Raw genomic sequence first — 115,343 nt, 5'->3', positions numbered from 1 at the left:
GCCCAGCACATTGGTTTGCAGTTGCCACCCTTTCACTACCGTCAGCGGATAGCTCAGGGTCAGCGTATAGCCCTGTGAGTGACCAAGGTTTTCCGTCGTAACGTAGGTCTTATTACCTTCCAGCGCGTGGATCGTAAAAAACATCAGATCGGACGTGTAATCGGCGCCCAGCGACGCAAATACGCCGTTCTTCAGGCTTAGTTTGCCTTCCAGCGCGTGCGTAAACTGAGGCTTCAGGTAGGCATTGCCAATCGAATACGCAAACGGGTCGACATAGCCCCGCGCCGGATTCAGATTCTGGTAGTTGGGTCGGTCGATGCGGTAACTGTACGAGAAAGTCAGCGTCTGGTCAGGTGACAAAGGCCGCGAGACAAACAGACTCGGAAACCATTTCAGGTAATCACGCACCACAACCTGATTCAGGGTGAGGACCGGGGCGTCGATGAGCTTGCCTTCCGAGTGCGTATGCTCCGTCCGCAGACCTGCCTGCACGTTCGTAGTCCCCCACTTGCCCGATACGCTGGCGTAGGCTGCATTGACCCGCTCGGTGTACTGAAAATGGTTCGACAGCGCCGGGTCAATCACCAATGCGCCGGACGGTCCGCTGCTCAGGTGCAGGTCATTATCGGTTTTTACGGATGCGCCTTTCAGACCCGTCTCCATCTTCCAGCCGTTCGACAATGGCCGGTTGTAGTCGATTTTTACCGTGCGGATGTCGATGGTCGAGGGCTGCGTAATCAGCAGACCAGCCACGGGTTGACTGACGTCGCCAATCGCGATGAGCGTTTTGGTCAGCAGGCTGTTGCTATACTGGCGACTGAAATGGCCAACATCGAAATCGGCAGTCAACTGGCCGTGTTTCTCCCCGAACGACTGCTGTACATTCAGGTTGATGAGTTGGTTTTGTGAAACGGTCGTGTAGGTCTTGTCGGTCGATGTTTGCAGGTACACCGGCCCGTCTTCACTACGACGAAAATTGGCTCCGGCAGGGCCGGTTTCGCGGTGATCGCTCCAGAAACCCGTCCAGACGATGCCGATGGTTGTCGTTTTAGACGGCGAAAAATCCAGTCCGGCTTTGGCGTTATGGCCCACATCACGAAAGGTCAGATAGGTGGTTTGGCTGACGATGTTCCGCCGGGAGGCATCGGTAGTACTAGGGTCGGGCTGGTTGCGGGTGAGCAGAAAATCCCAGTAGTTGCCACCCCGGTTCAGGCTGTAATTAGCGAACAGGTTCAGCTTTTTGGTTCGGTTGTTCAGTTGCAGGCTACTCCGCTCCCGGTCGAACCGGCCTGAGCCACCCGCTACGGAGGCCGTGCCGTTGGTGCCGACGTTCGTATTCTTTTTGAGCCGGATGTTGATAATGCCAGAATTACCAGCCGCGTCGTATCTGGCCGATGGATTCGTAATCAGCTCAATCGTTTCGATGTTATCGCTCGACATGCTCCGCAGCATCGCAATCACATCCTGCGCCGAGAGGTAGGTCTGCTTTCCGTCTATCTGCACAATAACTCCGTCTTTTCCCCGCAGTTGCAGCCGTTCATTCTGATAATCGACCGTTACACCCGGCGACTTTTCGAGCACTTCCAACGCCGTGCTGCCGCTGCCCACAATGCTGTTCGCTACGTTGACCACCATCCGGTCGAGTTGCTGCTCCACGAACGGTTTTTTAGCCGTCACCTGCACTTCGGCCAGTTTGCCGGTAACTTCCGGCAGCACCAGTACCGGCACATTGACAGGGTTAGTTGTCACGTCCAGCACTGTTGAGTGGACTTTCTGGTAGCCAACCGCCGTGGCCTGAACCAGGTACTTTCCGGCGTGGACGTTTTCGAACGCGTAGGCTCCCTGTTGGTCACTGGCAGTTCCTTTGGCTACGGTCGAATCGCGGGTATTGAGCAGGGCTACGCTGGCAAAGGGCAGTGGTTTACCTACCCCATCTTGGACAGTGCCAATCAGCGTAGTCTGCGCCCATATTATAGAGAATGGTGTGGATAGCGTTAGCAGAGATAGGTAAATCAATTTCATGGTGTAGATAGAAAGATTGTGTTTGGATAATTGAAATCGGAACTACGGCTTTAGTTTACCTCTATCCGTTTCCCCATTTCGTAATATTGGGCGGTCAGGGCCGAAATTTTCCATTGGGGTCCCGAACCGTTACCTACCTGTTTTTCCAGTATGATAAAATCCTGGCTGCTCTCGTTGCTGGAACTGTCCACGCTATTACCCGACAGGAAGGCCACGTTTCCGTTCACCCGAAGGCGGAGGTCGGTCGTTTTGAAACTACCCGCTTTGGCTGGGGTTGGGTTGTCCTTCATATAACCCCCAACCATCTTTTTCATATTCTCGAAGCCGTGCGCCAGAATGAGCTGATGATCACCAGTCGTCACCTGGTAGTATAGGTCCGGCGAGTTGATAAAATAGGTGGTGAAGGCGTTCAGGTCGCGTTTGTCGAACGCGGCCCGTGCGTCGTCTACCGTTTTGCGAAGGGCTTTTTCATCGCGGTCCGGCCGGTCCGCCGGTGCGGTTCCGGCCGACTGGGCGCGGACGCTAGTTGCCAGGAGCGTAACAGCGGAGAAGGTCAGAAGAATGAACAGCGTTTTCATGGATGTATTGGGTTTGTATGGTTTGTTCGTTGTTCGAAACCCGGGCGGTAACAGACTACATCAAACATACCGGGTTGGCGATTGCGTAAAAAAAAGCGCGGGATGAGTGGTATGGAATTTCGCGTGAGCTGTCGAAATGCTGAGTAGAGCGTGTGAACGGTCAGGGAAGCCGTCCGAACCTGGCAGCAGAGACCTTACGTTTTTTCGTTCAGTACCCTATCTTCACTACAAATAGGTTTTGGGCAACCAGACTGTCCGATTCCGTAGGCTGAACAGCCATGACGAGGTGCCCGGCGGCAACCTGCCCAGCCAGTGGCCGCTCCAGTCGAAAGCCCTGCCGGTGCCGGACCGTTTCGGTGCTTAGCTCAACCGTATAGGCCCCGTAAGGCAAAGCCGATACATCGAACCGACTGTAGTAAGCCAGTTTCGTTACATAGTCGTCATAAACCGGCTTTTGCTTCTCATCCAAAATCCGAATGCGAACCGCCTTAGCCCCTCGATTCTCCAGGCGAATTTTGATGGCTTCTTTTCGGGCATCAGGATAGACAAAGGCGCGGATGCTAACGGGCGATTCGTCGAGGTAATCCCGCCCCGTGAAGGTCTGGGCATAGAGCGATGGCGAAACCAAAGCTAAACCAGCGAGCAGCACGCGGTTGATGACGTTTCGCGGAACGTGAAATGCGTTGATCGTTTTCATGGTGTGGATAGAAAAATGGGTTTCCTGTCTTAGTCGTTGACCATCAGCTTTCTGCAAACAGACCTGTGTCTATCAATCTGAAAGCTGGCTTAATTGAACGCGGTGCGCACAACCTGTCACTGGTTGACTACCCCAAACGTACCGGGCGGGCAAAGGAGTGAAAAGAAGGACAGGATGAATGGTATATAATTTCGCGTAGACCGTAGAATTTCTGAGTGAAGCGGGTAAACGGTCAGGTTATTCGCTCACTCAAAAAAACGACCATTCACTCAAAAGAAGAGACTGTTCAGCCGGGACGGGATGCGTAAACGCACTAATCGTCAGTATCTTTAAAGAAATACCGAACCTATGCGCTGGTGTCTATTTTGTTGGTTGTGGCTGATGAGGCTGACCGTATTGGCGCAGGAGGGTCTGCCGCCGATTATTTTCAATGGGCAGCCTGTTACATCGGGTGGTTTCGATATTCGCCCGAATAGCCAATTCTTCCCCGATTCATCGTCTGACCCAAATCGGTCACTAGCCTGGATACGGCAACAGCAATTTTATCCGTTCAAACCCGGCCTGCGCTACCGATGGGATGTGAGTACGAGTTGGTCCCGGCAACAAGTTTGGTTTCGTTTTTCAATCACCAATACGCATCCAACAGATACTGTGCGCCTGTACGCCCACATGGGTGTTCATGCCGACATTACTCTGTATGAACTAAGCCGGACGGCTCCTCCCAACAGTAGTCATGCTGGTTTTCTGTGGCGTTGGGATCGCAGTCCGCTTGGACCGTTGGCGTTGCCAGTCATTGTTCCACCCCGAACGACTCGTCAATACTACATCCAGGTGGTTAACTTCGTACGAACGTTTAATGAGCTAAAAATTTCACTTTTCACCAGCCGAGATTTCGAATTGTGGAATGCCTATTGGGTTCGAATTGCGGCTCATTTGTTCGGAGCGATGGCTATGATTCTGGGTTGTCTCCTACTAATGGGTACATACACCTTCTACCAGTATTTCCTGAACCGGGACCGGACTTTCCTGTACTACGCGCTCTATGCCGGCACAGCTTTCATCTGGGTGGTTAAAATGATGAACAGTCGGTTTGGATTAGGTCTAATCTCCGCCTCTTACTCATTGTTGAATCACCCTAATCTACCCTCACTGTCGTTTAGTATTGGCATATTTTACGCCATGTTTTTGCTGAAGATTCTGGACTTGCCCACTCAGCAGCCAAAGCTCACTCGTTTGATTCGCGGATTAGTTTGGCTCTTAGTCGGCCAGCAGGTGCTGTCATTCGTACAGGCATTTGGAGGATGGCTGTTTGCCAGCAACATGTATTATATATTCCAGGACTTGCCAAATATTTTAACCGGTGTGTTACTCATTGTTGCTACGGCGCGTAGTCACTCACCCCTGAAGCCGTACTTGCTGACGGGAGGCCTGGCCCTGTACCTCATCACGTTTTTTCCGCTCCACGGCTTTTTTCGGTTCTATGGCTTAACTCCGGTCCAAGAAACATTTACCTATTACCCCCCATTCTTTATGTCGGTCGGTATGGTCATTGACTTGTTCTGCTTCGCCATGGCACTAGCCTATCGAAGCCGGTTAGTTGAAGTGGAGCGGAATCAGATTCAGGAGCGCTACACGCAGGACCTGGAAGCCCAGTTAGCCCAGCGTACAGAGGAGATTGAACAACAAAGCCGCCTGTTGGAAGCCCAGCACATCCGCCAGCTCGAAACCGAGTTCGAGCAGAAACTGGCCGATACCGAGATGACCGCCCTCCGCGCTCAGATGAATCCGCACTTCATCTTCAATTGCCTCAACTCCATCAAACTCTATACCCTCGACAACGAAGCCGACAAAGCATCGGACTACCTTACCAGGTTCTCCCGCCTGATTCGCCTGGTGCTGGAAAACTCCCGCTCCGAGATGGTACCCCTGAAAAACGAGTTGGAAGCCCTCCAGCTCTACATCGAACTGGAAGCCATGCGCTTTAAGCAGAAAGTCCAGTTCGCCATCCACGTATCGCCCAACATCGACCAGCAGTATCTTCGCATTCCGCCCCTGTTACTGCAACCTTACGTGGAGAACGCCATCTGGCACGGATTGATGCACAAACCCGAAGGGGGCACGGTAACAGTGGAGGTCAGTCAGCAAGAAGAAAACCTGCTGTACATCGAAATCAGCGACGATGGGGTAGGTCGGGAACGGGCGGCCGAGTTAAAAAGCAAGTCGGCGGGCCGGCATAAGTCGTTCGGGATGCAGGTAACGGCCGACCGCATCCGGATGATTAACCAACTCTACAATACCCAGACCAAAACCCAGATCGTGGATTTGGTAGACAGTTTCGGCGAGCCGTGTGGCACACGGGTAATTTTAGAGATACCGGTATGAAAGTACTACGTTGTTATCTGCTCATTATTGGACTGTTGTGCTTGATTAGCCCATTGGCTTGGGGGCAGTCTACGCTCTCGCCGATTAACCAGACACCGGCAGCTACGCTGGACTTTTTTAGTGGAGTAATCGGAGCGTTAGTATTTATGAGTTTATTCTCAGCCGCGCAATTTCTGCTCAATCGAGACGCTCCCTACGGTTGGTATACTGCCTATCTGACCTTCACATCGGTCTGGCTGTGGCAGGCAATTCGTTCATCGTTCGATATCGTCCCACGGCTACCCGATCATGGTATTTCGCTTGCCTTCATGCTGATGCTCGGCTATGGAATAACGGTATCCGACCTCCGCTTTATGAGCTACCTACTTGAAGTGCCTCAGCAACACCCTCGGTTAGAGCGCTGGTTTCGTTACTTTTTTGCCTACTTAGCCATATCCATGCTGGTTTCCTTAACCAGCTTGTTTGTGTGGAATTCGTTGCTTGTATACATAGCTACTGGTGTTTTTAGTTACGTCGGTGTGTTACTCATCATGGTCCAGATAGTGCGTCTTCGGCATCCATTGAAGCGTTATGCGCTGGCTGGGACGATATTTTTAGTAGGCGGTTCGATCACATCAGTCCTGCTCAATTTTACGGATGTCGCATCAAATGACCGATTAAGCCACACACCATACTTTTACGTAGCGGTTGGCATATTACTCGAAATTCTGTGTTTTTCGTTAGCCTTGGGGCGACGCTTCCAGCTAAATAAAGAAGAGAAAATTCAGGTGCAGCAGCAATTGATTCAGCAATTGGAGGAAAACGAGCGCCAGCAACAAACCTATACTCGTGAGTTGCAGCAGCGGCTGGCGCAGCGAACAACCGAGGTACTGGCCAAAGCGCATGAGCTTGAAGAACAGCGCGTTAATCAGCTTCGCTCCGATTTTGAGCGTCGGGTTGCTGAAGCCGAAATGGCCGGGCTGCGTTCGCAGATGAATCCGCACTTCATCTTCAACTGCCTCAACTCCATCAAGCTGTACGCCACCGAAAACGACGCGGAAAAAGCATCGGCATTCCTCACCAAATTTTCCCGGCTCATTCGGATGGTGCTGGAAAACTCCCGCTCTGAGCGTGTGACGCTGCAAAATGAGTTGACCATGCTGCAACTCTATGCCGATATGGAGATCATGCGCTTCAAGCAGAAGCTGTCGTTTTGCGTAGAAATTGAACCCGGCATTGATGCGCAGTTTATTGAGATACCGCCCCTGCTGTTGCAGCCTTACGTCGAAAACGCCATCTGGCACGGACTGATGCACAAGCCCGAGGGTGGCACCGTGCGCGTCCAGGTCACTTTACCGCAGGAAAATCTGCTTCAACTGACCATCACCGACGACGGCGTAGGCCGGGCTAGAGCAACCGAACTGAGAAGCAAGTCGGCCAATCACCGCAAATCGTTTGGTCTGAAAATGACCTCCGAGCGGATCGCTTTAGTCAATCAATTGTACCAGACCCACACGCAGGTACTGATTGAAGACCTCGTTGACGCCGATGCCCAGCCCGCTGGAACGGAAGTCGTTTTGCAGATACCACTATGAAAGCACTGATCATCGACGACGAACCCGACAATGTCCGGCTGTTGGCCCTGCAACTAGCCCGGCACTGCCCACAAATTGACCTGGCAGGTCAGTTTACCGACAGTACGGAGGGACTACGGGCTATTCAGACCCTACAGCCAGGGCTGGTGTTTATGGACATCGAGATGCCGGTCATGAACGGGTTTCAACTGCTGGAACGGGTGGGCGACGTTAACTTTCACATCGTTTTTGTTACGGCTTACGACCAGTATGCGGTGCGGGCGTTCCGATTCAGTGCGCTGGATTATCTGCTCAAACCTATCGACACCGTTGACCTGATTGCGACGGTGCGACGGGCCGAAACGACTACCCGCATCAACCCCAAACAGTTGGAACTGATGCGCCAGTATTACCCCGGCAGTCAGGGCAGTGCTGGTTCTTCTGTTAAAGGGCGCATTGCCTTACCCCATGCCAGTGGTATGGTATTTATTGAAACGAAACAGATCATTTACTGCGAAGCGGATAGCAACTACACCCGTTTTCATCTGCAAAGTGGCGATATGTATAGTGTAACCAAAACCCTGGGCGACGTGCAGGATGTACTGGAAACGGGCGATTTCGTGCGGGTTCACCGGCAGTACATGGTCAATCTGGAACACATTCAGAAACTGGTTAAGGGAGAAGGCACCTATCTACTAATGACCAATGGGGCCAGCATTCCGGTGGCCCGCCAGCAAAAAGACCGACTGATGGAACGGTTTGGATGGGTTTAAACGCTAAATTCAGTCAGGACATTGGGCAGGAAAGAAATTTCTGGATTACTTTACCGGTTAAATTCCCATTGTCTGACAGACACTGATGGGGCGGTCGCAACCGCTTAACCCCTACCTTACTGATGAAACTTTTTTTTTCGACCTTTTTCGTCTTTCTCCTCCTCACGCTCACCACTAAAGCCGCACCCGGCGATACCCACATTGTTATCCAGACCCGGCAGACGGCGCTGGTTATCCGGGTCGATAAGGAACAGACGCCCACGATGGTCCATCTGGGTATTCGCCTGAAAAACGGGACCGAGTACGGGGCTATTCCAGGCAACGGCAAGCGGGGCGAAGATTATACCGGCATTTACAATTCAGTGTATACCCCCGCCGGAGGCCGTAACCTGCTGGAACCCGCCATTCAGGTAACCCACGCCGATGGCAACGCATCCCTCGACCTTAAGTACGTTCGGCACGAGACCAGCCCTGAAGCGAATGGAGCTATTCTGACAAAAGTCTATCTCAAAGACCCGCAATACCCGTTTGACGTGACGCTGTACTACAAGGCGTATCAGAACGAGGATGTCATTGAACAATGGTCCACCATCCGGCACACCGAAAAAAAAGCGGTTACCCTGCATAAATACGCGTCGGCCAACCTGTATATCCCGGCGCAGAACTACTACCTGACGCATTTTCACGGCGACTGGGCCAGCGAGATGAACCCGTCCGAAACGATGCTGACCGAAGGCATTAAAGTGCTGGATTCCAAGCTGGGCACCCGAGCCGATCTGTTTCAGCCTCCCTCCTTCCTGGTCGCTCTCAATCAACCCGCCGAAGAAGAGCAGGGTGAAGTAATTGCCGGTACGCTGGCCTGGTCAGGGAATTACCAACTGGCGTTTGAAGTCGACCCGCTGCATAATCTCCGCATCATCCCCGGCATTAACCCCTATGCGTCGGCCTACACGCTGGCCCCTGACACCGAGTTTACCACCCCGGCGTTCATCTATACCTATTCTACTACCGGCAAGGGGGGAGCCAGCCGGAGCCTGCACCGCTGGGCGCGGAAATACCGGATTCCGCAGGGGCAGGGCAACCGCCTAACGCTGCTGAACAACTGGGAAGCCACATATTTCGATTTCAACGAAGAGAAGCTGTCTGCCCTCTTCAAAGATGCCGACAAACTCGGAGTCGATTTATTCCTGCTGGACGATGGCTGGTTTGGCAGAAAATACCCGCGTAACAACGACCACACCAGCCTGGGCGACTGGCAGGAGAACCCGAAGAAACTCCCCCACGGGCTGGGTTATCTGGTCAAAGATGCTGAAAGTGCGGGGGTGAAATTCGGTATCTGGCTCGAACCCGAAATGGTTAGCCCTAAAAGCGAACTCTACGAGAAACACCCCGACTGGGTCATCAAACAACCAAACCGGGCGGAGTATTACTTCCGGAATCAACTGGTACTTGACCTGACCAATCCGAAAGTGCAGGCGTTTGTGTACGATGTCGTCGACGAGTTGATGACCAAGAATCCGACGGTGAGCTACATCAAATGGGATTGTAACGCTGTTATTTATAACGCCTACTCGGCTACCCTTGCCGATCAGTCGAACCTATACGTCAACTACGTGCAGGGGTTATACAAGGTGCTGGACCGGCTGCGGACCAAGTACCCTACCCTGCCCATGATGCTTTGTTCCGGCGGTGGTGGGCGCGTGGATTACGGTGCCTTAAAGTACTTTACCGAATACTGGCCCAGCGACAACACAGACGGGCTGGAGCGGGTGTTTATCCAGTGGAACTACTCCTATTTCTTCCCGTCTATTGCTACCTGCAACCACGTAACAGACTGGGGTAAGCAGTCCATCAAGTTTCGGACGGATGTGGCCATGATGGGTAAAATCGGGTACGATATCGTGGTCAGTAAACTCTCCGAACCCGAATTACAGTTCAGCCAGGAAGCCCTGAAAACCTACGACCGCATCAAAACCACCATCTGGCAGGGCGATTTGTACCGGCTGGCCTCGCCGTATACAAACGATGTGGCGTCTCTGGCTTACGTGAACGATGCGAAGGACGAAGCCATCTGGTTCAGCTACCTGGTCAAAAACCGCTACAAAGCGGGCAGCGTGGCACCCATCAAACTACAGGGACTCAATCCGGACAAGCGCTATAAAGTTCAGGAACTTAACGTGTATCCAGGCACCCGCTCCGCCATCAACGCCGATTCATCCGTTTACTCCGGTAACTATTTGATGACCATTGGCTTCAACCCGCAGGTGAGTGCCCGCCGGGAAAGTGTGGTGCTGGATGTGACGGAGGTGAAGTAAGTTTTTACGGTGCTAACGAAAGGTAGTGGTCAACTACGTTGTTGCCGTTCTGTTAGCTCCTCCACCCGGATACCCCAGGCGCACCGAAAATGACCCAGCGGGCAGGCTTTTCGCCCATGCAGGTTGCAGGGTTTACACTCGAGTTTTTCGGGCGTTTGCACCACCCGCGATACATCGGCCAGGGGACCGAAACCAAATTCAGGTACGGTCGAACAGAAAATAGCCGTAGTCGGCGCGTTCATAGCCGAACACAGATGCAGGGGGGCCGAGTCGTTTACGTAGTTCATCACGGCATCCTGCTGCAAAGCCGCCGATTGCAGCAAACTCAACTCCCCCGCCAGATTTAGTACGTTTACGGGATTACCAGCCGAAACCCGTATGGCTTCGCAGGCATCACGGTCGGTGGGGGCACCCAGCAGATAGATTGTTGGTTGGTTGGGCAGGGCCTGAACAAGTTCGGCCCAGCGTTGGGGCGGGTACTGCTTCGTAAACCAGACCGACATGGGTGCCATGCACACGTACGGCTGCTTTTTGTAGGGTTGCACCACAGCATAATCGTCCGCCGATGGATAGAGCTTTGGGCGGGTTTGTTCCTGCCATTGGATGCCCGGTTTCAGCACATTGAGCATTTCGGCATTACGGTCTACTTCATGACTACCCGGTTCAAACCGATGGCCGACCTGATGCGTAAAAAAGCGGGCGAATGGATTTTTGTCGAAGCCAACCGTTGTTCCGGCACCCGACAAAGCGGTTAGCATACCCATCGTTCCATACCGTTGCAGGTTCAATACGGCGTTGTATTGGCGGGTGCGGATGGTTTGCAGGAGTCGCCATAAATCCCGGTATTTGACGAACGCGCCCCGAGCGCCCTTTTTATGCCAGATAAGTACCTCGTTCAGAAACGGGTGATTAACCAGTAAACCCTCGTTACCTTTGCGAACCAGTATGTCCAGCAACGCATCCGGGAAAGCCTGATGCAATTGTTCAAGCAGGGCCGTAGCCAGAATGACATCTCCGATGAAAGCGGTTTGAATAAGCAGGAACCGGGGCGGATTGGTTGCGGTTATCATCAGTACGCCTTGTGCGTGAATAAGTAAGAATGGAAGATTACGACGTATATACCCTGCCGAACGGAATTCGCATCGCGCATAAACAAATTCTTCATACACAGATTGCCCATTGCGGCATCATGCTCGATATTGGCAGCCGCGATGAGCAGCCACACCAGCAGGGACTTGCCCACTTTTGGGAGCACATGGCCTTCAAAGGTACGGAGAAACGAAAATCATACCATATCATTACCCGGCTCGAAATTATCGGTGGTGAGTTAAATGCGTATACCACTAAAGAAAAAGTGTGCTTCCATGCCTCGGTACTGGATGCTCATTTCGAGAAAGCCGTTGACTTGCTGGCCGACATCACGTTTCATTCCATCTTCCCCGAACGGCAAATTGAGCGGGAACGGGGGGTTATTCTGGAGGAGATGGCGATGTATTACGACTCGCCCGAAGATGCCATTCAGGATGATTTCGACGAGCTGGTATTCCCGAACCACGCGTTGGGTGGCAATATTCTGGGCACTACCGAAACCGTTAGTTCATTCGGTCGGGAAGACCTCCAGCAGTTCATTGCCGAAAACTACGACACCAGTCGGATTGTGTTTGCTTCCGTTAGCCGGTTACCGTTCAAACAGGTAGTGAAAGTAGCCGAGAAGTATTTTCGGGATGTTCCGGTGCAGCATTCGGTCCGGCAGCGCGAAACACCCACGGATTACGCACCCCGCCACACCCGGGTGGAGCGCCCCATTACGCAGGCACAGTGCGCCCTCGGCCGACCGGCCTATGGCCTGAAAGACCCGCGACGGTTGCCCTTTTTTATGCTGGTCAACCTGCTGGGTGGCCCCGGCATGAACTCGCGGCTTAACCTGAACCTGCGCGAGAAATACGGGCTTGTCTATTCCATCGATGCTGGTTATACGCCTTACCTGGACACGGGTTTTCTGGGCATCTACTTCGGTACCGACCCCAAAAAAGTAGACAAAGCGCAGTCGCTGATTATGAAAGAACTGAAGCGACTTCGCGAACAGCCGTTAACGACGCTGCAACTGCATCAGACGAAGGAACAACTAGTCGGTCAGCTGGCAATGGCCGAAGAAAGTAACAACAGTTTTATGCTGATGATGGCCAAAAGCCTCCTCGACATCAACCGGGTTGAGTCGCTGAACGACATTTTCAATGATATAAAAGCCGTAACGGCCGGTCAATTGCAAGACCTTGCCCAGGAAAGCTTTGACGAAAGTCAGTTTAGTTCATTGACCTTCGTGCCGGAGAAATAGGGCAGTAGAAGTGGCATGAATCGCAGGGTTGTCTATCCGGGCACAACAGCGTTTACTCCTGCCCGTTATACTGCCACGTCACGCCAACATTCCCGGTACCAGCCTGCCCGTCCGCTTTTCGTCAGTATCCTTTCTGACCGGTATGCGCGTGCATGAAAGGCTACAGTGAGACCGGCTGAACTGCCCTGAGGCTGAACGTATTACCAAAAAAACGCCTATTGTCCCGATCAGACACGTAACCGTTTAATAAACGTTGTGTGACTGAACGCTCATGGCCAGTCAAAAAATGTATATTCCCGCGATTTTATAGGTAAAACCCATAAACCTATGCTTAAAAGAGTCTACAATTTATCCCGTAGTCTTGCTTTACTAATGTTTTTTTACGGACCCTTTATAACACCCGGACAACCGGGTGTTTCGGCCCAAAGTCTCCCTACTGGTTTTTTAAACGCTAAAGTGCAGGACGGCTATACTACCCCCATGGGAACCGTTTTCACTTCGGACGGCAAGCGGCTTTTTGTGTGGGACAAGGCTGGGCGCGTATGGGTATCGAACTGGAATGGTACCCAATACATCAGGCAAACAAATCCCGTTCTGGACCTGAGTGATGAGGTAGGCAACTGGCGCGACTTTGGGCTGTTGAGTTTTTGTCTTGATCCAAATTTCGGACAGAACGGCCTGGTCTATTTATTTTATGTGGTTGACCGGTATCACCTCTTCAATGCAAATACGGCCTCCTACAACCCCACCCAAAACCAGTATTTTACGGCTTCCATCAGCCGGGTAACGCGCTATCAGGTTCAGGCAGGCGGCACTGATCTGGTAGCCATTCCGGCCAGCCGGAAAATACTGCTGGGAGAAAGCCGCACCACGGGTGTTCCACTTACGTACGAGTCGCACGCGGGCGGCACCCTGCTGTTCGGTCGCGATGGCTCGCTGCTGGTATCGACCGGCGATAATGCCAGCTACAGCAGTACGGACATTGGCAGTGCGTCAGAAACGTACTACCAGCAGGCTATCAACGACGGTATTATGACCGCCAATGAAAATGTGGGCGCTTTTCGGGCGCAGATGCTTACCTCGCTATGCGGAAAGGTACTACGGATAGACCCCGCCACCGGAAACGGGTTAAGCAGCAATCCTTTTTACGATGGAGCCAACCCCCGTTCAGCCCGGTCGAGAGTATGGACCCTGGGGCTACGCAATCCCTGCCGGATGACCATCCAGCCTACTACAGGCAGCACTACTATGACCGACGGCAATCCGGGTGCGTTGCTCATCGGCGACGTAGGCTGGAACACCTGGGAAGATATGCACGTGATAAAGCAGGGCGGAGAGAATGCGGGCTGGCCTGTGTTTGAGGGCCTGGATGAGCAACCAAGCTACAGCGCGGCTGCCAAAACTCTTGCTAATAAAGACGAACCAAACCCAACCAATACCTGTAACGTACCGTTTCTGCGCTTCGGTGATCTGCTGAAACAGGCTACCAACCCAGCCCAGGGAACAACGCAGGCTCTCAATCCATGCAGTTTGCAGCCGCTGCCGGGTTTGCAACGCCGGTATTTCCATTCCCGCCCGGCGCTGGACTGGAAGCATGGCCAGGATATTGCCCGGGTGCCCTCCTTTAGCGGAAACATTGCTACAACTACCCCCCTGTCGGGCACGCTGGGGACTCCTTTCCGGGGTAATTGCTCGATAGGCGGGGCCTTTTACGCGGGCATGGTTTTTCCGGCAGCTTACCGAAACAGTTATTTTTTTGCTGACTACGGCGAAAACTGGATTCGGAGAGCTACCCTCAATGCGGATGGCAGTTTTAATACCGTGCAGGCGTTCCTGCCCGGCGGGGTTGGAAACGGTATAGTCGATATAGAGTTTAACCCGCTCGACGGGGCGCTGTATTACGTCAATATCAATACCGGCGAGGTTATGAAAATCAGTTATGGGGGTAATCAGCCACCGATAGCTGTAGCTACGGCTACTACGCAAAGCGGCACCTCGCCCCTGACGGTCAATTTCACCGGCAGCAACTCCACGGACCCCAACGGTGATCCGCTTACCTACCTGTGGGATTTTGGGGATGGCACGACCTCAACGGTCGCTAATCCTACCAAAACCTTTACCGCCACTACCACGCAGGGCTTCACGGTTCGGCTCACCATAAACGACGGGCGCGGCCTGACCGATAGCCAAACGCTCGTTATTTCGATCAATAATGCGGCACCCACCACTAAAATCACGGCTCCGCTCAATAACGCCCAGTACCCCCTGGACCGCCAAAGTTCGTACAAACTCACGGCCAGCGTTACCGACGAAAACCCGGCCACGCTTACCTACGCCTGGCAGGTCAGTCTGCGCCATAATAACCATGAACACCGCGAACCCATAGAGACCGACGTCTCGCCAACGGTTATACTATCGCCCGTGGGATGCGACGGCGAAACGTACTATTACTTTATCAAACTGACCGTTACCGACGCGGGCGGGCTGACCGCTACCGACTCCGTTAAAATCTACCCTAACTGTGCCTCAATCAACCTGGCCGTTACGAACGTGACTGCCACGCCCGGTGTTACCTCAGCCCTCGTGAAATGGACGAATCCCACGACTCCGTTTAGCGACGTACTGGTCGTGGCCAAAGCGGGTTCGGGATTTCAGGGACAACCGACGAGCACGAGCTATTCGGCCAACGCTGACTTTACCGGCAACGGGGCCTCACTGGAAGGGGGGAAAGTTGTGTATCAGGGAGTTGGGACATCAGTAAATATCACAAACCTGACCGCCGGACAACGCTACTATTTCCGCATTTATACCCGCAGTAGCAGCGTTTGGACGGGGGGTGTGGAAGTCAGTGCTACCCCAACAGCCCCCGCCCCACCCCCCACCAACCTGCTTTTCGACACTACGGCCTGCTACCGGATTGTATCGCGCGTAAGTAGCGGATCGGTTGTCAGTATCGACGGCGGCAGTACGGCCAGTGGTATGCTGGCCCGGCTGCGTACCAATGCCAGTCAACCGTGGCAGCAGTGGCGTATCAAACCCGCCACAACAAATTTTTATCGAGTCGAAGCCCTCCATAGCGGCCTGGCGCTGACCGTTGACGGAGCATCTGCGCAGGACTACACCAATCTGGTTCAGCAGCCATTTGGCGGCAGTACCAATCAGCAGTGGACTATTGAGCCGAACGGCGATGGCTACTACGCCCTCAAAGCCCGGCATTCGGGCAAGGCCATGGACATCAAGTGGGATGGTGTCGACGTTGTTCAGTATAGCGTGGGCGGGAGCTGGAGTCAGCAGTGGGCCATTGAGAAAGCCACTTGCGCCACAGGCCCCGTAACGCCCCCAACGGAACCACCGACGAGCCAGCTTTTTGATACCACGGCCTGTTACCAGATTACATCACGGGTGAGTGGCGGCTCAGTAATAGGTATCGACGGTGGCAGCCTGGCGAATGACGCGCTGGTTCGCCAGCGGGCTAACGCCAGCAGGATGTGGCAGCAGTGGCGCATCAAACCCACCGCCACTAACTACTACCGGCTGGAGGCCGTTCACAGCAGCAAGACCCTGACCGTGCTGGGGAATTCGCAACAGGACTACGCCAATCTGGTTCAGCAGCCATTTGGCGGCAATACCAATCAGCAGTGGACTATTGAGCCGAACGGCGATGGCTACTACGCCCTCAAAGCCCGGCATTCGGGCAAGGCCATGGACATCAAGTGGGACGGTGTCGACGTTGTTCAGTATAGCGTGGGCGGGAGCTGGAGTCAGCAGTGGGGCATTGAAAAAGCAACCTGTTCTACCAACATCGCGGCTCGCTTAGGAGATAAAGCCACCGCACCGGCGACAGCAGCCGCCCATCAGGAGCCGATAACCAAATTTCGGCTATGGCCAAACCCGGCCCACGATTACGTGCAGATAGACTTACGATCCGCAGCCGGACAACCCACCGATATTGTTCTGTTCAACCTCACCGGTTCACTCGTGTATCGCACCCGCGTTAATTCGGCATCGGAGCCAATTTACCAACTCGATACCCGTTCGCTCTCAGCCGGGGCCTATCTCATAACTATACAGACACCCGACCAACAACCGACCACCCTCCGGGTAACAATAAGCCGGTAACCCAGCCCCTTTGTTAACTACCCGAAACTTACGACTTTTACGCATGACCCTAAACGATGCCCAAACCACCGTCGACGACTGGATAAAGACCGTTGGCGTTCGGTATTTCAACGAGTTGACCAATATGGCGCAACTGACCGAAGAGGTTGGTGAAGTAGCCCGCATCATTGCCCGGCGCTACGGGGAACAGTCCGAAAAGGAATCGGACAAAAACAAAGACCTGGGCGATGAACTGGCCGATGTACTCTGGGTAGTCATTTGCCTGGCGAATCAGACCGGCGTTGACCTGACGGAAGCTTTTCAGAAGAACCTGGATAAAAAGAATGGCCGGGATGCCACCCGGCATCGGGAGAATGAGAAGTTGAAATGACACCATATGACAATGACCCTATAAGGTCTTAAAGACCTTATAGGGTCATTTACCTGATAACCTTCTATCTATAAAAATGCCCCGCTGAAATCACGTTCAGCGGGGCATTTTTATAGACAGAAAGCTTTTTACTTCTGAAACGACTTAAAAACATAATCCCACATGGGTGACGAAACGCCGTAGTTGCTCTCTTCGTTCTTGTAGTGGTGAACACTATGGTTTATCCATAAGTGCTTGAAGAAGTTTTTGGGTGGTGTGTAGGCGTGAATAATAAAATGCACGGACAGGTAGCCACTGTAGCCAACCAGAAAACCGGGAAAGAACGCATAGGCGGCTTCACCCATCATCACGAAAAATAAACCGAAAAATGCGGCTGCCATAAAAATAGCCACCGCTGGAGGCATAGCCAGCCGCGTTTTGTCTTTCGGGTATTCGTGGTGAACGCCGTGCAGCGTGTATTGCAGTTTGGCGCGTTGTTCCGATGTGGGCGTAATGTGGTACAGGTAGCGATGCAGTACATATTCAAACAGCGAAAACACCAGCAAACCCGTAATGAACAGGATGGCAATCATGGGTGCGCTCATGTCCGTATGAGTGAAGGCATACCAGCCCAGGAATACCGACAGCGACAGCCACATCGAAATAGGAATCATGATATGCGTCCGCGAGAGGGCTTCCAGAATGGGATTATCGAATAACTGCTTGGTTCCGGTATGCTTGGGCCGGGTTTTGCCATGTCCGGCCATCGTATGCAGCTTTTCCGTTGTTGATTCCATAGAGATAGTAGTCAATTGATAGGGCGAAAATACAATGAAAAATTGATTTCACCGAAGATTATAGTAAACTTGATTTACTATATAATGATTAGGTTTTACTCATTTCTACCTGGTCTGCCAGTTTCTCCTGCATCGCATCTATATTGCCTTTGGGCAGTTTAGGCTTAATAATCAACCGCAGCGAGTTACTGTAGGTCAGGTAATTGAACATCCAGTTCAGAAAGATAGAGAGCCGGTTTTTGACCCCAACTATCGACATCAAGTGTACAAATAACCAGGTTAACCACGCAAAAAATCCCTGAAACTTTAAAAAGGGCAAATCCACCACCGCCAGCCCCCGGCCAATGGTTGCCATCGTCCCCAAATCATGGTACGTAAACTCCTCGGGTTGTTCATTACGCAACCAGTGCAGCAGATTTTTAGCCAGCAGCTTTCCCTGCTGAATAGCGGGTTGTGCTACCTGTGGATGCCCGTCGGGCCATTTTTCTTCGGTCATCAGGGCCACATCCCCAATGGCGAATATATCCGTAAAACCCTGTACCTGACTGTAGCGGTTCACCAGTACCCGTCCGCCCCGGCCCAGCACGTCGGCAGGCAGGCCCGCCAGTGGATTAGCTTTTACGCCAGCCGCCCAGATAAGGTTATTGGTTCGGAGCGTGGAGCCATCACTCATGGTCACAATCCGCCCGTCGAAATCCTTCACGCGGGTGTTCAGCCGCACGTTTACGCCCAGGTCGTGCAGATACGCTAATGAGTGTTCCTGCGACTGTTTGGACATGGGTTCCAGCAATACCGGCCCCGACTGAACGAGGTAAATATCCATCATCCTGAAATCCAGTTCCGGGTAGTCTTTGGGCAGCACAGTTTTCCGCATCTCGGCCAGCGTACCGCAAAGCTCAACGCCCGTTGGCCCCCCACCTACCACCACCACATCCATGAATCCTTCTTTTTCGTCCACGCTTTGCACGCTCAGCGCATCCTCGAAGTTTTGCAGCATCCGGTTACGGAGGGCAATCGCTTCGGACACCGACTTCATGGGCAGTGCTTTTTCGATGATATTCTGCTGATTGAAAAAGTTAGTGTCTGCTCCGGTAGCCATCACGAGGTAATCGTAGGTAACCGGCCCCAGTTCGGTATCCACTGCCTTGTCGGCCGGGCGAATACCCGTCACGTTCGTTACGCGGATATGAACATTCTTACAGTTACTGAATACCGACCGCAATGGAAATAGGATGGCGTTGGCCTCCAGACCGGCCGTAGCAACCTGGTAGTACAGCGGCTGAAATTCGTGGTAGTTCTGTCTGTTCAGCAAAACAACCTGAAACTCCTTCCGGCCCGATAGTTTTCGGGCCAGTCTCAACCCACCGAATCCGGCTCCTACAATAACTACTCGCTTACGGTCTGTTTGGGGTATGTTTGGATTCATATTTTCGGTTTTCAGTTCACGGTTTCCAGGGGCGCAGTGTGGTCTTTTCCGACCAATAGCCCAGTTTGTTGAACCACGCCAAGCCACTACAAACCGAAAACGATAAACTATAAACGGTTCAACTAACTTACCAAACTTGCCTGCAACACCCGCTCATAATACGCTTCGTACATGGGCAGGATGCGGGACAGTTCAAATTCCTTGGCTCTGGCCAGCGCGTTTTCCTTGAATCGGGGCAGATTGGCATCATCGAGCACGTACAGTGCATTTTTGACCATGTCATCCACATCCCCCACCGGACTCAGGAAGCCGGTTACACCCTGTATGTTCAACTCCGGGAGTCCACCGGCGTTCGATGTGATCAGCGGCACCTCACAGGCCAGCGCTTCCAGCGCAGCCAGTCCGAAACTTTCATTTTCGGAGGGCATAATGAACAGGTCAGCGACCGACAGTACTTCCTCAACGGCATCCAGTTTTCCTAAAAACCGGACCTGGTCGTAAATGTTCAGTTCGCGCACGAGCCGCTCGATGCGGGCGCGTTCGGGACCATCACCCACCAGTAAGAGCTTGGCGGGGGTTTGCTGCTGGATATGATAAAAAGCCATCACGGCATCGTCGATGCGTTTTACCCGCCGGAAGTTGGACGTATGCACGATCAGCTTTTCATCGTTAGGGCATATTGCTTTTTTAAAGTGCTCCTTCTTCTGCCGGTTGAACCGGCTCAGGTCGATGAAGTTGGGGATCACCTCAATTTCGCGATGCACCTTGAAATGTTTGTACGTATCCTCCCGCAGATTCTCCGACACCGACGTTACCCCGTCCGATTCATTGATGCTGAACGTAACCACGGGTTCGAACGAAGCATCTTTACCCACCAGTGTGATATCTGTACCGTGCAGCGTAGTCACCACCGGCACATTGCGCCCCTGCGACCGCAAAATCATTTTGGCCATGTAGGCTGCCGACGCGTGCGGAATAGCGTAGTGAACGTGCAGTAAATCAACATCTTCGTTCATCACCACGTTAACCATTTCACTGGTTAAGGCCGATTCGTAGGGGGCATACTGAAACAGCGGATAGGAGGGTATATTTACTTCGTGGTAAAAGACATTTTCATTGAAAAAATCGAGCCGGGGTGGTTGCTGATAGGTAATGAAGTGAATTTGATGCCCGTTTTTGGCTAGTGCCTTGCCGAGTTCGGTAGCGACTACCCCACTACCACCAAATGTTGGGTAGCATACTATACCAATTTTCATCGTGAGAGAACAAGTTTGTTCCTCAACAACAAATGCCAGCAAAAAGAATCCCGGAACGGTTAAAAGTACCTGACAGGGAACAATGCATACCATACAATTAATACCAGTCGTCCCTTTTCGCTTTCCCAGCCTTGTCAAAATCCGTATTTTTGATAAAAAATCAGCATGGTGGCACGCCAGTCCGTTCCCTTTTCAGCATTCGCGTTTGGCTTTCTGCGGCTCATCCGGCTTCAGAATCTGTTGATTGTTGTAGCCACCCAGTTGCTTGCCCGTCTGTTTATCATTGATACCAAGCCGAGCAGTATTATCCTTTTTCCGGACCGAAACTTCTGGATACTGTCGTTGTCGACGGTTTGTATTGCGGCTGCGGGGTATATCATCAATGATTATTTCGACATAAAAATAGACCTGATCAACAAACCGGAGCGGGTTATTATCGGTCGTTTTCTCAAGCGCCGGATTGCGATGGGGGTGCATCAGGTGCTCAATGTGGTGGGTTGCATGATTGGTTTGTACCTCAGCAAATGGGTCTTCCTGGCCGATGTACTGGCCGTTACCTTGCTGTGGTTTTATTCGGCCCAGTTTAAGCGGCAGCCGCTGGTAGGAAACATTGTCATTTCGTTGCTAACGGCACTTTCTCTCATCGTGCTGGCTATCTACTACCGCAATAATGCCCAGATGCTGTTGATCTATGCCCTGTTCTCCTTCGGTATTTCGCTGATTCGGGAAATTATCAAAGACATGCAGGACATCCGGGGGGATGCCCGTTTTGGCTGCCGTACCATTCCCATCATCTGGGGACTTCGCCGGACGAAATATCTCCTCTACGGCTTGCTGGCCACCTTTGTCGGGTCGCTTTTCACCATTGCTGCGTTGCTCCGTAACAACCAGCTCGTCTTTATTTTCCTCCTGCTGCTCATCCCGATTGGGTGGCTTACCTACCGGCTCGTTCTGGCCGACACCCGGCGCGACTTCGGGCACCTCAGTAATCTCTGCAAACTCATCATGCTTCTCGGTATCATGAGCATGATCTGGACGTAAGATGAATGATGATGGTTCACATAAACGCCGTTTACTCAAAGCTTTGAACCTCGGAAGCCGTTTGCACCTATTTTTATCTTTTTGTAAACCAACCGTCTTTATTCATATGAAATCACTCACGTTTTCGCTACTCGTCATTTTTATCGTATCCGGTAAATTACAGGCGCAGGATTGCTTCGGCATGACCTTTAAGCCCGGAATGAATTTCGAGATGAGTATGTTCGATGCCAAAAACAAACCCACCGGCAAAATCAGCTATAACGTCAAAGACATTCATAAAGAAGGTGGCTCGACGATAATGGACTTGACGGCGCAGTTTGACGATGAAAAAGGCAAACAGCGCCCACCCTACAGCGTCCGCTATACCTGTACCGGCGATGAACTCGTGGCCGACTTATCGGGCATGATGCAGGCTATGCAGTCGAACATGAAGGATATGGAGTTGAAGATGAAAATGAATAAGCTGGTTTATCCGTCCAAATTCAGTGTGGGTCAAAAACTAAGCGATGGTCAGATTGAAGCCGAACTGGTTACGAACGGGACGACCATGTCCACCATGAATATGACAATGGCCAATAGGCAGGTAGAAGGCCAGCAATCCATTACCACGCCCGCCGGTACCTTCGATACCTATAAAATCACGTCCGACATGAACATGGAAAACCGTGTATTTGGTATGCCCATCCGTTCGTCTATGCAAGTAGTGAATTACCGGGCTCTCAATCAGATACTGGACGTTAAATCGGAAACGTACAGGAAAGGCAAATTAATAGGATATACCCTGTTGACGAAAGCGAACTAACGCGGGTAGAGGAGAAGAGCGAGATACAAAGGAAAGAGGCAATCTGTCTTAAAACCGGCTTTTCTGCGCAGTTTTGAGGGTATTTGGCAAATGACAGCCCAATTCGCAACTTTGTTGCAAAAAAGTGAGTTAAGTAGGCGTTCGATTGCTATAAGCGTCGTATTTTTGCCTTTGCTCATGAAAACAGACGACCTCTCCCGCAAAGCAGATTATATCGGTATTACCGGCTCCGTACTGTGCATTATACACTGTCTCGTTACGCCCGTTTTGCTGGTTTCGTCTTCGTTATTGCAGAATTCTCCGCTCCGTGCCGGGTATTTGAGTCTGGATTATATTTTTATCGGAATCAACGCCGTAGCGGTCTATTTTGCCACCCGGCACGTTGTATCGGTGTCGCTCAAACGAAGCCTATGGGGATTTCTGGCCGTGTTTAGTATTGCCCTGGTGCTTGAACACACCATTCCCTTTTTTACGTACGTTGCCTATGCCGCTTCGGCCGGGCTGGTTATTAGCCACCTGGTCAATATCCGGCAGCACCGGCTCACCCACGCTCACTAGTTGGCACTAAAAGCCCGATTAGTGATGAAGGTATCGTCGGTGAGGGTTTTCAGGAAGGCAACCACCTGTTTTTTCTCGGTATCGGTCAGTGCAATACCCAAACGCCCGTTCTGTTTCAGCACCGGATCGAGGGTGGGACTGTCTTTTACGCCACTGCGGTAGTGGTCGATCACCTGCTCCAGCGTGGCAAAACGACCGTCGTGCATGTAGGGAAATGTTTTTTCCACATTGCGCAGGCTGGGCACCCGAAATTTCAGTCGGTCGGCTTCGTCAAGCGTAATGGTATAGCGGCCCTGATCCTTAATACCGTCACTCATGGGTAAGCCATTATTCCGGTAGCTCCTGTCGGTAAACAGATCCGTGGCGTGGCAGACCGTACACTGCTGCTGAAACAGCACGAGTCCGGCCAGTTCATCCGCAATAAAGTCTCCCCCACTCTCCTTCCGAACGTATTTATCATAACGCGAATCAGCCGATACGAGGGTAAGCATAAACTGCGAAATAGCCTTTAGAAACCGGACCGTCGTGACCGTATCGGAGCCAAAAGCGGCTTTGAACAGGGCTGGATATCGGGGATTTTTCTGCACCCGGTTCAGCGCATCCGCAAAGACCATATCCATCTCGACCGGATTTTTGATGGGCGAGAGTGGCAATTCGTCCAGGCTGGTAACGCCCCCATCCCAGAAGAACTCACGGTCCCAGCCCAGATTTTGCAATCCCGGCACGTTGCGCGTACCGAACTTGCCGCCAATACCATGACTCAGCGGGTGGTCGGAGTGGCCAAAGCCCGCAAACTGCTGGTGGCAAGACCCACAGCTAATGGTTGTATCGCGCGAAAGGAGCGGGTCATAAAATAAGGTTTTCCCCAACGCTACGCCCTCCACTGTTGGGGGGTTCTGGCTCAGTTGGTAGGTTATAGGCGGGAAATTGGCGGGTTGCCGAATCGGTACCGGCGTTGCCTGATACTCTACACCATCCGGTTCTATCGGGACGGGATTGGGTGTGGGGTCAGTAGCCTGCTGGGTTTGGCAACTCACCACCAGTGCAAACAGACCCAGGCTGGCCAGCAACCCGATTTTAGTGGGCGATATCGTCCACACCCAACTCACAGGCTAGTCTGAATACGTGTGTAGGTGAACATCCGTGCGTAATTATTGGCGATGTTAGTTGAGTACGGGTCGAACATGACGGATGAGTGTTCGGCAATGCTCAGTTTAGTTGGACCGTTGAATACGGTCAGGGCGTCGGTCGTGAGCTGGACGGTTGGCGTCGACGCAGCCTGCACCTTCGCCACGTCATTATTGAAGGAGAGTGTAACCGTACGCAGGTTGTTAATGGTTTTCTTGCCGTTATACCCACCCCCAAACCCACCGACATGGTAAAAAAATGTATTGTTCTGTGTGGCGGGTGCCGAGGCCGATTGTCCCTCCAGCTTCATAAAAATATAGCCCGAGTTCCACTCCCAGTACATGCCATCGTTTAAACCCGGATCGAGCACCCCCGTCCGTTTGCTGATGTCGGCCAGGCTGCGCAGGCTGTCTACGCCTACCATAAACGTCAGACTCGTATAATCACCTACGGGTATGTTGGATAACGTAATCGTTTGGGATACTGGTTTTTCCTCCTGAATCAAAAAATAACTACTATCCTGCGGCACCACATACTCACTGCCATCCGCCTTGCGAAGGCGAATATTGCTGACGAAGTAGTTGAATTTAGTGATGGAGAACGCTTCACCAGCGTCATTTTGATACGAGCCGGTTCTCAGATTCAGGTCAGATGCGCCCAGCCTGTTATCGAACGCGAGACGAAGCTTCCCCGTCGTATTCGTACTATCAGGATTTACGGTATTGCAGGAAAAAACGGCCAGTCCAATACACAATACGGCAAGTAACCCAATAGTAGCGGTATTTTTCATAGCCTATGTTGTAGCTGCCTGTTCATGCCAAACAGCTTGCCTTTACCTAACGTAAATCAGCCCTGAATCATGCATACGTTTTGATTAAATAGCCTTTAAAAAAGTCGGTCTGACAGCTGTTGGCGGCAACATATACCGTTTGCTCATAAATCAATCCGTTTGCTCAATAGGTTTCACACGTACTCAACCAAGTCTGTAGATTTACGACAATCGGTGCGGTCTGAGTGGCTACCACCGTAGTCTGTTCTATACACCAAAAACCAGTTAACATGAAAATTACCCTATCTGCTCCGGCTGGCTGTTTACTTCTATGTCTGATCATGAGCTGTCAGGATCACCGGATACCGGCTCCCCCTGACCCAATGTTTACGACCACTACGCTGGCTACCGGCCTGATTGCGCCCATTAGCGTAGAAACGGATGCCACCGGACGCGTTTTTGTGGCCGAACAGGGCACTGGCCATAACGACGGTACTGTGTCCGAAATTACGCAGGATGGCAAGAAGCATCCGATGGTTACGGGTATTTTTTCCCAAACCAATATCGAGGGCGATCTCGATGCCGTCGATCATTTGCTGGTCGTGGATAAAACCCTTTATTTCCTGAATCCAAAAGGGCTTTACCAGGTCGATTTATCGGCTTATAAAACGGATGTTACCCCCGCCGTCCCGGCTGCCAGTCTCATTCCGCAGGATATTCGTTCCTTCGTCATTGCTCACAACTTTACGAATGACACCGGCGAATCGCACCTCTATAATTTGACCCTCGGCCCCGACGGTGCGCTGTATATTACCGACGCGGCTGCCAACGCTATTATCCGCCGGTCAAAAACCGGCGATTTGAGCGTAGTAACCGAAGTACCGGGTATTGCCAATCCCAACCCGGCTGGTCCCCCGCCGGGCCCGCCCTTTATTCAGTCGGTACCCACCAGCATTACGTACGATGGGCATCAGTTTTTGATCAGCACCCTGCTCGGGTTCCCGTTTCCGGCGGGGAAATCAATCCTGTACCAGATGAATCCCGCGGGTAACCTCACAATTTATCAGCAAACCTTCAATAGCCTGGTCGATGTGGAGAATGACGGCAATGGCAAGCCACTGGTGCTCGAGTTTGCCGTATTTGGTCCGATGGGCTTTACGCCAAACACGGGCCGATTGTTACGGGCTAACGGAGCAACCAGTACCGTCCTGCTCGACAAGCTGAACCTGCCCACCGATCTGAAACTAAGTGATGCCCACACCGCTTACATCACCAGCCTGGGGAGTGGCGCCCTGTTGAAGGTTACCTACTAATCAATTATTCGTACATTATCTGGTAATATTCCCGCGCCATCCGGGCCGAGGTGAAATAAGCGTTTACATCGTTCATGCTACGGAGTTGGAGGGCCTGCCAGTCGGCGGGCCTTTCGTAATACATGGGTAGTATGTCTTCTTCGAGGAGCCGGAACAGGTGATTGCGGTCGTGCTCATCGGGGTTACCTTCGGGGGCGGTGGGTATGATGAAGGCATTCTGTTCGGGGCCGTTATCTTTTTCGAACTCACAAATCCAGCCATCGTTGGTCGAGACGTTGACAGCCCCGTTCATGGCCGCCGTCATACCGCTGGTTCCCGATGCTTCGCGGGGTACGATGGGGGTATTCAGCCACAGGTCGGCACCGTCTTTGAGAACTTTGGACAGGGCGAGTTCGTAGCCGGTCAACACCGCCATACGCGGATACAGGTGACTGAGGTAGTAGAGATGGTTGAACGTCCGGGCCGCTCCGTCATCGAAGGGATAGGGTTTGCCGGCCCAGATAATCTGAAGCGGATAATCACGATTTTTCATCAACCGTTTAAACCGTTCGCCATCCTGCGTAAGCAGGTCGGGGCGTTTGTATGCCGCAAACCGGCGCGCCCACACCATCGTCAGCACGTTCGGGTCGAAGAGTTTACCTACCTGATCGGCTACAAAGGTGAACAATGGTTCTTTGAGGGCTTTTTTACGGGCTGCCAGGGCCGAGACATCCCCGGTTTGGCGGGCCGTTTCCAATTGACTGTCGGCCCAGTAGCCATGATTCTGAGCGTTGGTAATGTGCGTAATCTCGCAGATATCCGGGTAACTTCCCCACAACAGACGGGATACGGCACCGTGTAGTCTTGAAACACCGTTGGCCTTCCGGCTCAGCCGAAGCGCCACCAGAGAGTGGTTGAAAATCGAATCCCTGATGCCCGTAATCTGCCGAACTTCCTCCAGCGGCAAGTCGCCAAAAAAGCCTAACTTCTCCAAAAAACCAATGTCGTGTTTTTCATTGCCCGCTTCTTCCGGCGTGTGCGTGGTAAACACCATCCGCTCCCGCACGGCAGCAGCACTACCCAGCGTTTTGTAAAGATGAAAAACCGCCGACACGGCGTGGGCTTCGTTCAGGTGATAGACGGCAGGCTGATAGTGCAGTTCATCCAGGAACCTGGCTCCCCCCAAACCCAGCAGCATACACTGCGCTACTTTCCGCTCCGAGTCCGCATCGTAAAGCCGGTACGAGATCGAGCGGGCGGCTTCATCATTGCCATCCACATCGGTCGTCAGGAAAAACATCGGCACCGTGCTGAAGTGCTTTGGGTCGAGAAAGAACGCCTGTACCCAAACCGGCCGGCCGGCTATGGTAATCGTGAATCGAATGCCCGTATCCTGCAGGAACCCGTACATTTTCTCCCGAAACTGAACGTCCATTGAGTTATCGGCCTGACGGATCTGATCGTAGTAGCCACACTTCCAGAGAATACCGATACCAATCAGGTTCTGACGTTCATCGAAGGCACTTCTCATGTGCGATCCGGCCAGGAAGCCAAGGCCACCGGAGTAGGTTTTCAAGGCCTGGTCGATAGCAAACTCCATCGAAAAATAAACGACGGATTTCTGGAAAGCAGGGGCAAAGGAATAGGGATGGCGAAAAGCCGATGGCAGTTGTGAAACAGACATGGAAGGGGGACGAATAAAACAGGATTAAACCCCAAATTTATTAGACTAAAAGAGAAACCAATCTTTAACTGGCTATTTATTCGCAAAAAGATGCCTGATCAATGGGCCACTGCTTTTAGCCAACGCATAGGTATGAAGTTCTTACTACGTTGGGAAGCCCGTTATTCGGAGCGTCTCGAACAGGTTATTCACCTCGCCGATGCGTGGATCGCCGTTGAGGGCAAAATACCAGAACGTTACCACCGGCAGTCTGTTTCAGACGACCATGCCCATGCTGAAGCCGAAAAACGTTGGTGGGATCATCCGGGGGTTTGTCTCCGGCCAAACAAATACCATCTTTGCCTGGGATACACCGCTACCCAACGGCAAGGAACCTGCAGTGTGGTTCCACGACATTTACCGGACAAACAGAACTCCGTGTAGTCAGTACGAAGTAGCAAAATAAACGCCCTGACGGGCAAAAAGTAAGCATGAAAAAAAAATTGTTCCTGATATCATTCCCGCTCATGTTTGTGGTAGCGCTACTACTTTTTAGCGGATTCGGGAAGCGTAAACCGTCATTAACCCCACCCAAGGCAGCCCGTAAGCCCAATATCATCGTGATTCTTGCCGACGACCTCGGCTTTTCGGACGTAGGGTGCTACGGGGGCGAAATCCACACCCCAAACATCGACTATCTGGCTGACAACGGTCTTCGTTACACGCAATTTTATAATACGTCGCGTTGCTGTCCAACGCGCGCAGCCCTGTTGACCGGCTTGTATAATCAACAGGCGGGCATTGGTAAAATGACCGATGCCGAAGACGAACCCGGATACTGGGGTCACCTGACCGACAACACCGTTACCCTGGCCGAAGTACTTAAATCTGCCGGTTACCAGACGGCCATGACCGGCAAGTGGCACGTATCGAATACCACCGTCCAGAAAAACCCCGCTGATCAACTGGCCTGGCTGAATCATCAGAAAGACTACGGCGACTTCGCCCCCCTCAACCAGTACCCAACCAGCCGGGGTTTCGACAAGTACTTCGGCAATATCTGGGGTGTGGTCGATTTCTTTGACCCGTTTAGCCTGGTTAGTGGCACCAAACCCGTTAAGACCGTCCCGAAGAATTATTACCACACCGATGCCATCAGTGATACAACGGTAGCGTACATTAACTCCTTCGCCAAAACCTCGTCGCCCTTTTTCATCTATGTAGCCGAAACCGCCCCGCATTGGCCCCTGATGGCCCTTCCTGCCGATATTGCCAGGTACAAGGACACTTATAAGGGCGGCTGGGATGCTATCCGAAAAGCCCGGTACGCGAAGATGAGTAAACTGGGCCTGATAGACCCGGCTAAAACCAAACTATCCGCACGCTGGCAGGGCGACCTGAGCTGGGAGAAAAACCCGGATAAGCAATGGGATGCCCGGGCTATGGCTGTCCATGCCGCCATGATCGACCGGATGGATCAGGGCATTGGCCACATTATTCAGGCCCTGCGCAAAACGGGTCAACTTGATAATACCTTAATTTTATTCCTGTCGGACAATGGGGCCAGTCCCGAAAACTGTGCGGCATACGGCCCCGGCTTCGACCGTCCCAACAAAACCAGAGACGGTCTGCCGATTGTGTATGACCTGAAAAAACAGCTACTCCCCGGCGCCGAAACTTCTTATGCTTCCATCGGGCAGCGCTGGGCGAATGTAGCCAATACGCCCTACCAGTACTGGAAAGCAGAATCGTACGAAGGGGGCGTGCATACGCCCCTGGTAGCATTCTGGCCAAAAGGGATTACGGCGAAGAAAGGCAGCTACAGCGCGCAGGTTGGCCATGTAATGGACTTCATGTCCACTTTTGTTGAGTTGACGGGTGCTACGTATCCTGCGACGTTCAGGGGACACGCTATTACCCCAACAACCGGAATCAGCCTGGTACCCTCTTTCAGGGGTCAGGCTACACAGGGCCATGAATCGCTGTTCAATGAGCACTTTGGCGCCCGGTACGCCCGACAGGGAGACTGGAAACTGGTTTCTTCCAGCCGCGACAGCACCTGGCAGTTGTTCAACCTGGCCACCGACAAATCTGAAACGCAGGATGTAGCGGCTCAGCATCCCGACAAGGTACGCCAGTTGGAAAGCCAGTGGCACCAGTGGGCCAACACGCATCAGGTTTTTCCGAAACCGGGAAAGAAATAACCAGCATTCCCCTCTCCTGCTTGCTACCAGCCGGAGCTGCGTGACGCGAAGACGCCCCTTATTCTATTACCGGTTGACTTATTCTTCCTGCAAACAATCGTTCTTTACCAGTGGTTAACTACTAATTCAGTAGATAAACAAACAACATGAGTAAGGGAGCCAGTCAACCTACCGTTCGCGAGACCGCCGACGAAACCAAGAAATACGAATTAGATACCAACCTGCCCGACGAAGCACAGGGCAAAACGGCACGGGGTAAGCATAAAACCAAACAGAGCACCGAAGATGAACACGATGCCACCGGTTCCGTGGAACACCCACACAAGGGTGACCATAGCCACCAGCAAACCAATGAGTCGGACAACCGTTAACCCGGTTGGAAGAAGAGTCGGAAAGCCTCAGAAAGACGAACTTACCGGCTCTTTTTGAGGCTTTTTGCTATAGGTAACCCCTCCTGCTGCCGCCAAATGGTCAGGGAGATACCAATAGCAGGCCATCTGGCTGGGATACCCAATCCCGCAACATCCCTGACAAATTGGTGCGTTGATAGACTAATCAGCGCTATGAAACCCGCATTTCAACCATGAGCAGTGCCTTCTTAAAAAATGAAACGGCTGATGTGCCCGTCGTTATCCCGGCGCGGGCGCCCCTACCACCGGGTACAATCAACTACGTTACACCCCGTGGCCTTGCGCTGCTGCGTGAAGAACTCAGCGATTTGGAAGCTCAGCACGGCCGAATTCAGACCGATAGCAGCGAAGACAATGACCGCATGCGGCAACTAGCCCTGTTGAACGGAAAGATTGGCAACCTAAATCAGCGCATTGCCAGTGCCCGGGTTGTTGACCCCGCTAACCAGCCCCACGACGAAGTTCGCTTCGGAGCAACGGTAACTCTGCAAACACGGATAGGTAAAAAAGTGGGGGAAACGCGCCGGTTCACGCTGGTTGGGGTCGATGAGGCCGATGCGTCAAACGGGCTTATTGCCTTTACGGCACCCATTGCCCGCAGCATGCAGGGAAAACGTACGGGCGAAACCATTACGCTACGAACCGTGAAGGGAGAAACCGAAATGGTCATCACCGACATCGCCTACGCTGTTGAGTGAGCCAGCCTAAGATGCCCTGTAAACCTTAGCGGGCACCCGGTGCCGCGTGGCGCATCTCAAGCCCTACCGACATACGGGGTTTGAAACCCGTCCACGGGCCAACAGCGTCGGTTTCGGGCAGGTTCAGGTACCTGGCGTAATCCATCTTTTTGAGGTGGATACCCAGAAAAGCCGTAACGAAGTGCTGGTTGGTGTTATTGATCCGGTGCTCGTTCCAGGCTGGTTCGGCGTAGTGCATATACTCCTCGGGCGGTACACCGGGCAGGAGCGATGCCGCCGGGGGCGGATTGGGCGCTACGTTGTGCCGGGCGTTGACATACGTCAGCATATAACGGTCAGCGTTGACGGCTCCCTCGTAAATAGCTTTAATTCCTTTTTCGTAACCCGACACATCATCTTTACTGCCGGCAACAAACAGTGTGGGCAGGGTCAGCCCCGCCAGTCCGGCAGCATCCCACATGCCGCGTTCCATCCCCCAGGGGGCAAAAGCCACCACGGCTTTGATGCGCGGGTCGAGCGATGCTTTGTACGTGGGTGAGTCCATCGTGCGGGGTTCGAGGGCAGTGCTACCTCCGCCCATTTGCCCGAATAGTTTCATTGCCTGCGGGCTGAAACCAGCCCCGGTAGCATTGAGTGCCCCATACCCGCCCATCGAATAACCCACCAGCCCGGTATTGTTGGCATCCAGCAACCCCGACAGGAACGTCTTGCCGGTTTTGGCACTCAGGCGAGCCATTTCGTTCAGCACGAACAAATCGTCGGGTGCCCGATTAACCAGCGTGCTGGGAAAAGCAGCCAGATCGCGGTACGTTGATTCGGTATGGCCAATGGCCACCACTACATACCCCTTGGAGGCCAGATTTTCGGTCAGGTAAGTGAGCAGCAACCGCGAGCCGGGATAGCCGTGTGAGACAATAACCAGCGGATAAGCCCCCCCGCTGGCATCGGGTTCGGCATCACGACTGGCGCGACCCGTAAACGTGAACGGAATGAGTGGCCGCTTGGGGTCGTTGGCCCGGCCAAATACTTCTTCGTAAGTCACCAAAGCCGGTTTATTAGTCGGCAGGCGGGCCGGATACCAGATTTCGAGGGTTAGGGGGCGGTCGTACAGCGGGTGTTTACCGTCCGTCTGGTGCAGCACATCAACCTGCGCCGGGTGCGTCACAGTCAGCGTGCGCACTCCAACAGGATAGGTACCACGCGGAGAAAGCTCGGGGGCATTAGGTAGCGGATCGCCAATAACGAAGGTATCGCCGGTCGTTTGGGCCGTAGTGGACACCACCATTCCCAGCGTTAGTAAAAGAGCAAACAGGTACTGAATCGGGGTAGTTTTCACAAATTGTCAGGGGTAGAAGCCTTCTGATTGGGTTACGAATTAGTAGCTAAAAGTAGCTCTTTACCAACAATTTTCGTCACAAAGATTAGTTAACATGCCTATTTTTGGCCGGATGCACCCTGTACCCCACCCCCTAACAAACGAAACAGGGACTACGAATCCGTAGTCCCTGTTTCCGAAAACAACTGGTATAACCCGCTTATTTACTCGCCGTTTCTTTCGGCATCTGGTATTCAAAACCACCGTTTATAGGCGCACCGTAATAGTTGACTTTCAGGTAGTCGAGCCGTTTGTTATGAATCTCCAGTCGCTTTTTAAAATCATCAATGGTACGGCTGGCCTGGGGCGTCCAGCCCGTTTCTGCTACGGCAATCAGGCGCGGAAACAGCATATACTCCGCGTAGGCGGGGGTCAGAACGTATTCCGTCCAGAGGTTGGCCTGCACACCCAGTACGTGTTTAGCCTGCTCAGCCGTCAGGCTATCGGTTACCGAGGGGTCGAAGCTGTACACCTTTTCGAGCGGCAGATACCCACCAATGGCAATGGGCACGGTGGGCTGCAGTGATTTATCCACCTGGTAATAATCGAGGTAGCAGTAAGTAGTGGGGGTCATGATGACGTCGTGATTCTGCCGGGCAGCGGCAATGCCCCCCGCTACGCCACGCCAGCTCATCACCGTCGCGTTGGGCGACAAACCGCCTTCCAGAATCTCGTCCCAGCCAATGATCCGACGGCCTTTTGACGTGACAAACTTATCGATGCGCTGGATGAAATAGCTCTGCAGTTCGTGTTCGTCTTTCAGGCCTTTCTCTTTCATCAGATTCTGACAGAAACGGCTTTGTTTCCACTGCGTTTTGGGGCACTCGTCACCCCCGATGTGAATGTACTGACTGGGAAACAAATCCATGACTTCCGTCAGCACGTCTTCCAGAAACGTAAACGTCTCCTCACGCGGGAACAGGACATCATCCATTACTCCCCATTTGGTCACGACATCCACGATTTTGTCCGGGTTGCTACCAAATTGCGGATAGGCCGCCAACACCCCCGCCGAATGGCCCGGCATCTCGATTTCGGGTATCACGGTTACGAATTTTGTCCCGGCGTATTTAACCACTTCGCGTACTTCGTCCTGCGTGTAGAAACCACTGTAAGGTTTGCCATCGTATTTATTGTCGCCGTAGCGCCCTACCATCGATTGTTTCCGGATGGAGCCGATTTTCGTTAACAACGGGTATTTTTTAATTTCGATGCGCCAGCCCTGGTCTTCGGTCAGGTGCCAGTGAAAGGTGTTCATTTTATGCAGAGCCAGCAGGTCGATGAACTTCTTAATGAACTCCACCGGCATGTAGTGCCGTCCCACGTCCAGCATCCCACCCCGATACCCGTAGCGGGGCTGGTCCTCGATGGTGCAAGCCGGAACTTCCCAGGCTACATTATCTACCTGAGTCGAACTGAACACTGCCGGAGGCATAAGTTGCATCAGTGTCTGTACGCCGTAGAAAAACCCTTTGGGCTGCTCGGCGGTGATAACAATTTGCCGGGGCGAAACGGTCAGCTTGTACCCCTCGGCGCCAAACTGAGGGCCTTTCGCACTCACAAACAAAATCCCTTTACCCGCTTTGCCCGCTGTAACGGACGGTTTATAGCCCGTGGCAATAGCCAGTTGATCGGCCAACAGTCTGGCAATAGGAAGCAACTGCGCGTTGGTTGACTGAATAATAATGTCCACATCGCGGGGAATGGTAAAACTCCCTTTCTGCTCCGTTAGCCGGGTTGGTTTGGGTATAATGGCATACCGGGACTGGGCGTGCAGTACCAACGTAGCTTGCAGCAGGAGTAAGCCACAGATAAGCAGCGATTTCTTCATAAGTAGGGGTTTCAATTAGTAAATGGGCCGTTTAGAACTATGTGATTTACAGGATTGACTCATCAGGTAAGCAGATAGGATAACCCATAAAGAAATAGGCTCATCACCTATTTTAAAATTTTTTATAAATATAAAGCAAAGGGATTATTTTATGAAGAAAGTAGACCTGACCGCTACAAAAAATTTTCCTTTTCAACGTGAATACGGGCGTAAAGACGGTCCGATAAGCCTATTTCCAATCCCGTATTTACATTTCATTTTTTAACGAATAACCGCTATCCTGATTGGTACACAACACCTCGTTCCGGGTACGGCGCATCACGCAAAAGGAACCCGGGGAGACCGCACACCCCGGCAGTACTACCTGGCCATTATACGACTTTAAACACCCAAACGGGTTGCCCGGCCAGTTGTTGCCGTACTTTTTCGGGAATCAAAATGGTCATGCCATCGGCCGTTTTTGTCGCTTTCAACGTCTGCTTTACACCCAGGATAGTCACGACAACTTTTGATGCTTTACTCATAGCGGGCAGGGTAACGCTGGCGGGCAGCTGTTGTTCCGAGTCGGCAGGCAGGTAGGATGCGTAGCTCGCCTTACCGTTGGTAGTAAAGGCCCACTGCCCCTGCCGATAGGGAGCCAGGGGTTTGGTATCGTAAATAGACTCACTATTTACGGCTATCCAGCTGCCAATTTCCTGCAAGCGGGTGTAGGCTTCTTCGTGCCATTCGCCGTCGGGACCGGGGGCGATGTTCAGGAGCAGGTTGCCGTTTTTCGCCACAATGTCGACCAGCGTTTGTACCAGTTTGCGGGCGGGTTTAAAGTTCTCCTTCGGGATGTACGACCAGCTATCACCCATCGTCATGCACGACTCCCAGGGAATGGGCAGGTAGTGGTCAGGAATCGACTGCTCCGGTGTTACGTAGTTTTCGAACTCCCCCGCCACCGTGCGGTCCACCACCAGCAGACCGGGCTGGTGCTGACGAGCCATTCCGGCAATGCGGGCCATGTTTATATCCTGACTGTAGGGAATGGTGCGCTGCCAGCTAATGGTGCTGTCGATGGTGCTGGCGGGCCGTACCCAGCCGCCATCCAGCCACAGAATATCCACCTTGCCGTAGTCCGTCATCAGTTCCTGAATCTGGTTGTAGGTAAAGTCGCTGAACTGCTTCCACTTGTCAGGGTATTTTTTGGGGTCGTAGTTCACATTGCGGTCCTTGGGTGGGAAGTACGGCCACCAGTACGAGTCAGTATGCCAGTCGGGCTTGGAGAAATACGTGCCGACCAGGAACCCTTTGTCACGAAACGAGCCCAAAATCTCTTTGGTTACGTTGCTGCGGGGGTTGCGGGAAAACGGCGTTTTGGCATCGGTGATTTTATAGTCGGTCTGCTTCGTATCGAACATGCAGAACCCGTCGTGGTGCTTGGTGGTAAAAATCATGTATTTCATCCCCGCTTTTTTGGCCGCATCGGCCCACCGCTCCGGGTTGAACTTGACGGGATTGAAGGTGGTCTGTAGCGCTTCGTACCCCTTTTTGTATTCGTACCAGTTGCTGGCTGTCGGGCCTTTGCGTTCGCACCAGCCCTCATCTTCGGGGCATAGCGACCACGACTCCACAATGCCCCGCTCGCTATAGGTGCCCCAGTGCATGAGCAGCCCAAACTTTACCGTTTGCCAGGTAGCCAGTTTCTGTTTGACAGCCTCTTCTTTCGGGGCAATATAGTTAACGTGGTTCTGTTCGGAGTGCTGCTGGGCGTGGGCTGACAGTACCAGAAGCAGACTGACAGTGAAGGGTACAAAAAGTCTTATCATGTAGAAGTTAGTCAACTGTTTTACAAAATAAAGTATCAATTCGTTTGCGCGGGCATTGGGCGTATAGTTTAAGGCAAAAACAGGTACTTGTTTTCTATTCAGGCTATTTTTACTGCGTGTAACATCAGTTCAACATCGCTTAATCGGTAGAACAATGATGCTCTTACCACGGATGCAAGGCAAACGCGGGAACGGGATGATTAGCAACTGGCAGCCGTTTTCCGTCAGCGGGGAATTAATTCCCCGCTGACGGAAAACCTAAGTAGCTATTTTTTCAACATTTCATTCTAAATTTCCCGGAAACAACCCGTCGTCGTGTTATTAGATTCTCTTTCAATCCGAACCGTTCAGGTAACCCGTTACGCGAAGCCCCTGCGCGAAGGGGGTTCCCTACCCGCGCTGGTCGAAGCAGACGATGGTTTTTTGTACGTCCTAAAGTTTCGGGGTGCCGGTCAGGGTACCAAAGCCCTCATTGCCGAACTGATTGGGGGCGAGATAGCCCGTGCGCTGGGTCTGCGGATACCGGAACTGGTTTTTGCCACACTCGATGAGGCTTTTGGCCGTACCGAACCCGACGAAGAAATTCAGGATTTGCTGCGGGCCAGCGAAGGTCTGAACCTGGGGCTTCATTACCTGTCCGGCGCCATCACCTTCGACCCCATTATAAACACGGTCGATGCCCGGCTGGCCTCGCAGATTGTGTGGTTGGATTGCCTGATTACCAACGTGGACCGCACCGCCCGCAACACGAATATGCTCATCTGGCATAAAGAACTCTGGCTGATCGACCACGGCGCGGCTCTTTATTTTCATCACTCCTCTCAAAACTGGGAAGAACAAAGCCGTCGGCCGTTTTTGCCGGTTAAAGACCATGTTCTGTTGCCATTCGCTACCGACTTGCGTACTGTCGATGCTGAGTTTCGCCCGATTCTTACGCCCGAACGCATCGAGTCTATCGTGTCGCTGATTCCCGACGACTGGCTAACCAATGAGCCATCGGCCGACTCCGCCGACGAACAGCGACGGGTGTATGTGCAATTTTTAGTGGCCCGACTGGCCACCTCCGAAACCTTTGTCAACGCTGCTATCGATGCCCAACAAGCACTTGTTTGAGTACGCCGTTATCCGGGTCGTTCCGCGCGTTGAACGGGAGGAATTTCTCAACGTCGGCGTCATTCTGTACTGCTCTGCGCAGGGGTTCCTGCAAACGAAGTTTGTGCTGAACGAGCAGCGACTCCGGCCCTTTTGTGGTGAACTGGATATGGACGAACTTCACGAACGCCTTTGTGCTTTCGAGAAAATATGCGCGGGTCGCCAGGCAGGTGGACTGATTGGCCAGCTACCCATTGCCGGGCGTTTTCGCTGGCTTACCGCCACGCGCAGCACGGTTGTGCAGACCTCGCCCGTACACCCCGGTCTGTGTACCGATGCGGGTGAAACGCTGGCAGATTTGTTTGCTAAGCTGGTTGCCTGAATCAACTGCCTGTACGGCTGTATTGCACCACGCCTTACTAAAGTGGGCTGTTCGTTCTTACGGACTCCTTTACACAAGGGCAAGGGTTCGCTGGTCGGGGTTACCGCCATAATAGCGGTCCAGCACAGCCTTAAAGACCGGATTAGCTGGCTCAACCCGACTAAACAGGGTCATACAGGAGTGTAACTTCATGTCATCCGGACTGCCCAGAATCTGATTAGCCGTTTTACCCTCAATGGTGAGTAAAGCCTGCGAAATCTCGATCAGCCGACTTCCCAGAACCGGGTGCGCCAGGTAGTCGCGGGCTTCTTCCAAGTTGTGGAGTGCGTAAAATTTTGCCGTCTCACTAAAACCCAGTCCGGCAATCTGCGGAAAGATGTACCACATCCAGTGGCTTTGTTTCTTTCCATTCCTAATTTCGCCCAGCGCCCGATTGTAGTCACTAGACTGAGCCTCCAGAAATCGCTTTAACTCTCTGTCTGAATGCATAGCGATACGGTTTGTTGTTTACACATAAAGGGTTTCAGCGGGCTTTTGTTTCGTACCAATCGCCCAATTTCTAAAATTCTCACCAGCGTCAAGGCAATGGAATTACAGACAAAAATTCTTATGGGGGCCCTTGCGCTTCTCAGTACATCCACCTTCGGTCAGGTGCGTACCGATGCTTTCCTGAAAAAGCTGTTCTCGGCCAGCAGAAACCCTATTTTCCAGGAAATAATCCAGCATCCGGACACCTACCGGCTCCAGGTAATTTATACGCAGATAAACCGGGATAAAGCCAATAACCCTTCGTTTACAAACTACTACTTTAACGTCGACAGTACGGTTTATTTTAACCCGGCCTCTACGGTAAAACTGCCTCTGGCGCTCCTGTCGCTGGATAAAATCAATACCCTGCACAACCCTGCCATCACGAAATTCACAGCAATGCAGTTCGACAGTGCGTACAGTCGGCAAACGAAAGAATGGCGGGATGAAACATCGGAAACGGGTTATCCTTCCGTCGCCCATCTGATTAGAAAAGCTTTTCTGGTCAGTGAAAACGACCCGTACAGCCGCATGTACGAGTTTGTGGGGCAGTCCGAAATTAACCGGGCTCTGCACGCACGGGGTTACCTCGATACGCGGATTACGCACCGGTTCGTTCGCATGACCCCCGACGAAAACCGGCATACCAACCCTGTTCGTTTCATCGACAAGGCGGGAACACTGATTTATGCCCAACCCGCAGCCTACAACGAAGTGCCGTTCGATTTCAGTCGGGTAGCCAAACTGGGGAAGGGCTACAGGACCGGCAACGATAGCCTGGTACACGCTCCGTTCGACTTTACCGAACGCAATAAACTCCCACTCGAAACGCTGCAACAACTGCTTCAGTCCACGCTGTTTCCGCAATCGGTTCCGGCCAAAAAGCGGTTCAACCTGACCGATGATGATTACCGGTTCCTCTACCAGTATCTGTCGCAATACCCCGGCGAAACCAACTACCCCAAATACGACTCCAGGCAATACTACGATAGTTACGTGAAATTCTTCTTCATGGACAGCCTGCACCACCGGATACCCGCCAATGTGCGGGTGTTCAATAAAGTGGGCTGGGCGTACGGCTTCCTGACCGACGCATCATACGTGGTCGATTTCAAAAATAAAGTTGAATTCATGTTGACTGCCACCGTTTACGTGAACAGCGATGGCATTCTGAACGATAATAAGTACGATGAGGATACCGTTGGGCACCCGTTTCTGTATCAGCTTGGCCAGACAGTGTACCAGTACGAATTGGACCGAAAACGCCAACACAGCCCCAACCTGAGCCGGTTTGGGCTCTCTTACGAAAAACGGGTCGATGATAAACGGCCGGTGGTAAAGGATGTTGATAATTAATCAGTCATCCATTACACGTGCAAACACGAACCGGTTACCCTACGCGCAAATAGGTTTATTTAGGATTAAAACGAGAAAAAATTTTCCTTTTCACTTGCATTATATTTGGCAAATTCTGTTTTTCCTAAAATATTAAGTAGGTATAATAAAAAAATATTAAAATAGTATTTGGAATATATAGCAAATAGCTACATTTGCCAATAAGATTAATTATTCATTAAGGTATCCTTCACAAATTGATTACTCACTGGCCGCACTTGTGGAGTAATCAATACAACTCAGTACCGACACAGCCTGTCAGTACGTGAGAGATGGGTTGTCATACGCCCCGGGCTGTGCGACAAAAACCATCAGTAGCATGCATTGTACGGTTGGCCTGCACGGTCCGGCCGTTACAATCAAGAGTCTTCAGTAACCAAATTCAATTCAGTATACCCACCCGGCCGGAAGGTTCGGGGGCAGTTATGTTACGTCTGGTCAGTTCGGATAATCTCGAATCGGGCGGCTAGTATTCGGCATTGTCCGGGCAGCCAGGCGTACATAATCGCTAGCACAATAGCTGTCAATCGGTGGCTGTTTCCAACTCAATAAACGACACATTAACCTGAATGATCCATGCAAAAACGACTACTTATCTGGCTTTTGCTTTGCTGTTGGGGCGGGCTAACGGCTCAGGCACAAACCCGGCTGGTGAGCGGAACGGTTAGTTCCGCAGAAGAAGGCCCGTTACCCGGCGTTAACGTTATCCTGAAAGGGACCACCACCGGTACCACCACCGACTCAAACGGCAAGTTTTCAATTTCGGTACCCACCGATGAGGCCGTACTGACCTTTAGCTCCATTGGTTTCGCCACAGACGAACTAACAGTAGGGAGCCGGTCGACACTCGATTTTACCCTCAAAGCCGACACTCGGGCACTTTCCGAAGTGGTCGTTACGGCTTTCGGAGTTAAAAAAGAGGTGAAATCGCTGGGGTACGGTGTGCAGGAAATAAAAGGCAGTCAACTCACCGAAGCGCGGGCCACCAACGTGGTCAACGGACTATCGGGCAAGGTGGCGGGTCTGCGGGTGAGCAGCAACGGCGGGCCGGGCAGCGGCTCCACCATTCAGATTCGCGGAGCTTCCTCGGTATCGGGCAATAATCAACCCCTGGTCGTTGTTGATGGCGTACCGATTCAGCAAACGTTCGATAAGCAGTTCGGCTCCGGCCTGTCGGAGATTAACCCAGACAACATTCAGGAAATGACCGTATTGAAAGGTCCCAACGCAGCCGCGCTTTACGGCTCACGGGCGGCCAACGGCGTTATTCTGGTCACCACCAAAACGGGAGCGGGTACTAAAGGAATCGGCGTTGAAATCAACTCGAACACCACCTTCGAACGTCCCTGGGTGAAGCCTGATTTCCAGAACACCTACGGCGGTGGCAATGGCTACCGGACCTGGTACAACGACGGCTGGAGCGGCTCCATCACCGACCCACTCGAAGTTAGTCAGTACCGGGCTGCGTACGGCCCCAACGCCCCATTGAGCGGCACGGAAGGCACCGACGAAAGCTGGGGTGCCCCGATGGACGGTCGGCTGGTACGGCAGTGGTGGACGGGCAAAGAAGTAGCTCCCCTGACGCCCCAGCCCAATAATTACGATGAATACTGGCAAACGGGCAAAACCTTCACCAACAACATTGCCCTGTCGGGCGGTAACGATAAAGGAAACTTCCGGCTGAGCATCGGTCGGCTGGACCAGCAGGGAATCATGTACTACAACGATTTCCATCGCAATAATTTCAAGTTCAATTCGGGCTATAAGTTCACCCCTAAGCTGAGCATTACCCTGTCGGCGGAGTACATCAAATCCGGCTCCAAAAACCGGGGTTACACGGAAGGGCAGCAGTTTATCTGGTCGCACCGGCACGTTTCCTGGGACCAACTGCGGGATTACGAAGCCTACCAGGGCATCAGCATCAACCGGGCGGTAGCGGGTAAACCCGCTGACACCGACCCGCCCAACTGGCAGCACACGTTCTTCACGAATCCCTACTTCACCCAGAAAGCCCTGCCCTCCGGCAACGACAAAGACCGGCTGGTGGGCAACATTGCGCTCAACTACCAAATCCTGCCTTCGCTGAGTCTGTTGCTCCGCTCCGGCACCGATGTCTGGACCGATACGCGGATTAACGTCCTCAATTTTGAGCGGGTGCGGAACGGCAACACCACACCGGGTTCCTACTCCGAAGAGGTCCTGCGCCGGCAGGAATCGAACAGCGATTTCATTTTTACGTACAACAAAGCCATCACCCCTGATTTTACCGTTAACGTACAGGCTGGGGGCATCAACCGAACGAACTATTACAAACGCAACTACCTGAAAGTGGGCCAGCTGGTGGTAGATGGGGTGTACAACGCCGGTAACGCCAACCCCAGCCAGAACACGGCCGAAAGTGCCATCGAGAAATCGCAGGTGAACAGTGCGTTTGGGTCGGCGGAGTTTGGCTGGCGTAACGCGCTGTTTGTGAACGCTACAGCCCGCAACGACTGGTCGAGCACGCTGCCCACCGAAGCCCGCTCGTATTTCTACCCGTCGGTATCGGTGAGTGCCGTGGTGTCGGAACTGCTCAATCTGCGGAGTAACGTGTTGTCATTCGCCAAGGTGCGGGCCAGCTGGGCGCAGGTCGGCAACGATGCGGACCCTTACCAGTTGCTGCAAACGTTCCGGGCCAATGGCTCCTGGAATGGCTCGGTGCCTGAGTTTTATGAAAACAAAAAGATTGCCAATTCGGGCCTGAAGCCCGAAATAACGACCGGTACGGAGTTGGGCATCGACCTGCGGTTTCTGAAGGGCCGCGTCGGTCTGGACCTGACGTATTATGACCAGCTATCCCGCAACCAGATCCTGGGGGTCGAAATATCGAAAGCCAGCGGCTATGACTCGCGCATCCTGAACGCCGGAAAAATTTCCAACAAGGGGCTTGAGATTGTGCTGACTGGCTCACCCGTCCGGCTGGCGAATGGCTTCAGTTGGGAAACGGCGCTGAACTTCTCCCGCAACCGCAACAAAGTCCTCGAACTGGCCGAAGGGTTGACCACCTACGTACTCTACAGCCGTCAGGGGCTCAACTCCGAAGCCCGCGTGGGGCAGGCCTATGGCACCCTGTTCGGGATTGGCTTTGACCACGCACCCGACGGGCAGCGGATTTACGGCGCCAATGGCTACCCGGTTGTATCGGCTACGCCACGCGTACTGGGTAACATTCAGCCCCGGTGGACGGGCGGCTGGCAGAACACCTTCAGCTACAAAGGCATCGTGCTGTCGGCCCTGGTCGACGTACGGTCGGGCGGTAGTCTGTTCGATGAGGGCACTGGCACCGGACGCTGGACCGGGCAGTACGCCGAAACGGCGCTGGGTCGGGAAGAAGGGGTCATTGGCAAAGGCGTGGTGAATATGGGCAGCGCCGAACAGCCCAATTTCGTGCCCAACACCACCATTGTACCCGGCAACGCCCTGTATGGCTATAACAACCCGCGCCGGTACCACGAAGCGGCTATTTTCGACGCCAGTTACGTGAAACTGCGCGAAGTAACGCTGGGGTACCAGATTCCGGCCGCATTGCTGAGCCGCATCAAAATCCGGTCGGCAAAAATTTCGCTGGTGGGTCGCAACGTGCTGATGCTGTTCAAAAATACGCCCCACATCGACCCCGAAGCAGACCGCTTCGGGGCCAACTCGCAGGGTTTTGCCTACGGTGAACTTCCCAGCAGCCGCAGTTTGGGCGCCAACCTCAATCTTAGTTTTTAATGTGTTTTCGGTTTGTGGTGAGCTGATTCGATAGCTCACCATAAACCGAAACCCATAAACCGAAATACAATGAAACGAATCCTCTTACTTCTCATAACCACGTTGCTCACAGCCGGCTCCTGCACGAAGGATTTCGACACGATGAACGTGGACCCTAATAACCCCACGGCCGTTGGCCCGCAGTACCTGCTGCCCTACGCGCTTGAAGCCTCCATTGACCGATACTGGGGCAGCAACATCCGTTTTGAACGACTTAATCTGGATGGAGCCATGCTCTGGATGCAGTACCTGAGCCGGAACATCTACTCCAACGAAGGCGACAACTACGGCATTTCGGTGGCGTTGTACAACAACAACTGGAAAGGTTTCTACAACGATGGGCTGGTCAATTTTCAGCGTATCGTTACGCTCTCGCAGCCGGGTGGCAAGTTCGCCAACACTAACTACGAGGGCATTGGCATCGTGATGCGCACCTGGGTGTACTCCCTCCTGACGGACGTGTACGGGGCCGTACCCTATTCCGAAGCCATCAAAGGAACCGCCGAGGCCCCTGTTTATACACCCGGCTACGATGCCATGGAGCAGGTATACGCCGGTATGCTGGCCGACCTCAAAACCGCCAACGAGAAGCTGAGTACAACCGGCCCGGCTGTAGCCGGTGATATTGTGTACAACGGGGACATCCTGAAATGGAAAAAGTTTGCCAATTCACTGCGGCTGCGGCTGGCGAACCGGCAGGCGGCCAAAAAATCGGCGGAGTCGAAAGCCATCATGGCCGAAATTCTGGGCGATGCCACGAAGTACCCCATCTTCACCAGTAACGCCGACAATGCAACCCTGAAACACACCGCCACGCGCCCCAGTAACAATGAATGGAACGAGGTAATGGTGTTTGGCAGTCGCACCGACTGGAACATCAGCAAGACCCTGGCCGACAAGCTCAACACCCTGGGCGATGCCCGGATTACGGTATACGCCCAGCCTAACAAGGAAGGAAAATACATAGGGCATGCCAATGGACTGCCGGATGCCATTGCCACCACCTACCTGGCCACCAGTTCGATGCTGGGGACGTATTTCACCCAAACCACGACGCCCAGTGTGCTGATGACCTTCGCGGAACTCAACCTGACGCTGGCCGAAGCCGCTTTTGATGGCGACATAGCGGGCGATGCGCAGGCGTACCTTACGAAAGGTATGGCTGCTTCCTTTGACCAGTATGGCCTGAAAATTACGGATGCGTACCTCGCCACGGTGGGGAAGGCCACGAAAGAGACCATCATGGAGCAGAAGTGGATTGCCCTCTTTGGGCAGGGCATCGAAGCCTGGACCGAGTACCGCCGGACGGGGCTCCCCGTACTGCCACCGAAAGACCCACGCGCCATTTTCGAGAACGACGGGGTGTTGCCCACCCGCATCAAATACCCCACCTCCGAGTACTCGCTCAACGAAGCAAATGTGCGGAAGGGCGTCACCGTCAACGGGGGTGATGACAGCATGAAAACCAAACTCTGGTGGGCGGAGAAATAACTGGTTGATGGTTTACAGTTCAACAGTAAATCATAACACGCATACAGAACTGGACAAAAACATCAAACGACAGACATCAAACAAATTCTGAACTTATCAATCATGAAACATACCCTGATCATCAGCGTCCTGCTGGGAGCCGCGAGCCTGGTGGGCTGCACCAAAGTAGACGACCCGTTCGTGGACCGCGTGGTGGCACCGGTACTGGTCATCATCGACAATGCAACCGGCGACGGGGGCGGGTCAACGGGCGAGCCGGTAGTGTCGCAAAAAGTAAGTGGACCGGTTACGCTGGCTGTTCGGATTTACGAACTCGATAAGGCTGGCATCCTGAACAACAAGGTTGGTATCGACTCCCTGCCCGTAGCCTCGCTGGCTCTGAAGCTAAGCACACGGGCCGGTACGCCCCTCGGCGAGTTGAAGACGGATGCCACCGGCAAAGCAAGTATCGCCAAAACCTGGGCCGAACTGGGCATTGCCGCCCCCGCAGCGGGGAGCAGTGTGCAACTGACCTGGACCGGCGAATACAAAGGGCAGGCCTTCTCGCGCCTGTCGCGGGTACAGGCAATCAACTGATTGCATTTACTTTTTGTCATTTCGACGCAGGAGAAATCTCAACTTCGTGTATAGGGTTTCTCCTGCGTCGAAATGACAAAAAAATAGATTTATCATACATTTTTCATTCTCCATTTTTCATTAAAAAAACCATGCAACTCAACCGTCGCAACTGGCTCAAGAACAGCCTGATGATGAGTGCCGGAGCCGTAGCGGCCCCTGCCCTATTACCCGCCAATGCCTATTGCGAACCCTGGCTCGACACGCCGGAAACCATGCCGATGATGCCCCCGAAAGGTGGCATACTGAGAGCGCGGCTGTCGGCTAATGAAAATCCGTACGGCCCGTCGCCGAAGGCACTGAAAGCCATCTCGGAAGCCGCTTCCGATGGGTATCTCTACCCATTCAGTTACGGAGCACAGCTTCGTAAAATGATTGCGGAGCAGGAAGGAGTAGCCGAGGAGCAGATTCTGCTGGCTCCCGGTTCAGGGTCGCTGCTAGTGGCGGCTGCCATGTACTACAGCAATGCCAAGCCGGGTGGTACGATCATTTCGGCCGACCCGACCTACGACCAACTCATGCGGGCCGCCACCATGCACGGTGCCAAGTGGGACAAAGTACCCCTTACGGCTGGTGACTACGATCATAATCTGGCCGAAATGGAAAAGCGCGTGGGCGACAATACGAGCCTGATGTACGTCTGTAATCCCAACAACCCAACTGGTGTAACCATCGACCCGGTTGCGTTACGGGCCTTCGTCGACCGCGTTTCGGCCAAAAAGCCGGTCTTCGTGGATGAAGCTTACATTCACTACACCAGCGACCCGAAGAAGTTTTCGGTCATTGAGAATGTAAAAAAAGGGCAGGATGTGCTCGTGGCCCGCACCTTCTCAAAAATCTATGGCATGGCTGGACTGCGACTGGGCTACCTGGTTGGGCAACCCGATACGCTGGCGGCTATCAGCAAGTGGGGCGGTGGCCCCGGCGGACTAACCATGACAACGCTGCGTGCGGCCCTTGCCTGCTATACAGACGATGAGTTTATCAAGTACTCGCTGGCCAAAGGGCTGGAATCGCGGGAGTTCCTGTACCAGACGCTGAAAACCAACGGTTATACCTACCTGCCCTCAGGCACCAACTTTGTGCTGTTCCCCATCCGGATAAAGGGTGAAGATTTCGTGACCCGCATGATGGATCAGGGCGTGAGCATCCGCCAGTGGAAATTCGACGGGCAGTACTGGTGCCGCGTGAGCCTGGGCACCATGCCCCAGATGCAGGCCTTTGCGGATGGGCTGAAAGTTATTTCGTAACCACTAGCACGTACTGTTTATTACCAAAGCCTGGGCGTTCTGTTCAGGCTTTGGCATTATGAGAGTATGGAAAATTGCCGTTCCCTAAAAACAGTCCTCATTACCGATACAGCCAATCCGGATTCTGCGTAGTTTCAGGCTTCTCCTTACCAAAATCGGTTTATGCCCCCACTCGATCAGCTCCTGCACGACGTAGCCACGGCCCGAACACGTTATATTGACGAAGTCAGTAAACTAAGCGAAGAACAGGCTCACAGGAAACCCACCCCCGATGGGTGGAGTGCCGTTGACAATACCGAGCACCTGTACTGGGCCGAACACGGCGGAATCTGGGGGATGTGGCGGGCCTTTCAGGCCAAACAGGCGGGTACGCCCATCTGGGAAGGGGAAAGGGTGCATCGGGGTTTACCCATCGAAACCATCATTGAGCGTACCTGGCAACCCAAAGAGCAAGTTCCGGCCATTGCTGCCCCCCGCATGGGCGGCCCTTCGGCCTTCTGGTTATCGGCTTTTGCCAGCCTGCAACAGCCACTCAGTGCGTTAGCCGCAACGCTGGCGAACGAAGACCTGGAAGCGATTATTCACCCGCACGTTCTGTCCGGCCCACTGGATATCCGGCAGCGATTCGAGTTCCTGCGTTTCCACATTGACCGACACCGGAATCAGGTACTGGCGCTGGGATTGGGGTAAATTGGGAAAGTCAACGCGGCTACGATCTGTGCCAGGCTGAAAATAGGAGCCGCTACCACCTCGAGTTCGTTTGCTTTCACAAGTAGCTCCCGCAACACTAGCCAGGATCGTTTCGCTGGAACTCCCGCGGTCCTGCCACCAGGTAACATGGCCTCCGGAACCGGTTCCATACGTTTCGGCTTCCCTCTTTCGCTGATCAACTTCCGGCGAAGGGTGATCCGAATATACCGACGGCAAGTTCTATCCAAATGAGGATGAGGGCTATCAGGATTGCCCCACAGATAGCGATTCGGTACTCAGTCCTGCTTACTTTTCTTATTACAAGTTCACACATAAAACCGGTACCAAGCAGTAGGACACCCATAACGACAAAATCGGCCAGGGTCCAGTTCACTTCATCCGTAAACTGCATCGCCAGTAACGGGATGAGCAATATACATACCACGGTAAGCACAATGCCAAAAAGTCGTCTGTTCTGAGTAATCATGATTGCTTTGTTCTATAGTGATTAATTCACGATTCAAAGCTACTAAAAAGTACTTTGCATTTCAAAGTAAAAGAAAAAATTAATGTGAGAATCTTTTCAGATTAACCCGGGACGCACTTGAAAGCACCCATTGATAGGTTAGCAGGTACGTTTACGTATAGGTAACAATACTCCATTCATTACAGGCGCTAATGCTTATATACGCGTCGATTTGCACCCGCTACCCACCCCGTTTTCGGTAATCAACCCATTTTTTTATCACTACAGGATAACTTCTTTGTAACATTTGCGAAACATTGGGCGTTACTCCCGAATATTAACTATTAATTTAATTATGTTTCGCCCAACTTTAGTACGCTCTACTTTCCTAGTATCCGTCCTCACGGTTTGCTCTCTGTCAGCAAGTTACGCCCAGCAGCGCTTCAGCGCGGGTCCGCGGGTAGGCTTGAATATGTCCACATTCGGCCGTGATGCACAAGGCTATATGTTGCGCCCCGGCGTAACAGCCGGTGCTTTTCTGATGTACAGTTCCCTAAACCATTTCGGTATATCGGGCGATGTTCTGTATTCGCAGATGGGGGGCAAATTCTCCCAGAACAACGAATCGTACAAACAACGGATCAATTACCTCGAAATTCCGGTAGCCCTGCGTTACTTCCTGACATTGAGCGGCAACTTCCGGCCGAACCTGTTTTTTGGTCCCTCCCTGGGTATCAAGCTCAACGCGAAAAGGACTGATAATGTCAAGCAAAGTGTTGCCTCACCTGATTTTAATAACAGTGCTCAGTTCAATGACCTGGATTTAGGCTTGATTGCTGGTTTTCAGCTTAATTTTAAAGGGTTGGCCGAACGGCAGCACTTTTTGATTGATGCCCGTTACCGCTACGGCCTGAGCGATATTACCATCGACCCAAACCAGAACATCAATAACTCAACCATCACTCTAACCCTGGGTTATAGCTTTGGGGTTGGCCCCGAGTACCGAAGCCGCCGATAGCAGGTAGCACAGTCATTCTAATTTTTCGTCCCCGGCATTATTTCTTTTGAGAAAGTGTCGGGGACTTTTTTTGTAATTTTGGCTTCTTCACGATTCACTTTCATCACTCATGCCCCATTACCGACCTGTTTTAATCGGTCTGCTCAGCGTTCTAATAGGGACAACGGCGTTCGCTCAATCCACTCCGCCTTCTTTTCTGCCACTCAATGCCCGTCAGGTCTGCTGGGTCGATTCGGTGTTTACCAACATGGCCCCCGACGACCGGATTGCCCAGTTGATTATGGTAGCAGGCTACTCTAACCGCAATGGGATGTACGAAGACTCGCTGGTCAGACTCATCCAGCGGCACAAAGTTGGTGGAGTGGTTATGTTTCAGGGGGGGCCGGTACGACAGGCGCAACTCACCAACCGGCTCCAGGCGGCTGCGTCCGTGCCGCTGCTGCTGGCCATGGATGCGGAGTGGGGGCTGGCCATGCGACTGGATAGCACGGTTCGTTACCCCTATCAGATGACCCTGGGTGCCATGCAGGGGGCAGCGTCCGATTCGCTGATTTACCGGATGGGTGCCAATCTGGCCCGGCAGGCCCGCCGGTTGGGGGTACACGTCAATTTTGCGCCGTCGGTGGATGTAAATAACAACCCGAATAATCCGGTTATCAACTTCCGGTCCTTTGGTGAGAACAAGTACAACGTGGCCCGAAAAGCCCTTGCCTACATGCGGGGCATGCAGGATAATAACCTCATCACCAGCCTTAAACACTTCCCCGGTCACGGCGATACGGGTACCGATTCGCACTATGACCTGCCCCTTATCAGCAAGAGCCGCGTAGAACTGGACTCCCTCGAACTGTATCCATTCCGGCAGCTCATCAATGCCGGCGCACTGGGCGTGATGATTGCCCACCTGAACATTCCCGCCCTCGATACTACCCGCAACCGGCCGTCGACGCTCTCCCCCGCCATTGTGACGAACCTGCTCAAGAACGAACTGGGTTTCCAGGGCCTGATTTTTTCGGATGCCATGAACATGAAGGGTGTCACGAAATATTTCCCGTCGGGTCAGGCCGACGAGCTGGGTATCGAAGCAGGGATGGACATCCTGGAATTCACGGAAAATGTACCGGCCGCTCTTACGCTCATCAAGCAGGCCGTTATCGACGGACGGGTTTCGCAGGCGTCTCTGGATGCCCGCTGCCTCAAGGTACTGCGGGCAAAAGCCTGGGTGGGCCTGGATCAGAACAAACCCATTGTGCTGGATAATCTGGTAAGTGACCTTAACGCCGTGCAGGATAACCTCCTTAACCGTAAACTCACCGAAGCCAGCCTGACCGTCCTGAAGAACGACAGGAACCTGCTACCGCTGCAACGGCTGGATACGCTCCGCATCGCATCCGTTGCGATTGAAAGCGACAAAGTAACCGCCTTCCAGCAAATGGCGGGAAATTACACTAAAGTCGACCACTTCCAACTGACTTCTCAAATGGCTGATTCGGCACTGGCGCAGGTACGGGATTCGTTGAAAAACTACAACCTGCTCCTGGTCGATGTACACTTGAGCAGCATCAGCCCCAGTGCGAAATACGGCTTAAAGGCCAAAACCGCCGGCCTGGTAAGCGAGCTGGTCGCCACCGGCAAAGCAGTGGTAACGGTGTTCGGGAATGTGTACGCACTGGACAAACTGACGTTTCCGATGGATACCATTCAGCCGAACCGCAACATTGAACAGGCGCGGGCGTTGATTATGCCTTATCAGCTCACCAGTTATACCGAAGAGTTAGCCGCCCAGTTAATATTCGGGGCCATTGGCGCGTCGGGGAAACTGCCCGTTACGGTCAACCAGTCGTTCCGGATGGGCGATGGACTTATCATCCAGCCAAACGGGCGACTTAAATACACCATCCCCGAAGAAGTGGGTATCGACAGCCGGTACCTGACCCGGCAGGTCGACTCGCTGGTGAACGTGGGACTGACCGCAAAGGCGTTTCCGGGTTGCGTGGTGCAGATGGCGAAAGACGGGAAGGTGATTTTTAAGAAAGCCTATGGCAAACTGACCTACGATTCCTCACTCGGCGCCGAACCCGATTCCGTTGCGCTGGACGATCTGTACGATATGGCTTCGGTCACGAAAGTGAGTGCGTCTGTACCGGCCCTGATGCGCCTGGTAGACGAAGGCAAGTTCAACCTGAACCGCACGATGGCCGATTACCTGCCATTTCTCAAAAAATCGAACAAGGCCAACCTGAACTGGCGCGATGTGCTGACGCACCAGGCTCAACTGAAAGCGTTTATTCCCTTCTGGGTAGAAACGAAAAATCCGGACGGCACCTTTAAACCCAAAACGTTCAAAGCGGAACGAACGGCCCGCTTCCCCATCGAGATAACTGATAGCCTGTACGAGTTTAGAGGGTATCCCAAAATCCTTTACGACCGGATAAAGGAGTCGCCCCTGAACGCCAAGAAAGAGTATGTTTACTCCGACCTGTCTTTTATTCTTTACCCGCTGGTGGTGAAACGATTGACGGGCGAAAACTTTGAGACATACCTCAAAACGACATTCTACGAACCGCTGGGAGCCAGCACGCTGACGTTCAATCCGCGCCGGTTTTATCCCCTTACCCGCATTGCGCCAACCGAATACGATTCACTGTTTCGCAAAACCCTCATCTGGGGGCGGGTGCACGACGAAGGTGCGGCTATGCTCGGTGGTTTATCGGGACACGCGGGCCTGTTTGGAACGGCCAACGACCTGATGAAGGTATACGAAATGTACCGGCAGAAGGGTAGTTACGGCGGGCAGCGGTATATTTCGGAACGGACCATAGCCGACTTTACGCGTTATCAGTTTCCCGAACTTGGCAACCGGCGCGGACTGGGTTTCGACAAACCCTCGTTCAAATACACCGGCAACGGCCCCCAATCGGCAACGCCAGCCAGCTATGGCCACTCCGGTTTTACGGGTACGTTCGTTTGGGTTGAACCCGACCCGGCCTATAACCTGACGTACGTATTTTTGTGCAACCGGGTGTACCCGACCCGGAATAACCCAACGATGGGCAATTTGAATACCCGCACCAACATTGTGGAAGCACTCTATCAGGCCACCAAACGCGGATTACCATGAAAGACTATCTGATACAGTTACTCGACTACGAACAGTGGGCCAACCTGCGGATTATCAATGCGCTGTCCTCCCAGCCCAACGCGCCCGAACGGGCTATTACCATCATGGGGCACGTTTTATCGGCTCAGCAGGTTTGGTACAGCCGGATGCGGCAGGAGTCGGCCATCCAGCCCATCTGGGAAGATATTCCGGTGAGCTGGATGATTGAAACCGCCGAGCGACAACATGATCAGGTGGTTAGCTACGTCAGGATTTTAACCATGGAAAAACTGAATCAATCCGTACACTATGTCAACTCCAAAGGTATGGCATACCAAAATACGCCGTTGGAGATACTCACCCATATGAGCCACCATGCGGCTTACCACCGGGGGCAAATTGTCCAGTTAATCAGACCGCTGCTGGCCGAAGCCCCGGTAACGGATTTTATCATCTGGCAACGGGGAGAATAATCAGTTGTCGCGTTGGTTTCCCAAATAGATACCCTTTCAGTGCAGTTTATCGACTATCATTTTTATGAAATACTTACTCATTCTTTCTCTCCTGTTTTCAACACCTGCCCTGGCGCAGGTACGCTTGCCAACCAATGAAGTGGGGCAGGTTCAGTACCAGGAAATTGTGCGGGTTCCAAATGCCAAGTTGCCCGCCCGGCAGTTGATGGAGCAGGTACGCACATGGGCCAGCAGTCACTACGCCGGCAACCCTACCACAGAGCAGCAGTTCGATCAGGAACACAATATCCTGTTCGTCAAATCATCCTTTTCCATCAATAAACAGCTTGTCCGGTACGTGCTCACTATTGAGCCCAAATACGGCCGCTACCGGGCTACCATTACCGAGCTAATCGTTGAAGGCAATGGATTGACGGTGCCGGTTCTGGCCAGTAGTGGAACGACCAGCGAAATAGCCAGGGCGACCGGTAGCAAAACGGCCGATCAGAAACTAGTCGAGCAGGCGGCTAACCAGCAAGCCGACTTATACAACCAGATCGATAAAGCCTGCCGGAATACACTGGCTAACCTGAAGCAGGCGCTGACGAAGGGGTAATTCAGCGGTGCCGTTCTACCCCTACCTGCTGGCACCAGGGCAACACCGGGCAGGTAGAACAGTGCGGTAGCGTGCCGGTACAGATGTGCTTACCAAATGGCATCAGCAGCCGGTTAATATCCGTCCACTGCTCTTTAGGCACCTGCACTTCCAACACCTTCAGCGTTTGTTCGGGCTGCTTGGTCTGCACATACCCCCAGCGGTTGACTACCCGATGCACGTGTACGTCCACGCTGATAGCCGCCTGCCCCGTCGCTACGCCCAATGCCAGGTTGGCGCACTTGGGACCAACCCCTTTCAATGAGGTCAGGGTAGCAAAATCAGCAGGGAGTTGTCCACCGAATTCAGTCATGATTCGCTCGGCAATGCCACGCATGGTATAGGCTTTCTGGTCGGGGTAGGTGGTGCCGTAGAGCAGTTGCGTCAGTGTCGGAATGTCGAGGGCCAGGAGTTGTTCGGGCGTTCGGGCCTGCTCGAATAGCCGTAACGATACCGGAATGGTCGTTTCGTCGAGCGTTCTGATCGAGACGATGCACGAAATCAGTTGCTCGAACAGGCTGTTGTACCCCCGCTCAAACAAATCGAACATAGCCGCTTTGGGATAAGGTCGGATAGCTTCTTCCACATGCGCCAGCACAGTGTTGAGGTCGAAGGGTTGTTTCATAAATGTTTGTGGTATTCGATCTTTGGTTTACGGTTTTGGTTTTTAGTTTACGGTGGGCTGATGTTAGTATTTATCCCACGTCAGCCCACCGTAAACTAAAAACCGTAAACTGGTTTTAAACTTTCACAATCACCATCTCTACCCGCCGGTTTTCGGAGCGTTCTTTCAGGGTTTTATTGGTGTTGATGGGCCGTGAAGGTCCGTAGCCAACGGTTTCGATGCGGTCAGTCCTGATGCCTTTGTTAACCAGGTAAGCCTTCACTTCATTAACCCGGTTGCGCGACAGTTCAACGTTTGCGTCGAATTCACCCACCGTGTCGGTATGCCCTTCCAGCCGGATGTTCATCGTTGGATTCTCCTGCATGAGCGTTACCAGCCGGTCCAGTTCCGGGAAGGATTCCGGTTTGAGATCGTACTTCGACACGTCGAAATAAATATTTTTCAGGGTTATTTTCTCCCCTGCTTCAATGGGTACCAGGTCGAAATTACGCGCCACGTCGGTACGGTTCGTCGCCAGGGTATCACTCTGGCTGAAATATCCTTTGGCCGAGGCCGTAACGGCGTAGACACCGCGCTTCTCGATGTCAATTTTGTAGTTCCCCGCCGGGCTGACGCTCCGTACAGAGTCGGCCGGATCATCCCCCGCCGATTCTGCCCCCGAAATGAGCCGGTAGGTTACGGTAGCTACAATGGGCTTCTTCGTTTTAGCATTTCGCGTTACGCCCTTTATAGCCACCGCTGTGGGCGCAGGTGCAACGGGTTCAGCGGATTTGGGTTCCGGTTCTGGTGAGCCTAAGCCCGGCGACGTACGGGGCGTGTACTTCGGCTGCGGAGTCTGGGGTTTTGGCTGCACCGGAACCGGTGTTTTCGGCGTTCGCTGTGCGTACGTATCTTTCTTTTTAGGATTGATGATATGTACGCCCCAGAAGTTAAAGCAAACGGTGCTCCTGGTGTCCCGGCATTCAAACAAATCAAAAACGGTATAGCCAGGATCTATCCGTTCAAAATAAGCGACAAAGTCTACCCGCTCACCGGGCTGAACGCTTCTCCTGGTTTCGGGCGGTATATTTTCTGCGCGTATAAATTTATACGAACGCTCGCCCTGATTGACGTACAGACGCGCAGAGGGCTGAAACCCAATATTACTACCTGTTATAATGCCCCGCCCATTGCCGTTAGGCATCGGAATTCGGAAGGGCCAGTCGCTGCCGGGTATGCCTTTTGTAGTACCAGGAGCCTCAAATTTCATATACACAATGGTATATTGCTCCGTTAGTTCAACGCGCTTGATGACTACGTCGCGGTCGTTGATATCATCGACACGCGGACTCTCGGTCGTGTACTGCACCTGCGCCCGCAGTCCCGACGCACCCAGTAGCAGTAGCAGACAAGTAAGTAATCGACGTTTCATGGTCATTTCCTGTTGTGGTTTCTACTCTATAAACGTTTGACCATGCCCGGTAGTTTAGGGTTTAATACAAACAAAATGCGCCCACCCTACTTTAGGGTGGGCGCATTTTGTTTGCCACTCTTTTTACAGGTAACCGCTATTCTGAGTCAGTGTGGGGTTGGTGGTTATCTCCCGTAGTGGAATCGGAAAAATTAGCTTCGGATCGTTGTACGCCAGTGTGCCCACATTGGATTTAGTCCGTTTCAGGTCGTGAATGTACGTTCCTTCAAAGGCCAGCTCGAGCCGACGTTCTTTCAATATATTCGCCAGGGTAAGCTGAGCCGCCGTCAGTGGAGCAGCCCCGGCACGGGCACGCACCAGGTTAATGTCATTCAGGGGTGTATCGCCCAGGGTTGTGCCCGCCCGGAAGTTGGCTTCGGCGCGGGTCAGGTACATTTCGGCCAGCCGAAGCACCTGAATGTTGCCGTACTGATTGATAAACTTAACCGTTCGGATCGCATCGACAGCATCGGTATACACCAAATCAGCCCGGCCATCGCCCGGTGAAAACTGATTGAGGAATGTCTCGGTCAGTTCGATATCACCACGCCCACCCACGTCCGATGAACCATAAAACGTGTTCAGATCATTGATGCCATCCTGATCGGTAGTCTGTATGGCAAAAATCGTTTCGGGAGTGTTAACCCCATTCTGCGATTCCCGCGTGTCGAACACATTGTCCAGTGGTACCAACTGATACGCTTTGCTGGAAATGACCGCATCAGCGGCTTTGGCTGCGTTTGGGTAGTCGGCTTTTTGCAGATACACCCGCGACAACTGCGCATTGGCGGCTCCTTTTGTGGCGAAGAACCCATTGGAAACCGGAAGTTTGGCTGCGGCATCGGTCAGGTCCTGAAGTACCTGCGTGTACACAGCCGCTACTGAGCTACGTGGCACGTTGGAATTGGCATCCAGTACAACCGTTGGTGTTGTCACAATCGGTACGCCGGGATTCGTGTTATTATCCCCATCACCCCAGGTTTTGCCGTACAGACGAACCAGTTCAAAATAGAGCGATCCCCGGATAAACTTGGCTTCCCCTTCAATGCGGGGCTGATCGGCCGCCAGGGCCAGACTTAGGTTAGCCAGCACCGTATTGCAGATATTGATGGTACGGTACGCATTGGTCCAGGTTGCATCAGCCTGATCGTTGTTTACCAGTATACGTTTAACGTAAATCTGCTGGGGACCCACAAATGTCCCCGTCCAGAGCACATCGCCCGTAGCCGGTGTGGTTCCCAGCAGTTCGGCATCGCGAATAAAACTACCGCCGTATAAGTTAACACCGCCCAGCCCATCGTAGGCACCCACCAGCAGGGCGTTTAAGTCGGCAGCCGTGCTGAGTGCCTGACTGGTAGCCACCGAGTTGACCGGCTTAATATCGAGTTGGCTGTTGCAGGCGGTCAGCCAGAGACCGACCGATAGGGCCAACGCCGTAGAAACTGATTTATAGCTTTTCATGATCTGTCTTTCGTCGTTGATTAAAAACCTATTTGAAGTCCACCAATGATAGTACGCGGTTGCGGAGCCGAATAGAAGTCAACCCCAATGTTGATTGGTCCCCTTACGCCCGTCACATACGCGTCGGAGTTTACTTCCGGGTCCCAGCCGGTGTACTTGGTAAAGGTGAGCAGGTTCTGGCCCGTCACGTAAACCCGAACCCGGTTCAGATGAATACTGCTCAGCAATGCTTTAGGCAGCGTATAACCCAGCGTAAAGGTTCGCAGGCGAACGTAATCCCCTTTTTGCAGATAGCGGGACGACTCCCCCGTACCGTTGCCACCCAACAGGCGGGCCTGTGGTACGTCAGTAACATCGCCCGGTTTTCGCCACCGGTTCAACTGATCGACCGACTGATTATCGAAGAAATCTCCGTTCGCCGACTGAAATTTACCCCCACCGTTGTAGATGTAATTCCCAAACTGACCATTGAATAACACGCTCAGATCAACACCCGCAAAGCTGAACGTATTAGTGATGCCGCCAATGAACTTGGGAGAGGGATTGCCCAGCGGCACGTACGCAGCACTGTTGTAGTCGTTGGTAGTGCCACGGTCGAGGCTACCATCCGTGTTGGTCGTATTTTTGTAGTAGAGCGCATCACCATTCTGCACATCAACACCCGCGTACTCCGGCCCGACAAACACACCCAGCGGCTGCCCTTCCTGCGCCCGGTTCAGAAAGCTCCCCGTAATGGTAGTGCCGCCGAGGTCGGTCACGATGTTTTTGTTATAGGCGATATTCAGCGAGGTTGTCCAGTTGAACGCGCCCGATATATTTCTGGAATTGAAAACGAACTCGAACCCTTTATTTTGCAGTTTACCCACGTTACGCAACTGCGTCCGGAAACCCGATGAACCTGGCACGTTCACGTTCAGCAGCAGCCCGCTGGTGTTCTTCTCGTAATAGTCCAGTTCGCCCGAAAAGCGATTTTCCAGGAAGCCAAATTCCAGTCCGATGTCGGTTTGCAGCGTTTTTTCCCAGGTCAGGTCCGGGTTCGGAATCTGCGAAGGAGCCTGTCCCGGTACCCCGGCATACCCCGCCGATGTAGCGGCATTGTTCGTAGCGGCATACAACGCCAGCGAACTGAAATCACCGATTTCGGCATTACCCGTCAGTCCGTAACTGGCCCGGATTTTCAGCAGGCTCAACGGCCCTGCGTTTTTCAGGAAGTCTTCTTCCGTCAGGATCCAGCCTGCCGAAACCGCCGGAAAAAAGCCGTATCGATTGTTCACCCCGAAGCGCGACGAACCGTCGATACGACCCGATGCACCGATCAGGTACCGGTTATTGAAGCGGTAATTCACCCGGGCAAAATAAGACAGGAAGCTATAGCTCGTTTCCGTTCCGGTACCCGCCGTAACCTTAGCCGCAGCCGTAAGTTGCTTGTAGGCATCACTCGGAAATTGCTGACCCGTTACCGAGTTAAAGTTCGCCCGTGACTCCTGGTACGACATTCCCAGGGTAGCGTCTACGTCGTGCTTTTCGGCAATGGTCCGCCCAAAAGAGAAGAAGTTGTTCGTGGTGTAGTTGGTCACCTGCCGGAAGCTGTTCGAACCCAGACCATTGGCGGCACCGGTGTTACGGGCAGTTTCGCGACCGTAATATTCTTCTTCCTGCTGGCTGAGCAAGTCCGTTCCGAACTCAGTCCGGAAAGACAAGCCCGGCATTAGTTTATAATCGGCATACACATTGCCGATTATACGATACACCCGTGCCTGGATAGCGGCAAAATCGCGGTTCAGCAGCGGGTTGTAATACAGGGTATAATCGCCACTGAGTTGATTCGTGCGCGGGTCAATGACGGGCGTTATGGGTGGCAGCGCCACAATCTGCAACGGTGTCGAGAAGGCGTTGTCGTTCGACACGCGGTCGTTTATCGAGTGTGACAGGTTCATATTCACGCCCAGGGTCAGCTTGTCCGTAGCACTGTGGTCCAGATTAACGCGGCCACTCAACCGGCGAAACCGGTTTTTAATTAAAATGCCACTCTGGTCGAAGTACTGCCCGGAGATAAAAAAACGGGTTTTAGCATCGCCCCCACGGGCACTCAGGTCATACTGTTGCGAAGGTGCTTTCTGGAAAGCTTCCTGCTGCCAGTCCGTGTTGTAGGTAGGGTTGGCACCCTGCCAGCCAGCGGCATCACCGGCTGCATAGCGGGTGAACCGGTTCGTTAGCGAGGTTTCCGAATAAACCGGAATCCCCAACGCATCCGAATTGGCCCGCGCTTCCTGAAACAACTCAACGTACTGCTGGGTATTGAGCCACTGCCGCAGGTGCGTAGGCGTACTGGCCCCAACCTGCACTCCGGCATCGAAGGTCGTTTTACCGGCCCGCCCTTTTTTGGTGGTGATGAGTACCACACCGTTTGAGGCCCGCGACCCGTAAATAGCCGATGATGCGGCATCCTTCAAAATCTCGAGCGACTCGATGTCGTTGGGATTCAAATCGGCAATGGGGTTGGTGGGAGCCGTTGTGGAAGACTGATCCGCCGAGGTGATGGGAATTCCGTCCACCACGTACAGCGGCTGGCTGCTAGCGGTCAGCGAGGCCGAACCGCGAACTTTTATCTGCAACCCCTGCCCTACTTTACCGTTTAGGGCCGTGATCTGCACCCCGGCCACTTTTCCCTGAAGGGCCTGCTCTACGCTGGGAACCGGAATATTTTCAATTTCCCGCGACCCCACCTTGGCAATATTACCCGTCAGGTTACGCTTCGACTGCGAACCGTATCCGGTTACAATCACCTCATCCAGCGAGCGGGAATCGTTACTCAGGACTACGTTTATTACCGACCGGTTTCCGACGGCTACTTCCTGAGTTGTTACCCCCACAAAGCTAAACACCAGTGTACCGATGTTGTCGGGCAATGTCAGGGTAAAGTTACCCTCCGCATCCGTTTGCGTTCCTTTGGTGGTGCCTTTGGCTACCACCGATGCCCCCGGTATAGGGCTTCCATCCTCGGCTGTAGTAACTTTCCCTGTCACCTGCCGTTCCTGTTGCCCTATGGCTATAGTGCAAAAAGCACTACCAAGAACCATAAGAAAAAGTAGTAGAAAACATTTCATTTGGTTGAATTAAGTTTTGATGAAAAACAAAAATAAAGCTTAATGTTTGGTTAAGAGAGTTATCAACCATATAGTTATATAAATTCTACTTTTTAATCAAAAAAGAAATATCATATGAATAGTACCGGTTTCCTGTATAAAGAATAAGCCAATTAAACGGTACGACTACGTCTCGCACTTACTTACAGACAGTACAGATACCGGAACTGGTTTCAGGCTTATTTTTGATTGTACAGAGTGTAAAAATGGGCGCGTCTCTATGCGGCACGTTACTTCCGGGCCAGATACTGCACCAGGTCCTCGATAGAACGGATACCCAGTTGCCGGGCCTGCTCCCGGCGCATCATCAGGCAATAGCTGTTGTTGAAACCCAGCGGCTTTAGCCAGTCCATCTGATAGCGTGCCTGAAACTGCTGCTGTACAAACTGGTATACCGAGTCCGTTTGCATGGGCAGTTGCTGTAGGGTTTTGACCGGTGGTTGCAGAATAACCAGCAGGCCCGTTCCGGTGTATTCGGGGTAAAAATCGATGGTACCCGTCCGCAGGGCATCGAAGCAGATTTGTGTGCCTCCCAGTCCCGTCTTGGTAACGACACGCAGGTTCGTTTGCCCTTCGATGAGTTGCCGGTAAACCTCCGCCAGAATGTATTGCTCCGTAAACACCTTCGTGCCCACCACCACCGTTTCGGTTCGTTCGGAAGATTTCCCTGCGCCGGGTTTGTGCAAACCGACCTGGGTCAGAAAATTTCGGGCCACAATTTCCGACGATACTTTTTGATAGTCGACCTGGTAATTCAGGGCTGTCATGATTGAGTCGGTGAGCTTACCCGCCAGTTTGTTAAGCGTCGGTTCCAGGTCCGGGTAGCGAATCAGGGTCGCTTTACGGATAACGGGGGCAGCAGCATAGGGCGGGAACGCATGGCGATTATCGTCCAGCACCAGCAGGTCAAAAGCGTTGATACGCCCGTCGGTAGAGTAACCGCTGATAATATCGACCTGCTCCCGGTGGATGGCTTCGTACATCAGATTCTGGTCGATGAGCCGGGGCTGTAGGTGTAGGCCGTACGTTTTTTGCAGACCCGGATACCCATCGGCGCGGCCGTAGAACTCGTGGGCAAACCCGGCAACAAGTTTATCCTGCCGACCGGGCAGCAGATAAAAAGCGGATATGAAGGGGACCAGTATCACAAAAGCCAGTGCTCCCACCCGTAGTTTACGCCCTGACAGTTGCTGTAACCGGGCTAATCCGAAATCGAAGCCCACGGCCAGTAAAGCCGCCGGAATGGCCCCCGCCAGCATCATGTTGACGTTACTCAACGCAATGCCGCTAAAAATAAACTCACCCAGTCCACCGGCTGCCACGTAGGCAGCCAGCGTAGCCACGCCCACATTGATGACCGTAGCGGTACGCACCCCCGCGAAAATGACGGGTAGCGCCAGTGGAAATTCCACCCTGGTCAGCACCTGATTGGGCGTCATACCGAGTCCGCGAGCCGCTTCTTTCACCGACGGGCTCACTTCTGTAATGCCGACGTAGGTATTGCGAATGATGGGCAGCAGTGCGTACAGGAACAACGCCACCAGCGCGGGGCCGACGCCAATGCCCAGCACCGGAATCAGAAATCCCAGCAGGGCCACACTGGGTACCGTTTGCAACACCCCTGCCACGCCCAGCACACTACCCGCCAGCCGTTGCCGACGCGCAATCAGGATGCCCAGTGGTACGCCAATCAGCAAGGCCACCAGCAACGACAGAAACGTCAGGCCAATGTGCGTCAGCGTTTGCTCCAGCAATTTATCGGCGTGGTCGCGGACGAAGGAAAAAAAGTTGGTCATGAAAGTGAGAGCGTGCTAATCGTACTGCTGGATTGGCGTTCCGTGGGATTGGTACGACCACACGTGTAAGCTAGCTCAATTGGTTCATAAAAACACCCGAAAGGGTTGACAAAAGTAGTTACCCACTTTTGTCAACCCTTTCGGATAGCCCACTCAGTACTGCCTGCCTATCGATAGAAAACTATATCAGTTAACGGTATCAGCAATAATTAAGGTATCTACCGTACCCTGGTAACGGTCATCGATGGTTCCAGAACCATCTCTCAATAACAGGCTAACGTTGTAAGTCACTGCGTTACCAACGATGGTTGGGTCACTGATATCCACAAGCTGCCTCAAAATGTGATGGTCCCCATCTGTATAACTTACATCGAACCCGTTAAGCGCAACATGTGCCGAGCGAACAGCACTGGGGAAAGCCACCGTCCGTGGCTCATTTTGAATTATGTTTTTAGAGGGATCGAAAACAATGCGTTCCCGTATGAATCTGAGTGTTATAGTTTTAAGTAGTTAAGGTTTTGACGTTTTACTAATTTTCTCGCGTTTACCACTCACCCGGGCTAGCTGGAGCAGAAACTTGAGTAAAAGTATGGCCTGTCAACGAGTGAATAAAGCGTGAAACCCCGCGAAATAAAACGTACATCTACCTGATTATCAGAGACCTGTACACTATATAAGCTAAATAGTACTCTTAGTGGCTAACGGATTGACTTGGTACATGTACCAGCGAGTGGCTATTATGACCGTTATCCCGGCATCTTTGTGCCTAGGGCTGACCTGAGCTATATCAGTCAGGCAGCCGGTGGGGTTTGTTGTCCAGAAACTCCCGGACGAAATCGGTAGCGGGCTGATTCAGCAGGTCATCCGGCGGGCCAATCTGGATAAGCTGCCCCTTATCCATCAGGGCAATGCGGTCGGCCAGTTCGAGGGCTTCGCTGACATCGTGCGTCACCAGCACCACCGTTGTTTCGCGCAGTTCGTTCAGCCCGAACAACTCCCGCCGAACGTGTCGACGGGTGAAGGGGTCGAGGGCCCCGAATGGTTCGTCCATCAGCACCACCGGAGGTTTGGCAGCCAGTGCACGCGCCAGCCCAATGCGCTGACGCTGCCCCCCGCTTAATTCGCCGGGGTAGCGCGACAGGATCGTTTCGGGCAGTTGTAGTTTGGCTATCAGTTCGCGGGTTCGCTCCAGAATAGCGTCGGGTTCCCAGCCAAGTAGTTTGGGGACGGTAGCAATGGCTTCTGCCACCGTATAATGCGGAAATAACCCACCGTCCTGAATAACGTATCCAATACGCCGGCGGAACTCGGGGCCGGGTTGCTGCCGAACGTCGATACCATCGACACGGATTGACCCACTGGTAGGCTCAATCAGTCGGTTAATCATTTTCAGGGTCGTCGTTTTTCCGCAGCCGCTGGTGCCCAGCAGCACCAGCGTTTCGCCCTGACCAACGTGCAGGGACACCCCATCGACGGCCGTTTGACCGGCAAACCGTTTGGTCAGGTCTGTAATCTCGATCATTGCACGACCTGAACGCCTTTCCAGAAGGCTACATGGTCTTTAATCTGGCTGGCCGCCTGTTTGGGCTCCGGGTAGTACCAGGCCGCATCGGGATTTGTTTTCCCGTCGACCGACAGTGAATAATACGAAGCCAGTCCTTTCCAGGGGCAGGTCGTGTGGGTGGTACTATCAGTCAGGTATTCGGGCTTTACCGAGTCTTTAGGGAAATAATGGTTGTTTTCGACAACAACAGTGTTGTCACTTTCGGCAATTGTCTCGCCATTCCAAATCGCTTTCATAGTATAAAGTTTTTGTTAATGTCATGCCAATGTCAGCTGGGTGTATGTTCCACTAGTGACAATATATGTTCCGTAAGTGGGCGATTTAAATCGCCCACTTACGGAACATACGTCAACAACTGCCTGATATAGCAACTGGTTTTATTTTAGCACCTGTACCTCAATCACCGAATTATCGTACACCCGGTGGGTTGCCTTCCGAAAATCCTTTTCGTCGGCTTTGTAAATGTTGTCTACGTATGTCTGCGGGTTACGGTCGATGAGGGGAAACCAGGTGCTCTGGACCTGAATCATCATCCGATGCCCTTTTTTGAAGGTGTGCAGCACGTCCTGCAACCGGAAATTCACGTCGGTCACTTCGCCCGATTTGAACGGTTCGGGTTTCTCGAAGGAGTTACGAAACCGGCCCCGCATGACTTCCGACCGTACCATCTGCTGGTAGTTGCCGAGGGTTATATTTTTATTCGGCATGTACGCATGATTCGGTTCATCGGGCGGGTACACGTCAATGAGTTTTACCACCCAATCGGCATCCGTTCCCGTTGTGCTCACTTTCAGTTTGGCCATGATTTCGCCCCCCAGCGTCAGGTCTTCCGTCAGTACATCGGTCTGAAACGTCAGCACATCGGGGCGCCGACCAGCAAACCGCTGGTCTTCCGACATGTAGTTGAACGGCGTAAAGCCCGATGTTGTAGTATTGTCTTCGGTGTAGGGTACCGGCTTCATGGGGTCGCTTACGAACTCCGAGAAACCCGTTCCACCGGCATTGGCCAGCGATCCGTTTGCGTTTAGAAAATACTGTTTCGTTTGTGCGTCGGCCGCGGGCCACTTATCAAACTGCCGCCATTCATTGCGCCCCGTGTTGAACAGGTATGCTTCGGGCAGGCCCGACGTAGACTCGCCCGTTTTGCCATCACCCGCGCTTTTCAAAAAGTGGTTAAAGAATTTAGCTTCAATGTTCCGCTGGTAAAACGTAGCGATGCTATCGCCAAAATACACATTACTGTGCAGCGTATGGCCCGTTTCGCGGCTCCACCGTCCATGACCGAATGGCCCCATTACCAGCGTATTGTAGGTATTAGGGTTATTTTTCTCGATGGTTTTATAAATGGTCAGCGGCCCGTACAGGTCTTCGGCATCGAACCAGCCCCCCACGGTCATCACCGCCGGACGAACATTTTTCAGCGCGGGGATAATGCTGCGTTTGTGCCAGAATTCGTCGTAGTTCGGATGGTTGACCGTTTCCTGCCAGTAAAAATTATCCTTGTAGTATTTGTCGACGTTTTTAAGCGGCCCAAGGTCGTATTGAAACTGAAACCCATCTTTAGTACCGGTTTGAATAAACCCGTCGTTGTACCATGCCTTCGTGGTTGGCTCCGGGTGCTGAATACCAAACACCGGGAAGGTGAACAGATAGGCTTGAATGAACGCGCCGTTATGGTGAAAATCGTCGAAGAAGAAGTCCGATACCGGTGCCTGGGGAGAAGCGGCTTTTAAAGCGGGGTGGGCATCGGGCAGAGAAGCCGCCGTGTAAAAGCCGGGGTAGCTGATACCCCACTGCCCCACGCGACCATTGTTGTTCGGCACATTTTTCAGTAACCACTCGATGGTGTCGTACGTATCCGAACTCTCATCGGGTGCTCCAGCCGTAGACGATGTGGCCGCTGCTGCTTTTCGCCCTTTTTTGGCGGTGGCGGCTGGTGGGTCGGGCAGGTTGGGGGTCATGTTCGTCCAGGTGCCTTCCGAGTTCCAGCGTCCCCGAACATCCTGATACACGAAAATAAACTTGTTGCGCATGAGCGTTTCCGACGGGCCAAGCTGGGCCGGATAGGCATCGGGGCCGTAAGGTGCCACGCTATAACAGGTCCGCTGCATCAAAAAAGGGTACTGATTGGTGGCCGAGGCATCTTTGGGAGCGTACACCGTTGTGTGCAGTTTGGTCCCATCCCGCATGGCGACTTTATACTCTGTTTTCTGGTAATTATCACGGACGAAACTTCCGTTGGTGGTCAGTTGCGCCTGTGCGGGCAGAACGAGGATAACGGCAAAACAAATGGAAAGCCAGTATTTCATAAAAGAAGATGGGTATTGATGGAGTTGTAGGCCGTAAAGATAGCGATAGCACCGGTATTGGGGAAAAACAAAAACGCCCGTTTGCAGCGGGCGTTTTTCATATCGTTAAACAGGATTATACGTTACAGGTCGCGGGCTTTCACGCGAACGGGCTTACCCTCTTTATCAGCAATGATCAATTCGTCGTCGTGCTTGGCTTTTTCGACCAACCGTTTGTGAGCGAGTCGGAAGCCGTTCATTACTTTTTCTGAAATATCTTTTTCAGCGATTGTTTCCATAGTCGTTTTTCAGTTTTTCCCACAACTTATAATCATACACGTCAATATCCATACTCCCTTTCGCTATTTCAACAAGACCCTTCCCACTACTATTGATGAAGAGGAAAAAATCGCATATTGGTAGATAAAGCGTGAAAAAATTTATTAAAGCCCGCTCATACCGGCGACGAATTACATCTTCCGGGATGTTATGTCCTCCCGATTCAACCCGTTTAGCCACCCGACTAACTGCCATTTCTGGTGACGATAAATATACGAAGAAAAGATTCACCGTATAGTCTTTCTCTTTAGCCCTACGAATTACAAAACCTTTCCATTCAACGCTCACTTAAAAGCCTGTCATTAATGATTAACCCGGATGCCCGATACCAGAACAATTACGGATCAGGAGTTTGACCAGATCAAACACCACATACAAGATATTCGCATTGCCTTACTCACCACCCAGGCACCCACGGGAGCGCTGCGGACTCGACCGATGGCTACCCATCAACTTGATCCTGATGGGACCATGTGGTTTTTTACCCGGCAAGGTTCTCAGAAAGTAGCCCACATCCGAGAGCATTCCGCTATTGCTTTGGGTTTTTCCAATCCCCAATCACACGTATCGGTAAGCACGGCTGGACATGCCGAAGTAATCACCGATCAAGCTAAGGTTGATGCGCTATGGGATGACTCACTACGGGATTGGTTTCCGGAAGGCAAAGATGATCCCGATATCGTCCTGCTACGAATCACTACTTTAGCCGGGGAGTGCTGGGAGTAACCTCCTATTCAGTAGTTGGTAAAATCAGAAGCGTTTCGCCACCTGTCAGGTGGCGAAACTTGTGCTGACAAAGGGCCCGAAACGTCTTTTCTTTTTCTTCAAGGGAATCAACACCAAACAAACAGGCACTCCCTGAGTGCTGAGCTTGTATTGTTGATCAATCGGGCGTCGACTAAAATAGGCGCCAGGGTAGCCGACGTAGAATTAACGGCAGAACCCGTCAGGAAGATGACCTGCTGAAAACGGTGGGCGACGGGGGCAACTACCTCCTCAACATCGGGCCCCGCCCCGACGGTACGTTTGAGCCGGAGGCCATCAGCTGTATGCAGCAGGTAGGCCAGTGGTTAGCCCGGCACGGCAATACGGTTTACGGCACAACTGGCGGGCCTTTTGTGGTGGATGGTCAGTACACCAGCACCCGGAAGGGAAAGCAGATCAACCTGTTTTTATTCGATAAAAAACGTCAAAAATCTGACGCTGAACGCGCTGGACAGTAAGATTGTGTCGGTGGTAAACGAGCAGGACAAAGCCATTGCGTTTCAGCAGACCGGTGATGCACTCACGTTCCCAACGGGGCCAACCGACACGCCTGTTCGGGTGTATCGGATTACAACGCGCTGAAACAAACGGGTGGCTAACGCAAGAAAACTGTATGCAAGCTAAATAGTCGCTACACAATCATAACAGCTTATACCTGCCCACTTTCACCGTATCAATGTTATTAGCACAAGCACGGCTAGCCCGTCAAATTACCGATTTTGTTCCCTTTATCGATTTAATCTGCAAGCCGAATATTGTTCAGGTACTCATGAACTGGGACAATAACGCGGTTACCGTTGGCACTTGCATTATTTTCAGATTTTGGAGTTCTTCTTCGGGATACTGTTGGCGAATGAAAACGGCAAGCAACCGCAGCCGGTAGGTGCCCCTGCTCTTGGGCAGACACTCGTCAATGGCAACGTATCCAAACCAAGTACGATCACGTTACTTGCTTCATAATCAACTTTTTGGCAACTTACAGGCATGAACCGACTCCACTTCCTCCGGAACCTGCTAGGCACCAGTCTGCTGCCAGCATCCGCACTGGCTCGCCCGGCCACTATCGACCTCGAATCCCAGGCCCAACGCGTGCGCCGGGAGTTGCTTGAGGCCTGGGCCAGGTCCGAACAGCTTACCCTGATCACGGCCAACCAGATGCCAGCCGAATCCTACGACTTTAAGTATACGGCCGAAGCCATGAGCTTTGCCGGGCAGTGGCGGCATTGCTGCGAGTTCACCACAACGCTGCTGGCAGAGCGGCTTGGCATTGACAATCCCTACAAAAAAGGCCGTGAGCTGTCGAAGGCCGTGACCAAACAGGAGGTAGTCGATGAAGTGAAAGCCCTCTACGCCTTTATGCGGCAAACCATCACGACCATACCCGACGCGAAACTGTTCGAGCAGGCCGAGTTTGTAGGGGGTAAGATTCCCCACTGGCGGTATCTGTACGCGATGGAGAATCACATCATCCACCATCGCGGGCAGTGCATGGTCTACCTTCGGCTGAAGGGTGTAACGCCTGAAGGCTACCTGGGCTGGTAGTCAATCAGACTGTGTCGGTGCCGATTCAGGGAAGCATGTCATTGACCAGCCTACTCGATTTGCCATTTCCTTGAAAGACCCCGCGTCAGCTTATTGCAACCTTCAAGTCGATCAATGAGCTTACCCGACGTGTGGGAAGCAACTCCGTGCTGGCTATGGATGGTATCGAATGCGAGAATCAACGTGAACGCAGACACGTTCTGAGAAAACCCTGTTCTACGATACCCGCACAAAAAGAAACGCCCGTTTGTGGCGGGCGTTTCAAAAAATCGGGTGCTGTAGCTCCTTACCGGAATGCCCTTACACCGTAAGCTTTCCTTCGATGGAATCATCCATGGTTTTTCCCATGACGGCGCCGGCGGCCATTTTTAGAAACGCAACGGCATCGCCGTGTTTGTTATCCCAGTAGTAGCCCTCGATGGTTTCTACTTTAATAACCGTTATCCGGGGGTCGTCTTCTCCTTCCGTAAACCACGTTTTTAAAATTGGCTCCCACAGTTCTTTAATGAGTGCTTTGTCGGTCGAGATAGTGGCCCGTCCGTACAGGCTCAGGAAATCGGAGTGGGTTGACCCCTGGAATAGCAACTGCACATGATTATCCTCCGCTATATCCTGATTCTTGTGGCTGTCATTGGCACTCAGAAACCAGAGATTTCCGGCGTCATCCAATTTCTGAACGGCCATCGGGCGCACCGTGAGTGGTTTGCCGGTTTTTATGCCCGTACCAAAAAAGCAGGTGCTCGCTTTGTCGGCCAGTTCCCTGATTTTCTTACCGGCTTCGGCGTTCTGTAAATCCTTATGGTTTTCTTCCTCCTGTTCCCGATTGATGCTATCCATGGTTCTGTATTTAAGTTGTTGAATAGGTTCGTAATTAAGTTGTATGACGACAGTACCCGTTTAAACCGGATGTACGGGCAGATGTTTCACCGGCTCCAGTTCTGTCAACGGTTTTTCTGCCACCCGGTCCTTCGCCATTCGTAGCCCGCTATTGGCTAACAGACCCGATTTGTCCGGGTAAAATCCCCTTTTTGGTGGTATAGATCCAAACCGGCCGTTACTTCGTACCGTTCACTCAATTAAAACCGATATTGGCTAACCCCCGACGGCGGTTTTGCGTTTCTTTACCGATACAAGTCCCATTTATATACACTACATGAAGTATTTACTTATCCAGGGGATGTTTCTACTGGCCGCTACGTCTGTTTCTGCTCAAAACATGCTTGGCATTTCAACAAGCCGATACGGAGGAACAAACCGGCTTTATATTAACCCGGCCCTGGCGGCCGACTCCCCATCAAAATTTTACCTGAACGTTATTACCGGCACCGGGCATATCGATAACAATTACGTACGGTATCAGGCCCCGTTTTCACTCCTTCGTCTACTTACCGGCCGGGTACAGCCGCAGTATCAAAATGCCAATGGTACCGTTCAGTTCGAAACGGACTACACCCGCGAAACGCTGAATGGAAAGCCGAAGAACGGAACGGTATGGGGCGAAGTACGGGGGCCTTCTTTCCTGATAAAGACGACCGAACGGTCGGCCTTTGCGATAACCACCCGGTTTCGGGCCGTTGCTCAGGTATTCGGCGCATCAGAATCGTTGCTATCCTCACTGCGGTCCAGTTTAAGTGATGGCTCGCTGTACGGAATTCCCAGCCGCGATAACAAACTGAGTGGTAATACCAGCACGTTTGCCGAAGTAGGGCTGACCTACGCCGGAACGCTTATGGAAAATGACGGGCGAAAACTACTGCTTGGAGCTACCGCCAAATTCTTGCTGGGCTACAACGCCCAGCATCTCATCAATCGGGGGCTTACGTATCAAATTACGCAAAACCCACAAAATCGGGATGACATCTACCTGGAGGTGACAAAATTAGACGCCAGCCTTGCCTATACCACCTTCCTTGAGAATCGAAGTTTAACCCCTGCTGCCCTGTTCAGCACGTCGGCACCGGGCCGGGGTTTCGGGGCCGATATTGGCCTTACGTACATAGATCACTACGATGAATACAGTCCTACGCTGCAATTGGGTATCGCCCTGACCGATATTGGTGGACTGACCTACAAGGGCCTGCAATACGCGTATACCGATGTTGGGACGAATCCGGTCCGGTTTAATGGAAATGATTTTAATAATCTGAATGGCACGAGTGCCGTACTTCAGGTTATTCAGAATAAGCTAAGCAACAGCCGAACACCTAATGGTACCACGTTTAGAGAAGGCCTGCCGACTTCGCTGAACCTGACTGCCGACTACCAGTTGCCCGATGGCCTGGGCATCAACCTAACCTGTTTGCTCGACGCCCGGTCGGTACAGGCCACGGCTATTCACCGACCCACCCTTGTGGCCATTACCCCCCGCTATGACGCCCGATGGCTGAGCCTTGCGGTACCAATAGCGTACCTGAATGGAGGCATAACGGCGGGTGGTTCCATCCGGGTTGGCCCCGCCTGGCTGGGTACTGAAAACTTCCTCGGACTTATAGGCAGCAAAGCCAACGGTATCAATCCCCGTGGTCTGGATGTATATGCAGGCATCGCGTTTGGCCTGGGAAAGGTAGATGAATAGCCAATAATTTCGCGTTGTTTTGCGGTTATTGGTAGTCACTGATTGGCGTACCTGACAGAGACTTCCTGTAAAAAAGCAACTCATTGGCAGACTGATGTAGTGTTGGTTGCACAAAACCGGCGCTTTTGCTAACGCGAGTGTATTGGCTTTGAAAACCATCACCAAATGATTATTGAATGACGCGGAGCAATGACAATAAAATGGCTATACATGACATTTTTTGTAATTTTGGTCAGTCCGGACGGGGTCATTCCAAACCAGGTCAATCCAGACCGGGTCACCCCAGACCGGATATGTCATGACCGAACGCGCCACTTTTTTCGATACCCCGCTTCTTTACCTGAAAGGGTTAGGTCCGCAGCGGACAGAGTTGCTCAACAAAGAGCTGAACCTGTTCACTTACGGTGACCTGATTCAGTACTACCCCTTCCGCTACGACGACCGTACCCGTTATTACACCATCAGCGAGTTGATGGATTCCATGCCCTCAGCGCAGGTGCGCGGACGACTCCGCGACTGGTACATGGAGGGCGAAGGGCCGAAGAAACGGCTGGTAGCCAATTTTCAGGATGGCACCGGCACCATGAGTCTGGTCTGGTTTCAAGGCGTTACTTATATCGAGAAAATCCTTCGGCGCGATGGTGAGTACATTGCCTATGGCAAGCCGCAATCCTTCAACGGGCAGTTTAGCATCGTTCACCCCGAACTGGAAAATACGGCCACCGGCTCCGAACAGGAGGCCGGTTTTTTCCCGGTCTATAACCTCACCGATAAACTCCGCAAGCGTCACCTCGACAGTAAAACACTGGGCAAGGCTATGCGGACCCTGCTCGAACAGGCGTGGCCTCATATCCGCGAAACCCTGCCCGATGCGCTGATTCAGCAGTACCGGCTTATTGGCAAACGGGAAGCCATGTGGAACATTCACCTGCCCCAGAATCAGGGCTGGCTCAAACAGGCCCAACGGCGGCTCAAGTTTGAGGAGTTATTCTACAATCAACTGCGGCTCATCAAGAACAAACTCATTCAGAAGGAGGAGTTTCCGGGGCAGATTTTCCGGGATACGACCCTGATGAAGCATTTCTACAACGAGCTGCTACCCTTTGAACTGACGGGTGCCCAGCAGCGGGTTATCAAGGAGATTTACGCCGACTTCCTGACCGGCAGGCAGATGAACCGCCTGTTGCAGGGCGACGTGGGCAGTGGTAAAACCATTGTGGCGTTCATTGCCTGCCTGATGGCCATTGGCAATGGGGCACAGGCCTGCCTGATGGCACCCACCGAAATTCTGGCCGACCAGCACTACAACGGTCTCCAGCCCTTTGCCGAAGCGATGGGGCTGAACCTGGGTATTCTGACCGGCTCCACCAACAAAAAACGCCGGGCCGTCCTCCACGACGAATTACAATCGGGAAAGATGCACATCCTGGTGGGTACGCATGCCCTGCTGGAAGATATAGTACAGTACAAAAACCTGGGCCTGTGCATCATCGATGAACAGCACCGCTTTGGCGTGGCGCAACGGGCCAAACTCTGGGCTAAAAACGAGGTGGTACCCCCGCACATTCTGGTCATGACCGCCACGCCCATTCCCCGCACGCTGGCCATGACCCTTTACGGTAATCTGGATGTGTCGGTGATTGACGAGTTACCCAAAGGACGGAAACCCATTAAAACGGTTCATAAGTACGACAAGCACCGGGCCGAGGTATTTGGCTTCATGCGGCAGCAGATTGAACTGGGGCGGCAGGTATACGTCGTGTATCCGCTCATCGAAGAATCCGAGAAACTGGATTACAAGGACCTGACGGATGGTTTCGAGAGTATGCAGCGGGCCTTTCCGCGACCTAAGTACGAAGTGGGCATGTTGCACGGCAAGATGTTGCCCTACGAGAAAGACGACGAGATGAAGCGGTTTCTCAAAAGAGAAACCCATATCATGGTGGCTACTACGGTTATCGAAGTCGGCGTAAATGTACCCAATGCCAGTGTGATGGTCATTGAGAGTGCCGAACGGTTTGGCCTGTCGCAGTTGCACCAGTTGCGGGGACGTGTGGGCCGGGGTGCCGACCAGTCGTACTGCGTGATGATGACCGGCTACAAACTCAGCAGCGACACCCGCACCCGGCTCGAAACGATGGTACGCACCAACAACGGGTTCGAGATTGCCGACGTAGACCTCCAGTTACGCGGTCCCGGCGACCTGGCCGGTACCCAGCAAAGTGGTGCGCTGGACCTGATGATTGCCGATTTAGCCAAAGACGGGGCTATCCTGACGGTTGCCCGCGAATCGGCGCAGGCTATCCTGAATGAAGACCCGGAATTACTCCTGCCCCAGCACGCCCCCATCCGAAACCATGTTGACTCCCACAAGCAAAGCGAGAACAACTGGGGGCGTATATCCTAGGGCGTCATTAAGCTTATTCTTGCTCATACATATAGTATCTTACAGAAATAATGGTAATATAGTATCAAAAATATCAATATAGTATTAAAATAGGGTTAAAATTAGTCAGTATATGGGCATAGTCTACTGCTTTTATATGTCGTTTATAACATACAAAAACGGTAATGACGATTATGTACAAACAGTTTACCAGGAGGAAGATTTACCCGACACGCGGTGATACTTCTTACATGGACAAAAATTACCTCCGACAGGCCATTTTCGGACTTCTGCTAGTAGGGGGGCTCTTTTCATCATTCGGGGCATATGCTCAGTCTAGGATTACGGGAAAAGTTGTTGATGAACAAAACCAGGCATTGCCCGGTGTAAGTGTCCTTGTCAAGAACACCACAACAGGTTCCGTGACCGATACGGAAGGGCGTTACACAGTGAATGCACCCTCGGGCGCAACGGCCCTCATCTTCTCCTACATTGGCTTTACTACCCAGGAAGTTCCCATCGGGGGAAAAAGCAGCATCAATGTCACATTAGGCGTCGATACCAAATCGCTCAACGAAGTAATAGTGGTTGGTTACGGTACGCAGCGGAAAGAAACCGTAACGGGTTCCGTGGTAGCGGTTAAAGGCGCCGATCTGGTCAAGTCGCCAACAACCAACCTCTCCAACTCGCTGGCTGGTCGCCTGCCGGGTGTCACTGCCGTTAACCGCAGTGGCGAGCCCGGTTATGACGGTTCGGCTATTCGTATCCGTGGCACCAACACGCTGGGTAACAACAGTGCGCTCGTTGTCGTTGACGGTATCCCAGACCGTGCCGGTGGACTGGACCGCATCAACCCGGCTGACATCGAGAGTATTTCCGTACTGAAAGATGCGTCGGCGGCTATTTACGGTTCCCGCGCAGCCAATGGGGTCATTCTGATCACGACCAAGCGGGGCAAAACGGGCAAGCCTCAGTTATCCTATACCTTCAATCAGGGATTTGCGCAGCCAACGCTCGTGCCTAAACTGGCTAATGCGGCTCAGTACGCCACTATGCTCAATGATCTGAGTGTGTATGAACTGCCGGTTAGTGAATGGTCGAACGCCACGAAAGGCTATCAGACGGCAGGTGCGTATACCCGCCCGGACGGCACCATCCGTAAGGCACCCTACACACCCGACGATATAACCAAGTATAATGATGGTTCCGACCCCTGGGGGCATCCTAACACGGACTGGTACAAATCGACCCTGAAAACCTGGTCGCCCCAGACCCGGCACAACCTGCAGTTGACCGGTGGTACGGAAGATTTTAAATACCTGGCCTCGCTGGGTTACCAGAATCAGGATGCGTTCTACAAGAACTCGGCCACGGGCTACAAGCAGTACGACATGCGGATTAACATTGATGCTAACATCAATAAAAACCTTCACCTGACCCTGGGCGTATTGGGCCGCGAAGAGTTCCGTTATTACCCAACGCGGGGAGCCGGAGCTATTTTCCGGATGCAGATGCGCGGTAAGCCGAACCAGCCCGCTTTCTGGCCCGATGGCCGGCCGGGGCCCGACATCGAGAACGGCGAAAATCCGGTCGTTATCACGACTAATGCAACGGGTTACGACCGGGACAAGCGGGATTATATTCAGACGAATGGCCAATTGGATTTCAAAGTACCCGGTGTTGAGGGCCTGAAAATTTCCGGTACGGCCGCTGTCGATAAGCTGAATCAGAACAACAAGCGATGGGAAACGCCCTGGACGCTGTACGAACGGGGTACGGGGGTAGACGCCAATGGAAACCCGAACCTGATTGCCAGCGTTCGCGGACCAGCCGAACCCCGCCTGTCACTCGGTAACAACACCGAGCTGAAAATTCTGTTGGGTGGTATTGCTACCTACGAACGTAAATACGGCGATCATGGCCTGACCCTTCTGGCCGGGGTAAACCGCGAGACGATTGCGGGCGATAACTTTAACGCTTTCCGTCGTTACTTCATATCACCCGCCATTGATCAGATGTTTGCCGGTGGTGATCTGAGCAAAGACAACGGGGGTGGTGCTTACAACCGGGCCCGTCTGAACTACTTTGGCCGGATCGCCTACAACTACAAAGACAAGTACCTGTTTGAGTTTCTGAGCCGGTACGACGGTTCCGACATCTTCCCAAAAGAGACCCGGTATGGCTTCTTCCCTGGTGTGATGGCCGGATGGGTCGTTTCGGAGGAGAGCTTCTGGAAAAACTCGGTTCCCCTCGTCAACTATTTTAAGTTGCGGGCATCGTGGGGTCAGTTAGGAAACGACCAGATCTATCTGCCCGGAACGTCTACTTTAGCCACCTACCAGTACCTGGGCACGTACGGGTTTAATACCTACATCATTAACGATGCCCAGCAGAAAATCCTGCAGGAAAGTCGGATACCCAACACGAATATTACCTGGGAGGTTGCCAACAACGCCGACATTGGCCTGGAGGGTCAGCTGTTTAACGGTAAAATTGCGTTCGAGTTTGATTACTTCAACAACCTGCGTACGTCCATCCTGTACCCGCGGAACGCATCCGTTCCCCGGACAACGGGTTTGATTCTGCCCCCCGAAAACATCGGCAAAGTGCGCAACAGCGGGTTCGATGGCCAGATCAGTTACAATGGTCAGGCGGGTGCGGTGCGGTACAGCGTTGGTATTAACGGTAGTTATGCTCAGAACAAGATTATCTTCTGGGACGAAGCCCCCGGTGCGCCGGAGTGGCAGCGGTCAACGGGCCGCCCCATCAATTCGTACGTAGCGTATCAGTATGATGGTGTGTTCAGAGATCAGGCAGATATCGACGCCAACAAACTCGATTATTCGGCGGTCGTTAAAACCATCCGGCCCGGCGACATGAAGTATCAGGATTACAACGGCGATGGTAAAATAACGCCGGATGACCGGGTACGGAATAATCGGACCAATCTACCCCTGTTTCAGGGTGGCATGAATATGTCGGCTTCGTACAAAAACTTCGACCTGACCATTCTGTTCCAGGGTTCGGCCGGTGCTCAGCAGTACATCAGCTTAGGCGAGTCGGGCAACATCGGAAACTACCTCCAGGAGTTCTATACCGACCGCTGGACGGTGGATAACCCCAGCAGCGTTCATCCCCGCATTGCCAACCGGAGCGACCAGTACTATTCCGGCGGTAATACCTACTGGCTGCGTTCTGCCGACTATATCCGGTTAAAAAACTTCGAACTGGGTTACACCATTCCGGAAACCCTTGGCAAAAAAGTAGGCATCAGCAGCCTGCGCGTGTACGTCAATGCGCTGAACCTGCTGACCATCGTAAACAAACTTGGCTCTTTTGACCCGGAGGCTGACAATTCAACGGGGCAGTATTACCCCCAATCGCGCATCGTAAACACCGGTATATCCCTGCGCTTTTAATCGACTTTCAACATGATACGACAATTCAAAACGATAACGCTGGCCGCTTTTCTGGCCTCCATTGCTATCACCGGCTGTAATGATGATTTCGTAAACACGCAGCCCTTAGATCAGGTAGCCAGTACGGCGGTATGGTCTGATGCCGCGCTGGCCGAAGCTTTTGTTACGGGCATATATACCGGTTTAGGGCAGGGTGGGTTTAACGAACAACAGTTAGCCTCCCTTACGGACGAGACCATGTTCACCCACCCTGGTCGGGGCATCACGACCATCACGGAAGCCCGTTCCAATCCGGCTGATGCCGGCTGGATCAACGAAACGATTGACTGGAACAACATGTACGGACGTATTCGGGCGGCTAACCTCGCCCTGGAGAATCTGGCTAAACCGGGCTTTGCCAACACGAATAAGATTGTGGAACGCCTGACCGGGGAAACCAAGTTTTTGCGCGCCTACTATTACCACCAGTTGGTGCGGTATTACGGAGGAGTTCCCATCGTTGATAAGGCCTATGGTTTAGGTGAGGCCGATTACTCAGTACCCCGCAATACGATGGAGGAGTGTATCAACTTCATCGTGAAGGATTGTGATGAGGCTGCGACTTTGCTAAAAGGCCTGTCGATGGCTAAGGGGCGGGCAAATGAAGGGGCTGCCCTGGCGCTGAAAGCCCGGATTCTGACTTATGCCGCCAGCGATCTGTACGATGCCGCTACCGCTAAACAGAAATCGACGGCCCATGCTGCCTTTGCCAAACCCGAATTGCTGGGGTACGTAACCGGTAGCCGAACCGAGCGCTGGCAGAAAGCGAAAGCAGCGGCCAAAGCAGTACTTGACCTGACCGCCTATGGCTCGCAGCTCAATTTAACGGCACCGGCCACCAAAGCGGTTGGTTCGCAGAACTACACGAACATTGCCCTTTCAAAAAACGGGGGTGAAAAGGACGTTATTTTCTCCCGTTCGTTTATCAATGGCAAGCAGGAAGCGGGTGGTCAGCAAGGCTTGTTCAACGGCCCTAATGGGTACCATAACTGGGCCGGAAATACGCCGATCTCGCTGCTGGTTGATGATTATGAGATGATTGATGGTTCCAAGTTTGACTGGTCCGATCCCGCCACGGCCAGCATGCCTTACGCCAACCGTGATCCCCGTCTTTACAGTTCAATTCTGTACGACGGAGCCCCGTGGAAACCCCGCACGGCCGACGTAGCAGCCAAGGATCCGGCCAACCAGATTCAGACTGGACAATACGAAGTAATTGAAGGGGGGGCTAAAGTTCTTAAGCCCGGTCTGGATACCCGCAAAAGTTCGGTAGAGGACTGGAATGGTAGTTACACGGGTTATTACATGCGTAAGTTTATCGATCCCGATCCAGCCATTGTCGACCAGAACACCTACCAGCAAGTTCCCTGGCCTTTCTTCCGCTATACGGAAGCCCTTTTCAACTATGCAGAGGCCTGTATCGAGCTGGGCGAAGATGCCGAGGCTAAATTATGGCTGAACAAAGTCCGGTTCCGGGCGGGTATGCCCGCCATCACCGAGTCGGGGGATGCGCTGCGCCAGCGGTACCGGAATGAACGGCGTGTAGAGATGGTCTTTGAAGAGCAGCGGTACCATGATGCCCGCCGATGGATGATTGCCCCCACAACGCTGGGCCGAAAAGCCAATTACATCAACATCGTAGGCACGCTCAAACCGGGTAAGACGGTGAGCCTTTACAAATACGACCCCACCAACTACGACTACAGCTATAAAGTAGTAGATGCGGATCCCGGTAAAGAGAACCGTACCTGGATTGACAAAATGTATTACCTGCCCATTGGCCGCGATGAAATGAATCGTAACGCTAAGCTGTTGCAAAACCCGGGGTACTAATCACTCCTCAATAGGTACATCACAAAAGGCTGGCTCCCGAGGAGCTGGCCTTTTGTGTGTTTACGCAAGTGGTAGTCAAATTGTAGTAGATTAGGCAGGTAAATCGGTAGCGCATGGCCTAAATTTCCTGTTGTACAGTGAAAATTTATCAAATTAGATAAATATCATTTGATTGAACTATACCAAGTTTTAATAATAATAAAGGTAAAAAAAAGTCAAATCTGAGTAAAATCCGGTAAGTAGATAGCACTACGAAACAGACTTTTGGGGGTGTTACAAAAAGTTAACTCCATAAACTTATGCTAAAACAATTTACCCAACAGAAGGTCCGCACGATACGCGACGACACCTTCCTTACGGAGCCCCGCTGGACGTACCAACGCGCTTTCTGTCTGCTTCTGTTTCTAAGTCTATTTGTATCAGTTGGTGCGATGGCTCAGACAAAAGTTTCCGGGAAGGTGGTTGATGCCCAGGGGCAGTCTTTACCCGGCGTTAGCATCGTGGTAAAAGGCACTACTACCGGTACTGTCAGTTCTGCCGAAGGGGATTACACCCTGAACGTGCCCAGTCCAAACTCGACGCTGGTGTTCTCCTACATTGGTTTTACCAGTCAGGAGATAGCCCTCAACGGCCGTAATTCGGTTAACCTGACCCTGGCATCGGATGACAAGATGCTGAGTGAGGTTATTGTAGTGGGATACGGTGAACAGAAGAAAGAAACCGTAACGGGTGCCGTGGCTTCCGTAAAAGGCACCGAACTGATAAAATCCCCGGCGGTCAACCTGTCGAACTCCATTGCCGGACGGATGCCGGGCGTTATTGCCACCAACAACAGCGGTGAGCCGGGCTATGATGGGGCGGCTATCCGAATTCGGGGTTCCAACACATTGGGAAACAACGATGCCCTGATTGTTATTGACGGGGTGCCGGCTCGTGCCGGTGGTATTGACCGCCTGAACCCAGCCGACATCGAGAGTATTTCCGTACTGAAAGATGCTTCAGCAGCCATCTACGGGTCGCGGGCGGCTAACGGCGTAATTCTGGTTACAACCAAGCGGGGAAAAACGGGCAGACCTGAACTTTCGTATAGCTTCAATCAGGGCTTTGGTCAGCCAACGGTCATTCCTAAAATGGCAGATGCGGCCGAATATGCCCAGTTGAACAACGAAATCAATGCGTACAATCTGCCTTCGCAGTTCTGGAAGCCTGCGTTGGATGCCTTTAACACAACCGGCGTTTACACGCGCCCCGACAACGGTTCCATTGCCAAAGCAGCGTTCACACCCGATGATATCAAGAAATTCAATGACGGCTCAGACCCCTGGGGACACCCCAACACGGATTGGTTTGGGGCGGCTCTGAAAACCTGGTCACCCCAATCCCGGCACACGCTGCAGCTGGTGGGTGGTTCGGAGAATATCAAGTACCTAACGTCGGTCAACTACCAAAATCAGGACGCTTACTACAAAAATTCGGCTACCGGTTATAAGCAATATGACTTCCGCCTGAATTTGGATGCCAAAGTCAGTAAGTATATCAACCTGGTAACCGGCGTAGTAGCCCGTCAGGAAAATCGGTTCTTCCCAACGGTCGGTGCCGGTGCTATTTTCCGGATGCTGTCGCGGGGTTATCCTAACAAGCCTGCTTTCTGGCCAAACGGTTTACCGGCTCCCGATATCGAGAATGGCCAGCAGCCCGTACTGGTTACGACCAGCGCTACGGGTTACGACCGGGACACCCGGTATTATCTGCAAAGCAATGCCAGCGTAAACATCACCAATCCCTGGATACCGGGCCTAAAACTGACCGCCAGCGTAGCCCTGGATAAGTACATTCAGCAGGGTAAGCGGTGGCAGACACCCTGGTTTGTGTATAGCTGGGATTACACTTCCTACGATCCTAATACGAAAGAGCCCATGCTTCAGCGGGTGCAGAAAGGACCGGCTCAGTCTACCCTCAATCAGTACACGAACGATCAGTTCAACTCGCTGCTGTCGGGTATCCTGTCGTACGACCATACGTTTGGAGCAAGTCACGCTGTTACTTTACTGGCTGGTATTACCAAAGAGCAGTCTAATTCAAACGGCTTCTCGGCCTTCCGGCAGTATTACAACTCGTCGGCTATCGACCAGTTGTTTGCGGGTAGCCAAACCCAGCAGGTAGCCAATACAACTGCAGCCTGGGAACGGGCCCGGATGAGTTACTTTGGCCGGGCGGGTTACAACTTTAAAGAAAAATACCTGGCCGAGTTCCTGTGGCGGTATGATGGTTCGTATATGTTTCCCCGTTCTTCCCGCTGGGGCTTCTTCCCCGGCGTAACGGCAGGCTGGCGTATTTCAGAGGAAGATTTCTTCAAGAAAGCCCTGCCAGCAGTCAGTTCGCTGAAACTCCGGGCATCCTGGGGCCAGTTGGGTAATGACCAGGTGTACTTCAACGGTAACCTGCGCGAATATGATTATCTGCCAACCTACGCGTACGGAGACCCCGTCAATTCAAACTGGGGTTATGTAATCAACAATCAGGTAGCGCAGACACTATACGAAAACGGCGTACCTAACACGTCTCTGACCTGGGAGGTTGCCAACAATTCGGACATCGGTCTGGAGGGATCGTTACTAAATGGTAAAGTGTTCTTCGAGTTCGACGTATTCCAGAACAAACGGTCGAACATCCTGTGGCGCAAGAGTGCTTCCATCCCGCAAACAACCGGTGCTACCCTGCCCGCTACCAACATTGGTCGGGTTACCAACAAAGGGTACGAATTCCGGGTTGGCTACAATGGTCAGGCGGGCGATTTCAAGTATAACGTGAGCGTAAACGGGGGTTATGCCAAGAACCAGATTACCTTCTGGGACGAAACACCGGGAGCACCCGAGTGGCAGCGTTCGACGGGTAAGCCCATTCCGAGCAACGTCAACAACCCGAATGATCAAAACGGAACCCTGCTCTATCAGTACGATGGCATATTTTCCACCCAGGGCGAAATTGATGCCAACACCATTAGTTACGCCGGCGTTGGTGCCAGTCTGCTCCGCCCCGGCGACATGCGGCTCAAGGACATCGACGGTAATGGTAAAATTGATGCCCAGGACCGCGTACGGGCCGACCGCAACAACCAGCCCCGTTTTCAGGGTGGTTTGAACTTGGGTGCCCGCTGGAAAAATTTCGACCTGAGTATTCTGTTCCAGGGATCGGCTGGTGGCCAGATCTTCCTGCAAACCGAATCAGGCACGATTGGCAACTTCCTGCAATACAGCTATGACAACCGCTGGACGGTGGATAACCCAAGCACGGTTAACCCCCGCATTGTGGATCGTAGCAACCAGTACTTCTCCAATGGTACCAGTTACTGGCTGAAAAGCACAGACTACGTTCGGTTGAAAAACCTGGAGTTTGGCTATACCCTGCCTGATGTTGTTGCCAGTAAAGTTGGCCTGAGCAACCTGCGGGTATACGTCAATGGCCTGAATCTGGCCACGTACGCGCCAGCCATGAAGGGCATCTTCGATCCCGAATCAACCAGTAGCAGTGGACAGTATTACCCACAGGCACGGGTTATCAACACGGGTGTAACAGTTAGTTTCTAACCGATTAATCAGACTAGTATGAATTATATAGCAAAGTGTCTATCGTTCGGCCTGCTGTTGGGCACAACGATGATCGCCTGTAACAGCGATTTTCTGGATACCAAACCCCTCGATAAAGTGTCGGGTGATGCCGTTTGGGCCGACCGTGCCCTCTCCGAAGCCTTCGTAACGGATGTGTACAATGGCATTCGGGATGGTCTGCTGGATCAGATGAGTTTTGACTGCCAGACTGATAACGCCCTCTACAGCTTCGGCAAACAGGACGTAAACGAAGCGAACGTTAGTCCTTCCAATACCGGAACGGTTAAAAGTACCATGGAATGGGGAACCGTTTACGCCCGAATTCGGGCCGCAAACATTGCCCTGGCAAAACTAGCCAAGCCCACGTTTGATAACAGTGGTGACCTGGCCGGACGGATGCGCGGTGAGATGTACTTTATGCGGGGCTACTTCTACAACCAGTTGCTGCGTTATTATGGAGCTATTCCCATCATCAAAACGCCCTACACGCTGGATGAGCCGGAGTTTACCGTTGCCCGTAATACTTACGAGGAGTGCGTTAACGCCATTGTAAGCGATCTGGATTCAGCTTCGGCGCTGTTGAAGGGCCGTAACATGGCCGCCGGTCGGGCAACGATGGGAGCCTCCATGGCCCTGAAAGCACGGGTGCTTCTGTATGCTGCCAGCGATCTGCACGACATTCCAACGGCCAAAGCCAAGTCGAGCGTAATTGCCGGGTTCGCTAATCCAGAACTGCTGGGCTACGTCAGTGGTGATCGGACTGCCCGCTGGAAGAAAGCCCAGGATGCTGCAAAAGCTGTGATGGACCTGAACCAGTACGGGTATAAACTGAATCTGGCGGCTCCCGTTACGGCAGCCGAAGGACAGCAGAACTACGTGAACCTGTCCTTATCACAAAACGGGGGTGAGGCCGACGGTATTTTCCTAAAATATTACATCCGGGCATCGGCAGATGACTGGGGTTCCTGGTTCCCGCGCAACAACCAGCCTAACGGGTATCATGGCTGGACCTCCACCGAGCCAACGCAGCAGATGGTGGATAACTATGAGATGATGGATGGCACCAAATTCGACTGGGCTAACCCGACTCACGCAGCTACTCCCTACGAAAACCGCGATCCCCGTTTCTACGCGTCTATTCTGTATGATGGTGCTCAGTGGAAACCCCGTACCCCCGATGGCGCTGGTATTGACCCATTCGGGCAGATTCAGATGGGTGAGTACGAAGTGGGTACCTCAGCCAACCCTACCAAATTTTCTGGGCTGGATACGCGTAACAGCACCATTGAGAACTGGAACGGTACCTGGACGGGCTACGCCATCCGTAAGTTCTTTAATACCGATGTGTCTATTGTGGATCAGAACATCCGTCAGGAGATTCCATCGATTCAGATTCGGTTTACGGAAGTAGTGCTGAACTATGCTGAAACGTGCCTGATGCTGGGACAGGAAGCCGAAGCGAAAAAATGGATCAACGCCGTCCGGTTCCGGGTGGGGATGCCTGCCATGACCGAAACGGGTGCCGCCCTGATAGCCCGCTATCAGAATGAGCGCAACGTGGAGATGTTCATGGAGGATCAGCGCTTCTACGACGTTCGCCGGTGGATGACTGCGCCAGCCACACTTGGCAGGCAGGCCCAGATTGTTATCATCACCGGAAAACTTAAACCAGGCAAGTCGGTAACGACCTACAAATACAGTAAAGAAAACTACACGTATTCGTATAAGGTACAGGATCTGGGAACGGGTAAGGAAAACCGGAAATGGGCGGATAAGATTTACTTCCTGCCCATCAGTCGCGACGAGATTAACCGGAACAGTAAGTTAGTGCAGAACCCCGGTTACTAGTCTTTCATAACGCACGAACTGCTCAAAAATGCCGGTACCTGTGGGTGCTGGCATTTTTGTTTGTATTTTTAACATCCGTTTAATTACCCACCTACCGACGCTGCGCTGTTGTGTCCCTACAGCACGCAGCCAGATGCCTGTCCCGTAAGGACATAACGGCCGAGGGCGTCGGCAACGTTGCGGTAGAAAACCCCGAATTAAACCCAACTCTGTGAAAACGCGTATCCCCTTCCTTCTTATCCTGCTCTACCTGACTGGTTGCGGCTCTTCCGACAAACAGCAACAGGATACGGAAGAGACCAGTAGTGCCCCTCCCCTGTTCACCCTCCTCACCCCCGAACAAACCGGGGTTACCTTCGCCAATAACCTGACCGAGGGCCTCAACACCAACGTGCTGATGTACGAGTATTTCTACAATGGCGGGGGCGTAGCCGTTGGCGACCTTAACGGCGACGGGCTGGAGGATATTTATTTCAGCGGCAACATGGTACCCAATCAACTGTACCTGAACCGGTCAACACCGGGCAAGCTAACATTTGCCGACGTAACTGCCACGGCTGGCGTGGCCGGACGGGAAGGGCCTTGGAAAACAGGGGTGTCGATGGCCGATGTGAATGGCGACGGCCGACTGGATTTACTCCTCTGCTATTCGGGTGCTTTGCCCCCCCAAAAGCGGATTCCCCAATTATTTATCAATGATGGACCAGACGCACAGGGCGTTCCTCATTTCTCGGAACAAACCGAACAGTGGGGCCTGGCCAATCCCGGACAGACCACGCAGGGCACCTTTTTCGACTACGACCGCGACGGCGACTTGGATTTGTTTCTGCTCAACCACAACCCCCGGCTGCTGCCCGTGCTGGACCCCGTTCCAACGGCGGCCCTGCTGAAACAGAGTAATCCCGAAATTGGGGTTCGGCTATACCGTAATACAGGCAAGCGTTTCGAGGACGTTACGGAGCGTTCGGGACTGAGCAGTTCAGTCTTGAGTTACGGCCTGGGTATCGGGGTGTCTGATCTGAACGCCGATGGCTGGCCCGACCTGTATGTTTCCAATGACTATACCATCCCCGACTACCTCTACATTAACAACCAGGACGGCACGTTCACGAACCAACTAAAAACCAGCGTTCGGCACACCTCCCAGTTTTCGATGGGCAACGATGTGGCTGATGTCAATAACGATGCCCTACCTGACATCATGACCCTCGATATGCTGCCCGAAGACAACCGGCGGCAGAAGTTATTGATGGCCCCCGACAACTACGATAAGTTCGACCTGGCCGTGTCCTCCGGTTTTCATTACCAGCACATGCGGAATATGCTGCAACTGAACGAAGGCGTACAGACCGGTAAAAAATCATCGGCAAAAGCCCCGCTCTTCAGTGAAGTTGGTCAGCTGGCTGGTGTCTCCGGCACCGACTGGAGCTGGTCACCCCTACTGGCCGATTATGACAACGATGGCTGGAAAGACCTGTATGTCACCAACGGGTACGTCCGGGATTATACCAATCAGGATTTTCTGAAATTCATGACCGACTACATGCAGAATCGCCCCGCCAATTTCCGGCGCGAAGATGTCCTGGACCTGGTCCATAAAATACCCTCCTCAAACGTAGCGAATTATATGTTTCGCAATCGAGGTGGTACTCCGTCGGGTGAGGTGACCTTTGCCAACGCCGGTAAGGCATGGGGATTGACCCAGACTGCCAACAGCACCGGGGCCGCTTACGCCGACCTCGATAACGACGGTGATTTGGACCTCATCGTCAACAATACCAATCAGCCCGCCTTTATTTTCCAGAACGAAACCAATAAAGAACGTCAACACCACTACCTAACCCTCCAACTGGCGGGCAACGCGCCCAACACGCAGGGCGTAGGAGCCAGCGTGACCGTGTATCGGAAAAGCCAGCAGCAGTATCTGGAGCAGATGCCTACGCGGGGTTATCAGTCCGGCATGTCGTTTCGGCTGCATTTCGGTCTGGGTACCGACCCCCTTATCGACTCATTGCGGGTGGTCTGGCCAACGGGAAAGCAACAACTGCTAACGGGCGTAAAATCAGATCAGCTGCTGGTGCTTCGGGAAAAGGAAGCCAACGCAACCTATCGGGCACTACGCCCCGCTCCTGCCCTTTACCAGGAAATAAAAACACCCATTCCATTTACTGACCCCGTCAATAAATCCAGCGATTTTAAACGGCAGACGCTGCTGGTCAATGCGCAATCCTTCAATGGACCATGCATGACCAGAGCTGATGTAAACGGCGATGGCCTTGACGATGTATTTGTAGGGAGCAGCGGTGGTCAGGCAGCCGCCCTTTTCGTCCAGCAATCGTCGGGGCAATTTATCCAGAAAGCGCAACCTGCGTTTGAAACGGACAAACTCAGCAACAATGCCGATGCGGTTTTCTTCGATGCCAACGCCGACGGCTTTCCTGACCTTTACGTGTGCAGTGGCGGCTACGGAAATAGCGAACCAGCCGACCCGGTTTTACAGGATCGGGTTTACCTGAACGATGGCAAAGGAACTTTCACGAAGAGTCCAACTGCGGTTCCCAATCTGCAAACCAGCACCAGTTGCGCCCGGGTGGCCGACATAAACGGCGATGGCAAACCCGATTTATTTGTGGGAGGACGCGTCATTCCGGGGCGTTACCCCGAAACGCCCAAAAGCTTTTTACTCATCAACGATGGAAAGGGTAAATTCATAGACCGGACTGCCCAACTCGCCCCTCAGCTTTCTACGCTCGGCATGGTTACCGATGCCGCCTGGGTAGACCTCAACGCCGACCGCAAACCCGAGTTAGTGATTGTGGGGGAATGGATGCCCGTAACGATACTGGGTTTGGTCAACGGAAAATTGACCGACCAGACGGAAACGTATCTGGAAAAACAGTATAGCGGCTGGTGGAACAAATTGCTGGTCGATGACCTCAACGGCGACGGGAAGCCCGATTTGGTCATCGGGAATCAGGGGCTGAATACGCAGTGCCGGGCCAGCGAAACGGAACCCGCCGAGTTGTATTTCAAGGATTTCGACAATAACGGGAAAGTAGACCCAATCCTGTGCCTGTACGTGCAGGGAAAAAGTTACCCCCACGCCACCCGCGACGAAATCCTGGAACAGGTTGGGATGCTGCGCCACCGCTTCACGACCTACGACAGTTATTCCAACGCTACCCTCGCGGATGTGTTCACGAAGGAGGAATTACAGGATGCCAAAAAGCTAACGGCCAATCACTTTCAAACGACACTGTTCGTCAGTACGCCAACGGGAAAACTGGTGGAGAAACCCTTGCCGCTGGCAGTTCAGACATCCCCCATTTTCACGCTGACAGCCCTGGATTACGACAATGATGGCAAGAAAGACCTGTTATTTTGTGGCAACGCGGTGCAGGCGCGGCTGCGTTTTGGCCGGGCCGATGCTAACTACGGGCTGCTCTTACGGGGCGATGGACGGGGTAACTTTTCGGCAGTACCCCAACAAAAAGCCGGTTTTGACCTAACCGGCGATGTGCGGGCGGTGCTACCGGTCAATAACACCTTATTATTCGGCATCAATCAGCAACCGTTACGGGCGTATCAGAAGTAGGTTTACAATATTCGGTATTTGGTTTACGGTGAGCTGACGCATCAATGGTCTTATCCTATGCGTCAGCTCACCGTAAACCAAATACCGAACACCGTAAACCATAAACCTACTTCCCGTACTTCTCCTTGTACGTATTGTAGAGCCGTTTGTGGCGGTCGTCGAGGTTTACTTTGCGGCCCTGGATAAAGACGTGTTCTACTTTGTTGGTCCGCATGTCGAGCGCATCCCCCGCCGACACGAACAGGGTTGCCTGCTTCCCCTTTTCGAGGGTACCTACCAGGTTATCGATGCCCAGAATTTTGGCGGTATTCGACGTAACCATTTTCAGGGCTTCTTCGCGGTCGGCCACGCCAAAACCGGCGGCCGTACCCGCCTGAAAAGGCAGGTTGCGGGTCCGCCACCACTCATCGGCGTAACTCAGGCTAACCAGAATACCCGCATTGTGCAGAATACCCGGCATCCGGTACGGCATGTCTACATCTTCGTCTTCACGGTTGGGGAGCCGGTGCAATGCACTCAAAATGACGGGTACATTGAATTCTTTCAAAAACGGGATGGCCCGGTTGGCTTCTTCGCCCCCGACCAGCACAAACTTCTTCACGCCCATATCTTTGGCAAACGTGACCGCTTCAATCAGGTCTTTGGCGTAATCGGCCCGGATGTACAGGTTCTGTTTTCCGGAAAACAACCCCCGCATCGACTCCAGTTTGAGATTTGTGGGCGTTGGATTGGTCATAGCCGCGTAAGCTTTGGCATCGGCAAACGTAGCCCGCAGAGCAGCAATGGCGGGGTCGCGTTTATCGCTTTTTTTGATGACGGTCGAAAAGTCCTCGAAATTGAATTCGCGGGAGAAATAGGTTGGCCAGTTGAGCCAGATACCATCATCTTTTTTCAGCGCGGCATCTTCCCAGTTCCAGCCATCGGCCATCATCACACTCGAACTCCCCGACACGGTACCACCCTGCGGCATAGCCTGGGTAACGAGCACGCCATTATTACGTATGGTGGGGATTATTTCGGAGTCGGTGTTATAGGCAATCAGTGCCCGAACGTTGGGGTTTAACACCCCAATTTCCTGTTTATCGACGGTAGACCGAACGGCACCGGTTTCCTGCAAACCCACCGTAGAAGCGGGCGAAATGATGCCGGGATACACGTGCTTTCCCGACACGTCAATTACATCCACATCGGTCAAATTCAGCCGGACAAGGGTACCATCGACCACGTTGGTAATGACGCCATTGGTAAACAGGACCACGCCATTTGGGATAACCTGCCCATTGCCCACGTGCACCGTACCGCCCATTAGGGCAATGGTTTTCGTCTGTGGCTTCGCCGGAGCAGGGTTCTGCCCGTAGCTCGTGAGCGCGGTCAGGGTAATTATAAGTGTTAGTAGTTCTTTCATGTGTGTTATGGTTTGAGGTTTATGGTTTGGGGTTTACGGCGGTCCGTCGCACGGTTGGCTGACGCACGAGTAATACATGCGTCAGCCAACCATAAACCATAAACTGAGTGCCTATTTCTCCTCTTCCGTGTACATTCCCTCCACATCCTCACAGTGCCACATCCTTCCCCGGCGGACTGCGGGCCGTACTGCCGGGGAACCGCTGGCTTTGGCGGCCAGCATCTTCTGAACCAGCCGGGCGCGTTCGGCTTGCAGGGCTTCCCGTTTGGCCGCTTCGTCTTTCAGGCTAAAGTAAACGGCACCATCAATCATTGTGATTTCAGGGCGGGCATAAATAGCCAGCGGATTCGCGTTCCAGAGCACCAGATCGGCATCTTTCCCGACACGGATACTACCCATGTGGTCGTCCAGGTGCAGGAGTTTGGCGGGATTGAGCGTTACCATTTTCCAAGCGGCATCTTCCGTCATCCCGCCGTATTCGACCGTTTTAGCGGCCTCCTGATTCAGACGACGGGCCATTTCGGCATCGTCGGAGTTGATGGAAACCGTAACGCCCTGGTTGTGCATGATGGCGGCATTATACGGAATAGCATCGTGTACTTCCATTTTGTAGGCCCACCAGTCGGCAAAGGAAGAGGCACCCACGCCATGTTTCGCCATCTTGTCGGCCAGTTTATACCCTTCCAGAATGTGGGTAAACGTGTTCACTTTGAAACCCAGCGAATCTGCCACTTTCAGCAGCATATTTATCTCCGACTGCACGTAGGAGTGGCAGGTGATAAACCGTTTTTTCGCCAGAATTTCGGCCAGGGCATCCAGTTCAATATCCCGGCGCGGGGCCAGTGCCGTAGCTTTCTGCTTGGTAGACAACTGATTGTAGTCCGCCCATCCTTTGGCGTACTCTTTGGCCCGCGTGAAGTGATCCATATACACCTGCTCCACGCCCATCCGCGACTGCGGGAAGCGCGTCAGCACACCCGGATTGGGGTAGTTGGCCTGCTTGACGTTTTCACCCAGGGCAAACTTGATAAAGCCGTCGGCTCCTTTAATGAGCATCCCCTCCGCCGATTCACCCCACTTTAGTTTCACCAGGGCCGACTGCCCGCCAATGGCGTTGGCCGAGCCATGCAGGAGTTGAGAAGCCGTAACGCCCCCGGCCAGTTGGCGGTAAATGTTGATGTCGTCCGGGTTGATCACATCCGCCATCCGTACTTCCGCCGAGCTGGACTGCCCGCCCTCGTTGATGGACAACAGGGCAATGTGCGAATGCTCGTCGATAATGCCGCTGGTGAGGTATTTACCCGTTCCGTCCACTACTTTCCCATCGGCAGGCGCGGGTAGATTTTTTCCTACTTTGGCAATCTTACCACCCGAGACCAGCACATCGGCATTTTCCAGTACACCCTCTTTTTCGTTGGTCCAGACGGTAGCATTCCGGATAAGCATCGTTTCCGGTTTGGGCTTCTGCGCGTTACCCATGCCCACGAATGGGTACAGGAGCGTACCAACCGCCGTGGTGCTGGTGGCCCCGGCTACCGCACCCGCCGTACTGGTTGCCGATGTGGATACGGCCGACGTGGAGGCTGGTGCATCGCCCGTACGGGTCATGGACCAGTTAACCACTTTACCTTCAGGCGTTTCGCCCTCGCCCTTTATCGTATTGCCGGTGCGGTAACCCGTCAGCCGCGAGGTTCCCCGTCGGCGGTCCAGTTGAACCTGCATGGCTATGAAGTCATCGGACACCGTTACTTTGGGGGTCGTTTTCACGGTATCGACCATGAGTTGAAACTCCGGTTTTGCTGGTGTTTTTCCCGTAATGTTCAGTTTAAGATTAGACCGGTCACGACCGTCCAGTCCGGCAACCGTCAGGTTCCAGGTACCGCGCAGGTCGGCGGCACTTTTGTTGGCCACAATGTACTGTTTACCCTGCATCCAGTTTTCGTAGATCACATTGTCGGGGCTGAACAGATTCCCGGACGTGATGATAAAGTTAGCCAGCCGTCCTTTTTGCAGCGTTCCCAGCAGATCATCTGCCTTGATGAGTTTGGCCGGTACGGTGGTCAGGGCTTCCAGGGCTTTTTGCTCTGACAGTCCGTTCTCGATGGCTTTGCGGAGATTGGGCCAGAAATCAGCTTTGCTTTTCAGGTCGGCCGTGGTCAGGGCAAAGAGGATATCGGCGTTTGCTACCCGCCCGGCGTTCAGGGGGGCCATTTCCCAGTGTTTCATCTCGGCCAGCGATACATTATCCGCATCCCAGGCATCCTCTACGGTATAGGGAGCCGGAAAATTCAGCGGTACAATCAATGGAGCACCCGTTGCTTTCACCTCATCCAGGCGCTGGTATTCGTCGCCCGTACTCCGGACAATGTACTGAACCCCAAATTCGTCACCAATTTTATCGGCCCGAAGAATGCCCATTTTGTCATTGGCATCAAAAATAGCGGGTAATGAACTGGTTCGACTAATCGCATCCAGCGACATGTTCGCCTGCTCTTTACTACCTGATTTTTTGTACCAGTCGGCATCGTATAACGCCTGACGAAGCAGCGCCACCGACCCCATCATGGAATTGGGATATTGCTGCCCGGACGTTCCCTTGCTGAATGAGTAATGAGCCGTGGCCGTTGGTCTGAGTACCAGCGTGTTTTCCAGGTCGTCGGCCAGGGATACGAGCGCGCCGGTTCCCCGTGCTATGCCGTCGTGCGGGTGGGTCAGCACCGCTCCAAAGCCCAGTTTACGGAGTTCATCCGCTTTTTTAGCATCGGCTTTAAAGAGAACGCTGGCTTCATTTTCGGGCTGGATGGCCTGATTCCAGTAGTAGGCTCCTTTTTTATTGGATTCGTACTGGGGCACACCACCCCGACCGCCCCGACCACCGCTGCGGGCTACTTCGGGCATGCCATAGTCCGAGTCGATGTCGAGCAGCGCCGGGTAGATGGTTTTACCCGTCAGGTCAGTCACGACGGCACCGGCAGGTACACTCAGGCTGGTACTAACGGCCTCCACCCGTCCGTTCCGGATGAGCAGCGTTGCATTCTGTAACGTAGTTTTAGGGTCAACAACGATGGTGGCATTGGTGAAGGCGTAAAGCCCCGGTCGTTCATCGTAAACACCATTTCGGGGGAAGGTTGTCTGGGCTATCGACGAGCCGACCAGGCCAAAGACAAACACCCCTGACAGGAAACGTTTTAACATGAGTTACATGAGTTGATGATTGGAATAACGGCCAAAAGTACGTAAATTAATAGGCTGTCCGCCAATTTACCCAAATAAGATTTCGTATCAACGCAAAGAATAAATAGCTTATTTTTGTTGTGAATACGGCTTTTCATCAGGACCCGGTCAACTCCATTACCATGCGTTTTTTGTTCGTTTGTCTCGGCTTTTTAGCGATTTCCTCCCTTGCCTTCTCACAGGACAATACCGATATGATGGCGCAAAGCACCCGCGACCGTATCAACTTCACGAATCTGACCATTCCCAACAATGGCAATAGTACGCTTTGGGGTATCAAAGGCGAATCCGGCCGACTTATCGGGAATCCGTACCTCGATACCACCTGGCAGGCAGGTATCGTAAAGTTTTATGGCAAATTAGGCATATCGGCCAATGCCGACTCGCTGGCCGGGGTACCGGTGCGACTCGATCTGGTAGCGAACGATGTTGAGATCCGGGCGGGTGCCAAAGACATTCGGTCGGCTCAGGCCAACCGGGTGCGGTACGTTTTGATGAACAACACGAGGGGCACCACCAGTTTATTTATCAACGCCCGCGAATACCGGGGTGAGGCCGACGAATTGACGGGTTTCGTTGAACTGATTGCGCCCGGAAAACTTACCCTGCTCGAACACCCCTCCATCCACATCAAACGGGCGAATTTCAATGTCGCCATGAATACCGGCACGAAAGACGATGAACTCGTTCTGCAAAAAAGCTGGTACGTTGCCCGCGATAAGAAGGCGGTTAAGTTTTCGCCCGGCAAAAAAGCGGTGCTGGAACTGATGGCCGACAAAAAAGAGCAGATGGAGGCTTTTCTGAAAGCCGAGAAACCCGACCTCAAATCCCGGGCCGGGCTGCTCTCCGTGTTTTCCTACTACAACAAACTGTAAGTGCGGGTTAGTATCAAAGGGAACAAGGGATCGAACATAAACCTGGCCAATGGCTACGGGTCGATACTGTTGACTTTAAAGGCCTGGAGGGCATATTCATCATAAGAGGTCGTGAAAATAACCCGGCTCTTTACCTCCACCTAATCGAAAATCTCGAAACTCTGCCCCTACCTCTTAAAAGCGGGCAGGAATGCCCTTAGCTTGTAAGACTTTTGTCAGGTGAAACATGGACATCCAGCGAAGTAGGCAATCTGGCTTGGTGACCTGTAAGGCCCGTTTCATCTTAGGAGAGCCAATCGTGCTCTGCAAACGGACTGGATAAATCCAGCTAATCCGATTGTAATGACCCTGTCGGATGGGCTATAATAGATTCCCCATCCTTTACGAACCTTTTTAACCAGCTGCCTCTTCAGCCTATACCGTAAATTACTGTACAGGACAAAGGGGTCAATACTACGCAATTCCTTCTGGATGGCAGGAATACGGACCAAGTCTTCCTTAACGATAGCAAGTGATATTTGAATGCGAAGCGGATGACCAATTGCCTTTACATTTGGGCGGGTTGAGTAAGGTCTTTATGATTAGAAACCATAATCAGTAGGTTAAGGCTACCGACACACCATCGATGCAACCTAAGCAAACAGACCTGTATGCCAAACTTCTCGTTTAACTATCGAATTGATCCGAATCTGATAAGCACTGGTTTTCAGATTCGGATCAATAACAAAATTCGGAGAAGTACGAAGACTTAGGTCAATTTCATGGTAGCTGGGTCCCAATGGACGATCTGTTTGCTGAAGTAACTTTCGTTACAGGACAGGGCGGGGGCCGCTGCCCGAAAGCCAAACTGAGCATCTTCCACCACCGGTTTATTCAGCCGGATGGCATCAAAGAAGTTGGTGAAATGATCTACATGATCACTATAGCCCTCCGGCGCTCTGAAGGTGATATCCATCTTAACGGGCCGCTTGCGCTGCTCAGCCGTCCATTTGGCATCGTATTCCTGTTGCATTTGCTGTTGCATACTCTTGGAGAAGGTGAACAGCGAATCATAACCACCAAACCCAGGGGCCTGGGGCATAAGGCTGTGTTTGACACTCAGGTTATTGCCCATCACATCAATGACCCCTTCCGAACCCACCAGCCGGATCACTTCCTGTCCGCCCGTTCCACTAATAAAATTCACCTGTAAGGTCAGCTGGAACGCAGCGTGCTCGGCGCTATCCGGGTACTGCATGACCCCCGACATGACATCCGGCAGGTTCCGCCCATCTTTCCAGTAGCTGAACTGCCCGGTGCTGTAGATGCTGTTGGGACCTTTAGAGCCCGTGATAAAATGGGTGCCGCTCAACAGGTGAATAAATAAGTCGCCCGCTACGCCCGTCCCGACTTCCTTGAAGGCCCGCCACCAAAAGAATTTCTTGGCATCGAAGGGCATTTTGGCCGTCACTTCGATAAACCGATCCCAGTCGGTGGTCATCGCATTCGCATCGTTCGGAATGGTGTACTCCCAGGCGCCAATGGAGCTTTGCCGGTCGTAGACGGCATTGACCATGTTGAGTTTGCCAATTTCGCCGGCCGCCAGCAGTTCCTTGGCTTTGGCATAGCCGATGCTACTTACCCGCTGACTACCGACCTGAAAAACCTTCCCCGCCTTTTTGGCAGCTGCTATGACTGGGTACCCTTCACTGATTTTATAAACCATCGGCTTTTCGCAGTACACGTGCTTACCTTTGGCCAGGGCGTCCTGAGCTATGCGGGCGTGCCAGACGTCATGGGTGGCAATAATGACGGCGTCAATATCCGGACGGTCCAGCAGTTCTTTGTAGTTCCGGGTGGTGTAGAGTTCGTTACCGAACTGTTCTTTGGCGTTTTCAATACGGCCCGTGTACAGATCGCAGATACCAGCCAGTTCAACCCCGGGAACTTTCAGGGCGGAGCCCAAATCAAAATGCCCCTGGACCCCGTAGCCAATCACACCCAGTCGAACTTTATCATTTGGCCCGGTGGGCTTTTCGTAGTGCAGGATGCGTTCTTCGGCTTTTGCCTGAGCAGCCAGCGAGGATAAAGGCGAGGAAGCGGCTACCAGACTGGTTGCGCCAATCTGCTGCAAAAAGCGCCGTCTTGAGGCCCGATTGTCTTTTTTCATGATTGTTGTAATGTAAGGAATCAAACGTTAGTTGACTAAATAACTGACAAAGGCTATTTTTCTACTGTCGGGATTCCAGAAAGGTACATTGATGGTGCCCTGAGTAGGGTCTTTCCGCAGGAAGTCAAACAATTTCCGTAAGTTGTTTTTCGGAGACGGATATTTTTGACCAACCGTTTGAGGTCATAGCTCATTGAGTAATCCGTAAGCGTCACGAACCTATGTTTTGCCACCCATCACGCCATTAAGATTCTTGATTCCCTGAGGCTTATAAAAAAAACAGGACTTTTTCATGGGATATACCCACTGGTAGCGGCTTAGTTTTCACAAACGACAGGCTTCGTAGCAACTCCATCATGAAGCTCACTTTCCTATCGGGGATGTCTAAAAGGATTTCCATATGAGCAAGATAGTAAATCCGCCCCTTTTTAACGTGTCTCCAGGCACTAATTTCTCGGATCGAGAAATAGCTATTAATCTGTCATTAAATGGATAGAGATACCAACCAATAGACTCATAAAAATAGCCAGTGAATACCGAACTCCGTTTGAAACCATCAAAGTACAATCCGACCTGAGCGAAGCGGACATTATCAACGTAATGCGGAGCGAGTTGAAACGAAGCAGCTTCAATTTGTGGCGGAAGCGGGTGAACAGTGGCATTAGAGACCGTGTTAGGTCCCGTGCCCGATTGTCTGGTCGTACTCAAAGTCAACGAAAGCCTCGTAGGTCGCTAATCATTGTCCCTTACCTGGAACGTGACAGATTCGGCCGATTGGACGTGGCGTTAGTAAGCGGGGTGTTTACTCGACAAACAAGTATCCAAAAGGGAGTTCCCTTTTGGATACTTGTTTGTGTTAAGCAGGGGTAATTCTTCTCATAAAGCAGCCAACACTTGTTTTATCAGTCCTTCATAAGATGATCGGCTACACGAGAAACGTCTGCCGTCAGAGAGCTACGGGTAGCCCGTAAAAAATGCCAACTCATCAGATCAGGAAATTACTTCAGTTTATGCTACCACTGCCTCTTCTCCCTTGGTAACAAGATATTGGCCGTTGCTTGCCGATCCGCCCTGGCTGTAAATCCTTCTACTAATTTGCGGTTGGGATCCCCTTTCACTACCGTCTCGAGACTGCCTCCCAGGCCATAGCCGACATGGGTGCGATTGAGCCAAGTAGGTTTTTTGTACACGAAGCTCTTTTGTCTGGTAAGTGTATTCAGGGAAAACCTAAATTTACGTTCATTAACTATTTGAATTAATCATGAAGACCCAAATTCTGCTATTTATGGCGGCTGCCTCGCTGACGTTGCCAGCCTGTAGCCAATCTACCTCTGACAACGCAACGGCTTCGACGCAGACGAGTCCTGTAGAAACCAAAGAGCCTAATTCTAACTACAAACCTGCTTTTGCCGGCCAAACCAGAGTCGCGGGTGTGAAGTCAGCCACAAACTACGAAGGTAGAGTACTAACTGAAGCGCTTAAATTTCCGTGGGGGATCACGAGCTTACCCGATGGCCGACTGCTCATTACCGAACGGGAAGGGGCGGTGCGCATCGTTACACCAGCCGGTCAGGTAGGGGACGCTATTACGGGGCTTCCCAAAGTCAATCCGTCTGGTCAGGGCGGTCTATTGGGCATTCGGGTTGATCCCGCTTTTGAGACGAACCGGATGGTATACTGGGTGTTTTCTGAACCAAGCCCCGAAGGCAATGTGACGGCGGTTGCCAAAGGTAAATTATCTGCCGACGAAAAAAAGATGGAGGGCGCAACGGTCATTTATCGGGCCACCCCCGCTTACAAAGGTAATTTGCATTACGGCGGACGTATACTCATTGCTCCGGACGGCAATCTATTGATCAGCACCGGGGAGCGGTCGGATCTGGTCACCCGGCCACAAGCCCAGTCGCTCAATTCGGGCCTGGGCAAAGTCATTCGAATTACGAAGGAAGGAAAACCTGCTCCGGGCAATCCATTTGCCGGTCAGGCCGGTGCTCGACCTGAATTGTATTCATATGGGCATCGGAACGTACAAAGCCTGGCGCTCGACCCGGTAACGGGCGATTTGTGGGAAGCTGAATTCGGACCACGGGGAGGGGATGAACTAAACCATATTCAACCCGGTAAGAATTACGGCTGGCCAACCATTACGTATGGTATCGAATACAGTGGCAAAAAAGTGGGCGACGCCATTCAGCAAAAAGAAGGCCTTGAACAACCGGTTTATTATTGGGACCCGGTCGTTTCGCCAAGTGGGATGACGTTCTATAGCAGCGATCGTATCCCGGAATGGAAGAACAACCTCTTTATTGGCTCCCTGAGTGGGATGCACCTTCTAAGGCTTATCATCAGGAATGATAAAGTAGTTGGTGAAGAAAGGCTGTTAGCAGATCAGTATCAGCGTTTTCGGGATGTAACGCAGGGTAAGGACGGGGCCTTATATGCCATTACTGACCAGGGCAGGTTGTACCGCATCGATAAAAAATAATATCCAGTATTCCCTGATGGTCATGTAGCTGGTCCTTCGCCTATCCAATTGGTGTTTCTACCTACAACGACCGCATGGATAGGCGGTTGAAACCGGAAGAATAAATCGACCATACAACTTGTTAACCTCTTTCGAGTTACCAAGTTGTATGGCCGGTTTACTTTGTAAGGTCGGCTTACTTGAGCGAGTACGCTTTGACTGTATTATGGAAAAAGGTAGGAACGAACAGCATTTTTGACGTTGGATTATAGCCAATGTCAGCCGAGCTTATTTTCTGCGGGGACGTATCCATTTTTAGCTCAGTCGAGCCATCGGCGCGAACGTGCCAAACTTTTCCGGACCACTCGGTAACCATGTAGGTCTTGTTTCCTAAAGCCACAATCCCATCAATACCGCCCGAAACCTTGGCCACCGTGCGGAGTTGTTTTGTTGCGGGATCCAGACTCAACAGGGAGCCGTCACCATTGCCAACCAGTAGTTGATTGTTTTCGAACAGGAGTCCATTGGTACCTTTGAGTGGTTCACCGGCTAAAACAAGGCTGGCTTGCCCATTCGTTATGGCCCATACTTTACTGTCATTTGAGTCGGTGACGTATACCACCCCTTTTTTGGTATCAATGGCGATATCATTGAGGAATTTAGCGCCTTGTATTGGATACCGGTTTAGAATCTTTCCCGTGGCCAGAGCAATTTCGGCAACCTGTGTCATTTCGGTCACGTACAGCTTATCCCCCAATATGCCCATCCCTTTGGTCGAATTGAGGTTGTCGGTGAATTTCAACTGAATTACCTTACCATCCAGGCCTACTTTGGCAATGTAACTGCTTTTGTTTTCCAGGGTTGGACTGCCATTGATACAGGCTACGAAGAGGACTTTCTGTCCCGGTTCGAATAAAACACTTTCGGGTGTACGGAGCGTCGTATCGGTTTCCCATACGGGTTTTAGCTCAACTGACTGGGCCTGAACCAAAGAAATCAGGCTGACTAATAGAGCAGGTAACAGGATAAAGGCTGATTTTGCCATGAGTTTGTCAGGGTTAGAGGAATGAGCCATAGCTTCATTGCCAGGGTTCATTTTTCGGGCAATGTACTTATTTTCTGTCAATTATTCCGCTTCATCAACGGCCGAATATGCCCATCATAAAACATGCTTTCCTATCAGGAATGGCTAAAACGATTTCATACGAGCAAGATAGTCCCCCTTTTTAACGTGTCTTCAGGCACTAATTTCTCGAATAAAGAAATGGCTATTAATCTGACCTGATACGGTGAAAAAGTACAAAACTTTCGCTCACCACAGGGCGTTCTGTTAGTACATGTGAACGGGCTTATCCAGCGCATCAAGTATCATTTACCCCGTAGTCTGGCGCTGAAACAACCAATATAATGGATAGAGATACCGATAGAATCATAGAAATGGCCTGGGAGGACCGCACTCCGTTTGAAGCCATCAAAGCACAATTCGACCTGAGCGAAGCGGACGTTATCAAGGTGATGCGGAGCGAGCTGAAACGGAGCAGCTTTAACTTATGGCGGAAACGGGTGAATAGTGGCGTCAGTCAGAAGCACGCCCAGAAGAGGAACGCTGATATTGACCGGTTCAAATGCACCCGTCAACAACCCATCTCGCTGAACAAAATCAGCAAGCGATAGGGTAAATCCCCGTAACGAACAGACCACACGAATGACTAAGACATTTACGCAAATAGCGTTGAACGACCTGGAGCAGCGGTACCGGGTTACGCTCATCAATTCGCTGGCGGGGTTCAAGCAGGCGGTACTGATTGGCACCAGATCGCTGGAGGGTCAAACCAACCTAGCTCTGTTCAATTCCCTGATTCATATTGGCAGCAACCCCGCGTTGTACGGCTTCATTTGTCGCCCCGACACGGTGCAGCGGGATACGCTCAATAACATCCTGGCAACGAACGAATTCACGCTGAACTACGTAAAAACGTCCGACCTGGAAAAGGCCCACCAGACGTCGGCCCGTTACGATACCGGTGTTTCTGAATTTGCAGCAGTGGGGTTTACCGAGCAGTTTTCAGCTGCCTCCCGTGCACCCTTCGTGCAGGAAGCGGTCGTAAAAATTGCCATGACCTTTGCCGATAAAATCCCGATTCCCCTCAATGGTACGCTGTTGATTATTGGTAGCATCCAGCATATTGAGGTGGATGACAGCGTGGTAGGCGATGACGGCTTTGTAGACCTCGAACGGGCCGATGTACTGGCCTGCTCAGGTCTGGATGCCTACTACAGTGCTCAGCTTCTGAGCCGGTTGACCTACGCCAAACCGGACAAATGGCCGGTTTCTCTCTGATACCAACCGATTCGACTGTTTTCGATGAAGCACGTAAAGAAGCAAAACCTGCCCCAAAAAATCTGCGTCGTTTGCCACCGGCCGTTTACCTGGCGTAAGAAGTGGGAGGCCGTTTGGGACGATGTAAAGTACTGCAGCGACCGTTGCCGCACCAACAAACAGTCCGAACCTAGCAACCGGTAGGGAAGTCGGGGCTATTTTCCACCCTGTCGCCAGCGTACATTTTATAGCAGCACCTTCTTCAGTTCATTCATGGCGGCCGTGGGAGCCGCTTTTCCGTAGAGAATCGAATAAACGGTATCCGTTATAGGCATATCGACCCCGTACTGACGGTTAATCTCGTAGATACTTTTGACGGCGTAATACCCTTCGGCAATCATGTTCATTTCGGCCTGTGCCGACTGGATGGTGTACCCCCGGCCAATGAGGGTCCCAAACGTACGGTTGCGGCTAAACGGCGAATAGGCCGTTACGAGCAGGTCGCCGAGGTACGCCGAGCCGCTCAGGTCGCGGTGTTTGGGGTAGATGGCATCCACAAACCGTTTTATTTCCTGCATGGCGTTAGATACCAGTACCGCCTGAAAATTGTCGCCGTACCCCAGTCCCCGCGTGATACCACTCGCCAGTGCGATGATATTTTTCATGACGGCACTGTACTCGATGCCATAGATGTCATCCACGGGGGTGGTCTGCACAAACCTGCACCGCAGTAAATCCGCTACGTTGCTGGCACAGACCGGGTCTTTCGACGCGATGGTCAGGTAGGATTGTTTTTCGAGGGCCACTTCTTCGGCGTGACACGGCCCCGCAATAACGGCCATCTGTTCCACCGGCACTCCATACTGCTCGCTCACCCAGTCCGTTACCAGTTGATTAGCCCCCGGAATCATGCCTTTAATGGCCGAAACCACTGATTTACCGGTGAAATGTCCTGGTTTCAGGCCCGTCAGCGCATCGCCAATGAAGGCGGCTGGTACGGCCAGAATCACATACTCGCTGTCTTTGAAGGAGTCAACGATTTTGGTGCAGACCTTCACTTTGCGGGTGTTGATTTGTACATCGCTCAGGTAGCTTGGATTATGCCCGAATTTTTTGATATGCTCCGCATCGGAGGCTTTGCGAAGCCACCATTTAACGCTGACATTGTTTTCGGAGAGAATTTTAACGAGGGCCGTAGCCCAGCTTCCTCCTCCCACCATCGTGAGCCGAACGGGCTGATTTACTTTCATGCCGTAAAGAAACGGATAAAGTAAGTAACGGAACACCCCACGCTACGGGATAAATACCAGAAAACGGAAACGGGTAGGGCGCTTTTTCCGGCAGAGAAAACCAGTTGCTGAATAAAGATTATCCTGTTTATAGGCTGGCTACACATCCTTTGGCACCCTTTGCCAACCCTGCCCCCGTTTGCGGGAGCCGGACACACCTAGCAGACGGGACTGAACCAGAAAGGCGACTACCTGAAGGCGTTTTCTGGAAAAGTGATGCTAAAAACCAGTAGCAGGCCAAGTGAACATCAGTCCTTATTTGATAAAACAGACAACTAATAGACGCACAAAACAGGGCATTCATGGGTAAACATTCGCCATTATCACTCTTTTGTTCAGCTAATGCAGAAATGAATGTTCGCGAAAACTACCCAACTCATACTGGCAGGCATCCTTTGCTCGGCCGTTGCCAGCCCGTTTCTCCATCGTTCCTTTCCCGTTAGCCAGCCGGGTGCCCCCGAACCGATCAGCGCCCCCATCCCTCAGCCGAACATCATTCTGGTGCTGGTTGACGACATGGGTCTTGCCGATGTGGGTTGCTACCGGAATCGTACAGGAGCCGCGGCCGATAAGCTGGTTCCGACACCCAACATTGACCGGCTGGCGGCCGAGGGGATCAAGTTTACCAACTACTACAGTGCCGCCCCCATCTGTTCGCCCTCGCGGGTGGCTCTGACGACGGGTATGGCTGCGGGGAAATGGAACATCACCTCGTATCTGGATAACCGAAAACACAACCGCACCTGCGAGCAGGCCGATTTCCTGGACTCCGCGGCCCCGTCGGTAGCGCGTTCGCTCAAAACGGCGGGGTACGCCACGGCTCACTTTGGCAAGTGGCACATGGGCGGTGGCCGCGACGTGACCGACGCTCCCGGTATACCCGCCTACGGCTTCGATGAATATGCCAGCACCTACGAAAGCCCCGACCCCGACCCACTGCTGACCTCAACGAACTGGATATGGGCCAGAACGGATAGTATCAAACGGTGGAAACGCACGGCCTATTTCGTTGATAAAACACTCGATTTCCTGAAACGCCACCCCGACCAACCCTGCTATATCAATCTCTGGCCCGACGATGTGCATACGCCCTGGGTACCGGATGAAACTACGCTGGACGAATTCCCCAAAGGCACCGAGAAACCCCGCGAGTTCAACGGCGTACTGGCCGAGCTGGACAAACAGATTGGTCGGCTAATGGCAGGCCTGAAAGCGCAGGGGGTGGACAACAATACGCTGGTCATTTTCACCAGCGACAACGGCCCGCTGCCCAGTTTCGAGGGTAGCCGGGCGGCTCCCTATCGGGGAACGAAACTGTCCCTGTACGAGGGGGGTATCCGCATGCCTTTTCTGGTCCGTTATCCGGCCAAAACACCGAAGGGGCAGGTCGATACCCGCTCTGTGCTATGCGCCACGGATCTGTTTCCCACCGTCAACAGTCTGGCGGGGCAGAAAGGAACTGGCTCCACGTACGGAGAGAATGTAGCCTCCGCTTTTGAGGGCAAACCTTATTTCCGCAAGACGGCCCTTTTCTGGGAGTACGGCCGCAATAATGAATCGTTCCGGTATCCGCAGGGGCGAGACCGCAGTCCGAATCTGGCCATGCGGCAGGGTAACTGGAAACTTCTGATTAACGATAACGGCTCGGGCGTTGAATTGTATGACCTGAACCAGGACCCGTCAGAGACGACTAACGTGGCCGAAAAGCAGACCATGATGACCGGCCAGATGCGCACAAAACTCCTCGCCTGGCGCAAGGAACTTTCCCAACTACCCGTAGCCAACAGCAAGCCATGAAAACTTTCCTCCTGAGTAGCCTGGCCGCCCTGACCGTGATAACCGGGTGCAGTTTATTTACCCCCCCTGATGCCCGCAACGCCAAAAAACGGCCCGCGGCCCCATCGCCCCTTGTGGTACGGGTGCTACCCAGCCAGACCTACCAGACCATGCACAGCTTTGGAGCATCGGATTGCTGGTCGGCACAGTTTATTGGTCTAAACTACCCATTGGCCAAACGCGAACAGATTGCCGACTGGCTTTTCAGTCTCGATACCGACGCAGCAGGCAATCCAAAAGGTATCGGGCTATCGCTGTGGCGGTTCAACATCGGCGCGGGCAGTACCGAGCAGGGCGATTCGAGTGGTATCAAAAGCCCGTGGCGACGCTCCGAATGTTTCCAGCGGCCCAATGGCACGTACGACTGGAGCAAACAGGCGGGTCAGCAGTGGTTTGTGGAGGCCGCCCACCGGCGCAGGGTGCCTTACCTGCTCGGCTTTACCAACTCTCCCCCCGTCCAGTTCACGGCAAACGGCAAAGCGTACGCATCCGGTAAGTTGGGCGATTATAACTTCAATCGGCAGAAGTTAACGGAATACGCCCGTTTCCTGACCGATGTAGCTGATTACTTCAACCGGGAAGGCTGGCCCATGCAGTATCTGAGCCCTTTCAACGAACCGCAGTGGGATTGGGGTATCAAAAAGGGGCAAACGATGGCGACACAGGAGGGCACCCCCGCCACTAACGCGGACATGGCCGAACTGACCCGCGCTCTGAGTCAGGAACTGACCACCCGGAACGTACCAACCCGCCTGACTATTGGCGAAGCCGCCCAGTTAAATTACCTCTCCCAAAGCGGCACAAATCGCAGTCAGACCAATCAGGACGATGTTATCAATGCCCTCTTCGCATCCCACAGTCCGGCATTTATAGGCAACCTGCCCGCCGTTGAGCCGGTGGCAAGTGGACATAGCTATTTTACCACCTCACCGGTCAGCAAACTGGAAAGCGTCAGGCGTGACCTGGCCTCGGCACTCCAGAAAGCGAAAGTGCCTTTCTGGCAATCGGAATACTGCGTGTTAGGAGACAACGATGGGGAAATAAACGGCAGCGGCCGGGACCTGGGCATGACAACCGCGCTGTATGTAGCCCGCGTCATCCAGGCGGATATAACGCTGGCGAATGCTACCTCCTGGCAATGGTGGCTGGCGCTTAGTCCGAGCAACTACAAGGATGGATTGATTTACGTTGAGAATAACGGCAAGATGGGCGAAAACCCGACAAACGCGCAAAATGGTGATATTATGGCCTCCAAATCGCTGTGGGCACTGGGCAACTACGCCCGGTTTGTTCGGCCCGGCATGGTGCGGATAGCCCTTGAAACCAGCCCAACTACACCAACTGATGCCCCACAGCTATCGGCCTACCGAAGTCAGGATGGGAAACAGCTAGTTCTGGTCGTGGTCAATCCCGGCCAGGAACGTCCTCTGCAACTCGCTGGTCTACCCCCGTCGGTTAGGCAGTTGGCGGTGTACGAAACGTCCGCTACGGCCAATCTGCGCAAACGAACGGTATCGGCTAAAAACCTGACACTGGCGGCCCAATCCGTAACTACCATACTAACTACTTTATAGCCGTGTTGAATAGCAACGCTGTACGCCGGCCAATAAGTTGGACAAACAACGGCAGGTTTTCATTCAGCCATACGTAAGCGAATCAACGCAGTTTCGGGCTGGTCAATGGCGAAAAGCGATACCACCGGTATAAACATTCCTTTTCAACGGCTGTTCTTGAGAATAACCCAGTACCGGAGGTTTTCACTTTATCTCTTTTCGTACCCGTTTGGACTCCTTTGCTGCCACTAAAACCCTTGAATGCCATGAGCAACTGAATGCTTTTTACGGCGTTCAGGCCATTTACGGCCGGGCAGACCCGATGCACGAACTAGTTGGTACCATTTTATCCCACCGGACCAACTTCGCGAACGAAGAGACGGCTTACCATACCATGCGCGAACGATTTCCAACCTGGGAAGAGGTGCGCGATGCGCCATTGCCTGCGTTAATCGAAGCCATCCAAACGGCTACCTACCCGGAGGTAAAAGCCCCTTACATCAAAAATTTGCTGGCGTATCTCTTCCAGGAAAGGGGTGCAGCGTCGGTCGATTTCCTGGCCGATATGGAAACGGAAGAGGCCATGAAATGGCTGACAGCTTTGCCGGGTATCGGTCAGAAAACGGCTACACTTCTGCTGCTGTTTAACTTTCAAAAGCCCGTTCTTCCCGTCGACACCCACGTTCATCGGGTTACGCAACGGCTGGGGTTGATTGGGCCAAGAGTCAGTGCCGAAAAGGCCCACGCCCTGCTGCTTTCTTACCTACCAGCGGATGCCACGCAGCTGTTCAATTTTCACAAACACTTCTTCTGGCATGGTCAGCGCGTCTGTAGCTGGTATTATCCCAAATGCAGTGAATGTGTGCTACGTCCGCAATGCGACTATTATCAATCGGGCCAGACGGCCATTTTGAGCAGTACCCCCAGGCGGAAGTAAGTCAATCAATAAGCTGAGTTTGACAGGCAGATGTGCAATGAGTTGACTGGCAGCAATTTACTTACTCATATTCACGTTCATCTTCGATTGAGTAAGTAACCGCGTTACAGGCAAACGCGGGTTAAAAAGGGGCGTGGCTGACTAAAAATGAAAAAAGCAGGCTGACATAATCGGCCTGCTTTCCTGTTTCTATCCACACCATAAAGGTAGATTTTGGGGTCTACCCTTTGATTCTGTCAAATGTAAGGGTAAATTTTTAGTTTCAGGTTACCGTTTAATGGTTTTGCTGGTTAAAAATCACTCAATAGTTCGTTTAAAAGAAAATATAGTAGCAAAACATATAGTTTATTTCTCTTTTTCAGTAACATTTAGTTATTAAAAAGTTACTCTTTCAAGAGGTATTACCTGTAAAATAAATAATCTCCAAAAAAAGTAACTTTAATTCTTCGCATCTATTCGTGGGTTATGCCCCATCAATATCCGCCATAGAACTTCCGTAATCCCCACTCAACGGAAACCAGCAACAGCACGACAAAAAACAGCCATCGCCAGTTGATGAGTTCATTCATTTCTTCGGTGCTGGTCAGGCGGGCCGGGTGCGGCTTGGTGGTTATGGTCCTGACAAGTTCATCCGTTTGGCTGGCATTGTAAAACTGCCCGCCCGTTTGCTGCGCCAGCTGCCGAAGCAACCCATGGTCGGCAGTCGTGTTGATTGCTTCCAGTTGCAGGTCGCGCACCACAAACTGCCCCGACGATTGCTCGGCTTTGTTATTGATTGTCACGCTGGCCCGGAACCGGTACGCCCCTTCGGGCAGGCGGCTGATCTCAAACCGGCTATTGTCAGCAGTAGGCGTATAATTGAACGACCGGGTTATCCCTTTTTCGTCGCTGATGGCGAGTTGAACAGGCTTGTCGTACAGGCGTTCGTAGATGTCGTTGTAGAGTTCGGTTTCAAAAATAACTTTTTCACCCGCCACAAACTCGTTCCGAATGGGATACACCCGGAGTTTACGCCGGTCTTCTTTTACGGAAATCAGTTGAATAACCTTCTGGATTAGGTCATCTACCACCTCCTGTTTATCCGTCAGGGCAAACTCTTCGAGTCGCCAGCCCCATATGCCTTCTCCGGCCAGTACGGCTGTTTTCCGGGGGCTGGTCACGTTGATAGCCAGAAGAGGCTTTTTGGTGCGTATGCTGCCTACCTGCTGCCATAGTACCACTTCGGAACCAGGCTGTAACCGAAAATCGCCGTAGGGAACCAGCAAAGGGGGAAACTTACTCAGAATATCGAGTCGGGCCGGGTCGAAGTTGAGCTGTTTGAAGTCAGAATTCAACGCGCCCGTCACCTTATCACTCTGGTTCATTTGAGCTGCCAGCTGCATCACCGGATTGGAGGTATTGAAGGAGCCGATGGCCGATTGATTACCCAGGATAAACAAAATGGGCGTGTTTTTAGCCAGGTATTTTTGCAGCAGCGCGTTGCCCGTTCCCCCATTGTCGGGAATCTGATGCAGGATCAGTAGATCGTACTGCTTATCAGCGGGTGCGCGGTCCGCCGATGCGGTCGCTTCGGCGGGAGTGCCCGTTAGAATACGGATGTCCAGTTCGTAGTTCTGGTTCTTTTCCAGGATACTCCGCAGGGCTTTTATATCCGGGTGGGGCGCCAGGGCCAGCAGCAACACTTTTTCTTTCCCGTCAATTACGTCCAGGTACACATCCTGCCGGTTGTTTCGGGTACTGAATTCGCCGGGTTGGGGCAGCACTTCGACCACGTAATGCTGAACGCCTTTCTGCGTAGCCGTAATCTGGAAAGTCACTTGACTGAATCCTTCATCTTTTGAGAAATTAGCCGACTGTCGCCCTAATTCTTTCCCGTTCTGGCGCAACACCACCGTACCACTACGCCCCTGAAATCCGTTGCTCACGATTTCGGCCTGCACCGGAAACTGATTACCCAGATACGCAATCCGGTTGGCAATAACGCCTTTGAGTTGAATATCTCTCTTCGGAATTGTATCACCCAGCCCAATGGTTTGCACCGAAAAGGGGTACTGCCCAAACGTGGGTGACAGTCCCTGATTGAAGATACCATCCGACACCAGCACCACGTCGGTCAGGTTCTGCCCTTCGTAATCTGACCGGATACCCGACAGCATACCCGACAAATCCGTTGTACGCTGGGTAAAGGGAATCTGGGTGAGGTCCGACGCAGTCGTGCTGTCGCCAAAGGTGCGCACGGCTACATCCAGTCCTTTATCGGTTAGTTGCTGGCGCAGGGTCTGCAAACTGGCCAGGGACCGACTCAGCGCGGGCCGACCCGCTGCCGCTACCGATTCCGAGTTGTCGACAGCCAGTACCACTTTGGGTTTTTCGGTGAAGGTTCGCAGGCTACGGATGAGCGGGTCCAGCAATAGAAAGCACAGGAAACTGACCACCACAAAACGCAGAGCCGCCAATCCGTAGGTCGTTCGTTTATCGAAGCCACCCACGGTTGCACCACCACCGGCCAGGCCAGGCCCGGTCAGGCGGGGCAGTGGCTGATACATAGCCCAGGCGTAAGCCGCCCCAACGAGCAAACACACTAAAATCCACCAGGGTGAGGATTGAAAAATAACGTCAGAGCGCACGTAATCAATTATAAATGATGAATGATAAATTATGACCCGGATGTTAACCTAATGGTAAACGATAACAATGATACCAGTCATCATTTATCAGTTAAGTCAACATTCCCCCATCCACTTGCAGCACCTGGCCGGTGATGTAGCGGGAGAGGTCGGAAGCCAGAAAAACGGCACAGTCAGCTACCTCTTCGGGTTGCCCCCCCCGTTTCATCGGGATTTGCTGCTTCCAGTCTTCGAGGGCTTTCTCATTGATTTCACCGGTCATTTCGGTTTCGATAAAGCCCGGTGCAATGGCGTTGGACCGCACATTACGCGAACCCAGTTCCAGCGCGACCGATTTGGTAAACCCAATGATGCCCGCTTTGGAAGCTGCGTAATTGGCCTGCCCCGCATTACCCCGAATCCCCACTACGGATGTCAGATTGATGATAGAACCCGATTTGGCTTTCATCATCGACTTGATAGCCGCCTTGGTGAGGTTGAAGACCGACTTAAGGTTAACGTTGATAACGGTATCCCATTGTTCTTCCGACATCCGCATCAGCAAACCATCCTTGGTAATACCGGCATTATTGACCAGTACATCGAGCTTGCCAAAGTCGGCCAGTACCTGAGTGATGAGGTCTTCGGCGGCTTTGTGGTCCGATGCATCGGAGCGGTATCCTTTTACCTGGCCGCCAAACGCACTGAGTTCTGCTTCCAGCGCCTGTGCTTTTTCAACACTCGACAAGTAGGTAAATGCGACGGAGGCTCCTTCCTGGGCGAACTTCTGCGCCATAGCCCGACCGATACCCCGTGATGCACCGGTAATGAGGGCGACTTTTCCTTTCAGTAAATCCATTTTTAAAGTAGATGCCCGTTTTAACGTATGACAGGCTTTAATAAACAAAAATAAGGCCTGGGTTCGACCAGGCCCCTCAACAAAATGCTAATTTGCGCCCTTCCTACTGTATAAACCGGTACGTTTAGCAGCACCCTCCACCATCGTAGAAGTAGGTCGAGGGCGAAATAAAAATATCGTTGCGATTTAACCGGGTGAATGCACCGGCGGTTTTATCGCATACGGACAGGGGCTGGTTTGGCATTAGTACGTGGCCTTTTCCATCGTCGAAGTAGTCCTCATCGCCGTAATAGATGGCGGTTTTGCCGGTAAACACGCAGGGGCCATCAGTGGGCATGGGGTCTTTAATGGCGCAGACTTCCACGCTTTCAATGTATAGCAACTCATTGGTCGCATAGTGCCGGGGCGACAGTAGCCGGTACGCCCGCTTGGCCCGTATCTCGACCGTACCAAACCCAACACCCGTCACAAAATCCAGGTACGCCTGGAGGGGAACAGAACCCGTCAGGCACAATGCCCGTAAGCGTTCGTCGTTGCGCAGTTCGTCGGACATGGGTTGCTCGCAAACGGGGTCCGACATTACCAGTCGGCCGTGTGGTTTTAATACGCGGTACGTTTCTTCCAGTGCCCGTTTCAGGTCGTCGGCTTTGAAAATGTTGAACAGGCAGTTCTGCGCGGCCACATCCACGCTGTTGTCTTCTACCGGCAAATCCAGTGCACTACCCAGCCGCAGGTCCATAAAATCGCGGTGAAACCAGTCGTTCTGCGCTTCGGCTTCAACCAGGTTCTGCTGGCAGGCGTCAATCATCTCCGGCACCACATCGACCCCGATAACGGAGCCCGGTCGACGGCTGAAGTACGAAAACTGCAACAGTTCCATCCCACCACCTACGCCCACGTACATAACGGTTGGGTTATTCACCAAATCGCGGGGGTTCACGGTGCTGCCACAGCCGTAGTTCATTTCCAGCATCCGCTTCGGTATACGCAGACCCGGCAGTTGCCACACCGGATTCGTGGTGCAGCATAACCCAATCTGAGGGTCTTCGGCGGCCTGCCGGTACACGTCTGCGGTTGTTTCCAGATAACTCATCAAGCGAAAAATAAACAGGGCAAAAATAGCAACTTAGCCGCAAACGGCAAGGTAAGCGGCTGGTTTTGGTTTCGTGGACGAGCCTCAGTACCTTGGCAAAAAATAAGCCATTTGTTATGCGCCCCTATCTCCTACCCGCCTTACTGTGGTTGACGACTACAATCACGCTGGCCCAGAAAATTCATGCTCACAATGACTACGAAAAACCCCGGCCCTTTGTGAATGCCTACGAACAACGGGCCGATTACATCGAAGCCGACGTGTGGCTCCAGAATGGGAAACTGGTTGTGTCCCACAACAAACCCAAAGACAATGCCCCCACGCTCGATTCTTTATACATCAACCCCATTGTGGCCCTGTTCGAGCAGAACAATAACAAACCCAGCCCCGACCGGGACTATACCTTTAGTCTGGTAATCGATATCAAGGCTAATTCGGCCGAGGTTTTGCCCATCTTGCTGGCCACATTATCCAAACACCTGACTTATTTTAACCGGGGTGCCAATGCGCAGGCCGTACAGGTAATTATTAGCGGTGAGCGTCCGAAAATTACAGCTTTTCTCGATTATCCATTGCTCCAGTTCGATGGCCGCCCCAGCGAAGTGTACGATGAGGAAACACTGCGGAAAATAGCCCTCATTAGCGACAACTTCAGGTCCTACTCCCAATGGGACGGCAACGACGACATCCCGAAAGACGATAAGGACAAACTAAAACGGGTGATAAAACGCGCCCACAGCGACAGCAAACCCTTCCGTTTCTGGGCCATCCCCGACACACCCAATGCCTGGAAACAACTAAAAAAGGCAGGAGTCGATATTATCAATACGGATAAAGTGGCGGAAGCTTCGAAGGAACTTCGGTAAAAGCGGAGGTTGAATTGGTTTTATCAATTTAGAAGGGTAGTGACAATACAGAAAGTATGGCTCGAATAAGTAATCACGCAAATTTAGGTTGCACTCTTTTTGTCATTCCGACCGGTCCGCCGGTGCGGCAGGAGAAATCTCCAGTTGTCAAGATGAAGTTTGAATCTGCGCGATTAATTAGCTTAAATAAATTCAATTTTTCGTACTTCGGTAAGTCCTGAACATTAGTAATTTTCACTAAAATCGAACCAATCCAACTAACAAACAGCATGATCAAGTTAACGGTACTTTACGGACATCCGAGTGACCCAACAGTTTTCGAGAATTATTACGCCGATACGCATGTACCGCTGGTAGGAAAAATGAAAGGTGTTGAAAAAGCTGAACTTACCAAGTTTCTCGACTCCCCAGACGGCGAAAAGGCTGCATACTATCGAATGGCCGAATTGTGGTTTGCTGATGCAGAAGCCCTCCAGACAACTATGGGTTCACCAGAAGGACAAGTCACAGTAGACGACATTGCTAATTTTGCCACCGGGGGCGTAACCATTCTGACGGGAACAGTTGGATAGACTTGAAGCTTACCTACCAGCCATCATTAAACTTCATTCATGGTTACGACTCTGTATCTGACGATGTAATTTGGGGGATTGTCATTAGACACCTTCCAATCCTGCAAATTGAAGTCGAAATGTTGTTGGACGAGTAAACATGCTCAACTTTAGTTCTTGCCAGCTTNCCCCGCCCCGGCCCATGCCGGGGTTTTTCTTTTCAGGGATTCCCGCCAATCAGTAAACAGGGGCTGCATTTGGCTTATTACCCTAAATCGCATTGACCGACTACTGAAATGGATATTCCTCAGTTCAAAAAAGCCCCCCTCATTTACGACGCTATCATCGTCGGCTCCGGTGCCGGGGGCGGCATGGCAGCCTATACATTGGCCAAAGCCGGTGCCAAAGTAATGCTGCTCGAAGCGGGTGGCTATTACGACCCGGCCGACCCAAAATACATCACCCAGTTGAAATGGCCCTATGAATCGCCCCGTCGGGGGGCGTCCACACAGTTTCGCTCCAATGGGGATTTTGATGCGGCCTGGGGTGGCTGGGATATCGAGGGCGAACCCTATTCCTCCAAAGAGGGGGGTGAGTTTCACTGGTTCCGGTCCCGGATGCTCGGCGGGCGTACCAACCACTGGGGACGTATCTCTCTCCGGTTTGGCCCCGACGATTTTCGGCGGCACAGCATGACCGGCGTGGGTGTAGACTGGCCCATCGGCTACGACGACATTAAACCCTTCTACGACCGGGTCGATAAATTGATTGGCGTATTTGGTTCCGTCGAGAATTTCCCGAACGAACCCGACGGTATTTTTCTGCCCCCGCCCAAACCGCGCCTGCACGAACTGATGATTCGGAAAGGTGCCCGGAGCATCGGCATTCCCGTTCTTCCATCGCGGTTGAGTATCCTGACCAAACCTATCAACAGCGAGCGGGGTTCCTGTTTTTACTGCCACCAGTGCGGCCGGGGTTGTCAGGCCTACGCTGATTTCTCCTCCTCATCGGTACTATGTATTCCTGCCGTAAAAACCGGCAATGTAACCCTGGTAAATGGGGCAATGGTCCGCGAAGTGCTGACCGACCCACAAACCGGATTGGCCACGGGTGTGAGTTACATTAACAAGGCCAATATGGAAGAGATAACCGTTCGGGCCAAAACCGTGATGCTGGGAGCCAGCACCTGCGAAACCGCCCGGATTCTGCTCAATTCCAAATCGAGCCGCTTCCCCAATGGGCTGGCAAACAGCAGTGGCGTAGTCGGTAAATACCTCAACGACTCCACCGGTGCCAGCCGGTCGGCGTTTATACCCGCCCTGATGGACCGCAAACGGTACAACGAAGATGGCGTGGGCGGCATGCACGTATTCACGCCCTGGTGGCTGGATAACAAAAAACTGGATTTCCCACGGGGGTATCACATCGAGTACGGGGGTGGTATGGGCATGCCCGGCTATGGTTTTGGCAGTGGCATTGAATCCATGAACGGCACCATTCCCGGTCGGGATGGCCAGATGAAACCCGGTGGTGGCTACGGAGCCAGCCTGAAAGATGACTACCGGCGGTTCTACGGAGCCTACATTGGCATGGCGGGTCGGGGTGAGCCGGTCCCTCTCGAAAGCAATTACTGCGAAATTGACCCCAATAAGGTTGATAAGTTCGGTATCCCAACGCTTCGTTTTCACTACAAATGGTCGGACTATGAGGTGAAGCAGGCCAAGCATATGCAGGACACGTTCGAGGAAATTATTCATGCGATGGGCGGTATTGCTCTCGGGCCTAAACCCGGCCCTAACACGGCACACGGCTACGGCCTGGCGGCCCCCGGCCGGATTATTCACGAAGTGGGTACGGTTCGGATGGGAAATGACCCCCAAACATCGGCCCTGAATAAGTACCAGCAGGCGCACGACGTAAAAAACCTGTTTGTCGTTGATGCAGCCGCTTTCCCGTCGCAGGGGGATAAAAACGTTACCTGGACCATTCTGGCCGGTTCCATGCGCACGAGTGAGTATTTAATTGACCAGGTCAAGAAAAAGAATATATGAACTAATACTTGAACAGGCGGCATTCTCGGAACTACCAACGGGAACGGGGTAGCCGATTGCTTATATTGCCGGGTATCTAACAAACGATGAGAACACTTTATGAAACGTGAAATTGCAGAAAACCCCCTGAAAGGGTTGGCCCTGGCCGTGGGCGCGGGTATGCTGGCCGGCCTTGCCGGAACAGTAGCCATCACGGTCTCGCAACTGATTGAGATGAAACTGACGGATCGGGCACCCAGTACAACCCCCGTGAAAGCAGTATCCAAGGTGCTCGACATCAAGCCAACCAATAAAACCAACCGGGAGAAGGTGACGCAGGAAATTCACTGGACCTACGGAACCGTGTGGGGCATACCCCGGGGCATCATGTCCATGGTTGGCTTACAGGGATGGCCCGCTACCCTGCTTCATTTTACCACGATTATGGGGACTGCCCTCACCCTATTACCCAAACTGAATGTGGTGCCGCCCGTTACGGAACAGGAGCCGAAAGCCATTGCTATTGATGCCTTGCACCATGCCGTTTACGCTCTGGCGGCCGGTTTGGCCTACGACGCCATTGATGAACTGGATTGAGTTTTTGTCCATCTTAATCAGCAGATAGTGCCTATTCAGATTTATTCTCTAGCACTTGATAATCAGTTAGTAAAAAAACAGAATAGCTGATGGGTTACCTTTCTACTTGTCCTACATTAATGGTAAACAAACCGTTTTAATTCAGTACAACCATGAAAAAATCAGCATTCTTCTTTCTATCAGTAATGGCACTGGCTACTGCCTGTTCGAGCACGAAAACCGAGTCTACAGCGTCATCAGTTACTGCCACTGATACGGCTGCGATGATGAGCGACTCTACCACCATGATGAGTGACTCTACGACCATGATGAGTGATACCACCATGAAGAGTGATACCACCATGAAGGACACCATCAAGTAAGCGCCCTTTCAAACTAACCTGTTAACACAAAAAAGACCCTCAGCAATGAGGGTCTTTTTTGTTGCTTGTCATTACTGACCTATTTCTCATAAACCCACTAAAAATAACGGACGGAAGACCGCTGATTTTGCTTGACGGGTGCTTTCTGTGTTTTGGAAGACCAGTTCTTACGCAGACCAATATAGCCTCCGGTTGAATTGGGTAAAAAAGCGCCCTGGTCGGTCGCTACGGTAGCGGTTAAATGCATGGTACCTAGCAAGGGCAGGGTCAACGGGGCTGCTACTTTGAATAACCCCGAAAACTGCTGGGGAAATCCTGGTAGTGGAGCGTTGTAGGTTCCCAGGTTTTGACTGTACGATAGTTTAAGTAGCCACATCACCTTCTCTCCTACCCGGCCGTTTAACCCGGCGTGTACCATTGATACCCGATTATTAATAATGGGGCCATACGGTATGGCAGGGGTTATGTCGCCTTCGGGCGTGAGAAAAGGGGTGCCAATGGTGTGAGCGCGGGTTGTCCAGCTATCAATGTATTGTGCATTATTGAAGTAATCAACTTTGCCCCGGCGTTGGGGGTCTTCAATAACGAATTCATTTCCGCCCTGGTCGACCGTATACAGGAACTCGACAAGTGCCCGGTCTACCGAAATATAACTGTCCCCCCTCGACTTCCGGCGAATACTAAGGCCATTGAGGCCATCGGCAATGGTGGTCAGGTACCAGATGGCTCCCGTATCAAAAGGATTCTGGCGATAGACAAAAATGGTGTAGTCACCAACATCCAATTCGGCTCCTAAATCAAGCGAACCCAGGTGGTTACCAATCCGGTTCGTTTCATCGAACGAGGTGACATTGCCATCCACGGCGGCATTGGGGTACGGTAAAGCCGTTATCGCATACAAATAAGCCTTGAAGCTGGACGGTAACTG

At 52.6% G+C, this 115,343-nt stretch carries 84 protein-coding genes and 1 pseudogene (2 of these 85 running past the window's edge); 50 read left to right on the top strand and 35 right to left on the bottom strand.

Features of this window, described 5'->3' with window-relative positions:
* The 3 genes from B156_RS0119025 to B156_RS0119015 form a co-directional block, all read right to left on the bottom strand.
* Positions 1 to 2,022: the 5' portion of an outer membrane beta-barrel protein gene (locus tag B156_RS0119025; RefSeq protein WP_018621368.1), read on the bottom strand. The gene continues 423 nt to the left of window position 1, outside the view; the window shows 2,022 of its 2,445 coding nt (coding positions 1-2,022); it begins with the start codon at positions 2,020 to 2,022; the stop codon falls past the left edge of the window.
* A gap of 50 nt (positions 2,023 to 2,072) precedes the next feature.
* Entirely contained in the window at positions 2,073 to 2,600 is a 528-nt protein-coding gene (locus tag B156_RS0119020; RefSeq protein WP_018621367.1) for a Cif family virulence factor, read from the bottom strand.
* Between the two features lie 208 nt (positions 2,601 to 2,808).
* Entirely contained in the window at positions 2,809 to 3,297 is a 489-nt protein-coding gene (locus B156_RS0119015; RefSeq protein WP_018621366.1) for a T9SS type A sorting domain-containing protein, read from the bottom strand.
* Between the two features lie 945 nt (positions 3,298 to 4,242).
* Here B156_RS0119015 and B156_RS30405 point away from each other — a divergent pair.
* The 4 genes from B156_RS30405 to B156_RS0118995 all read left to right on the top strand — a co-directional run bounded on the left by B156_RS30405 (position 4,243) and on the right by B156_RS0118995 (position 10,320).
* Positions 4,243 to 5,679, top strand: coding sequence for a sensor histidine kinase (locus tag B156_RS30405; protein WP_425423310.1), 1,437 nt, complete (start codon positions 4,243 to 4,245; stop codon positions 5,677 to 5,679).
* Entirely contained in the window at positions 5,676 to 7,253 is a 1,578-nt protein-coding gene (locus B156_RS30400) for a histidine kinase (RefSeq protein ID WP_084757793.1), read from the top strand. The genes B156_RS30405 and B156_RS30400 overlap by 4 nt, the downstream gene beginning before the upstream one ends.
* The gene (locus B156_RS0119000) at positions 7,250 to 8,005 is read left to right on the top strand and encodes a LytR/AlgR family response regulator transcription factor (protein ID WP_018621363.1); all 756 of its coding nucleotides are present in this window, start codon (positions 7,250 to 7,252) and stop codon (positions 8,003 to 8,005) included. The genes B156_RS30400 and B156_RS0119000 overlap by 4 nt, the downstream gene beginning before the upstream one ends.
* A 122-nt stretch (positions 8,006 to 8,127) precedes the next feature.
* The gene (locus tag B156_RS0118995; RefSeq protein WP_018621362.1) at positions 8,128 to 10,320 is read left to right on the top strand and encodes an alpha-galactosidase; all 2,193 of its coding nucleotides are present in this window, start codon (positions 8,128 to 8,130) and stop codon (positions 10,318 to 10,320) included.
* Positions 10,321 to 10,349: 29 nt separating this feature from the next.
* On the opposite strand, the gene B156_RS0118990 is transcribed toward B156_RS0118995, so the two are convergent.
* On the bottom strand, positions 10,350 to 11,390 hold the full coding sequence (locus B156_RS0118990) for a glycosyltransferase family 9 protein (RefSeq protein ID WP_018621361.1): 1,041 nt from the start codon (positions 11,388 to 11,390) through the stop codon (positions 10,350 to 10,352).
* A gap of 29 nt (positions 11,391 to 11,419) precedes the next feature.
* On the opposite strand from B156_RS0118990, the gene B156_RS0118985 reads away from it, so the two are divergent.
* The 3 genes from B156_RS0118985 to B156_RS0118975 all read left to right on the top strand — a co-directional run bounded on the left by B156_RS0118985 (position 11,420) and on the right by B156_RS0118975 (position 17,144).
* Positions 11,420 to 12,655 carry a M16 family metallopeptidase gene (locus B156_RS0118985; protein WP_018621360.1) on the top strand — a complete coding sequence of 412 codons (1,236 nt, stop codon included), beginning with the start codon at positions 11,420 to 11,422 and terminating at the stop codon, positions 12,653 to 12,655.
* 480 nt (positions 12,656 to 13,135) lie between these two features.
* The gene (locus B156_RS0118980) at positions 13,136 to 16,774 is read left to right on the top strand and encodes an RICIN domain-containing protein (protein ID WP_245563780.1); all 3,639 of its coding nucleotides are present in this window, start codon (positions 13,136 to 13,138) and stop codon (positions 16,772 to 16,774) included.
* Positions 16,775 to 16,817: 43 nt separating this feature from the next.
* Positions 16,818 to 17,144 (top strand): nucleotide pyrophosphohydrolase, encoded by a 327-nt coding sequence (locus tag B156_RS0118975; RefSeq protein WP_018621358.1) that lies wholly within the window; start codon positions 16,818 to 16,820, stop codon positions 17,142 to 17,144.
* Positions 17,145 to 17,272: 128 nt separating this feature from the next.
* Here B156_RS0118975 and B156_RS0118970 read toward each other — a convergent pair whose 3' ends face one another.
* From B156_RS0118970 to bshA, 3 genes are all read right to left on the bottom strand, one after another.
* Positions 17,273 to 17,920, bottom strand: coding sequence for a sterol desaturase family protein (locus B156_RS0118970; protein ID WP_018621357.1), 648 nt, complete (start codon positions 17,918 to 17,920; stop codon positions 17,273 to 17,275).
* An 88-nt stretch (positions 17,921 to 18,008) separates the two neighbouring features.
* The gene (locus tag B156_RS0118965) at positions 18,009 to 19,346 is read right to left on the bottom strand and encodes an NAD(P)/FAD-dependent oxidoreductase (protein WP_018621356.1); all 1,338 of its coding nucleotides are present in this window, start codon (positions 19,344 to 19,346) and stop codon (positions 18,009 to 18,011) included.
* Between the two features lie 122 nt (positions 19,347 to 19,468).
* The gene (gene bshA / locus B156_RS0118960) at positions 19,469 to 20,602 is read right to left on the bottom strand and encodes an N-acetyl-alpha-D-glucosaminyl L-malate synthase BshA (protein WP_018621355.1); all 1,134 of its coding nucleotides are present in this window, start codon (positions 20,600 to 20,602) and stop codon (positions 19,469 to 19,471) included.
* A 165-nt stretch (positions 20,603 to 20,767) separates the two neighbouring features.
* Here bshA and B156_RS0118955 point away from each other — a divergent pair, with 165 nt between their 5' ends.
* The 3 genes from B156_RS0118955 (at position 20,768) to B156_RS0118945 (ending at position 23,003) form a co-directional block, all read left to right on the top strand.
* Positions 20,768 to 21,643: a geranylgeranylglycerol-phosphate geranylgeranyltransferase gene (locus tag B156_RS0118955; protein ID WP_018621354.1), complete on the top strand. Its 876-nt coding sequence runs from the start codon at positions 20,768 to 20,770 to the stop codon at positions 21,641 to 21,643.
* A gap of 106 nt (positions 21,644 to 21,749) precedes the next feature.
* Positions 21,750 to 22,445 carry a TapB family protein gene (locus tag B156_RS0118950; RefSeq protein WP_018621353.1) on the top strand — a complete coding sequence of 232 codons (696 nt, stop codon included), beginning with the start codon at positions 21,750 to 21,752 and terminating at the stop codon, positions 22,443 to 22,445.
* Positions 22,446 to 22,622: 177 nt separating this feature from the next.
* Positions 22,623 to 23,003, top strand: coding sequence for a MerC domain-containing protein (locus tag B156_RS0118945; protein ID WP_026260915.1), 381 nt, complete (start codon positions 22,623 to 22,625; stop codon positions 23,001 to 23,003).
* Here B156_RS0118945 and B156_RS0118940 read toward each other — a convergent pair.
* Both B156_RS0118940 and B156_RS0118935 read right to left on the bottom strand, forming a co-directional pair.
* Positions 23,000 to 24,112, bottom strand: a complete 1,113-nt coding sequence (locus B156_RS0118940) for a cytochrome-c peroxidase (RefSeq protein WP_157627096.1) — start codon at positions 24,110 to 24,112, stop codon at positions 23,000 to 23,002. The two genes, B156_RS0118945 and B156_RS0118940, sit on opposite strands and share 4 nt — an antisense overlap.
* Positions 24,109 to 24,921 (bottom strand): MbnP family protein, encoded by an 813-nt coding sequence (locus B156_RS0118935; RefSeq protein ID WP_018621350.1) that lies wholly within the window; start codon positions 24,919 to 24,921, stop codon positions 24,109 to 24,111. Before B156_RS0118935 ends, B156_RS0118940 begins: the two co-directional genes overlap by 4 nt.
* A 269-nt stretch (positions 24,922 to 25,190) precedes the next feature.
* Between B156_RS0118935 and B156_RS0118925 the strand changes: the two genes are divergently transcribed.
* Complete coding sequence (locus B156_RS0118925) at positions 25,191 to 26,213, top strand: ScyD/ScyE family protein (RefSeq protein WP_018621349.1); 1,023 nt, start codon at positions 25,191 to 25,193, stop codon at positions 26,211 to 26,213.
* A 4-nt stretch (positions 26,214 to 26,217) separates the two neighbouring features.
* Here B156_RS0118925 and glgP read toward each other — a convergent pair whose 3' ends face one another.
* Positions 26,218 to 27,876, bottom strand: coding sequence for an alpha-glucan family phosphorylase (gene glgP / locus B156_RS0118920; protein ID WP_018621348.1), 1,659 nt, complete (start codon positions 27,874 to 27,876; stop codon positions 26,218 to 26,220).
* A 470-nt stretch (positions 27,877 to 28,346) separates the two neighbouring features.
* Between glgP and B156_RS0118910 the strand changes: the two genes are divergently transcribed.
* From B156_RS0118910 to B156_RS0118900, 3 genes are all read left to right on the top strand, one after another.
* On the top strand, positions 28,347 to 30,059 hold the full coding sequence (locus tag B156_RS0118910) for an arylsulfatase (RefSeq protein WP_018621346.1): 1,713 nt from the start codon (positions 28,347 to 28,349) through the stop codon (positions 30,057 to 30,059).
* A gap of 146 nt (positions 30,060 to 30,205) precedes the next feature.
* Positions 30,206 to 30,430, top strand: coding sequence for a hypothetical protein (locus B156_RS0118905; RefSeq protein WP_018621345.1), 225 nt, complete (start codon positions 30,206 to 30,208; stop codon positions 30,428 to 30,430).
* 212 nt (positions 30,431 to 30,642) lie between these two features.
* The gene (locus B156_RS0118900; protein WP_018621344.1) at positions 30,643 to 31,167 is read left to right on the top strand and encodes a GreA/GreB family elongation factor; all 525 of its coding nucleotides are present in this window, start codon (positions 30,643 to 30,645) and stop codon (positions 31,165 to 31,167) included.
* Positions 31,168 to 31,192: 25 nt separating this feature from the next.
* Here B156_RS0118900 and B156_RS0118895 read toward each other — a convergent pair whose 3' ends face one another.
* The 3 genes from B156_RS0118895 to B156_RS0118885 form a co-directional block, all read right to left on the bottom strand.
* Complete coding sequence (locus B156_RS0118895) at positions 31,193 to 32,503, bottom strand: alpha/beta hydrolase family protein (protein WP_018621343.1); 1,311 nt, start codon at positions 32,501 to 32,503, stop codon at positions 31,193 to 31,195.
* 199 nt (positions 32,504 to 32,702) lie between these two features.
* The gene (locus tag B156_RS0118890; RefSeq protein ID WP_018621342.1) at positions 32,703 to 34,373 is read right to left on the bottom strand and encodes a beta-N-acetylhexosaminidase; all 1,671 of its coding nucleotides are present in this window, start codon (positions 34,371 to 34,373) and stop codon (positions 32,703 to 32,705) included.
* 371 nt (positions 34,374 to 34,744) lie between these two features.
* Positions 34,745 to 36,184 carry an alpha-L-fucosidase gene (locus B156_RS0118885; RefSeq protein ID WP_018621341.1) on the bottom strand — a complete coding sequence of 480 codons (1,440 nt, stop codon included), beginning with the start codon at positions 36,182 to 36,184 and terminating at the stop codon, positions 34,745 to 34,747.
* Between the two features lie 315 nt (positions 36,185 to 36,499).
* On the opposite strand from B156_RS0118885, the gene B156_RS0118880 reads away from it, so the two are divergent.
* Entirely contained in the window at positions 36,500 to 37,297 is a 798-nt protein-coding gene (locus tag B156_RS0118880; protein ID WP_018621340.1) for a HipA family kinase, read from the top strand.
* On the top strand, positions 37,275 to 37,658 hold the full coding sequence (locus B156_RS0118875) for a DUF3037 domain-containing protein (protein ID WP_018621339.1): 384 nt from the start codon (positions 37,275 to 37,277) through the stop codon (positions 37,656 to 37,658). The genes B156_RS0118880 and B156_RS0118875 overlap by 23 nt, the downstream gene beginning before the upstream one ends.
* 69 nt (positions 37,659 to 37,727) lie before the next feature.
* On the opposite strand, the gene B156_RS0118870 is transcribed toward B156_RS0118875, so the two are convergent.
* Positions 37,728 to 38,147 (bottom strand): DUF1810 domain-containing protein, encoded by a 420-nt coding sequence (locus tag B156_RS0118870; RefSeq protein ID WP_026260913.1) that lies wholly within the window; start codon positions 38,145 to 38,147, stop codon positions 37,728 to 37,730.
* Between the two features lie 96 nt (positions 38,148 to 38,243).
* Here B156_RS0118870 and B156_RS0118865 point away from each other — a divergent pair, with 96 nt between their 5' ends.
* From B156_RS0118865 to B156_RS0118840, 6 genes are all read left to right on the top strand, one after another.
* Positions 38,244 to 39,542 (top strand): serine hydrolase, encoded by a 1,299-nt coding sequence (locus B156_RS0118865; RefSeq protein ID WP_018621337.1) that lies wholly within the window; start codon positions 38,244 to 38,246, stop codon positions 39,540 to 39,542.
* A 615-nt stretch (positions 39,543 to 40,157) separates the two neighbouring features.
* Positions 40,158 to 43,334 carry a SusC/RagA family TonB-linked outer membrane protein gene (locus B156_RS0118860; protein ID WP_018621336.1) on the top strand — a complete coding sequence of 1,059 codons (3,177 nt, stop codon included), beginning with the start codon at positions 40,158 to 40,160 and terminating at the stop codon, positions 43,332 to 43,334.
* Positions 43,335 to 43,403: 69 nt separating this feature from the next.
* Positions 43,404 to 44,864 carry a SusD/RagB family nutrient-binding outer membrane lipoprotein gene (locus tag B156_RS0118855; protein WP_018621335.1) on the top strand — a complete coding sequence of 487 codons (1,461 nt, stop codon included), beginning with the start codon at positions 43,404 to 43,406 and terminating at the stop codon, positions 44,862 to 44,864.
* Between the two features lie 102 nt (positions 44,865 to 44,966).
* Positions 44,967 to 45,440: a hypothetical protein gene (locus tag B156_RS0118850; protein ID WP_018621334.1), complete on the top strand. Its 474-nt coding sequence runs from the start codon at positions 44,967 to 44,969 to the stop codon at positions 45,438 to 45,440.
* A 131-nt stretch (positions 45,441 to 45,571) separates the two neighbouring features.
* Positions 45,572 to 46,729 carry a pyridoxal phosphate-dependent aminotransferase gene (locus tag B156_RS0118845; protein WP_018621333.1) on the top strand — a complete coding sequence of 386 codons (1,158 nt, stop codon included), beginning with the start codon at positions 45,572 to 45,574 and terminating at the stop codon, positions 46,727 to 46,729.
* A 162-nt stretch (positions 46,730 to 46,891) separates the two neighbouring features.
* Positions 46,892 to 47,419 carry a DinB family protein gene (locus tag B156_RS0118840; protein ID WP_018621332.1) on the top strand — a complete coding sequence of 176 codons (528 nt, stop codon included), beginning with the start codon at positions 46,892 to 46,894 and terminating at the stop codon, positions 47,417 to 47,419.
* Positions 47,420 to 47,615: 196 nt separating this feature from the next.
* Here B156_RS0118840 and B156_RS0118835 read toward each other — a convergent pair whose 3' ends face one another.
* Positions 47,616 to 47,906 (bottom strand): hypothetical protein, encoded by a 291-nt coding sequence (locus tag B156_RS0118835; protein WP_018621331.1) that lies wholly within the window; start codon positions 47,904 to 47,906, stop codon positions 47,616 to 47,618.
* Positions 47,907 to 48,240: 334 nt separating this feature from the next.
* Between B156_RS0118835 and B156_RS0118830 the strand changes: the two genes are divergently transcribed.
* From B156_RS0118830 to B156_RS0118810, 4 genes are all read left to right on the top strand, one after another.
* Positions 48,241 to 48,903 carry a porin family protein gene (locus tag B156_RS0118830; protein WP_026260912.1) on the top strand — a complete coding sequence of 221 codons (663 nt, stop codon included), beginning with the start codon at positions 48,241 to 48,243 and terminating at the stop codon, positions 48,901 to 48,903.
* 109 nt (positions 48,904 to 49,012) lie between these two features.
* On the top strand, positions 49,013 to 52,024 hold the full coding sequence (locus tag B156_RS0118820; RefSeq protein ID WP_026260911.1) for a serine hydrolase domain-containing protein: 3,012 nt from the start codon (positions 49,013 to 49,015) through the stop codon (positions 52,022 to 52,024).
* Positions 52,021 to 52,476 carry a DinB family protein gene (locus B156_RS0118815; protein ID WP_018621328.1) on the top strand — a complete coding sequence of 152 codons (456 nt, stop codon included), beginning with the start codon at positions 52,021 to 52,023 and terminating at the stop codon, positions 52,474 to 52,476. Before B156_RS0118820 ends, B156_RS0118815 begins: the two co-directional genes overlap by 4 nt.
* A gap of 64 nt (positions 52,477 to 52,540) precedes the next feature.
* The gene (locus tag B156_RS0118810; RefSeq protein WP_018621327.1) at positions 52,541 to 53,071 is read left to right on the top strand and encodes a DUF4468 domain-containing protein; all 531 of its coding nucleotides are present in this window, start codon (positions 52,541 to 52,543) and stop codon (positions 53,069 to 53,071) included.
* A gap of 1 nt (position 53,072) precedes the next feature.
* On the opposite strand, the gene B156_RS0118805 is transcribed toward B156_RS0118810, so the two are convergent.
* From B156_RS0118805 to B156_RS31825, 9 genes are all read right to left on the bottom strand, one after another.
* The gene (locus B156_RS0118805) at positions 53,073 to 53,735 is read right to left on the bottom strand and encodes an endonuclease III domain-containing protein (RefSeq protein ID WP_018621326.1); all 663 of its coding nucleotides are present in this window, start codon (positions 53,733 to 53,735) and stop codon (positions 53,073 to 53,075) included.
* 115 nt (positions 53,736 to 53,850) lie between these two features.
* The gene (locus B156_RS0118800) at positions 53,851 to 55,152 is read right to left on the bottom strand and encodes an OmpA family protein (protein ID WP_018621325.1); all 1,302 of its coding nucleotides are present in this window, start codon (positions 55,150 to 55,152) and stop codon (positions 53,851 to 53,853) included.
* A gap of 117 nt (positions 55,153 to 55,269) precedes the next feature.
* Positions 55,270 to 56,646, bottom strand: coding sequence for a RagB/SusD family nutrient uptake outer membrane protein (locus B156_RS0118795; protein WP_018621324.1), 1,377 nt, complete (start codon positions 56,644 to 56,646; stop codon positions 55,270 to 55,272).
* Positions 56,647 to 56,666: 20 nt separating this feature from the next.
* Positions 56,667 to 59,726 (bottom strand): SusC/RagA family TonB-linked outer membrane protein, encoded by a 3,060-nt coding sequence (locus B156_RS0118790; RefSeq protein WP_018621323.1) that lies wholly within the window; start codon positions 59,724 to 59,726, stop codon positions 56,667 to 56,669.
* Between the two features lie 296 nt (positions 59,727 to 60,022).
* The gene (locus B156_RS0118785; RefSeq protein ID WP_018621322.1) at positions 60,023 to 61,588 is read right to left on the bottom strand and encodes an ABC transporter permease/substrate-binding protein; all 1,566 of its coding nucleotides are present in this window, start codon (positions 61,586 to 61,588) and stop codon (positions 60,023 to 60,025) included.
* Positions 61,589 to 62,375: 787 nt separating this feature from the next.
* Positions 62,376 to 63,110: an ABC transporter ATP-binding protein gene (locus B156_RS0118775; protein WP_018621320.1), complete on the bottom strand. Its 735-nt coding sequence runs from the start codon at positions 63,108 to 63,110 to the stop codon at positions 62,376 to 62,378.
* The gene (locus B156_RS0118770; protein ID WP_018621319.1) at positions 63,107 to 63,388 is read right to left on the bottom strand and encodes a DUF427 domain-containing protein; all 282 of its coding nucleotides are present in this window, start codon (positions 63,386 to 63,388) and stop codon (positions 63,107 to 63,109) included. The genes B156_RS0118775 and B156_RS0118770 overlap by 4 nt, the downstream gene beginning before the upstream one ends.
* A 141-nt stretch (positions 63,389 to 63,529) precedes the next feature.
* A complete protein-coding gene (locus B156_RS0118765; RefSeq protein ID WP_018621318.1) occupies positions 63,530 to 65,461 on the bottom strand; it encodes a CocE/NonD family hydrolase in 1,932 nt (643 codons plus the stop codon).
* Positions 65,462 to 65,583: 122 nt separating this feature from the next.
* Complete coding sequence (locus B156_RS31825; protein ID WP_169518264.1) at positions 65,584 to 65,739, bottom strand: hypothetical protein; 156 nt, start codon at positions 65,737 to 65,739, stop codon at positions 65,584 to 65,586.
* Positions 65,740 to 66,097: 358 nt separating this feature from the next.
* Here B156_RS31825 and B156_RS29450 point away from each other — a divergent pair, with 358 nt between their 5' ends.
* The 3 genes from B156_RS29450 (at position 66,098) to B156_RS0118730 (ending at position 68,086) form a co-directional block, all read left to right on the top strand.
* Positions 66,098 to 66,505 (top strand): pyridoxamine 5'-phosphate oxidase family protein, encoded by a 408-nt coding sequence (locus B156_RS29450; RefSeq protein WP_018621315.1) that lies wholly within the window; start codon positions 66,098 to 66,100, stop codon positions 66,503 to 66,505.
* A gap of 203 nt (positions 66,506 to 66,708) precedes the next feature.
* The gene (locus B156_RS0118745; RefSeq protein WP_084757792.1) at positions 66,709 to 67,002 is read left to right on the top strand and encodes an alpha-L-fucosidase; all 294 of its coding nucleotides are present in this window, start codon (positions 66,709 to 66,711) and stop codon (positions 67,000 to 67,002) included.
* Between the two features lie 526 nt (positions 67,003 to 67,528).
* On the top strand, positions 67,529 to 68,086 hold the full coding sequence (locus B156_RS0118730) for a DinB family protein (RefSeq protein ID WP_018621311.1): 558 nt from the start codon (positions 67,529 to 67,531) through the stop codon (positions 68,084 to 68,086).
* Positions 68,087 to 68,386: 300 nt separating this feature from the next.
* Here the strand turns inward: B156_RS0118730 and B156_RS0118725 are convergent, their stop codons facing one another.
* Positions 68,387 to 68,923, bottom strand: coding sequence for a pyridoxamine 5'-phosphate oxidase family protein (locus B156_RS0118725; protein WP_018621310.1), 537 nt, complete (start codon positions 68,921 to 68,923; stop codon positions 68,387 to 68,389).
* A 316-nt stretch (positions 68,924 to 69,239) separates the two neighbouring features.
* Between B156_RS0118725 and B156_RS0118720 the strand changes: the two genes are divergently transcribed.
* From B156_RS0118720 to B156_RS0118690, 7 genes are all read left to right on the top strand, one after another.
* The gene (locus B156_RS0118720; protein WP_052635776.1) at positions 69,240 to 70,661 is read left to right on the top strand and encodes a DUF5723 family protein; all 1,422 of its coding nucleotides are present in this window, start codon (positions 69,240 to 69,242) and stop codon (positions 70,659 to 70,661) included.
* 298 nt (positions 70,662 to 70,959) lie between these two features.
* Positions 70,960 to 73,068: an ATP-dependent DNA helicase RecG gene (recG, locus tag B156_RS0118715; protein WP_018621308.1), complete on the top strand. Its 2,109-nt coding sequence runs from the start codon at positions 70,960 to 70,962 to the stop codon at positions 73,066 to 73,068.
* Positions 73,069 to 73,298: 230 nt separating this feature from the next.
* Entirely contained in the window at positions 73,299 to 76,466 is a 3,168-nt protein-coding gene (locus B156_RS0118710) for a SusC/RagA family TonB-linked outer membrane protein (protein ID WP_040585967.1), read from the top strand.
* A gap of 12 nt (positions 76,467 to 76,478) precedes the next feature.
* Positions 76,479 to 78,338 carry a RagB/SusD family nutrient uptake outer membrane protein gene (locus B156_RS0118705; RefSeq protein ID WP_018621306.1) on the top strand — a complete coding sequence of 620 codons (1,860 nt, stop codon included), beginning with the start codon at positions 76,479 to 76,481 and terminating at the stop codon, positions 78,336 to 78,338.
* A 299-nt stretch (positions 78,339 to 78,637) separates the two neighbouring features.
* Positions 78,638 to 81,925, top strand: coding sequence for a SusC/RagA family TonB-linked outer membrane protein (locus B156_RS0118700; RefSeq protein ID WP_018621305.1), 3,288 nt, complete (start codon positions 78,638 to 78,640; stop codon positions 81,923 to 81,925).
* 18 nt (positions 81,926 to 81,943) lie between these two features.
* Positions 81,944 to 83,794: a RagB/SusD family nutrient uptake outer membrane protein gene (locus B156_RS0118695; RefSeq protein WP_018621304.1), complete on the top strand. Its 1,851-nt coding sequence runs from the start codon at positions 81,944 to 81,946 to the stop codon at positions 83,792 to 83,794.
* 211 nt (positions 83,795 to 84,005) lie between these two features.
* Complete coding sequence (locus tag B156_RS0118690; protein WP_018621303.1) at positions 84,006 to 87,389, top strand: VCBS repeat-containing protein; 3,384 nt, start codon at positions 84,006 to 84,008, stop codon at positions 87,387 to 87,389.
* A 106-nt stretch (positions 87,390 to 87,495) separates the two neighbouring features.
* Here B156_RS0118690 and B156_RS0118685 read toward each other — a convergent pair whose 3' ends face one another.
* Together B156_RS0118685 and B156_RS0118680 are read right to left on the bottom strand one after the other, a co-directional pair.
* Complete coding sequence (locus B156_RS0118685; RefSeq protein ID WP_018621302.1) at positions 87,496 to 88,794, bottom strand: amidohydrolase family protein; 1,299 nt, start codon at positions 88,792 to 88,794, stop codon at positions 87,496 to 87,498.
* Positions 88,795 to 88,905: 111 nt separating this feature from the next.
* The gene (locus B156_RS0118680) at positions 88,906 to 91,989 is read right to left on the bottom strand and encodes an amidohydrolase family protein (protein WP_018621301.1); all 3,084 of its coding nucleotides are present in this window, start codon (positions 91,987 to 91,989) and stop codon (positions 88,906 to 88,908) included.
* A 119-nt stretch (positions 91,990 to 92,108) separates the two neighbouring features.
* Here B156_RS0118680 and B156_RS0118675 point away from each other — a divergent pair, with 119 nt between their 5' ends.
* Positions 92,109 to 92,903, top strand: coding sequence for a hypothetical protein (locus tag B156_RS0118675; protein ID WP_018621300.1), 795 nt, complete (start codon positions 92,109 to 92,111; stop codon positions 92,901 to 92,903).
* A gap of 59 nt (positions 92,904 to 92,962) precedes the next feature.
* Here the strand turns inward: B156_RS0118675 and B156_RS32255 are convergent.
* A pseudogene (locus tag B156_RS32255) lies at positions 92,963 to 93,070 on the bottom strand (DNA-binding response regulator); the annotation flags it as partial.
* A 581-nt stretch (positions 93,071 to 93,651) separates the two neighbouring features.
* The gene (locus tag B156_RS0118670) at positions 93,652 to 95,052 is read right to left on the bottom strand and encodes a Gfo/Idh/MocA family protein (protein WP_018621299.1); all 1,401 of its coding nucleotides are present in this window, start codon (positions 95,050 to 95,052) and stop codon (positions 93,652 to 93,654) included.
* A 483-nt stretch (positions 95,053 to 95,535) separates the two neighbouring features.
* On the opposite strand from B156_RS0118670, the gene B156_RS30925 reads away from it, so the two are divergent.
* Both B156_RS30925 and B156_RS0118665 read left to right on the top strand, forming a co-directional pair.
* Positions 95,536 to 95,922, top strand: coding sequence for a DUF2805 domain-containing protein (locus tag B156_RS30925; protein ID WP_342664433.1), 387 nt, complete (start codon positions 95,536 to 95,538; stop codon positions 95,920 to 95,922).
* A gap of 391 nt (positions 95,923 to 96,313) precedes the next feature.
* Positions 96,314 to 97,537: a PQQ-dependent sugar dehydrogenase gene (locus tag B156_RS0118665; RefSeq protein WP_018621298.1), complete on the top strand. Its 1,224-nt coding sequence runs from the start codon at positions 96,314 to 96,316 to the stop codon at positions 97,535 to 97,537.
* A 175-nt stretch (positions 97,538 to 97,712) separates the two neighbouring features.
* On the opposite strand, the gene B156_RS0118660 is transcribed toward B156_RS0118665, so the two are convergent.
* The gene (locus B156_RS0118660; RefSeq protein ID WP_026260907.1) at positions 97,713 to 98,561 is read right to left on the bottom strand and encodes an SMP-30/gluconolactonase/LRE family protein; all 849 of its coding nucleotides are present in this window, start codon (positions 98,559 to 98,561) and stop codon (positions 97,713 to 97,715) included.
* A 362-nt stretch (positions 98,562 to 98,923) separates the two neighbouring features.
* On the opposite strand from B156_RS0118660, the gene B156_RS0118655 reads away from it, so the two are divergent.
* From B156_RS0118655 to B156_RS30920, 3 genes are read left to right on the top strand one after another with little or no spacing between them, the layout of a single operon-like run.
* Entirely contained in the window at positions 98,924 to 99,190 is a 267-nt protein-coding gene (locus B156_RS0118655; protein ID WP_018621296.1) for a TIGR03643 family protein, read from the top strand.
* A gap of 31 nt (positions 99,191 to 99,221) precedes the next feature.
* Positions 99,222 to 99,857: a flavin reductase family protein gene (locus B156_RS0118650; RefSeq protein WP_018621295.1), complete on the top strand. Its 636-nt coding sequence runs from the start codon at positions 99,222 to 99,224 to the stop codon at positions 99,855 to 99,857.
* 24 nt (positions 99,858 to 99,881) lie between these two features.
* Positions 99,882 to 100,040, top strand: coding sequence for a DUF2256 domain-containing protein (locus tag B156_RS30920; protein WP_018621294.1), 159 nt, complete (start codon positions 99,882 to 99,884; stop codon positions 100,038 to 100,040).
* 41 nt (positions 100,041 to 100,081) lie between these two features.
* Here the strand turns inward: B156_RS30920 and B156_RS0118640 are convergent, their stop codons facing one another.
* Positions 100,082 to 101,086 carry an NAD(P)H-dependent glycerol-3-phosphate dehydrogenase gene (locus tag B156_RS0118640; protein WP_018621293.1) on the bottom strand — a complete coding sequence of 335 codons (1,005 nt, stop codon included), beginning with the start codon at positions 101,084 to 101,086 and terminating at the stop codon, positions 100,082 to 100,084.
* 393 nt (positions 101,087 to 101,479) lie between these two features.
* On the opposite strand from B156_RS0118640, the gene B156_RS0118635 reads away from it, so the two are divergent.
* The 3 genes from B156_RS0118635 (at position 101,480) to B156_RS0118625 (ending at position 105,451) form a co-directional block, all read left to right on the top strand.
* The gene (locus tag B156_RS0118635; RefSeq protein WP_018621292.1) at positions 101,480 to 102,922 is read left to right on the top strand and encodes a sulfatase-like hydrolase/transferase; all 1,443 of its coding nucleotides are present in this window, start codon (positions 101,480 to 101,482) and stop codon (positions 102,920 to 102,922) included.
* Entirely contained in the window at positions 102,919 to 104,535 is a 1,617-nt protein-coding gene (locus B156_RS0118630; protein WP_018621291.1) for a glycoside hydrolase, read from the top strand. The genes B156_RS0118635 and B156_RS0118630 overlap by 4 nt, the downstream gene beginning before the upstream one ends.
* Positions 104,536 to 104,743: 208 nt before the next feature.
* A complete protein-coding gene (locus B156_RS0118625; protein ID WP_018621290.1) occupies positions 104,744 to 105,451 on the top strand; it encodes an endonuclease III domain-containing protein in 708 nt (235 codons plus the stop codon).
* 473 nt (positions 105,452 to 105,924) lie between these two features.
* Here B156_RS0118625 and B156_RS0118620 read toward each other — a convergent pair whose 3' ends face one another.
* From B156_RS0118620 to arsM, 3 genes are all read right to left on the bottom strand, one after another.
* Positions 105,925 to 108,027, bottom strand: coding sequence for a hypothetical protein (locus B156_RS0118620; RefSeq protein WP_018621289.1), 2,103 nt, complete (start codon positions 108,025 to 108,027; stop codon positions 105,925 to 105,927).
* A gap of 142 nt (positions 108,028 to 108,169) precedes the next feature.
* Complete coding sequence (gene fabG / locus B156_RS0118615) at positions 108,170 to 108,916, bottom strand: 3-oxoacyl-[acyl-carrier-protein] reductase (protein WP_018621288.1); 747 nt, start codon at positions 108,914 to 108,916, stop codon at positions 108,170 to 108,172.
* 124 nt (positions 108,917 to 109,040) lie between these two features.
* A complete protein-coding gene (gene arsM, locus B156_RS0118610) occupies positions 109,041 to 110,009 on the bottom strand; it encodes an arsenosugar biosynthesis arsenite methyltransferase ArsM (protein WP_026260905.1) in 969 nt (322 codons plus the stop codon).
* Between the two features lie 116 nt (positions 110,010 to 110,125).
* Between arsM and B156_RS0118605 the strand changes: the two genes are divergently transcribed.
* The 5 genes from B156_RS0118605 (at position 110,126) to B156_RS31465 (ending at position 114,415) form a co-directional block, all read left to right on the top strand.
* Entirely contained in the window at positions 110,126 to 110,875 is a 750-nt protein-coding gene (locus tag B156_RS0118605) for a PI-PLC domain-containing protein (protein ID WP_018621286.1), read from the top strand.
* A gap of 269 nt (positions 110,876 to 111,144) precedes the next feature.
* On the top strand, positions 111,145 to 111,447 hold the full coding sequence (locus B156_RS0118600) for an EthD family reductase (RefSeq protein ID WP_018621284.1): 303 nt from the start codon (positions 111,145 to 111,147) through the stop codon (positions 111,445 to 111,447).
* 275 nt (positions 111,448 to 111,722) lie between these two features.
* Complete coding sequence (locus B156_RS0118595) at positions 111,723 to 113,477, top strand: GMC oxidoreductase (RefSeq protein ID WP_018621283.1); 1,755 nt, start codon at positions 111,723 to 111,725, stop codon at positions 113,475 to 113,477.
* Positions 113,478 to 113,576: 99 nt separating this feature from the next.
* Positions 113,577 to 114,053, top strand: a complete 477-nt coding sequence (locus B156_RS0118590) for a hypothetical protein (protein ID WP_018621282.1) — start codon at positions 113,577 to 113,579, stop codon at positions 114,051 to 114,053.
* A gap of 152 nt (positions 114,054 to 114,205) precedes the next feature.
* Positions 114,206 to 114,415, top strand: coding sequence for a hypothetical protein (locus B156_RS31465; RefSeq protein ID WP_157627095.1), 210 nt, complete (start codon positions 114,206 to 114,208; stop codon positions 114,413 to 114,415).
* Positions 114,416 to 114,512: 97 nt separating this feature from the next.
* Here the strand turns inward: B156_RS31465 and B156_RS29440 are convergent, their stop codons facing one another.
* Positions 114,513 to 115,343, bottom strand: the 3' portion of a protein-coding gene (locus B156_RS29440) for a capsule assembly Wzi family protein (RefSeq protein ID WP_157627094.1). Its footprint extends 711 nt past the window's final position; the window shows 831 of its 1,542 coding nt (coding positions 712-1,542); its start codon lies beyond the right edge, outside the window; the stop codon is at positions 114,513 to 114,515.

It is taken from the genome of Spirosoma luteum DSM 19990 (genome assembly GCF_000374065.1).
Classification (GTDB): Bacteria; Bacteroidota; Bacteroidia; order Cytophagales; family Spirosomataceae; genus Spirosoma; species Spirosoma luteum.
Note: the sequence above shows the minus strand (reverse complement) of the source record. Positions and strands in the feature narration are given on the sequence as shown.

Coding starts and splice junctions, on each gene's coding strand:
- B156_RS0118835 (WP_018621331.1), bottom strand. CDS start 47,906: ATGATTACTCAGAACAGACGACTTTTTGGCATTGTGCTTACCGTGGTA.
- B156_RS0118790 (WP_018621323.1), bottom strand. CDS start 59,726: ATGGTTCTTGGTAGTGCTTTTTGCACTATAGCCATAGGGCAACAGGAA.
- B156_RS0118865 (WP_018621337.1), top strand. CDS start 38,244: ATGGAATTACAGACAAAAATTCTTATGGGGGCCCTTGCGCTTCTCAGT.
- B156_RS30400 (WP_084757793.1), top strand. CDS start 5,676: ATGAAAGTACTACGTTGTTATCTGCTCATTATTGGACTGTTGTGCTTG.
- B156_RS0118655 (WP_018621296.1), top strand. CDS start 98,924: ATGGATAGAGATACCGATAGAATCATAGAAATGGCCTGGGAGGACCGC.
- B156_RS31465 (WP_157627095.1), top strand. CDS start 114,206: ATGAAAAAATCAGCATTCTTCTTTCTATCAGTAATGGCACTGGCTACT.
- B156_RS0119020 (WP_018621367.1), bottom strand. CDS start 2,600: ATGAAAACGCTGTTCATTCTTCTGACCTTCTCCGCTGTTACGCTCCTG.
- fabG (WP_018621288.1), bottom strand. CDS start 108,916: ATGGATTTACTGAAAGGAAAAGTCGCCCTCATTACCGGTGCATCACGG.
- B156_RS0119000 (WP_018621363.1), top strand. CDS start 7,250: ATGAAAGCACTGATCATCGACGACGAACCCGACAATGTCCGGCTGTTG.
- B156_RS0118935 (WP_018621350.1), bottom strand. CDS start 24,921: ATGAAAAATACCGCTACTATTGGGTTACTTGCCGTATTGTGTATTGGA.
- B156_RS0118985 (WP_018621360.1), top strand. CDS start 11,420: ATGGAAGATTACGACGTATATACCCTGCCGAACGGAATTCGCATCGCG.
- B156_RS0118815 (WP_018621328.1), top strand. CDS start 52,021: ATGAAAGACTATCTGATACAGTTACTCGACTACGAACAGTGGGCCAAC.
- B156_RS0118770 (WP_018621319.1), bottom strand. CDS start 63,388: ATGAAAGCGATTTGGAATGGCGAGACAATTGCCGAAAGTGACAACACT.
- B156_RS0118800 (WP_018621325.1), bottom strand. CDS start 55,152: ATGACCATGAAACGTCGATTACTTACTTGTCTGCTACTGCTACTGGGT.
- B156_RS0118925 (WP_018621349.1), top strand. CDS start 25,191: ATGAAAATTACCCTATCTGCTCCGGCTGGCTGTTTACTTCTATGTCTG.
- B156_RS30920 (WP_018621294.1), top strand. CDS start 99,882: ATGAAGCACGTAAAGAAGCAAAACCTGCCCCAAAAAATCTGCGTCGTT.
- B156_RS0118905 (WP_018621345.1), top strand. CDS start 30,206: ATGAGTAAGGGAGCCAGTCAACCTACCGTTCGCGAGACCGCCGACGAA.
- B156_RS0118870 (WP_026260913.1), bottom strand. CDS start 38,147: ATGCATTCAGACAGAGAGTTAAAGCGATTTCTGGAGGCTCAGTCTAGT.
- B156_RS0118970 (WP_018621357.1), bottom strand. CDS start 17,920: ATGGAATCAACAACGGAAAAGCTGCATACGATGGCCGGACATGGCAAA.
- B156_RS0118860 (WP_018621336.1), top strand. CDS start 40,158: ATGCAAAAACGACTACTTATCTGGCTTTTGCTTTGCTGTTGGGGCGGG.
- B156_RS0118845 (WP_018621333.1), top strand. CDS start 45,572: ATGCAACTCAACCGTCGCAACTGGCTCAAGAACAGCCTGATGATGAGT.
- B156_RS0118945 (WP_026260915.1), top strand. CDS start 22,623: ATGAAAACAGACGACCTCTCCCGCAAAGCAGATTATATCGGTATTACC.
- B156_RS0118890 (WP_018621342.1), bottom strand. CDS start 34,373: ATGAAGAAATCGCTGCTTATCTGTGGCTTACTCCTGCTGCAAGCTACG.
- B156_RS0118810 (WP_018621327.1), top strand. CDS start 52,541: ATGAAATACTTACTCATTCTTTCTCTCCTGTTTTCAACACCTGCCCTG.
- B156_RS0118630 (WP_018621291.1), top strand. CDS start 102,919: ATGAAAACTTTCCTCCTGAGTAGCCTGGCCGCCCTGACCGTGATAACC.
- B156_RS0118955 (WP_018621354.1), top strand. CDS start 20,768: ATGGTGGCACGCCAGTCCGTTCCCTTTTCAGCATTCGCGTTTGGCTTT.
- B156_RS0118720 (WP_052635776.1), top strand. CDS start 69,240: ATGAAGTATTTACTTATCCAGGGGATGTTTCTACTGGCCGCTACGTCT.
- B156_RS0118590 (WP_018621282.1), top strand. CDS start 113,577: ATGAAACGTGAAATTGCAGAAAACCCCCTGAAAGGGTTGGCCCTGGCC.
- B156_RS0118910 (WP_018621346.1), top strand. CDS start 28,347: ATGAAAAAAAAATTGTTCCTGATATCATTCCCGCTCATGTTTGTGGTA.
- B156_RS0118975 (WP_018621358.1), top strand. CDS start 16,818: ATGACCCTAAACGATGCCCAAACCACCGTCGACGACTGGATAAAGACC.
- B156_RS0118685 (WP_018621302.1), bottom strand. CDS start 88,794: ATGAAAGAACTACTAACACTTATAATTACCCTGACCGCGCTCACGAGC.
- B156_RS0118605 (WP_018621286.1), top strand. CDS start 110,126: ATGCGCCCCTATCTCCTACCCGCCTTACTGTGGTTGACGACTACAATC.
- B156_RS0118775 (WP_018621320.1), bottom strand. CDS start 63,110: ATGATCGAGATTACAGACCTGACCAAACGGTTTGCCGGTCAAACGGCC.
- B156_RS0118995 (WP_018621362.1), top strand. CDS start 8,128: ATGAAACTTTTTTTTTCGACCTTTTTCGTCTTTCTCCTCCTCACGCTC.
- B156_RS0119015 (WP_018621366.1), bottom strand. CDS start 3,297: ATGAAAACGATCAACGCATTTCACGTTCCGCGAAACGTCATCAACCGC.
- B156_RS0118595 (WP_018621283.1), top strand. CDS start 111,723: ATGGATATTCCTCAGTTCAAAAAAGCCCCCCTCATTTACGACGCTATC.
- B156_RS0118700 (WP_018621305.1), top strand. CDS start 78,638: ATGCTAAAACAATTTACCCAACAGAAGGTCCGCACGATACGCGACGAC.
- B156_RS0118855 (WP_018621335.1), top strand. CDS start 43,404: ATGAAACGAATCCTCTTACTTCTCATAACCACGTTGCTCACAGCCGGC.
- B156_RS0118650 (WP_018621295.1), top strand. CDS start 99,222: ATGACTAAGACATTTACGCAAATAGCGTTGAACGACCTGGAGCAGCGG.
- B156_RS0118710 (WP_040585967.1), top strand. CDS start 73,299: ATGGACAAAAATTACCTCCGACAGGCCATTTTCGGACTTCTGCTAGTA.
- B156_RS0118705 (WP_018621306.1), top strand. CDS start 76,479: ATGATACGACAATTCAAAACGATAACGCTGGCCGCTTTTCTGGCCTCC.
- B156_RS30405 (WP_425423310.1), top strand. CDS start 4,243: ATGGCTATGATTCTGGGTTGTCTCCTACTAATGGGTACATACACCTTC.
- glgP (WP_018621348.1), bottom strand. CDS start 27,876: ATGTCTGTTTCACAACTGCCATCGGCTTTTCGCCATCCCTATTCCTTT.
- B156_RS0118990 (WP_018621361.1), bottom strand. CDS start 11,390: ATGATAACCGCAACCAATCCGCCCCGGTTCCTGCTTATTCAAACCGCT.
- B156_RS0118875 (WP_018621339.1), top strand. CDS start 37,275: ATGCCCAACAAGCACTTGTTTGAGTACGCCGTTATCCGGGTCGTTCCG.
- B156_RS0118725 (WP_018621310.1), bottom strand. CDS start 68,923: ATGGATAGCATCAATCGGGAACAGGAGGAAGAAAACCATAAGGATTTA.
- B156_RS0118660 (WP_026260907.1), bottom strand. CDS start 98,561: ATGGCAAAATCAGCCTTTATCCTGTTACCTGCTCTATTAGTCAGCCTG.
- B156_RS29450 (WP_018621315.1), top strand. CDS start 66,098: ATGCCCGATACCAGAACAATTACGGATCAGGAGTTTGACCAGATCAAA.
- B156_RS0118900 (WP_018621344.1), top strand. CDS start 30,643: ATGAGCAGTGCCTTCTTAAAAAATGAAACGGCTGATGTGCCCGTCGTT.
- B156_RS0118830 (WP_026260912.1), top strand. CDS start 48,241: ATGTTTCGCCCAACTTTAGTACGCTCTACTTTCCTAGTATCCGTCCTC.
- B156_RS0118665 (WP_018621298.1), top strand. CDS start 96,314: ATGAAGACCCAAATTCTGCTATTTATGGCGGCTGCCTCGCTGACGTTG.
- B156_RS0118635 (WP_018621292.1), top strand. CDS start 101,480: ATGTTCGCGAAAACTACCCAACTCATACTGGCAGGCATCCTTTGCTCG.
- B156_RS0118680 (WP_018621301.1), bottom strand. CDS start 91,989: ATGTTAAAACGTTTCCTGTCAGGGGTGTTTGTCTTTGGCCTGGTCGGC.
- B156_RS0118785 (WP_018621322.1), bottom strand. CDS start 61,588: ATGACCAACTTTTTTTCCTTCGTCCGCGACCACGCCGATAAATTGCTG.
- B156_RS0118965 (WP_018621356.1), bottom strand. CDS start 19,346: ATGAATCCAAACATACCCCAAACAGACCGTAAGCGAGTAGTTATTGTA.
- B156_RS0118885 (WP_018621341.1), bottom strand. CDS start 36,184: ATGATAAGACTTTTTGTACCCTTCACTGTCAGTCTGCTTCTGGTACTG.
- B156_RS0118980 (WP_245563780.1), top strand. CDS start 13,136: ATGGGAACCGTTTTCACTTCGGACGGCAAGCGGCTTTTTGTGTGGGAC.
- B156_RS0118695 (WP_018621304.1), top strand. CDS start 81,944: ATGAATTATATAGCAAAGTGTCTATCGTTCGGCCTGCTGTTGGGCACA.
- B156_RS0118820 (WP_026260911.1), top strand. CDS start 49,013: ATGCCCCATTACCGACCTGTTTTAATCGGTCTGCTCAGCGTTCTAATA.
- B156_RS0118795 (WP_018621324.1), bottom strand. CDS start 56,646: ATGAAAAGCTATAAATCAGTTTCTACGGCGTTGGCCCTATCGGTCGGT.
- B156_RS31825 (WP_169518264.1), bottom strand. CDS start 65,739: ATGGAAACAATCGCTGAAAAAGATATTTCAGAAAAAGTAATGAACGGC.
- B156_RS0118640 (WP_018621293.1), bottom strand. CDS start 101,086: ATGAAAGTAAATCAGCCCGTTCGGCTCACGATGGTGGGAGGAGGAAGC.
- B156_RS0118850 (WP_018621334.1), top strand. CDS start 44,967: ATGAAACATACCCTGATCATCAGCGTCCTGCTGGGAGCCGCGAGCCTG.
- B156_RS0118600 (WP_018621284.1), top strand. CDS start 111,145: ATGATCAAGTTAACGGTACTTTACGGACATCCGAGTGACCCAACAGTT.
- B156_RS0118730 (WP_018621311.1), top strand. CDS start 67,529: ATGAACCGACTCCACTTCCTCCGGAACCTGCTAGGCACCAGTCTGCTG.
- arsM (WP_026260905.1), bottom strand. CDS start 110,009: ATGAGTTATCTGGAAACAACCGCAGACGTGTACCGGCAGGCCGCCGAA.
- B156_RS0118840 (WP_018621332.1), top strand. CDS start 46,892: ATGCCCCCACTCGATCAGCTCCTGCACGACGTAGCCACGGCCCGAACA.
- B156_RS0118670 (WP_018621299.1), bottom strand. CDS start 95,052: ATGAAAAAAGACAATCGGGCCTCAAGACGGCGCTTTTTGCAGCAGATT.
- recG (WP_018621308.1), top strand. CDS start 70,960: ATGACCGAACGCGCCACTTTTTTCGATACCCCGCTTCTTTACCTGAAA.
- B156_RS0118765 (WP_018621318.1), bottom strand. CDS start 65,461: ATGAAATACTGGCTTTCCATTTGTTTTGCCGTTATCCTCGTTCTGCCC.
- B156_RS0118950 (WP_018621353.1), top strand. CDS start 21,750: ATGAAATCACTCACGTTTTCGCTACTCGTCATTTTTATCGTATCCGGT.
- B156_RS0118805 (WP_018621326.1), bottom strand. CDS start 53,735: ATGAAACAACCCTTCGACCTCAACACTGTGCTGGCGCATGTGGAAGAA.
- bshA (WP_018621355.1), bottom strand. CDS start 20,602: ATGAAAATTGGTATAGTATGCTACCCAACATTTGGTGGTAGTGGGGTA.